Source organism: Micromonospora chaiyaphumensis (genome assembly GCF_900091435.1).
Taxonomy (GTDB): domain Bacteria; phylum Actinomycetota; class Actinomycetes; order Mycobacteriales; family Micromonosporaceae; genus Micromonospora; species Micromonospora chaiyaphumensis.
The window spans coordinates 1,052,948-1,168,290 of record NZ_FMCS01000001.1 but is presented as its reverse complement, the minus strand read 5'-3'; the positions used below and the strand labels follow the sequence as shown (position 1 = coordinate 1,168,290).

90 protein-coding genes, 1 tRNA gene and 2 pseudogenes (2 of these 93 running past the window's edge) are annotated in these 115,343 nt (G+C 72.7%); 59 read left to right on the top strand and 34 right to left on the bottom strand.

Annotation, left to right across the window (positions count from 1 at the left end; genetic code table 11):
* The 7 genes from ngcE (GA0070214_RS05440) to GA0070214_RS05410 form a co-directional block, all read left to right on the top strand.
* Positions 1–463 carry the 3' portion of an N-acetylglucosamine/diacetylchitobiose ABC transporter substrate-binding protein gene (gene ngcE, locus GA0070214_RS05440; protein ID WP_091259581.1) on the top strand. Its footprint begins 956 nt before the window's first position, so 463 of the gene's 1,419 nt are visible here — the last part of the coding sequence; the start codon falls outside the window, past its left edge; its stop codon occupies positions 461–463.
* 66 nt (positions 464–529) lie between these two features.
* Positions 530–1,438, top strand: coding sequence for a carbohydrate ABC transporter permease (locus tag GA0070214_RS05435; RefSeq protein WP_091259578.1), 909 nt, complete (start codon positions 530–532; stop codon positions 1,436–1,438).
* A complete protein-coding gene (locus GA0070214_RS05430) occupies positions 1,435–2,343 on the top strand; it encodes a carbohydrate ABC transporter permease (RefSeq protein ID WP_091259575.1) in 909 nt (302 codons plus the stop codon). Before GA0070214_RS05435 ends, GA0070214_RS05430 begins: the two co-directional genes overlap by 4 nt.
* An 86-nt stretch (positions 2,344–2,429) precedes the next feature.
* Entirely contained in the window at positions 2,430–2,960 is a 531-nt protein-coding gene (locus GA0070214_RS05425; protein WP_091259572.1) for a hypothetical protein, read from the top strand.
* A gap of 90 nt (positions 2,961–3,050) precedes the next feature.
* Positions 3,051–3,428 carry a glyoxalase superfamily protein gene (locus GA0070214_RS05420; RefSeq protein ID WP_091259930.1) on the top strand — a complete coding sequence of 126 codons (378 nt, stop codon included), beginning with the start codon at positions 3,051–3,053 and terminating at the stop codon, positions 3,426–3,428.
* 1 nt (position 3,429) lies between these two features.
* Entirely contained in the window at positions 3,430–3,744 is a 315-nt protein-coding gene (locus GA0070214_RS05415; RefSeq protein ID WP_091259569.1) for an ArsR/SmtB family transcription factor, read from the top strand.
* Positions 3,737–4,168 carry an SRPBCC family protein gene (locus GA0070214_RS05410; RefSeq protein WP_091259566.1) on the top strand — a complete coding sequence of 144 codons (432 nt, stop codon included), beginning with the start codon at positions 3,737–3,739 and terminating at the stop codon, positions 4,166–4,168. The genes GA0070214_RS05415 and GA0070214_RS05410 overlap by 8 nt, the downstream gene beginning before the upstream one ends.
* A 96-nt stretch (positions 4,169–4,264) precedes the next feature.
* Here the strand turns inward: GA0070214_RS05410 and GA0070214_RS05405 are convergent, their stop codons facing one another.
* The gene (locus GA0070214_RS05405; RefSeq protein WP_091259564.1) at positions 4,265–5,254 is read right to left on the bottom strand and encodes an N-acetylglucosamine kinase; all 990 of its coding nucleotides are present in this window, start codon (positions 5,252–5,254) and stop codon (positions 4,265–4,267) included.
* Between the two features lie 153 nt (positions 5,255–5,407).
* Here GA0070214_RS05405 and GA0070214_RS05400 point away from each other — a divergent pair, with 153 nt between their 5' ends.
* The 9 genes from GA0070214_RS05400 (at position 5,408) to GA0070214_RS05360 (ending at position 14,163) form a co-directional block, all read left to right on the top strand.
* On the top strand, positions 5,408–6,370 hold the full coding sequence (locus tag GA0070214_RS05400) for a MurR/RpiR family transcriptional regulator (RefSeq protein ID WP_091259561.1): 963 nt from the start codon (positions 5,408–5,410) through the stop codon (positions 6,368–6,370).
* Positions 6,367–7,116, top strand: coding sequence for a sugar isomerase domain-containing protein (locus GA0070214_RS05395; RefSeq protein WP_091259558.1), 750 nt, complete (start codon positions 6,367–6,369; stop codon positions 7,114–7,116). Before GA0070214_RS05400 ends, GA0070214_RS05395 begins: the two co-directional genes overlap by 4 nt.
* Before the next feature lie 25 nt (positions 7,117–7,141).
* Positions 7,142–8,554: an N-acetylglucosamine/diacetylchitobiose ABC transporter substrate-binding protein gene (gene ngcE / locus GA0070214_RS05390; protein ID WP_091259555.1), complete on the top strand. Its 1,413-nt coding sequence runs from the start codon at positions 7,142–7,144 to the stop codon at positions 8,552–8,554.
* Between the two features lie 22 nt (positions 8,555–8,576).
* Complete coding sequence (locus tag GA0070214_RS05385; RefSeq protein ID WP_091259552.1) at positions 8,577–9,518, top strand: carbohydrate ABC transporter permease; 942 nt, start codon at positions 8,577–8,579, stop codon at positions 9,516–9,518.
* A 13-nt stretch (positions 9,519–9,531) separates the two neighbouring features.
* Entirely contained in the window at positions 9,532–10,485 is a 954-nt protein-coding gene (locus GA0070214_RS05380; protein WP_091259549.1) for a carbohydrate ABC transporter permease, read from the top strand.
* A 63-nt stretch (positions 10,486–10,548) separates the two neighbouring features.
* Positions 10,549–12,222 (top strand): bifunctional 3'-5' exonuclease/DNA polymerase, encoded by a 1,674-nt coding sequence (locus tag GA0070214_RS05375; RefSeq protein WP_377463380.1) that lies wholly within the window; start codon positions 10,549–10,551, stop codon positions 12,220–12,222.
* 143 nt (positions 12,223–12,365) lie between these two features.
* Positions 12,366–12,959: a nucleotidyltransferase family protein gene (locus tag GA0070214_RS05370; RefSeq protein ID WP_091259545.1), complete on the top strand. Its 594-nt coding sequence runs from the start codon at positions 12,366–12,368 to the stop codon at positions 12,957–12,959.
* Between the two features lie 58 nt (positions 12,960–13,017).
* Positions 13,018–13,794 (top strand): hypothetical protein, encoded by a 777-nt coding sequence (locus GA0070214_RS05365; protein WP_091259543.1) that lies wholly within the window; start codon positions 13,018–13,020, stop codon positions 13,792–13,794.
* A 36-nt stretch (positions 13,795–13,830) separates the two neighbouring features.
* The gene (locus tag GA0070214_RS05360) at positions 13,831–14,163 is read left to right on the top strand and encodes a TfoX/Sxy family protein (RefSeq protein ID WP_091259540.1); all 333 of its coding nucleotides are present in this window, start codon (positions 13,831–13,833) and stop codon (positions 14,161–14,163) included.
* Positions 14,164–14,167: 4 nt separating this feature from the next.
* Here GA0070214_RS05360 and GA0070214_RS05355 read toward each other — a convergent pair whose 3' ends face one another.
* Positions 14,168–15,043, bottom strand: coding sequence for a LysR family transcriptional regulator (locus tag GA0070214_RS05355; RefSeq protein ID WP_091259537.1), 876 nt, complete (start codon positions 15,041–15,043; stop codon positions 14,168–14,170).
* Positions 15,044–15,116: 73 nt separating this feature from the next.
* On the opposite strand from GA0070214_RS05355, the gene GA0070214_RS05350 reads away from it, so the two are divergent.
* Entirely contained in the window at positions 15,117–16,352 is a 1,236-nt protein-coding gene (locus GA0070214_RS05350; RefSeq protein ID WP_244167553.1) for an MFS transporter, read from the top strand.
* A gap of 79 nt (positions 16,353–16,431) precedes the next feature.
* Positions 16,432–17,499 carry a phosphotransferase gene (locus GA0070214_RS05345; protein WP_091259535.1) on the top strand — a complete coding sequence of 356 codons (1,068 nt, stop codon included), beginning with the start codon at positions 16,432–16,434 and terminating at the stop codon, positions 17,497–17,499.
* A 6-nt stretch (positions 17,500–17,505) separates the two neighbouring features.
* Here GA0070214_RS05345 and GA0070214_RS05340 read toward each other — a convergent pair whose 3' ends face one another.
* The 6 genes from GA0070214_RS05340 to GA0070214_RS05315 all read right to left on the bottom strand — a co-directional run bounded on the left by GA0070214_RS05340 (position 17,506) and on the right by GA0070214_RS05315 (position 26,159).
* Positions 17,506–18,417, bottom strand: a complete 912-nt coding sequence (locus GA0070214_RS05340; RefSeq protein WP_091259533.1) for an amidohydrolase family protein — start codon at positions 18,415–18,417, stop codon at positions 17,506–17,508.
* Between the two features lie 71 nt (positions 18,418–18,488).
* Positions 18,489–19,637: an RNA-guided endonuclease InsQ/TnpB family protein gene (locus GA0070214_RS05335; protein WP_091259927.1), complete on the bottom strand. Its 1,149-nt coding sequence runs from the start codon at positions 19,635–19,637 to the stop codon at positions 18,489–18,491.
* A 38-nt stretch (positions 19,638–19,675) separates the two neighbouring features.
* Positions 19,676–20,485 carry a metal-dependent hydrolase gene (locus GA0070214_RS05330; protein ID WP_091259531.1) on the bottom strand — a complete coding sequence of 270 codons (810 nt, stop codon included), beginning with the start codon at positions 20,483–20,485 and terminating at the stop codon, positions 19,676–19,678.
* Between the two features lie 200 nt (positions 20,486–20,685).
* Positions 20,686–22,680: a serine/threonine protein kinase gene (locus tag GA0070214_RS05325; protein ID WP_091259529.1), complete on the bottom strand. Its 1,995-nt coding sequence runs from the start codon at positions 22,678–22,680 to the stop codon at positions 20,686–20,688.
* 78 nt (positions 22,681–22,758) lie between these two features.
* Positions 22,759–24,084: a glycosyltransferase family 4 protein gene (locus GA0070214_RS05320; protein WP_091259527.1), complete on the bottom strand. Its 1,326-nt coding sequence runs from the start codon at positions 24,082–24,084 to the stop codon at positions 22,759–22,761.
* Between the two features lie 131 nt (positions 24,085–24,215).
* Complete coding sequence (locus GA0070214_RS05315) at positions 24,216–26,159, bottom strand: amylo-alpha-1,6-glucosidase (RefSeq protein ID WP_091259525.1); 1,944 nt, start codon at positions 26,157–26,159, stop codon at positions 24,216–24,218.
* Positions 26,160–26,201: 42 nt separating this feature from the next.
* Between GA0070214_RS05315 and GA0070214_RS05310 the strand changes: the two genes are divergently transcribed.
* Positions 26,202–28,904, top strand: a complete 2,703-nt coding sequence (locus GA0070214_RS05310; RefSeq protein WP_091259524.1) for an MGH1-like glycoside hydrolase domain-containing protein — start codon at positions 26,202–26,204, stop codon at positions 28,902–28,904.
* Between the two features lie 37 nt (positions 28,905–28,941).
* Here GA0070214_RS05310 and GA0070214_RS05305 read toward each other — a convergent pair whose 3' ends face one another.
* Positions 28,942–30,279, bottom strand: a complete 1,338-nt coding sequence (locus tag GA0070214_RS05305; protein ID WP_244167552.1) for a hypothetical protein — start codon at positions 30,277–30,279, stop codon at positions 28,942–28,944.
* A 197-nt stretch (positions 30,280–30,476) separates the two neighbouring features.
* Here GA0070214_RS05305 and GA0070214_RS05300 point away from each other — a divergent pair, with 197 nt between their 5' ends.
* The 9 genes from GA0070214_RS05300 (at position 30,477) to GA0070214_RS05260 (ending at position 47,012) form a co-directional block, all read left to right on the top strand.
* Positions 30,477–31,175: an HAD family hydrolase gene (locus GA0070214_RS05300; protein ID WP_091259520.1), complete on the top strand. Its 699-nt coding sequence runs from the start codon at positions 30,477–30,479 to the stop codon at positions 31,173–31,175.
* A gap of 21 nt (positions 31,176–31,196) precedes the next feature.
* Positions 31,197–31,988 (top strand): DUF4184 family protein, encoded by a 792-nt coding sequence (locus GA0070214_RS05295; protein WP_091259518.1) that lies wholly within the window; start codon positions 31,197–31,199, stop codon positions 31,986–31,988.
* Between the two features lie 379 nt (positions 31,989–32,367).
* The gene (locus GA0070214_RS05290; protein WP_091259516.1) at positions 32,368–33,006 is read left to right on the top strand and encodes a L,D-transpeptidase family protein; all 639 of its coding nucleotides are present in this window, start codon (positions 32,368–32,370) and stop codon (positions 33,004–33,006) included.
* A gap of 30 nt (positions 33,007–33,036) precedes the next feature.
* Positions 33,037–33,969: a rhomboid family intramembrane serine protease gene (locus GA0070214_RS05285; protein WP_091259514.1), complete on the top strand. Its 933-nt coding sequence runs from the start codon at positions 33,037–33,039 to the stop codon at positions 33,967–33,969.
* A gap of 94 nt (positions 33,970–34,063) precedes the next feature.
* Entirely contained in the window at positions 34,064–34,846 is a 783-nt protein-coding gene (locus GA0070214_RS05280) for a S1 family peptidase (RefSeq protein WP_091259512.1), read from the top strand.
* A gap of 169 nt (positions 34,847–35,015) precedes the next feature.
* A complete protein-coding gene (locus GA0070214_RS05275) occupies positions 35,016–43,640 on the top strand; it encodes a golvesin C-terminal-like domain-containing protein (protein WP_139141754.1) in 8,625 nt (2,874 codons plus the stop codon).
* Between the two features lies 1 nt (position 43,641).
* Positions 43,642–43,935 (top strand): barstar family protein, encoded by a 294-nt coding sequence (locus tag GA0070214_RS05270; RefSeq protein WP_091259508.1) that lies wholly within the window; start codon positions 43,642–43,644, stop codon positions 43,933–43,935.
* Between the two features lie 447 nt (positions 43,936–44,382).
* Positions 44,383–46,245 (top strand): AfsR/SARP family transcriptional regulator, encoded by a 1,863-nt coding sequence (locus GA0070214_RS05265; RefSeq protein WP_091259502.1) that lies wholly within the window; start codon positions 44,383–44,385, stop codon positions 46,243–46,245.
* Between the two features lie 74 nt (positions 46,246–46,319).
* Positions 46,320–47,012 carry an AMIN-like domain-containing (lipo)protein gene (locus GA0070214_RS05260; RefSeq protein ID WP_091259500.1) on the top strand — a complete coding sequence of 231 codons (693 nt, stop codon included), beginning with the start codon at positions 46,320–46,322 and terminating at the stop codon, positions 47,010–47,012.
* A 55-nt stretch (positions 47,013–47,067) separates the two neighbouring features.
* On the opposite strand, the gene GA0070214_RS05255 is transcribed toward GA0070214_RS05260, so the two are convergent.
* The 3 genes from GA0070214_RS05255 to GA0070214_RS05245 all read right to left on the bottom strand — a co-directional run bounded on the left by GA0070214_RS05255 (position 47,068) and on the right by GA0070214_RS05245 (position 48,710).
* Positions 47,068–47,343, bottom strand: coding sequence for a hypothetical protein (locus GA0070214_RS05255; RefSeq protein WP_091259498.1), 276 nt, complete (start codon positions 47,341–47,343; stop codon positions 47,068–47,070).
* A 47-nt stretch (positions 47,344–47,390) separates the two neighbouring features.
* On the bottom strand, positions 47,391–47,822 hold the full coding sequence (locus GA0070214_RS05250) for a RusA family crossover junction endodeoxyribonuclease (protein ID WP_091259496.1): 432 nt from the start codon (positions 47,820–47,822) through the stop codon (positions 47,391–47,393).
* A gap of 183 nt (positions 47,823–48,005) precedes the next feature.
* Positions 48,006–48,710 (bottom strand): VOC family protein, encoded by a 705-nt coding sequence (locus GA0070214_RS05245; RefSeq protein WP_091259493.1) that lies wholly within the window; start codon positions 48,708–48,710, stop codon positions 48,006–48,008.
* 242 nt (positions 48,711–48,952) lie between these two features.
* Here GA0070214_RS05245 and GA0070214_RS05240 point away from each other — a divergent pair, with 242 nt between their 5' ends.
* The 4 genes from GA0070214_RS05240 to GA0070214_RS05225 are packed head-to-tail and all read left to right on the top strand — an operon-like array spanning position 48,953 to position 53,289.
* Complete coding sequence (locus GA0070214_RS05240; RefSeq protein WP_091259492.1) at positions 48,953–50,239, top strand: ABC transporter substrate-binding protein; 1,287 nt, start codon at positions 48,953–48,955, stop codon at positions 50,237–50,239.
* Positions 50,236–51,231, top strand: a complete 996-nt coding sequence (locus GA0070214_RS05235) for a carbohydrate ABC transporter permease (protein ID WP_091259490.1) — start codon at positions 50,236–50,238, stop codon at positions 51,229–51,231. Before GA0070214_RS05240 ends, GA0070214_RS05235 begins: the two co-directional genes overlap by 4 nt.
* 1 nt (position 51,232) lies before the next feature.
* Positions 51,233–52,069, top strand: coding sequence for a carbohydrate ABC transporter permease (locus GA0070214_RS05230; protein WP_091259488.1), 837 nt, complete (start codon positions 51,233–51,235; stop codon positions 52,067–52,069).
* Positions 52,070–52,080: 11 nt separating this feature from the next.
* Positions 52,081–53,289 (top strand): ABC transporter ATP-binding protein, encoded by a 1,209-nt coding sequence (locus GA0070214_RS05225; RefSeq protein ID WP_091259486.1) that lies wholly within the window; start codon positions 52,081–52,083, stop codon positions 53,287–53,289.
* A gap of 52 nt (positions 53,290–53,341) precedes the next feature.
* Here the strand turns inward: GA0070214_RS05225 and GA0070214_RS05220 are convergent, their stop codons facing one another.
* A complete protein-coding gene (locus GA0070214_RS05220; RefSeq protein WP_091259484.1) occupies positions 53,342–54,445 on the bottom strand; it encodes a winged helix DNA-binding domain-containing protein in 1,104 nt (367 codons plus the stop codon).
* Between the two features lie 114 nt (positions 54,446–54,559).
* A complete protein-coding gene (locus tag GA0070214_RS05215; RefSeq protein WP_167364196.1) occupies positions 54,560–55,288 on the bottom strand; it encodes a YsnF/AvaK domain-containing protein in 729 nt (242 codons plus the stop codon).
* Positions 55,289–55,473: 185 nt separating this feature from the next.
* On the opposite strand from GA0070214_RS05215, the gene GA0070214_RS05210 reads away from it, so the two are divergent.
* A complete protein-coding gene (locus tag GA0070214_RS05210; RefSeq protein ID WP_091259925.1) occupies positions 55,474–55,857 on the top strand; it encodes a DUF4190 domain-containing protein in 384 nt (127 codons plus the stop codon).
* Between the two features lie 310 nt (positions 55,858–56,167).
* Entirely contained in the window at positions 56,168–56,785 is a 618-nt protein-coding gene (gene wrbA / locus GA0070214_RS05205) for an NAD(P)H:quinone oxidoreductase (RefSeq protein ID WP_091259480.1), read from the top strand.
* Between the two features lie 70 nt (positions 56,786–56,855).
* On the opposite strand, the gene GA0070214_RS05200 is transcribed toward wrbA, so the two are convergent.
* Positions 56,856–58,775 carry a chorismate-binding protein gene (locus GA0070214_RS05200; protein ID WP_091259478.1) on the bottom strand — a complete coding sequence of 640 codons (1,920 nt, stop codon included), beginning with the start codon at positions 58,773–58,775 and terminating at the stop codon, positions 56,856–56,858.
* 258 nt (positions 58,776–59,033) lie between these two features.
* Between GA0070214_RS05200 and GA0070214_RS05195 the strand changes: the two genes are divergently transcribed.
* From GA0070214_RS05195 to GA0070214_RS05180, 4 genes are all read left to right on the top strand, one after another.
* On the top strand, positions 59,034–60,437 hold the full coding sequence (locus GA0070214_RS05195; RefSeq protein WP_091259476.1) for an FGGY family carbohydrate kinase: 1,404 nt from the start codon (positions 59,034–59,036) through the stop codon (positions 60,435–60,437).
* A 267-nt stretch (positions 60,438–60,704) separates the two neighbouring features.
* On the top strand, positions 60,705–62,084 hold the full coding sequence (gene tnpB / locus GA0070214_RS05190) for an IS607 family element RNA-guided endonuclease TnpB (protein ID WP_091259474.1): 1,380 nt from the start codon (positions 60,705–60,707) through the stop codon (positions 62,082–62,084).
* A 25-nt stretch (positions 62,085–62,109) separates the two neighbouring features.
* On the top strand, positions 62,110–64,716 hold the full coding sequence (locus GA0070214_RS05185; protein ID WP_091259472.1) for a sensor histidine kinase: 2,607 nt from the start codon (positions 62,110–62,112) through the stop codon (positions 64,714–64,716).
* On the top strand, positions 64,713–65,135 hold the full coding sequence (locus tag GA0070214_RS05180) for a roadblock/LC7 domain-containing protein (protein WP_091259471.1): 423 nt from the start codon (positions 64,713–64,715) through the stop codon (positions 65,133–65,135). Before GA0070214_RS05185 ends, GA0070214_RS05180 begins: the two co-directional genes overlap by 4 nt.
* 52 nt (positions 65,136–65,187) lie before the next feature.
* Here GA0070214_RS05180 and GA0070214_RS05175 read toward each other — a convergent pair whose 3' ends face one another.
* Positions 65,188–66,681, bottom strand: a complete 1,494-nt coding sequence (locus tag GA0070214_RS05175) for a GH1 family beta-glucosidase (RefSeq protein ID WP_091259469.1) — start codon at positions 66,679–66,681, stop codon at positions 65,188–65,190.
* An 851-nt stretch (positions 66,682–67,532) separates the two neighbouring features.
* Between GA0070214_RS05175 and GA0070214_RS05170 the strand changes: the two genes are divergently transcribed.
* A complete protein-coding gene (locus tag GA0070214_RS05170) occupies positions 67,533–70,430 on the top strand; it encodes a glycoside hydrolase family 48 protein (RefSeq protein WP_208602664.1) in 2,898 nt (965 codons plus the stop codon).
* Between the two features lie 288 nt (positions 70,431–70,718).
* Here GA0070214_RS05170 and GA0070214_RS05165 read toward each other — a convergent pair whose 3' ends face one another.
* Complete coding sequence (locus tag GA0070214_RS05165; RefSeq protein WP_091259465.1) at positions 70,719–71,402, bottom strand: DUF3159 domain-containing protein; 684 nt, start codon at positions 71,400–71,402, stop codon at positions 70,719–70,721.
* 84 nt (positions 71,403–71,486) lie between these two features.
* Between GA0070214_RS05165 and GA0070214_RS05160 the strand changes: the two genes are divergently transcribed.
* Complete coding sequence (locus GA0070214_RS05160) at positions 71,487–72,374, top strand: phosphatase PAP2 family protein (RefSeq protein WP_208602638.1); 888 nt, start codon at positions 71,487–71,489, stop codon at positions 72,372–72,374.
* A 34-nt stretch (positions 72,375–72,408) separates the two neighbouring features.
* Here the strand turns inward: GA0070214_RS05160 and GA0070214_RS05155 are convergent, their stop codons facing one another.
* On the bottom strand, positions 72,409–72,861 hold the full coding sequence (locus GA0070214_RS05155) for a YbhB/YbcL family Raf kinase inhibitor-like protein (protein ID WP_091259464.1): 453 nt from the start codon (positions 72,859–72,861) through the stop codon (positions 72,409–72,411).
* 108 nt (positions 72,862–72,969) lie between these two features.
* Here GA0070214_RS05155 and GA0070214_RS05150 point away from each other — a divergent pair, with 108 nt between their 5' ends.
* Positions 72,970–73,638 carry a maleylpyruvate isomerase N-terminal domain-containing protein gene (locus tag GA0070214_RS05150; RefSeq protein WP_091259462.1) on the top strand — a complete coding sequence of 223 codons (669 nt, stop codon included), beginning with the start codon at positions 72,970–72,972 and terminating at the stop codon, positions 73,636–73,638.
* Between the two features lie 10 nt (positions 73,639–73,648).
* Here the strand turns inward: GA0070214_RS05150 and GA0070214_RS05145 are convergent, their stop codons facing one another.
* Positions 73,649–74,500: a DUF1028 domain-containing protein gene (locus GA0070214_RS05145; protein WP_091259460.1), complete on the bottom strand. Its 852-nt coding sequence runs from the start codon at positions 74,498–74,500 to the stop codon at positions 73,649–73,651.
* A gap of 53 nt (positions 74,501–74,553) precedes the next feature.
* Entirely contained in the window at positions 74,554–75,789 is a 1,236-nt protein-coding gene (locus tag GA0070214_RS05140; protein WP_091259920.1) for a low temperature requirement protein A, read from the bottom strand.
* A 188-nt stretch (positions 75,790–75,977) separates the two neighbouring features.
* Here GA0070214_RS05140 and GA0070214_RS05135 point away from each other — a divergent pair, with 188 nt between their 5' ends.
* Together GA0070214_RS05135 and GA0070214_RS05130 are read left to right on the top strand one after the other, a co-directional pair.
* A complete protein-coding gene (locus GA0070214_RS05135; RefSeq protein WP_091259458.1) occupies positions 75,978–76,958 on the top strand; it encodes an LLM class F420-dependent oxidoreductase in 981 nt (326 codons plus the stop codon).
* A 1-nt stretch (position 76,959) separates the two neighbouring features.
* Positions 76,960–77,760: an SDR family oxidoreductase gene (locus tag GA0070214_RS05130; RefSeq protein ID WP_091259456.1), complete on the top strand. Its 801-nt coding sequence runs from the start codon at positions 76,960–76,962 to the stop codon at positions 77,758–77,760.
* Between the two features lie 15 nt (positions 77,761–77,775).
* On the opposite strand, the gene GA0070214_RS05125 is transcribed toward GA0070214_RS05130, so the two are convergent.
* The 6 genes and pseudogenes from GA0070214_RS05125 to GA0070214_RS32255 all read right to left on the bottom strand — a co-directional run.
* Complete coding sequence (locus tag GA0070214_RS05125; protein WP_091259455.1) at positions 77,776–80,097, bottom strand: transglutaminaseTgpA domain-containing protein; 2,322 nt, start codon at positions 80,095–80,097, stop codon at positions 77,776–77,778.
* On the bottom strand, positions 80,073–81,227 hold the full coding sequence (locus GA0070214_RS05120) for a DUF58 domain-containing protein (RefSeq protein WP_091259453.1): 1,155 nt from the start codon (positions 81,225–81,227) through the stop codon (positions 80,073–80,075). Before GA0070214_RS05120 ends, GA0070214_RS05125 begins: the two co-directional genes overlap by 25 nt.
* A gap of 3 nt (positions 81,228–81,230) precedes the next feature.
* Complete coding sequence (locus GA0070214_RS05115) at positions 81,231–82,226, bottom strand: AAA family ATPase (protein WP_091259451.1); 996 nt, start codon at positions 82,224–82,226, stop codon at positions 81,231–81,233.
* 30 nt (positions 82,227–82,256) lie between these two features.
* Positions 82,257–84,830 carry a fibronectin type III domain-containing protein gene (locus GA0070214_RS05110; protein ID WP_167364203.1) on the bottom strand — a complete coding sequence of 858 codons (2,574 nt, stop codon included), beginning with the start codon at positions 84,828–84,830 and terminating at the stop codon, positions 82,257–82,259.
* Positions 84,831–85,031: 201 nt separating this feature from the next.
* On the bottom strand, positions 85,032–85,871 hold the full coding sequence (locus tag GA0070214_RS05105; RefSeq protein ID WP_244167569.1) for a fibronectin type III domain-containing protein: 840 nt from the start codon (positions 85,869–85,871) through the stop codon (positions 85,032–85,034).
* A 2,469-nt stretch (positions 85,872–88,340) separates the two neighbouring features.
* Positions 88,341–88,514 (bottom strand): annotated as a pseudogene (locus GA0070214_RS32255) (hypothetical protein); the annotation flags it as partial.
* Between the two features lie 232 nt (positions 88,515–88,746).
* On the opposite strand from GA0070214_RS32255, the gene GA0070214_RS05095 reads away from it, so the two are divergent.
* Positions 88,747–88,830, top strand: a tRNA-Leu gene (locus GA0070214_RS05095).
* Between the two features lie 180 nt (positions 88,831–89,010).
* On the opposite strand, the gene GA0070214_RS05090 is transcribed toward GA0070214_RS05095, so the two are convergent.
* Positions 89,011–89,676, bottom strand: a complete 666-nt coding sequence (locus GA0070214_RS05090) for a CehA/McbA family metallohydrolase (RefSeq protein WP_244167551.1) — start codon at positions 89,674–89,676, stop codon at positions 89,011–89,013.
* 605 nt (positions 89,677–90,281) lie between these two features.
* Positions 90,282–90,425 (bottom strand): annotated as a pseudogene (locus GA0070214_RS05085) (leucine zipper domain-containing protein); the annotation flags it as partial.
* Positions 90,426–90,562: 137 nt separating this feature from the next.
* Here GA0070214_RS05085 and GA0070214_RS05080 point away from each other — a divergent pair.
* Together GA0070214_RS05080 and deoC are read left to right on the top strand one after the other, a co-directional pair.
* On the top strand, positions 90,563–91,291 hold the full coding sequence (locus GA0070214_RS05080; RefSeq protein ID WP_091259447.1) for a GntR family transcriptional regulator: 729 nt from the start codon (positions 90,563–90,565) through the stop codon (positions 91,289–91,291).
* On the top strand, positions 91,288–91,992 hold the full coding sequence (gene deoC / locus GA0070214_RS05075) for a deoxyribose-phosphate aldolase (RefSeq protein WP_091259445.1): 705 nt from the start codon (positions 91,288–91,290) through the stop codon (positions 91,990–91,992). The genes GA0070214_RS05080 and deoC overlap by 4 nt, the downstream gene beginning before the upstream one ends.
* Positions 91,993–92,159: 167 nt before the next feature.
* On the opposite strand, the gene GA0070214_RS05070 is transcribed toward deoC, so the two are convergent.
* The 3 genes from GA0070214_RS05070 to GA0070214_RS05060 form a co-directional block, all read right to left on the bottom strand.
* Positions 92,160–93,785 (bottom strand): alpha/beta hydrolase fold domain-containing protein, encoded by a 1,626-nt coding sequence (locus tag GA0070214_RS05070; RefSeq protein ID WP_091259443.1) that lies wholly within the window; start codon positions 93,783–93,785, stop codon positions 92,160–92,162.
* Between the two features lie 325 nt (positions 93,786–94,110).
* A complete protein-coding gene (locus tag GA0070214_RS05065) occupies positions 94,111–95,121 on the bottom strand; it encodes a mechanosensitive ion channel family protein (protein ID WP_244167550.1) in 1,011 nt (336 codons plus the stop codon).
* 292 nt (positions 95,122–95,413) lie between these two features.
* The gene (locus GA0070214_RS05060) at positions 95,414–96,370 is read right to left on the bottom strand and encodes a DUF5937 family protein (RefSeq protein ID WP_167364195.1); all 957 of its coding nucleotides are present in this window, start codon (positions 96,368–96,370) and stop codon (positions 95,414–95,416) included.
* A gap of 84 nt (positions 96,371–96,454) precedes the next feature.
* Between GA0070214_RS05060 and GA0070214_RS05055 the strand changes: the two genes are divergently transcribed.
* On the top strand, positions 96,455–97,714 hold the full coding sequence (locus GA0070214_RS05055) for an MFS transporter (protein ID WP_091259440.1): 1,260 nt from the start codon (positions 96,455–96,457) through the stop codon (positions 97,712–97,714).
* A gap of 148 nt (positions 97,715–97,862) precedes the next feature.
* Here the strand turns inward: GA0070214_RS05055 and GA0070214_RS05050 are convergent, their stop codons facing one another.
* Positions 97,863–99,416: an MFS transporter gene (locus GA0070214_RS05050; RefSeq protein WP_091259437.1), complete on the bottom strand. Its 1,554-nt coding sequence runs from the start codon at positions 99,414–99,416 to the stop codon at positions 97,863–97,865.
* 59 nt (positions 99,417–99,475) lie between these two features.
* Here GA0070214_RS05050 and GA0070214_RS05045 point away from each other — a divergent pair, with 59 nt between their 5' ends.
* Entirely contained in the window at positions 99,476–99,997 is a 522-nt protein-coding gene (locus GA0070214_RS05045; protein ID WP_091259435.1) for a winged helix-turn-helix transcriptional regulator, read from the top strand.
* 151 nt (positions 99,998–100,148) lie between these two features.
* Here the strand turns inward: GA0070214_RS05045 and GA0070214_RS05040 are convergent, their stop codons facing one another.
* On the bottom strand, positions 100,149–100,757 hold the full coding sequence (locus tag GA0070214_RS05040; RefSeq protein ID WP_091259433.1) for a DJ-1/PfpI family protein: 609 nt from the start codon (positions 100,755–100,757) through the stop codon (positions 100,149–100,151).
* 190 nt (positions 100,758–100,947) lie between these two features.
* On the opposite strand from GA0070214_RS05040, the gene GA0070214_RS05035 reads away from it, so the two are divergent.
* From GA0070214_RS05035 to GA0070214_RS05005, 6 genes are all read left to right on the top strand, one after another.
* Positions 100,948–102,816: a glycoside hydrolase family 15 protein gene (locus GA0070214_RS05035; protein ID WP_091259431.1), complete on the top strand. Its 1,869-nt coding sequence runs from the start codon at positions 100,948–100,950 to the stop codon at positions 102,814–102,816.
* A gap of 152 nt (positions 102,817–102,968) precedes the next feature.
* Positions 102,969–103,811, top strand: coding sequence for an enoyl-CoA hydratase/isomerase family protein (locus GA0070214_RS05030; RefSeq protein WP_091259429.1), 843 nt, complete (start codon positions 102,969–102,971; stop codon positions 103,809–103,811).
* Positions 103,812–104,122: 311 nt separating this feature from the next.
* Entirely contained in the window at positions 104,123–105,055 is a 933-nt protein-coding gene (locus GA0070214_RS05020) for an ABC transporter ATP-binding protein (RefSeq protein WP_091259427.1), read from the top strand.
* On the top strand, positions 105,052–106,407 hold the full coding sequence (locus GA0070214_RS05015; RefSeq protein ID WP_091259425.1) for an ABC transporter permease: 1,356 nt from the start codon (positions 105,052–105,054) through the stop codon (positions 106,405–106,407). The genes GA0070214_RS05020 and GA0070214_RS05015 overlap by 4 nt, the downstream gene beginning before the upstream one ends.
* A 4-nt stretch (positions 106,408–106,411) precedes the next feature.
* A complete protein-coding gene (locus GA0070214_RS05010) occupies positions 106,412–109,165 on the top strand; it encodes an alkaline phosphatase family protein (protein ID WP_091259423.1) in 2,754 nt (917 codons plus the stop codon).
* A gap of 246 nt (positions 109,166–109,411) precedes the next feature.
* The gene (locus GA0070214_RS05005) at positions 109,412–110,287 is read left to right on the top strand and encodes an alpha/beta fold hydrolase (RefSeq protein ID WP_208602637.1); all 876 of its coding nucleotides are present in this window, start codon (positions 109,412–109,414) and stop codon (positions 110,285–110,287) included.
* Positions 110,288–110,484: 197 nt separating this feature from the next.
* Here the strand turns inward: GA0070214_RS05005 and GA0070214_RS05000 are convergent, their stop codons facing one another.
* A complete protein-coding gene (locus tag GA0070214_RS05000; RefSeq protein ID WP_139141753.1) occupies positions 110,485–111,429 on the bottom strand; it encodes a hypothetical protein in 945 nt (314 codons plus the stop codon).
* Between the two features lie 656 nt (positions 111,430–112,085).
* Between GA0070214_RS05000 and GA0070214_RS04995 the strand changes: the two genes are divergently transcribed.
* From GA0070214_RS04995 to GA0070214_RS04975, 5 genes are all read left to right on the top strand, one after another.
* Entirely contained in the window at positions 112,086–112,334 is a 249-nt protein-coding gene (locus GA0070214_RS04995; RefSeq protein WP_139141752.1) for an FGGY-family carbohydrate kinase, read from the top strand.
* A 2-nt stretch (positions 112,335–112,336) separates the two neighbouring features.
* A complete protein-coding gene (locus GA0070214_RS04990) occupies positions 112,337–113,110 on the top strand; it encodes a (Fe-S)-binding protein (RefSeq protein ID WP_091259417.1) in 774 nt (257 codons plus the stop codon).
* Positions 113,111–113,127: 17 nt separating this feature from the next.
* Positions 113,128–114,537, top strand: coding sequence for a lactate utilization protein B (locus tag GA0070214_RS04985; protein WP_091259415.1), 1,410 nt, complete (start codon positions 113,128–113,130; stop codon positions 114,535–114,537).
* Positions 114,534–115,136, top strand: a complete 603-nt coding sequence (locus GA0070214_RS04980) for a LutC/YkgG family protein (RefSeq protein WP_167364194.1) — start codon at positions 114,534–114,536, stop codon at positions 115,134–115,136. The genes GA0070214_RS04985 and GA0070214_RS04980 overlap by 4 nt, the downstream gene beginning before the upstream one ends.
* 156 nt (positions 115,137–115,292) lie before the next feature.
* Positions 115,293–115,343 carry the start of a putative immunity protein gene (locus tag GA0070214_RS04975; RefSeq protein ID WP_244167549.1) on the top strand. It continues 570 nt past the right edge of the window, so 51 of the gene's 621 nt are visible here — the first part of the coding sequence; its start codon is at positions 115,293–115,295; the stop codon falls past the right edge of the window.

Sequence of the window (115,343 nt, the reverse complement as noted above, 5' to 3'; positions counted from 1 at the left end):
CTTCAACATGGCCATCGCGCCGACGCCGAGCCTGGGCAGCGGGGACAAGCTGCCGTTCGAGGCGATCCGGGGCACCGCGGGCGAGCCGTTCATGGTGCCGGCGAAGGCGAAGAACGTCGCCGGCGGCCTGGAGTACTTCCGGACGATGCTCTCCAAGAAGGGCGCGCAGGACTTCACGAAGAAGGTCTCCAGCCTGACCGTCGTGGCCGGCGCGACCGACGGGATCGAGCTGCCGTTCGGCCTGACCACCGTGGTCAAGGCCCTGGAGGCGTCCGGCAGCAACGGCTTCAACTGGGTCTACAACAACTACTACCGCAAGCTCGAGCGCGAACTGGTCGACGCCGCGTGCGGCGAGTTCTTCAGCGGCCGGAGCACCCCGGCCGAGTTCCTCGACCAGTGCCAGAAGGGGGCGGACACGATCGCCCAGGACAGCTCGATCAAGAAGTACAAGCGGGCTGCGTAACATCCGACCGGTGGGGGTGGACCCGTCCGCCCCCACCGTTCTGCCGCTGGGGAGTAGGTCCATCTCGTGAGACACGGCAAGTACCCGCTGATCATCGTCTTCCTGGTGCCACCGCTGCTGCTCTACGGCGTCTTCGTGCTGTCGCCGTACCTGCAGGCGTTCCAGATCTCCACCACCAACTGGCTCGGCTACTCCGCGCACGCCGACTCGGTGGGGATGGCCAACTTCCGGACGCTGCTGCACGACGGCCAGGTGTGGAACGCGATCAAGAACAACGCGATCATGCTCGCCGTGGTGCCGGTACTCACCATCGTGCTCGGACTGTTCTTCGCCACCATGCTCAACATGGGTGGCCGCAAGGGGCGGGCCGGGGTCACCGGCGTCCGGGGCACATCCGTCTACCGGATGGTCTACTTCTTCCCGCAGGTGCTCTCGGTGGTGATCATCGCCCTCCTCTGGAAGGAGGTCTACCACCCCAACAACGGCCTGCTCAACGGCGCGTTGCGGGCCCTGGGCCTGCCGGCGCCGACGTGGCTCGGTGATCCGCGTACGGCATTCTGGTGCGTGCTGGCGGTGATGGTCTGGAGCAACGTGGGGTTCTACGTGGTGCTCTTCGGCGCCGCCATGTCCGCCGTCCCGCGCGACATCTACGAGGCGGTGATGCTCGACGGTGCGTCCCGGTGGACGACGCTGCGGCGGATCACCGTTCCGCTGCTCTGGGACACCGTGCAGGTCGCCTGGATCTATCTGGCCATCGCCGCGCTGGACGGCTTCATCCTGGTCCAGCAGATGACCAACGGCGGCCCCAACTTCTCGTCCGACGTGATCGGCCTGCGGATGTACGAGACCGCGTTCGGCAGCGAGAGCAAGTTCGGGTACGCCTCCGCGATCGGCGTGGTGATGCTGTTCCTGACCCTGTCGGTCGCGGTGCTGGCGCTGCGTACCGCCCGTCGCGATCGGATCGAGTACTCGTGACCACGCTGGATCGACACACGACGGCGGAGGCCGAGAAGTCCGGGGCCGCCCGCGGCCAGGACCGGCGGCTGCGCCGCGAACTGGGCGTCGCCAACCTGTTCTCGCACGGTTTCCTGCTGCTCTGGGCGGCGCTGACCGCGCTGCCGCTGCTGTGGATGTTCCTCAGTTCGTTCAAGAGCGACGGCGAGATCCTCTCCGACCCCTGGGGGCTGCCCGGAGCGCTGCGCTTCGAGAACTGGTCCCGGGCCTGGACCGAGGCGCACATCGGCCGGTACTTCCTGAACAGCGGCATCGTGGTGGCCGGCTCGCTCACCCTCACCATGCTGCTCGGGGCCACGGCGGCGTACGTCTTCGCCCGGTACGAGTTCCGGGGCCGGCAGGTCGCCTACTACCTGTTCGTCGGCGGGATGATGTTCCCGGTGTTCCTCGCCCTCGTGCCGCTCTTCTTCGTGGTGCGCAACGCCGGCCTGTTCGGCACCTGGACCGGGCTGATCCTGGTCTACGCCGCCTACTCGCTGCCCTTCACGGTCTTCTTCCTGACCGCCTTCTTCCGGACGCTCCCGACATCGATCGCCGAGGCGGCGCTCATCGACGGCTGCGGGCACTTCGGGCTCTTCTTCCGGGTCATGCTGCCGATGGCGCGACCGGGACTGATCAGCGTGGCGATCTTCAACTTCCTCAGCCACTGGAACCAGTTCATCCTGCCGCAGGTGTTGATGCAGGGCGACGACTCCAAGTGGGTGCTGGCGCAGGGCCTCACCGCCCTGGCCGTCAGCCAGGGCTACCAGGGTGACTTCAGCGGCCTGTTCGCGGGACTGACCATCGCCACCCTGCCGGTGTTGGCGGTGTACGTCGCGTTCCAGCGGCAGATCCAGACCGGCCTCACCGCCGGGCAGCTCAAGTGAGGTCGTTGCCACAGGCAACGGGGCAGCGGGACGGCTGAGCGCTCCCTTATCGTGGGCCGGCATCCTCACCGATCGACAGGAATCACATGTTCTTCCTCATCTACGACCTCCTGCTGCTGCTCGGCGGCATCGCGATGGTCGCCATCGGCATCGCCATCAAGGAGCAGGGCACCGGTGCCCGGATCCTCAACGTGGTCGTCGGCCTGGCGTTCTTCGCCTACGGCTTCTACCTGATGTTCCTCTTCGACGGCGGCTCGTACCGGATCTTCTTCTACGTCTTCATCCTGCCGATCCTGCTGATCGTGCGCGCCGTGAAGGCCCGCAAGGAGGCCCGCGAGCAGGCCGCCGCGCACCAGTTCGCCGGCGCGCCCCAGCCGGGCCAGTTCGCCCCGTCCGCGCCCGGCCAGCCGGGCCAGGGCTGGCCGGCCCCGCAGGGTCAGCCCTACGGCCAGGCCCCGCAGCACCAGCCCTACGGCCAGGCCCCGCAGAACCAGCCCTACGGCCAGGCGCCGCAGGGTCAGCCGGCTCCGCAGCCCGGCTACCCGGCGCACCCCGGGCAGCCGGCCCCGCAGGGGCACTACGGCCAGCCGCAGGGGCAGCCGTACCCGGGCGCCTGACGGTTTGTCCTGGTAGTGGGCCGGTCGGCGGTGTCGGCCGGCCCCCTTCCGGCTTGACCCGTAGGAAATCTCCTACCTATTGTGGTGGCCATGACCGTGACCCACGTACAACTCGTCTCCGTGCCCGTCAGCGACCAGGACCGGGCCCGCGACTTCTACCTCGACGTCCTCGACTTCGACCTGATCTTCGACAATCCGATGGGGCCTGACGGCAGCCGCTGGATCCAGGTGGCACCGAAGGGCGCGGCCACCGCGCTGACCCTTGTCACCTGGTTCCCGACCATGTCGCCCGGCTCGCTGAAGGGCCTGGTGCTGGAGACGGACGACCTCGACGCCGACGCCGCCCGGCTGCGGGAGCGGGGCGTGGGCCTCCCCGACGGCGGCATCCAGACCGCGCCGTGGGGCCGCTACATCACCTTCCACGACCCCGACGGCAACGGCATCGTCCTGCAGTCCACCCGGGTCTGACGTGTCGGACGTCTTCGCGGCGCTGGCCAATCCCACCCGCCGGGAACTGCTCCGGCTGCTCCTCGAACGCGGCGAGCAGCCGGTGCAGCAGCTGGCCGACCACTTCGACATGCGCCGGCCCAGCCTGTCGGAGCACCTGCGGGTGCTCAAGGACGCCGGGCTGGTGACCGAGCAGCCGATCGGCCGGCAGCGCTTCTACGCGCTGTGCCCCGAGCCGCTGCGCGAGGTGGCCGATTGGCTCGGCCCGTACGAGCGCTTCTGGCGGGCGCGCCTCGCCGGCCTGCGCGAGGTGCTGGACGGGCTGCCCGATGAGTGAGCCGGCGACGATCGAGGTCGACCAGTTCCTGGCCCACCCGCCGGCCAAGGTCTGGCGGGCGCTGACCGATTCTGATCTGCTGGCCCGTTGGTTGATGCCCAACGACTTCCGGCCGGTTCCGGGGCACTCGTTCACCTTCCGCACCACCCCGCGGCCGGGTCAGGGCTTCGACGGCGTGGTGCACTGCGAGGTGCTGGAGCTGGACGAGCCGCGCCGGCTGCGCTGGGCCTGGCGGGGTGGCCGGCTGGACACCGTCGTCACGTGGACCCTGGTGCCGGAGGGGCGGGGCACCCGGCTGTTCCTGGAGCACGCCGGGTTCGACCCGGACGACCCGGTGCAGCGGCGCACCTTCACCCTGCTCGACGGCGGCTGGCGCAGCCACGTCTGGCCACGACTGACGCAGGCCCTCGCCGACCTGGGCTAGCGGCCTGGCTGAGGGGACGGGGACGCCCGGGTCGCGGTGGCCGGCCCGGCTGCCTGGAGACCCGGCCGCCGGGGCGACCGGGGTGCGTCGCCCGGTTCAGCCCGCCGCCGGCACCAGCAGGGCGTGCAGGGCGACCGGGTCGGCGACCTCGGGCAGGTCGCGGGCGGCCAGCCAGGCGGCTGCGGCGGCCCCGTCGCCGGCGCTGTGCAGCGGTGCGTCCGGCCACCGGCGGGCCAGTTCGGCGCGGACCGCCGCGGCCAGCGGGGTGTCCCCGGTGAGCAGGCCGCCCCCGAGCACCACCGGGTCCGTGGCACCGGGCGGCCGGATGCGGGAGACGCTCTCGGCCAGCAGCGCGGCCGCCTCCGCGACCAGCGCCAGGCCGGTCGGCTCGCCGTCCCGCGCCGCGTTGACGACCAGCGGGGCGAGCCGGGCCAGCTCGACCGGCGGCCGGCGGGTCACCGCCTGCACCACGGCCTCCGCGGTCGCGCGGGGGCGGTCGGCGACCGCGGTGGCGCCGGTCAGGTCGGCGAGCACCCGGCGCGCCAGGTCACCGGGCGTCCCGGCCCGGTCCAGGTCGGTGAGCAGGCGGCGGACCGCCTCCCGGCCGAGCCAGAACCCGGAGCCGGCGTCGCCGAGCAGCCAGCCGTGCCCGTCGGCGGTGCGGTCGAGGCGCAGGTCGTGCACCTGGGCAGCGATCGCCCCGGTGCCGGCGATGAGCACGGTGCCGTCGGTGGCCGCCGTGCCGGAGGCGTACGCGACGAGGGCGTCGCCGTGGACGGCGTAGGGGCAGCGCAGGCCGGCGTCGGCCCAGGCCCGGTCGAAGGCGGCGCGGCCCTGCGGGTCGGCGAGGAGGCGCCCGGCCCCGGCCAGCCCGATGACGCCGGCGCGGACCCGGGTCGGATCGATGTCGGTGAGCGCGCCGCGCAGCGCGGCGAGGAGTTCGGCCGCCGCCCGCTCGGCCCCGTGGCTGGTCGGGTTGCCCCCGCCGGCGCGGCCGGTGCCGAGGCGTACCCCGTCGAGGCTGAGGGCGGCGGCGCGGGTGGACGTACCCCCGACGTCGAGACCGACCACGACGGTGTCCGACATCCCTCCATGCTGGTGGGCCGCGCTTTCCGACGCAAGATCCGGGCTGTGCGCCAGGTAACAGTTTGAAAACTTCGCCCACGGCCTTGACACGGAGGGGCCTTCAGTAAGAACTTTTACCACTAACAGTTAACACTCTTTTCCGAAAGGCGTCCCATGGTTGATCACGAGGTGGACACCCCCGCGGGGACCGCGGTGGTCGACGCCGACGCGGTCGACCGGCGGGGTGCGGTGATCGTCTCCTCCGACGGCGTGCTGGCCAGGGTCAGGGCCGGGGCGGGGGAGCTGACGGGGGCGTTGCGCCGGGTCGCCGAGCACGTGCTCAGCGACCCGGAGGCGGCGGCCCGGGCCACGATCGTCGAGTTGGCCGAGCGTAGCGGCACCTCGCCGGCCACCATCACCCGGTTCTGCCGGGCCATGGGCTTCGAGGGTTACGCGGACCTGCGGCTCGGCATCGCCGCGGAGACCGGCCGGGCGCGCTCGGCGGGCTGGACGGTCGACATCGGCCGGGAGATCCAGCCCAGCGACCCGCTGTCCCGGGTGCTCGACCAGATCATGGCCGCCGACACGCGGGCCATGCACGACACGGCCGCGCTGCTCGACCTCACCGAGGTGGAGCGGGCCGCGGTGGCCATCGCCGGGGCCAGCCGGGTGAACATCTTCGGCGCCAGCGGCAGTGCGCTGGTCGGTGAGGAGATGCAGTTCAGCCTGCACCGCATCGGGGTGGCCGCCTGGGCCTGGAGCGACGTGCACGAGGGGCTGGCCAGTGCCGCGCTGCTCGGCGTCGGCGACGTCGCGCTCGGCATCTCGCACACCGGGCAGACCCGGGAGACCATCGAGATGCTCGCGGAGGCGGGCAGCCGGGGAGCCACGACGGTCGCGCTGACCGGCTTCCCCCGGTCGCCGCTGGCCGAGCTGGCCGACATCGTGCTGGTCACCGCCAGCCAGGCCACCACCTTCCGGCCCGACGCGCTCTCCGCCCGGCATCCCCAGCTCGTCGTGCTCGACCTGCTCTACATCGCGGTGGCGCAGCGCACCCACGACCGCGCCCACGCGGCCTTCCGGCGTACCGCCCAGGCCGTCGACGGGCACAAGGCCGAGAAGGGGGCCACCTCATGATCAGTGCCCAGCGGTACGCGGACGCCGTCCGCCCGGTGCTCGACCGGCTGGTCGACACCCAGGCGGAGGCGGTCGACCGGGCGGCCGACGTGATCGCCGGCGGCCTGCGTGCCGGCGGGGTGCTCCAGGCGTTCGGCGCCGGCCACTCCGAGGCGTTCGCCGCCGAGCTGGTGGCCCGGGCCGGCGGCCTGGTCCCGACCAACCGACTCTCCCTGCACGACCTCGTGCTGCACGGCGACGCGCCCCGCGACGTGCTCGCCGACCCCAAGCTGGAACGCGACCCGGCCGTGGCGCACCAGCTCTACGCTCTGGCGGCGCCGCAGCCGGAGGACGTGTTCGTGGTCGCCTCCCAGTCCGGCATCAACGGCTCCGTGGTCGAGCTGGCGGCGCTGGTCCGGGAGCACGGTCACCCGTTGATCGCGGTCACCTCGGTCGAGCACACCGCACGGGTCGCCCCGCGGCACCCGTCCGGCCAGCGGCTCGCCGACCTCGCCGACGTCGTGCTGGACAACGGCGCGCCGTACGGTGACGCACTGCTGCCGCTCGAGGGCGGCGGCGCGGTCTGTGCGGTCTCGTCGGTCACTGCGGCGCTGCTGGCGCAGCTGCTGACCGCCGAGGTCGTACGACGGTTCCACCAGGCCGGGGAGGTACCCCCTATCTACCTCTCCGCCAACGTCCCCGGTGGGGACGAGCACAACCTCGCCCTCGAGTCGCGGTACGCCGGGCGCCTCCGGCGGACCGCCTGACCCGACACCACAAGGAGAGACAGAGATGTCGGTTACCCCCGAGAACATCGGCGACCTCAGCCGCCGGACCCTTCTCCAGCGGGCCGCCGCGGCCGGCCTCCTCGCCACCCCGGCGATGGGCCTGCTCAGCGCCTGCGCCGGCAGTGAGCCGGAGAAGTCCGACACCGGCGGCGGGGCCAAGAGCAAGGACAACCCGTTCGGTGTGAAGGACGGCAGCGCCGTCAAGGTGGTCATCTTCAACGGCGGCCTGGGCGACCAGTGGGCCAAGGAAGACAAGGTCATCTTCAGCGCCAAGCACCCGAACGTCACGGTCAACATGTCGTCGACCCAGAAGATCAAGACCGAAGAGCAGCCGAAGATGGCGACGCAGCCGAGTGACCTGGTCATGAACTCGGGCGCCGACATGATGGACCGCAGCACCCTGATCAACGAGGGCGCCATCGAGCCGCTCGACGACCTGCTCACCGCGCCCGCCTGGGACAGCGAGGGCACGGTGGCGGACTCACTGCTGCCGGGCACGGTCGGCGACGGCACCCAGAACGGCAAGTTCTACGTCGTGAACGTGGCGTACACGGTGTGGGGCAACTGGTACAACGCGGCGCTGTTCAAGAAGGAGGGCTGGCAGGCGCCGACCACCTGGGACGAGTTCTTCGCGCTGGCCCCGAAGATCAAGGCCAAGGGCATGGCGCCGTACGTCCACGACGCCGCGCACGGCTACTACCCGCGCTGGGGGCTCATGGCGAGCATCTGGAAGGCCTGCGGCAAGCAGGTCATCGTCGACATCGACAACCTGAAGGAGAACGCCTGGAAGGCCGACGGCGTGGTCAAGGCGCTGGAGCCGTGGGAGAAGCTGGTCAAGGACAAGCTGCTCCTCCCGGGCAAGCTCGACCACACCCAGTCGCAGCAGGCCTGGCTCGACGGCAAGGCGGCGTTCATCCAGGTCGGCACCTGGCTGAAGAACGAGATGGCGGCGACCATCCCGCCGGGCTTCGAGCTGACCCTGTCCGACTACTGGCACAACGCCGACGACAAGGCGCCGAAGGACGTGTTCGCCGCGTCCGGTGAGGGCTTCGTCGTGCCGAGCAAGGCCCCCAACAAGGAGGCCGCCAAGGAGTTCCTGCGGGCGATCCTGTCGAAGGCGGGTTCGGCCAAGTTCGCCGAGCTGACCAAGTCGCTGGCCTCCACCAAGGGCTCCGGCGACAACGTGCAGGACACCGCGCTCTCCAGCGCCAACACCCTGATGAAGAACGGCGGCAGTGAGCTCATCTCCGTCAAGTTCCAGGACTTCTACGCCGACCTGGACAAGGAGAGCCAGAACCTGTCCGAGGAGCTGATGGCCGGCCGGCTCACCGCGCAGCAGTTCGTCGACAAGATGCAGGCGGCCGCCGACAAGGTCGCCAAGGACTCGTCGATCAAGAAGCAGACCCGCACCGCCTGATCCGACGGAGAGAGTGAGTCCAATGCGGCACGGAGTCGCGCGTTTCGTCACGGGCTTCCTGGCCCTGCCCGTCGCGCTGTACCTGTTCTACGTGGTGTGGCCGTTCGCGCAGGCGGCGGGATACTCGCTGACCGACTGGGGTGGGTATTCGGATTCCCAGAACTTCGTCGGGCTGGACAACTACGTCCGGCTGCTCTCCGACGAGCTGATCAGGAAGGCGTTCTGGCACAACGTCTTCTTCCTGGTCACCGTGCCGCTGTTCACCATCGCGCTGGCCCTGTTCCTCGCGTTCCTGCTCAACGTGGGCGGACGCGAGGACAGGGCCGGCATCCGCGGGGTGTTCGGCTCCGCCCTCTACAAGGTCATCTTCTTCTTCCCGCAGGTGCTGTCGCTGGTGGTCATCGCCGTCATGTGGCAGCAGATCTACCGCACCGACCAGCAGGGCCTGATCAACGGCCTGCTCATCAAGATCGGGCTGGTCGACGCGGACAACCCGATCGCCTTCACCGCCGACCCGGAGCCGTTCCTCGGCATCCCCGCGGTGCTCTGGTGGCTGCTGCTCATCGCGGTGTGGAGCGGCGCCGGCTTCTACATGGTGCTGTTCTCCGCGGCCATGCAGTCGATCCCGAAGGACATCTACGAGGCGGCGATCCTCGACGGGGCGGGCCGGTTCCACACGTTCTTCCGGGTCACCCTGCCGCTGCTCCGGGACACCATCTCGGTCGCCTGGGTCTACCTGGGCTTCATCGCCCTGGACATGTACGCCCTGGTCTTCGTCATGACACCGAGCCAGGGCGGCCCGAACCACGCCAGCGAGATCTTCGCCTCGGTGATCCAGTTCAACGCGTTCCAGAAGGGCCAGTTCGGCTACGCCTGCGCGATCGCCGTGGCGCTGGCCATCTTCACCATCCTGCTGGCCGCCGTCCAGCTGAGGATCACCCGTCGTGAGCGGATCGAGTTCTGAGGAGGCCTGGACGATGAGTACGGTGACCCACACCTCCGGCCAGAAGCGACCCGACGTGGCCCCGCCGGGCCGGCCGACCGGTCGACGGGCGGAAGCCGCCGGCAACGGCATCGGCGGTCGGATCTTCAACGGCTTCTCCCACCTGTTCCTCGCGGTCTGGGCGATCATGGTGATCTATCCGCTGCTCTGGGTGGTGATGTCCGCGCTCAAGACCGACTCGGAGGTCATCCGCGAGCCGCTGTCGCTGATCCCCGAGTCGCTGCAGTGGGACAACTTCGCCCGGGCCTGGACGGCCGGGATCGACAGCTTCTTCCTGAACACGCTGCTGGTGCTCGTCTTCAGCGTGACCCTGACGATGCTGCTGGGCTCGATGGCGGCGTACGCGCTGGCCCGTTACGAGTTCCCGGGCAACCGGCTGATCTACTGGATGTTCCTGTCCGGGCTGACCCTGCCGGTCTATCTCGCCGCGGTGCCGCTGTTCAAGGGCGTCTACAACATGAACGTGGTCTTCCCGCTGCTCGGCCCGAACAAGCACCTCACGCTGATCCTGGTCTACGTGGCGTGGTCGCTGTCGTTCACGGTCTTCTTCATGCACTCGTTCTTCCGGACCCTGCCGAACTCGATCGCCGAGGCGGCGATGGTCGACGGCGCCTCGCACACCCGGACGTTCTTCAGCGTGATGCTGCCGATGGCCAAGCCCGGCCTGATCAGCATCGGCATCTTCAACGTGCTCGGCCAGTGGAACCAGTGGTACCTGCCGACCCTGCTCATGCAGTCGGTGGCCGGTGAGCCGAAGCACCAGGTGATCGCCCAGGGGCTCATCGAGCTGTCGGTCAACCAGGGCTACAAGTCCGACTGGTCCGGCCTCTTCGCCGGGGTCACCATGGCGATGCTGCCGGTCCTGATCGTGTACGTCGTGTTCCAGCGCCAGGTGCAGTCCGGCCTCACGGCCGGCGTCGGCAAGTAACCCGCGCGACCCGCTGCCCGGCCGCTCCGGCATCTGTCGGAGGGGCCGGGCAGAATCGCATCCGTGCTGGTGGCGGTGGAGTCGGACGAGCGGGGCGGCGGAGTGCTGCAACCGCTCGACGACGCCGGGCGCCCGGCCGGCCCGGTCGAGCCGGTGGCCGACCTGGCGGCCGCGGTGGCCGCGCGGGAGGCCGCCGACCGCCCCCGCTGGGTGTGGGCCACCGGCGCCACCCTCTACCCGGCGCTGCTGCGCGCCGGTGTCCGGCTCGACCGGTGCCACGACGTCGAGCTGACCGAGGCGCTGCTGCTCGGCCACGCCGGCCGCTGGGGCGAGCCGCGCTCGCTCGCCGCGGCGTGGGCCCGGCTCACCGGGGCGCCGGTCCCGCCGGACCCGCCGCCCCGCCCGCCGGAGCCGCCCGGCCACGGCCAGGGCGCGCTCTTCGACGCGCCGTCCGGCCCGCCCGGTCCGGGCATCACGGCGCTGACCCGGGTGTACGCGGACCAGCTCGCCCGCATCGCGCGGACGGCACACCCCGGCCGGTTCCGGCTGCTGGTGGCCGCCGAGTCGGCCGGCGCGCTGATCGCCGCCGAGATGGGGGTGGCCGGGCTGCCCTGGCGCACCGACGTGCACGACGCCATCCTGGCCGACCTGCTCGGTGAGGCGTCCCCGGTCGGCGGGCCGCCCCGCCGGCTGGCCGAGCTGGCCGCGCGCATCGCCGAGGCGTTCGGCGTCCGCCAGCTGCACGCCGACTCCCCGGCCGAGCTGCTCAAGGCGTTCGCCCGGGCCGGCGTGGAGCTGCCGAACACCCGGGCCTGGGTGCTGCGCGGGGTGGAGCACCCGGCCGTGCCGCTCGTCCTCGAATACAAGGAGCTCTACCGGATCTGGACGGCCCACGGCTGGGCCTGGCGCGACGCCTGGGTCTCCGGCGGCCGCTTCCACCCGGAGTACGTGCCCGGCGGCGTGGTCTCCGGCCGGTGGGCCACCCGGGGCGGTGGGGCGTTGCAGATCCCGAAGGTGATCCGGCGTGCCGTGGTGGCCGACCCGGGCTGGACGTTCGTGGTGGCCGACGCGGGCCAGCTCGAGCCACGGGTGCTCGCCGCGGTCTCCGGCGACGAGCGGCTCGCCGCGGCCGGCGGTGCCGGTGACCTCTACGCCGCGCTGGCCCGGGACGCCTTCGCCGGTGACCGGCCCCGGGCCAAGGTGGCCCTGCTCGGCGCCATGTACGGGCAGACCGGCGGCGCCGCGGTGCCCGCCCTGGCGGTGCTCAAGAAGAACTACCCGACGGCGTTCGGCCACGTCGAGGCGGCGGCCCGCACGGGCGAGGCGGGCGGCCTGGTCCGGTCGTGGCTGGGGCGCACCTGCCCGCCGGGGTCGGCCGGCTTCGGCGACGGCGACGAGGCGGTGGCGGAGGCCGGGGCCGACCCGCAGAGCCCGCGCGCCCGGGCGGCCCGCTCGCGGGGGCGGTTCACCCGCAACTTCGTCATCCAGGCCACCGCCGCCGAGTGGGCCTCCACGCTGCTGGCCACCCTCCGCACCGAGCTGGCCGGCACCCGCGCCGAGCTGGTCTTCTTCCAGCACGACGAGGTGCTGGTGCACTGCCCGGCCGAGGCGGCCGAGGCGGTCGCCGCGGCGGTCACCGGGGCGGGGGAGCGCGCCACCCGGCTGCTCTTCGGCGACACACCGGTCCGCTTCCCGCTGGACCTGTCCGTGGTGGACTGCTACGCCGACGCGGCATAGTCACGCAATTTTCCGTTTTGCCCCGCTACCCGCTCGCGGGCGCACTCGTTGGGCCCGGTGTGCGTACGACGGGACGGACCGGGCGCGGTTGCCTCCGGTCCGTCCCCCAGGTCGAGGGGGCACCGCTGAACCGGATCGCAGGAATGATCATCGCCGCTGGTGGGGGCCGCCGGATCGGCGGGCCCGAGGCGCTGCTGCACCAGGGGGAGAAGCCCCTGGTCCGCCGGATGATCGACACGATGGCCGAGGCGGGCTGCGTCGAGGTCGTCGTCGTGCTGGGCGCGGCGGCGGACCAGGTGCGCCAGACCACCGACCTGACCGCCGCCACCGTGGTGGTCAACCGGGCCTGGGGGACCGGGGTCGGCTCCTCGATCCGGGCCGGGCTGGCCGCGCTGACCGACGAGACCATCGAGGCCGTGGTCGTGGTGCCGGTGGACATGCCCGGGCTCACCGCCGCGGCGGTCCGCCGGGTCGCCGCCCTGCCGTACCCGGACGTGCTGGTCTGCGCCACCTACGACGGGCTGCGCGGCTACCCCATGCTGTTCGGTCGCCGGCACTGGTCCGGCATCGCGACCCTGGCCAGCGCCGACGTCGGCGCCCGGCCGTACCTGCTGGCCCACAAGGACCAGATCGTCGACATCGCCTGCGACTCGGTGGCCGACGGCAGCCGGATCGACAGCCCGGAACTGATGGCCCTCTACGGCCTGAGCATCCCGGAGCAGCGGGTCGGCGTCTGAGGTGGACTGAGTATCCGTACGGATGTCGCGGTTGGCCGGCGCGGCCAGACTCGGTGCCATGCGCCGACTCGCCACCGCCCTGCTGTGCCTGGCCGCGCTCGTGAGCTGTGCCCGGCCGGGCGCCACCCCGACGTCGGGCGACGCGCCAACGCCGGCCGGCACCGCCGCCGAGAACCGCTGGGCCACCTACCAGGCCGACGTCACGGCGGTACGCCCCAGCGACGACCCGCGCTCGCTCCTGCTGACCGTGGCGCTGCTCGCGGACGCCGACCGATGCTCCCGGAATCCCCGGGTCACCTACCTCGTCGAGGAGAACAACCGCATCTACGCCAACGTGGTGCAGGACTCGCGCCTGTCGGCGGTGGTCGGGGCCTGCCCCACCCACACACCGGGCGCGGTGACGTTGACCGTGCCGGGGCCGATCGCCGGCCGCGTCGTCGTGCTCAACCAGGAGCCGTGGAAGCCCGAGGGTGACGAGTACCGCCGCTGCGACGCGACGTTCGGCTGCGACCCCATGCCGACGGACCACTGCGACCCCGCCTGGATCAGCGTCGCGGTGCGGGGCATGGACGTGTCCCGGCACTCCGTCGGCTCACCCGAGGGCTGCGACGGCCGGTGGCTGGTCATGACGGTGCCGTTCGATCCGGTGCCGTGCGGCGCCGAGGCGAGACCGGGCTGCGCCGCGTCGGTCACCGTACGCCGCTACTTCCTGCGCTGGGCCGGCGAGCGCGGCTGGGCCACGATCGCCGGTTCGACGGAGGCCGGCTGCGGTCGTGTCCACAGCGCGGAGCCCGCGTTCCCGAGCAAGCTGTGCGCCGACCTGCCCAGGCCGTGACCCCGTCCTGTCGGCCCCGGGTGCCAGGATGCGGGCATGGCGTATGACGAGGACCTCGCGGACCGGGTCCGGGAGCTGGTCGGGAGCGAGCCAGGGTTCGCCGAGAAGCGCATGTTCGGCGGCCTGGCCATGATGGTCAAGGGCAACATGGCGGTGGTCGTCCGCGGCGCCGGCGGGCTCATGGTCCGGGTCGACCCGGCGGAGTCCGAGCGGCTGGAGGCGGAGCCCGGCGCGCAGGCGACGGTGATGCGGGGGCGGCCCATGCGGGGCTGGATCACGGTGGAGCCCTCGGCCTGCGCGGGCGATGCCGATCTGGCCCGGTGGGTCGGCCGGGGCGTCGGCTACGCCGGAACCCTGCCGCCTAAGTAGCGGTTCAGGACTCCCCGCCCGCCGGCTCCAGCCCGAGCCGGCCGGTCAGCCCGCCCACCACCCCCGCCAGCGCGGCCGGCACCGGTCGACGGGTCACCAGGAAGAGCGTGAAGCGGCCCGGCACCGGCGCCGGCGCCACCTCCTCGTCCGGGGCCGCGTACGCGAGCGCGAGCCCGCGCGGCAGCACGACCGGGCAGCCGAGCAGCCGGCCCATCCGCACGGCCGTCTCGCCCGTGGCCGCGGGCTTCGGCCGGGCGCCCAGCGCGGAGAGCCGCCGGTGCAGGGCGTCGGTGGACGGGTCGTAGCTGTGCGCCACCACGTCGAGGCCGGCGAACGGCCGGCGCCCGGACCCGACCCGTACCGCGGGCGGAGTGAGCAGGGCCAGCCGGTCGCCGGCCACGGGTGTGGCGGTGGCCGTGGCGGGCAGCCGCATCTGGTTGGCGACCGTCACGAACGCGGCGTCGAGCGACCCCTCGCCGACCCACTCGACGAGGCGGTCACCGTGGTCGGTGACCTGGTGCACCGTCGCGTCCCGGAGCAGGTCGGCCAGCGCGGGGAACAGCCACGCGGCCAGGCTCGGGAAGGTGCCCACGCTCAGCACCTCGCCGCGTGCCGCCGCGCGGGTCCGGTCGAAGATCGCCTCCAGGTGGCCCAGGACGTGGACCGCCTCGGCCACCAGCGCCCGCCCGGCCGGGGTCGGCCGCGCGCCCGTGGTGTCCCGGTCGAATAGCCGCTCACCGATCCGCCGCTCCAGCGCCGCCAGCCGGTTGCTCGCCGCCGGCTGGCTGATCCGCATCTCGCGGCCCGCCGCGCCGAGGGAGCCGTGCCGCGCCAGCGCCGCCACGAGCCGCAGGTCCTCGACTGCGGGTAGGGAGCTCATAGGCCCAGATTATGAGCCGTCCGGACATTCCACCAGCTACCGGCGGGCCCGGCGGGGTCACATCATCGAACCCGTGACCACCCGCCGGGACATCGCCGCCATGCTCACCACCACCTTCGTCACCTGGCTCGGCCAGCGCACCACCGCCGTCGCGCTGCCCCTGGTCGCACTCGCCGAGACCGGCTCGGCCTGGACCACCGGGCTGGTCGGCGGGGCGGTCGGGCTGCCCATGCTCACCTCCGCCTGGTGGGCGCGGGGGCTGCGCCAGCGGCTGACCAGCGGCCCGGCCCTCGCCGCGGTCCTCGCGGTCCAGGTGCTCGGCCTGCTCGTCGTCCCGGTCGGTGCCGCCGTCGGCACCGTCGGCCCGCTCCACCTGGCCGCCGCCGGGCTGGTCACCGGTGCGGCCACCACGCTGAGCGGGCCGGGCCAGCGCGCCCTGCTCGCCGACATCTGCGCCGGTGGTGACGCCGCCGCCCGGATGCTGGCCTGGCAGGACTTCGCGCACCGCGGCACCATGATCCTCGCCCCGCCGCTGGCCGGCTGGGCGGTCACCGTCGGCGGGCCGCTCCGGCTGCTCTGGGCGGAGGCGGCCGGCGTCGCTCTCGGCGCCGTCCTGCTGCTGGCCGTCCGTGGCACCGCCGCGCCGGCCGCCGGCCAGGAGGCCGCCGCCGCTCCCGCGCTCCGGCACGTGCTGGCCCGGCACCCCGAGGTACGCCGCGCGGTCACCATGGCCGGTGTCGGCGGCCTCGCCTGGTTCGCCTTCACCCTCGGGCTCGCCATCCTGGGCGCCGAGACCGGCCGGCCCGGGCTGCTCATCTCGGCCGGCATGACCGGCTACGGCGCCGGCTCGCTCGCCGGAGCGCTGGCCGCCCCGGTGCTCGTACCCCGGCTGCCGCCGCTGGCCACCATGGCGGCCGGCTGGATCCTGCTGGGCGCGACCTTCGCGACGCTGCCCGCGGTCACCGCGTCCCTGCCGCTCACCGCGGTCCTGGCCGCGGCGGGCGGCCTCGCCATGCCGCTCGGCATCGGCGCGGTCAACCGCCTGATCACCACCCGCACCGAGGGCGCCGAACGGCGGGCCGCCTTCGCCGTCGAGAGCCTGGTGCACGACGGCGCCGTCTCGATCGGGCTGCTCGGCGGTGGCGCGGTGATCGGGCTGGCCGGCGCCGGTCCGACGCTGGTCGCCGCGGGCGCCGCCCAGGTCGCCGTCGCCCTCCTGGCCGGACCCTGGCTGCGTCCGCTGCCCGGTCGGATCCGAGCGGCGGGCCCCGCTCCCGACAGAACAGGGCGGGACCGAGTGGCCGTCTGACCGACCCGCGCCGACCGGGCACCGCGGCTGTCCCGTGGACCCGGCGCCCCGCCGCGCCGCGCCGCGTTAGGCTCGCCCGGTGACCCGCCCTCCGGCCGACCTCGTTCCCGCCGAGGTGCCGGCACAGGCACTGACGCACAACCCGCTCAACGGTGTCACCGGCGGTCTCTGGCGGACCCGCCGGGCCGGTCGGCCGGCCGTGCTCAAGCTGATCGCGCCGCCTGGGGCCGGCGCCGGCCCGGCCCACTGGGCGGCGAGTGACGACCCCGGCCACTGGAACTACTGGCGGCGTGAGGTCGAGGCGTACCGGAGCGGGTTGGCCACGACCTGCTACGCGGAGGCGGGTCTCGTCGCTCCGGACCCGCTGGTGATCGAGGATCGTCCGGACGGGACGGTTGCCCTCTGGCTGACCGAGGCGGCCGGCCGCCCGGGCACCACCGGCACCGTCCGCGATCTTGCCGACCTGGCCCGCCGGCTCGGCGCCGCCCAAGCCGCCTGGCTCGCCGACCCCGGCGTCTCGCCGGCCAGCCGCCGGGCCGGGGACGTGTCCCCGTACGACTGGCTGGCCCGGGACTGGTTGCGGGACTACACGCTGAGTCGACCGGTGACCGAGCCGGTGCCGTGGGACCATCCGGCCGCCGTCGCGGCCTGGCCGGGGTCGCTGCGGGACGACCTGCGCCGGCTCTGGGAGCAGCGGCAGGCCGTGCTGGCGGCCACCGACCGGCTACCCCGTACCCTCTGCCACCACGACGTCTGGCCGACGAACCTGGTGTTCGCCGACGCCGGCCCGGTCCTGCTCGACTGGTCCTTCGTCGGCCCGGGTCCCATCGGCGAGGACGCAGCCAACCTGGTGCTGGACACCTTCCTCGACGGCCTGGTCGACGTGGCGCTGCTGACCGAGGTGGCCGACGCGGTGCTGGACGGCTACGTCGACGGGCTGCGCGGAGCCGTCGAACCGGCGCTCGTCGCCCACGCGGTGCGGCTCAGCGGCGCGGCCAAGTACTTCTGGCTTTCGCCCGTGATGCTCAATCGGGCCGGCGGCGCCACCGGCCAGACCTACGACCGGCGGGACGAGGCCGCCATGTTCGCCGGCCGCCGCCCGGTCCTGGAACTCCTCACCAACTGGGCGGCCGCGTCCGCCGACTGACCCCCTTCAGCCCAGGTCGAACAGCGCGGCGGCGGCATCCCAGCAGACCGCCCGCAGCCAGTCGTCGCCCAGGTCGAGCCGGGCCAGTGCGGAAAGCTGCTCGGCATAGGGGTAGGGGATGTTCGGGAAGTCGCTGCCGAGCAGCACCTTGCCGGCCAGCCCCAGCTCGCGCAGTCGCGGCAGTTCCGCCGCCGGGAACGGCACGAACCGGTCGAAGAACGAGGTGAACGCCATCGTGGTGTCCAGCCGCACGTGCCGGTACCGCTCGGCCAGCTCCAGGAAGGCCGCGTAGTCGGGCGCGCCCAGGTGCGCCACGATCGCGGCCAGCCCGGGGTGCCGGGCGAGCAGCGCGGCGAACGACGCCGGTCCGGTGTGCACCGTGCCGACCGGCGCGTGCCCCGCGTGCACCACCACCGGCACGCCCGCCTCGGCCAGCATCCCCCACACGGCGTCCAGCGCCGGGTCGGTCGGCGCGAAGCCGCCCACCTGGACGTGCACCTTGAACACCCGGGCACCGGCCGCGAGGGCGTCCGCCACGTAGCGCGCCGCCGCCGGCTCCGGGAAGAAGGTCGCCGAGGGCAGGCAACCCGGGGTACGCGCCGCGAAGTCCAGCGTCCAGGCGTTCAGCGACTCCGCCATGCCGGGCCGGTGCGGGTACGCCAGCGCGCTGAACATCCGCACGCCGAGCGACCGCAGGTGGGCCACCCGCGCCTCGTCGTCCCACCGGTACCGGATCGGCCACTCGGTGCCGACCAGCGGCCCGGCCGCGTCGAAGTACGCCCACACCTTGCGCAGCATGCGCGGCGGCAGGAAGTGCGTGTGCACGTCGGCGAGCCCGGGCAGCCCGAGCCGCCCCCAGAACTCCGGCACCGCCGCGTCCTCGACCGGCGGCCGGGGGAGCTCCGTTGGGTCAGTCACACCTCGATGATCAGCTGCTTGGCCCCGATGGGCTGAGCTTGCGGATCGTTGCCCGATGCTGGCTGCATCGTTCACGCCGCGTTCGGCAGGCTGACGGCTGCCCAGCCCACGGCACCGCGTGCGGCGATGTTGCGGGCTGCATTCACGTCGGCGTGCTCAGCGAAGCCGCACGACTTGCATCGGAAAGAGGATTGGTTGGGCCGGTTGGCCCTAGCGACATGGCCGCAGGCGGAGCAGCCCTGCGAAGTGTACGCCGGGTCGACGTAGACGCTCGCCACCCCGGCCCGCGCCGCCTTGTAGGCGATGAACTGGCCGAACTGCTGGAACGCCCACGAATGCAGCGTGACCCGCTGGGGCCGTCGAAGCCGTACCCGGCCATGGATGCCACTAAGGTTCTCCAGTGCGACACCACGGCTGGTGCGTTGGGCCTCGGTCACGATCTGCTTGGCAATGCGATGGTTGGTGTCGGCGGCGAACCTGGCCTCCTTGCGGCGGCGGGCCTTCAACAGCCGCTTGGCGGATTTGGTGCCGATGCGCTGCAGTTTGGCCCGCAGCCGCTGATTGCGGTGGCGCACGCGATTCAAACCCTTGCCGCAATGCTGGGTGCCATCGCTGGTGGTGGCGATGTTTGCGATTCCCAGGTCGACGCCGAGGAATCCCTTCGGTTCCGTCAGCTCGACGTCAGGTATATCGCAGGTGGCATATAGGTACCACTTGCCGTCTCGGCATACCAGGTCGGACTCGCCTCTGCGGTGAGCGGACAGCATCGCGTGCTGGGCGTCAGAACATGCGAATCGAACGCCCGGCCGGCGGCCCGCCGTCGTCCAGATGGAGACCGTGCGAGACTGCATCTGCCAGGAGAGGCAGCGGTCGTCGAAGGGCTGGGCAGCGTTCCGGCGAAACACGATCGGCTTCGCCTCAGCCTTGCGGCGGCGCTTTGACCCTGCCTTGCCGAGGTTGCCAGCACGGATGTTGGCCTTCAGGGTGGCGTACGCGCCGGCGACCTTGCGAGCGACGTGAATCGCAGGCTGGGCCGACAGCCCCATGGCCTTCAGCCGCGTGTAGGTAAGCCGCTGCAACGCCTGCTTGGCGAACACCCGTGCCCGATACGCCTCGGCGGAGGCGAGGTTCGCAGCGTTGTTGCACACGGTCAGGGTGTCACGCAACGCCGCCTCCTGGGCGCCGTCGGGAAACAGGCGCACCTGCACCACCAGTTTCACGTCCACAGCCTACCGTCTGGCCTTGTCACCACGGCGGCTCAGACTTCGATGTTGAACCGTTGCAGGACCGACGGTGCGACCAGCCCCACCGCGGCGAGCACGGCGAGCACGGTCAGCGCCGCGCGCAGCACGATCGTCTCGGCCTTGCTCCCCGTGCGCAGGGCGATGCCGTTGGGCAGCCCGATCATCGTCCACATCCGCCGCTTGATCGGGATGGGCCAGAGGATCGGCACCCCCGCCTTGGTGATCATGTCGCCGAGGATGTGCACGAAGCAGCCCACCCCGACCGCCGTGCCGATGAGGGGATAGCCCCGGTCGCCGGGCAGGTTGGCGAAGGTGAACCAGGCGGCGGCCGCCGACAACAGGGTGACGACCACCCACCCGGCCCGCTCGGCCCACTCGTCGAAGAGCCCGCGCAGCGCCAGACCGATCATGAAGAAGAGGATGCTGACCACCGCCCACTTGCCGTACGCGGCGCAGAGCGCCGTGGTGCCCCAGCCGACCAGCAGGGTGAACGGGATGGTGTGGGTGAGCGTCCGGTGCCCGTTGTTGCGGCGTGGGTCCCGGCTCAGCTTGGTCGCGTAGTAGACGCCCAGCGAGATCTTCTCCATCACCTCGGCGATGAAGAGGCTGAACACGCCGAAGGTCCGCGCCACGGTGGCGCCGCCCTGGTTGCGCGTCACCTTGCCGGAGAGGTCGAGGTCGGGGAAGAGCGCCCCGCCCGCGCAGACCGCGGTGCCGACCGCCAGCGCGAGCGGTGTCTGGTGGTAGTCGGCGAACTGGTCCAGCGCCCAGGAGCCGGTCAGCCACACCGCCGCGCCGGACAGCGCGTGGGACGGTCCCATCATCTCGGCTCGCCCTCCCCAGAGATCTTGATCGACAAAACTACGCCACTGTAGTTAGCCATCGGGTCGCGGGGCATCACCCGGACGGTCCACTGGGGAGGGGGTCCACGGGCCGCCCGGCGGGCGCCGCCGGATCACCAGGAAGTATGTCGTTCCGGGCCGGCGGGGCCGGAGCATCTGTCGGTGATGGGACGCCGGGGTTGTCAGCCGGCCGCGTGGGTGGACCGGGCCGGCCGGAAGCTGTCCCGGATCAGCGCGAGCTGCCCGGCCGCGGCGGACCAGTCGGCGTCGGAGGTGGTCCACCCGAGCGTCCACCCGCCGGCGTCGCCGGGCAGCACCCGCAGCGCGTGCATCCGCTCCCCGTACGGGGCGGTCCAGCGGCACTCCCACTCCGCGCCGCCGCCGGCGGCCGTCAGCCGCACCTTCTGGTAGCCGGGCAGCCGGCCGTCGGTGGTCAGCTCCCGCTCGGCCGCCCGCAACTGGCCCAGCGGATCACCGCCCGGGTAGGGCTCGACGCCGAGCATCCGGCGGGTGGCGGGGTCCTGGAAGCAGGTGGTGCTGCCGGACCGCAGCTCCAGCCAGCCCGCCGGCACGGCGACCCGGAAGCCGGCGGAGTCGGCGTACCAGATCCAGCCGGCCGGGAGGGTGAGGCCCGCGTCGGCGGGCGGCGAGCCGGCCCGTACCGGGTTGCCCGTCGCGTCGGGCCGGACGCACGGGAACGGGGGCGGCGGGACACCGGGCGGCGGGCCGCCGGGCGGGCCGGGCGGGTGTCCCCAGGGCTCGCCCTGCGCGGCGCCGTGCGGGTCGCCGGCCGGCCGGCCGTCGTGGTCGTCGGTGACCGCCAGCGCGGTGCCGATCCCCGCCGCCACGGCCAGCACGGCGGCGCCCGCCGCGAGCGCCCAGCGGCGCAGGGCCGCCCGGCGCCGCCGGCTCGGCCACGCACCGCCGCCGGCCGCGGACGGGGCCGGTGCGCGGTCCCCGCTCACAGCGGCACCGGCCGCCCCGCTGCTGTTCGTGGCGGTGCCGGCCGAGCCGCCGGAGGTGGGGGAGGTGCCGGTCGCCCCGCTGGTCGGCGCGGGCTGGTCGGGCGCGTCCTCCGCGGGCCGCCCGGGGCCGACGCCGGGCCCGGCGTGGCTCGCGGCCAGCGGCCGGGTGACCTCGTCGTCCGGCGGCGCCCACTCGCTCCGGCGCGCGGCGCGGCTCCACTCGCGGGCGGCGGCGGCCGGCGGCATGACGTCGGGATAGGCGCGCTCCGGCGGCGGGACGGCCGTCGCGCCGCCGCTGTCCCAGCCCGACCCGCTGCCCGCCGCGTGGTCGCCGTCCCGACCCGGCGCGGTGGCGGGCGGTACGGCGCCGGCCGCCGGCCAGCCCGGCACGTCGACGGTCGGGGCGGTGGCGGCGGCGAGCAGCCGGGCCGCGTCGTCGTGGCCGAGCCGGTGCCGCGGGTCGCGGCGCAGCAGCCCGACCAGCACCGGTGCCAGCGGGCCGGCGTGCGGCGCCGGGTCGGGTGGCTGGCTGGCCAGCGCGGCCAGCGTCGCCATGGCGGTGCTGCGCGCGTACGGGGAGCGGCCCTCCACGGCCGCGTGCAGGGTGGCGCCCAGCGACCAGAGGTCGGCCTCGACGCTGGACACGCCCTCGGCGGCCCGCTCCGGTGCCACGTACTGCGGGGAGCCGAGGACCAGGCCGGGACGGGTGGTCATCCCGTCGCCGCCGTCGAAGGCGGCCAGCCCGAAGTCGGTGAGCAGCACCCGGCCGTCCCGGGCCAGCAGCACGTTGGCGGGCTTCACGTCCCGGTGCAGCACGCCCGCCTCGTGCGCGGCGCGCAGCGCGGCCAGCACCGCCAGCCCGATCGTGGCGGCCCGGCGCGGGTCGACCGGCCCGTCGGTCTCGATGATCTCCTGCAACGAGCGGGACGGGACGTACTCCATCACCAGCCACGGGTCGCCGTCGACCCGGACCACGTCGTAGACCCGGACCACGTTGGGGTGGGTGAGCCGGGCGGTCGCACGGGCCTCGCGGAGGGTGCGGCCGCGCACCTCGTCGCGTTCGTGCGGGGCGAGCCAGCCCGGCGGCACCACCTGCTTGACCGCCACCTCGCGGTGGAGCATCTCGTCCCGGGCCCGCCAGACCCGACCCATCCCGCCGCGGCCGACCAGGTCGAGCAGGCGGTACCGGCCGGCGATCACTACCTGCTGCACCGCACTCCTCACCGCTGGTGGATGTCCACAATAGCCAACGGATCGGACAACACCTATCGCCCGTCAGGGCGGCGCGCCTCAGCTCGCGGCACCGGCCAGCAGATTTCCGTCCGGAATGGCGATGGCGGACCGGCCACCGGCCAGCAGCGCGGTCGCCCGGCGGGCCTGGAACGCGCAGTGCTCGCGACGGGCCGTGGCGTAGCTGCCGGCGGTGCGGGCGGCGATGGCGGACCAGGCGTAGCGCTCGGCGACCACGGCGCGGGCCCGGCGGGCCAGCCGGCGGGCGAAGACCTCGTCGCCGAGGAGCCGGTCGACCGCGCCGGCCAGCGCGTCCGGGTCGCCGTGCGGGAAGGTCACCCCGGTGACCCCGGGCTCGACGATCTCGGCGAGGCCACCGGTGTCCGCCACCGCGAGGGGCGCGCCGGCCGCGGCCGCCTCCAGGGCGATCATGCCGAACGGCTCGTAGAGGCTGGGGACCACCGTGGCGTCCGTGGCGCCCAGGACGGCCGGGAGCTGGGTGGCGTCCAGGAAGCCGGTGAACCGGACGGTGTCGGCGAGGCGCAGCCGGTGCGCCTGGTCGACCAGTTCGTCGCGGTACGGGCCGTCGCCGGCGATCACCACCCGCAGGCCGGGGTGCCGGTCCCGCAGGTACGGCACGGCGTGCACCAGGTGCTGCACGCCCTTCTCGTACACCAGCCGGCCGGCGTAGCCGACCAGCGGGCCGTCGCCGGCGAACCGGGCCCGGGCGGCGGAGACCGCGCGGGGGCGGGCGTGCCAGGCCCGGTCGTCCACCCCGTTGGGGACCACGTCGATCCGCCCGGCCGGCACGTCGAACAGCCGCGCCACCTGGTCGCGCATGTAGCCGGAGCAGGCGATCACCAGGGCCGAGGCGTTGCTCAGCCAGTGCTCGACGCCGTGGATGGTGCGGTTCATCTCCTCCGGGAGCCAGCCCTGGTGCCGGCCCGCCTCGGTGGCGTGGATGGTGGTGACCAGGGGGAGGTCCAGGTGCTCGGCCAGGGTGACCGCGGTGTGCGCGACCAGCCAGTCGTGGGCGTGGATGACGTCGTACGCGCCGGCCTCGGCGGCGCGCAGGGCGGCCCGGGTGAGGGTGTGGTTGAAGGCCATGGTCCAGGCCAGCAGCGAGTCGGTGGCCAGTGGGAACCGGACCGGGTCCTCGGCGGCGCGGACGATGCGCACGCCGTCGGCGTACTCCTCCAGGGGCGCGCCCTCGGCGTGCCGGGTGACGACGGTGACCTCGTGGCCGGCGGCGGCCAGGGCGACGGAGAGCGCGTGCACGTGGCGGCCGAGGCCACCGACGAGCACGGGTGGGTACTCCCACGAGAGGATCAGCACCCGCTGGCGCCGGGCGGGCTGGATGTCGATCACTTCGGCGTCAGCTGGCATGCGGCCCCCTTGGAGTTGTGGTTCCCGCACCGCCCGACGGCACCCGCGTGGGGCCCGTCGTGGGGTCGCAGCCCATCCTGCCCACCGGTCGATAACCAGCGGCGACGCGCCGGTTGCCGGTCTGTAACGCGTTAACCCCGCAGCCGCCGGACGCGCAGCAGTTCGGCGACCGACCACGCCTGGAACGGGCAGCCGGTGGCGGCGTGCGGGGCGAGCCCGTCGGCCGTCTCGCTCACCGAGCCGAGGCCGTACTCGGTCAGGTGCCCTTCGAGACCCACCAGCAGGTCGTCGGTGGGCAGGCCGGCCCGGCGGTACGCGTCGACGAACGGCCCGATCAGCCAGGGCCAGACGGTGCCCTGGTGGTAGCCGGAGTCCCGCTCGGCCGGGCCGCCGCGGTGCCGGCCGACGAAGCCGGGGGAGTCCGGGGCGAGGCTGCGCGGCCCCAGCGGGGTGAACAGGCCCTCGGCGACCAGGCGCAGGGTGGCCTCGTCCGGTTCGAGGGGCGCGTACGGCAGCGACCAGGCGAGCAGCTGGTTGGGCCGGAGCAGGTCGTCGTCGTGGTGCGGCGCCCCGCCGAGCGGGTACGCGGGCGCCGGCGCGTCGACCACGTCGTGCAGCCAGCCGGCCGGGGTGGGGAAGCGCTCCCGGAACGCGGCGGCGGCCCGCTGGTGCCGGCCCCAGAGCTCGGTGGCGTCCCGGCCGGCCAGCTCGGTCAGCTCGGCGAGCCCGGCCAGCCCGTTCACCCACAGCGCGTTGACCTCGACCGGCTTGCCGGTGCGCGGGGTGACCGGCACCCCGTAGACGCGGGCGTCCATCCAGGTGAGCGCGACGTCCGGCGGCCCGCCCTGGGTGAGCAGCCCGTCGGCCGGGTCGACGCCGATGCCGTAGCGCGTGCCCGCCACGTGCGCGGCCACCACGCCCTCCAGCGCGGGCAGCAGCTCCGCGCCGAGGTCGGTGTCCCCGGTGACGGTCACGTGGCGGTTCACCGCGTGCAGGAACCACAGCGTCGCGTCGACGGTGTTGTGCTCCACCCGCCCGGTGTCGGCGGTGTTGGCCAGCATCCCCTCCGAGAGCGTGGCCGCGTACGCCCGCAGCAGCTCCCGGCCCTCGTCGCCCCGGCCGGTGCGGAGGAACAGCCCCTCGTAGGAGGTCATGGTGTCCCGCGACCACGCCCCGAACCAGGGGTAGCCGGCCACGACGTCCGGGCCGGTGGCGGTGTGCACCACGAAGGAGTCGGCGGCCAGGGCGAGGGTCGCGTCGACGTCGTCGTCCGGCTTCGCCGCGGCCACCACCGCCCGGTGGCGCCGCCGGGCCGCCTCGACCAGCGCGGTGGCCGGCGGTGGCTCCTCGCCCAGGTCGTCGGCCCAGGCCAGCACGGACACCTCGGCGCCCGGCTCGTCGAGGGCGGCGGAGAACCGGCCCGCGTACCAGAGGTCCTCGTCGGGGTGCAGCCCGCGCGCCGCCTCCTCCCGGTGGCGCACCCCGAGCCACCACTGCCCCTCGGGCGTCCAGCCCGGCCCCGCCAGCCGGAACGCGCCCTCGACCACCGCCCCGCCGGCCACCTCCTCCAGGCGCGGGGTCGGGCCGTCCGCCCGCCGCTCGCCGTGCGCGTCCCGCCAGGTGCAGGCCGCGGCCAGGTCCAGCCGGACCGGGCCGCCGGAGATCAGCCGGTGCACGACCGCCACGCAGGACCGGCCGTACGCCATGGCGATCTCCCGCTCGATCACCACGTCGCCGACCCGCCAGCGCCAGCGCGGCACCCCGTCGGTGAGGTCGAAGCGCTCCAGCAGCTCGTAGCCGCGCGGGTCCACCACACCCGAGGACCACTCGTGCGCGCCGAGCCGGACCTGCCGCCCGGACGGCAGGGTCACCGCCGGGTCGAGGCTGACCAGGCCCACCTTCCGGGCGGCCGCCGTCTCCCCGGCCACCACAAGCAGCCCGTGGTAGCGCCGGGTGCGCAGCCCGGCGACCGTACCCATGGCGTAGCCGCCGCGCCCGTCGGTGACCAGCCACTCGCGGGTCGACGAGGCGGACAGCTCCCCGCAGACCTGCGGCCCGAAGCGAATGTCGATCAACTTTCCTCCACCACCGGCGGGGTGTCACCCGCCACGACGACAATGGCCCCTGTGGTGAAGTACCCCGGGGGCGTCGAAGATGTGCAGGTGATCACCGACCGCCCGATTTCCGCGACCCCCGACCCCGAGCGGCACCGGCTCGCCCAGGCCGACGCCGGGGAGCAGGACTGGCGCGCATGGGGTCCCTATCTGTCCGAGCGGGCGTGGGGGACGGTACGGGAGGACTACAGCGAACACGGCACGGCCTGGGACTACTTCCCCCACGATCACGCGCGGTCCCGAGCCTACCGGTGGAACGAGGACGGCATGGCGGGCGTCTGCGACGACCGGCAGACGTTCTGCTTCGCCCTCGCCCTGTGGAACGGGCGGGACCCGATCCTCAAGGAGCGGATGTTCGGCCTCGGCGGCGACGGCGGCAACCACGGGGAGGACGTGAAGGACTACTGGTGGTACGAGGACTCCACGCCGACCCACTCCTGGATGCGCTGGCGCTACCACTACCCGCAGGCCGCCTTCCCCTACGACGAGCTGGTCGCCGTGAACGCGCTGCGCGGCCGGGACGACACGGAATACGAGCTGGTCGACACGGGGATCTTCGACGACGACCGGTACTGGGCCGTCACCGTCGACTACGCGAAGGCGTCCCCGACCGACCTGTGCGTGCTGATCACGGTGGCCAACCGGGGCGACACCGACGAGACCCTGCACGTGCTGCCCACCCTCTGGTTCCGCAACACCTGGGCGTGGGGGCTGCCCGGCGGCGACCGGGTGCCGAAGCTGACCGGCGCGGGGTCCCGGCTGGTCGGCGAGCACTGGGTGCTCGGCCAGCTCCTGCTGGAGGGCGACGGCGCGCCCACGCCGCTGCTCTGTGACAACGACACCAACGCCGAGCGGCTGTGGGGGCTGCCCGGGCGGTCGGCGTACCCGAAGGACGGGATCAACGACCACGTGGTGGCCGGCGCGGCCACCGTGAACCCGGACCGGGAGGGGACCAAGGGCGCGCTGCACTACGTGCTGGACGTCCCGGCCGGCGGGCAGCGGCAGATCCGCCTGCGGCTGACCCGCACCGCGCCGCCGCCGGTGAGCACCCCGCCGCCCCCGGCAGACCTGGGAGACGGGTTCGACACGGTGCTCTGGGCGCGGCGCGCCGAGGCGAACCGGTTCTTCGACAGCGTCATCCCGGCCGCCGCGAGCGCCGACGAGGCGCTGGTGGCCCGGCAGGCCATCGCGGGACTGATGTGGGGCAAGCAGTTCTACCACTTCGACGTGCAGCGCTGGCTGGAGGGCGACCCGGGCTCCACGCCGCCGCCGGCGGGCCGCCGGCACGGCCGCAACAGCGCCTGGTGGCACATGAACAGCTTCGACGTGATCTCCATGCCGGACCCCTGGGAATATCCCTGGTACGCCGCCTGGGACCTGGCGTTCCACTGCGTCACCATCGCCCGGGTCGACCCCGCGTTCGCCAAGCAGCAGCTGCTGCTCCTGCTCCGCGAGTGGTACCTGCACCCGAACGGGCAGATCCCGGCGTACGAGTGGGCGTTCGGCGACGTGAACCCGCCGGTGCACGCCTGGGCGGCGCTGAAGGTGTTCGAGATCGACGGCTCCCGGGACCACGAGTTCCTCGCCCGGGTGATGCACAAGCTGCTGCTCAACTTCACCTGGTGGGTCAACCGGAAGGACACCGGAGGCAACAACGTCTTCGAGGGCGGCTTCCTCGGGCTGGACAACGTCGGCCCGTTCGACCGTTCCGCGGCGCTGCCGGTGGCCGGGGTGCTGGAGCAGTCCGACGGCACCGGCTGGATGGCCATGTACGCGCTCAACCTGCTCGACATGGCCGTCGTGCTGGCCGAGCACGACCGGGCGTACGTGGACACGGCGACGAAGTTCTTCGAGCACTTCGCGTACATCGCCGCGGCCGCGTACGACCAGGGGCTCTGGGACGACGAGGACGCGTTCTTCTACGACGTGCTGCGGCAGGCCGACGGCACGAAGGTTCCGCTGAAGGTCCGCTCGGTGGTCGGGCTGCTGCCGCTCGCGGCGGTCACCCGGCTCACCGCGCGTACCGTGCACCGGCTGCCCGAGCTGGGCGCCCGGCTGCGCTGGTTCCTCACCCACCGCCCCGAGTACGCCGAGGTGATCGGCGCCCGCCGGCTCGGCCCGGACGGCCGGCAGCAGCGGCTGCTCTCGATGGTCGGCCCGGACCAGGTGGTGCGCCTGCTGGCCCGGATGCTCGACACCGACGAGTTCCTGTCCGACTACGGGCTGCGCACACTCTCCCGCGCCCACCTGGACAAGCCGTTCACGGTCACGTTGGGCGGCCAGGAGTTCAGCGTCGGCTACGAGCCGGCCGAGTCGACCAGCGGACTGTTCGGCGGCAACTCCAACTGGCGCGGCCCGATCTGGATGCCGACCAACTTCCTGCTGATCAGCGCGCTGCGGGACTACGCCGCCTTCTTCGGCGACGACCTCCAGGTGGAATACCCGACCCGGTCCGGGGTGAAGCGCACCCTCGACGAGATCGCCGACGACCTGTCGGCCCGGCTGATCTCGCTGTTCACCCGGGACGGCTGGGGCCGGCGGCCGATCTACGGCGCGGCCCAGCTCTTCCAGACCCACCCCGACTGGCGGGACCTCATCTGCTTCCCGGAGTACTTCCACGGCGACAACGGCGCCGGCCTCGGCGCGTGGCACCAGACCGGGTGGACGGCCCTGGTCGCCGACCTGATCCTCACGCTGCGCCGCTGAGGGTGGGGCGCGACGGTGACCGCCGCGCCCCACCCGTTCAGGGCAGCGGGAGGAACGCCACCCGGGCGTGGTACTCGCCGGCCACCGTGACGGTGTCGCTGCCGACCCAGAGCCCCCGGTCGGTGGCGTACAGCTCCTGGGTGCCGACGCCCCGGTCCTTGGTCGGGTTCCAGGCCAGCGCCTTGCCGGTGGTCGGGTTGATCGCCCCGATGCCGGGCCGGGACACCGCGCCCGGGCCGGCCGAGTCGCGCCCGAGCGGGTTGTCCAGCCAGCGCTGGTGACCGCCGACGTAGACCGCCGCGCCGGTGATCGCCACCGAGAGCAGCGTGTCGCCGCCGGTGTAGTTCGCCCAGGTGGGCTGCTTGCCGCCGGTCTCGGCGCCGAACTCGAAGCGGGACGCCGTGTCGCAGAGCGTGCCCGGGAACGCGGCGCCGGTGGTGACCGCCACGAACCAGGTGCCGTCCGCGGAGATGTCGACCCCCCGCAGGTAGGTCGGCATGGTCTTGGCGCACTGCGGCTGGTAGCGGTCGGTCGACCAGCCCGAGAGGGTGGCGCCGGTCGCGGTCAGGTTCGCCACCGCGAGCTGGTGGCGCGCCACGCCGGCGACCGAGCTGAAGTTGCCGACGAAGACGATCCGCCGGCCGTCCGCGGAGACGTCCAGCGCCTCGATCTTGACCGGTGCGGTGGCCCCGGAGCTGGTCTTCCGGGGTCCCTCGACGCGCAGGTTGACCGACGCGTCGGCGGCGCCGGTGGTCGCGTTCAAGGCGGCCAGGGCACGCCGTGTCACCCCGCCGACGGTCTGGAACGCGCCCCCGAGGATCAGCCGGTCGCCGACCAGGCGCATGTCGTTGACCTGGTTGTTGAGCGCGGCGGGGGCGAACCCGGCAACCCGGGCGCCGGTGGCCGCGTCGATCCGGGCCACCCGCGGTGCGGCCACGCCGTTGACCGTCGTGAACGCGCCACCGAGGTAGAGCGAGCGGCCGTCCGGCGCGGCGGCGAGCGCCTTCACCGTGCCGTTGACCACGGGCCGGAACGTGGTGTCGATCCGGCCGGTGGTGGCGTCGAAGGCCACCAGCCGCGGCATCGCCAGCTGGGCGGTCTGCGCGGCGTTGCGGACCTTGGTGAACGAGCCGGCCATATACACCCGGTTGCCGATCTGGAGGATCCGGTACACGGTCCCGTCGAGCGCGTGCGGCGTCCAGTCCACCGGATTGGTACCCACCACGGTGGAGTGTGTGGCGTTGACCGCCAGGGCCGGGGACGGGGGGAGCGCGCCGCCTGCGGCGGCGAGCGCGGCCACGACGGCGGTGGCCGCCCTCCGGCGACGCCGGCGCCGGGCCGGCGTCGCGCGGGGGTGATCGCGTGAGGTCGTCATCGCCGAAGCATGCCGCTCCGACCGGGGTCGGCGCAGTCGGGTTCCCGCCGCTGGTCACACGGCGTTCGGCCAGTTCGGACGGTCCAACCGTCCGGTACGGGATGATCTTGTCGGCCGATCCGGTGCCGGAAACCCGGCTGCCGGGGCGACCCGCAGGCAGTACCGTGGCCCGGTCCGGCACACGGGAGGAGCACGCGATGCCACAGCGCAGGGAGGCCGCGGTGCTGGTCTTCGACGCCGACGACACGCTCTGGGAGAACAACGTCGTCTTCGAGCGGGTCATCGACGACTTCCTCACCTGGCTGGACCATCCGACACTGGACCGGACGGAGATCCGGGCGGTGCTCGACGACATCGAGCGGGCCAATGCGGTCGCGCACGGCTACGGCAGCAAGGTGTTCCTGCGCAGCCTGGGGGAGTGCCTGGAGAAGCTGCGCGCCCGCCCGGCGACCGAGCGGGAGCGCGCCGAGATCGACGACCTGGCCGCGGCGCTGGTCGGCCACCAGGTCGAGCTGATGCCCGGCGTGGCGGAGACCCTGGACGACCTGGCCACCCGGCACGAGCTGCTGCTGCTCACCAAGGGGGAGCGCGAGGAGCAGCAGCGCAAGCTCGACGCCTGCGGGCTGCTGCACCACTTCCGCGCCGCGCACATCGTGCCGGAGAAGGACGTCGACACCTACCGCTGGCTGGCCCGGGAGCACGCCTTCGACCCGGCCACCGCCTGGATGGTCGGCAACTCCCCGCGCTCGGACATCCTGCCGGCCCGGGCCGCCGGGCTGAACGCGGTCTTCATCCCGAACGAGAACACCTGGGTGCTGGAGCACGACGAGCTGGACCCGTCCGACCGGGGAGTGATCCGGCTGGCCGCCTTCCCCGACCTGGTCCGGCACTTCTGATCCGGCGGTAACGTCCCAGGCGTGCCGTTGACCTTTCCGTCGCACCTGGCGCCGGTGCTGCCGCTGAAGCTCTGGCGACCGCACTGGTTCGACGGCGTGGCGCTGGCCACCGGCGCGGTCGCGCCGGACGTGGGCTACCTGTTCACCGGCACCGGGCTCGCCCTCGGGCTGCGGACGCACAGCCCCGGCGGGCTGCTCTGGTGGTGCCTGCCGGTCGCCCTCGGCTATGCCTGGATCGTCCGCCGGGTGATCGCGGGCATCGCCGTGCACCTGCCCGGCCAGCGGCTGTTCGGCTGGCCCGATCACGCCGCGCTGGCCGGCGTGCGGCACCCCTGGCAGGTCACCGTCTGCTCCGCGCTGATCGGCGCCTTCAGCCACGTCGCCTGGGACCGGATCACCCACAGCGACCGGTGGCCGCGCCTGCTCGGCATCGCCGACTTCCACGCCCTCACCGGGCTCTACTGGTGGCAGGCGGCGGACGTGACGGGCACCGTCGGCGGCGGGTTGCTGGTCGCCGCCCTGGCGGTGCGCGGCGCGCGCCGGCGTGAGATCTTTGACGGTGTCCGTCCGCCGGCGCCCGCGGCCCGGCCGGGCGTGTTCTGGGGGGTGGCCCTGGCGGTCACCGGACTCGGTGCGGCGCTGCTGCCGGGACTGCCGGCGGCCACCGTCCCGGCCCCGGCCGGGGTGCGCCTGCTGCACCTCGCGGCAGTCGCGTTGATCGCCGGGGCGGCCGCCGCCGGGGCCCTGGCCGGACCCCCGCCGGACGCCGGGCGCAGCCGTCGCCTCGAACACAAACAGCGTTCGCCGGGCTGACCCTGTTACGCCGACATGCCGTATTTCAACGTTGGTATCAATCACATTCTCCCGGGCCCGTCGAACCTTGTCCGACCTGCGGGAACCTGCCTAACCTGAGCCCGCGCCCACGACTCTTCGGGGTGAGTCGGGGGCGCGCCGAAGTCCGGTAGTTGGGCACCGTGGAGCTGAGTGCAGGCGGGCCGGCTCGCCGTATTGAGCCCGGCGTTGGCGGCGTGCCACGCCCGCCGTGCTCGCAACGGCGAAGACCGCTACCACGCCGGACGGCTGGGGTCAGGACCGGGGAGTTGCGGACCCGGTCCTGACCCGTCCGGCCACCTCTCGAAGATCAGCCAGGCGGGGCGGTGCGGGCCATCGGCGACGTGCGAGGATCCTCCGCGTGAAGCCGACGAGGGCCACCCGGCTGACCTCCCTGCCACCGCACGCGCGGCAGGTCGTCATCGTGACCGGCGAGGGCTGGCGGACCACCCACGCCACCCTGGAGACGTACGACCGTGCCGGCGACGGCTGGCGGCCGGCCCTGCCTCCGCTGCCCGCCCGGATCGGCGCCGACGGGTTCAGCGACCGGCACGTCGAGGGCGTGCCGACCACCCCGACGGGCGTCTACGCGATCGGCCCCACCATCTACGGCATCGCCGCCGACCCGGGTGTCCGCCACCCCTACCACCGGGTGGCCGTCGACGACTGGTGGAACGCCGAGCCCGACTCGCCGCACTACAACAGCTTCCAGCGCTCCGCCGAGCAGTTGGGCGGCCAGAGCGAGGCGCTGTGGCGGGAGGACCCGGCGTACACCCACTTCGCGGTGATCACCTACAACATGCCGCCGACCGTCCCGGCCCCGGTGCCGCACGCCGGCAGCGGCATCTTCCTGCACCAGTTCAGCCGCGCCGAGGGCAACCCGACGGCCGGCTGCGTGAGCCTGTCCCACGAGCACCTGGTCGCGGTGCTCACCTGGCTGGACCCCGAGGCGGCGCCGCACGTCGTGCTCAGCCCCGCCGAGTGCCTCGACCGCTACTGACCCCCCACGAGCCGCCAGGACCGCCTGCCCATGGACACGATCAGCACCGACCAGCCGCCCGCCGGGAACGCCGCCGGCACCTGCTACCGCCACCCCAAGCGGGAGACGCTGCTGCGCTGCACCCGCTGCGACCGCCACATCTGTCCCGACTGCATGCGCGAGGCGCCGGTCGGCCACCGCTGCCCCGAGTGCGTCCGGTCGGACAACCGGACCGTCCGCCAGGCCCGCACCGTCTTCGGCGGCCGGCTGGTCGCCCGCCCGCTCGTGACGTACGCGCTGGTCGCGCTCATCCTGCTGGCGTACCTCGTCGAGCTGGTCCACCCGGCCGTCCTGGACCAGTTCGACAGCCTGGGCACCGGGCTGGTCGACGACGCCGGCCAGCGCTACGTCGACGACGGCCTCGCCCGCCCCGGCTACGAGGCGGTCGGGATCGCGCACGGCGAGTGGTACCGCCTGCTCACCTCGTCCTTCCTGCACCTGCTGCCCACCCAGGGCGCCCTCGGGGTCCTGCACATCGCGTTCAACCTGTGGTGGCTGTGGGAGCTCGGCCGGGTGCTCGAGGAGCGGCTGGGGCACTCGCGTTACCTCGCCGTCTACCTGCTCTCCGCGTTGGGCGGCGGGGTCCTCGGCTTCCTGGTCTCCCCGCACCAGGCGGCGGTCGGCGCATCCGGCGCGGTCTACGGCCTGGCCGGCTGCTACGTGGTGCTCACCCGCCGCCTGCACCACCACCCGATCGACCCGCAACGGGTGCTCATCCCGTTCGTGATCTGGATGGTGCTCTCCGCCGGCTGGACCTCCTGGGAGGGGCACCTGGGCGGCCTGCTGGTCGGCGGCCTGGTCGGCCTCGGCTTCGCGTACGCCCCGGCCCGGCGTCGGACGGCCGTGCAGGTGGGGGTCACCGTGGCCGTCGCCGTGCTGCTCGTCGCGCTGGTCGTGCTGAAGTCGCTCGCCCGCACCGGCTGACAGGGTCGGGTCCGTCCCGCAGTGGCGGCTGATCAGACACCGAAGTAGCCCGACGATAGCCGGCACCGTATCGGCCCTTCCTACCGTTCCCCGTATGAATGGATCGTCCGTCCTTGCGCGCGTCCTCCGGGCCGGCGGCGCCACCGCGCTTCTCGGCCTGTCCGCCGTGCTGACCGTCCCCGGCGCCGCTCGCGCCGTCGCCAACGGGACCGATGTCGCCGAGGGGCAGTACCGGTTCGCCACCAAGCTCACCATGACCGACATCCCGCGCGCCGACGGCACCACGTACGACAGCGCCTGCTCCGGGGCACTCGTCGCCCCACAATGGGTGATCACCGCCGGCCACTGCTTCCACAACACCTCGGGTGCCCGGGTCAGCGGTGCGGCGCCGTACGCGACGACCGCCACCCTGGGCCGCGCCGACCTGTCCGCCGCCACCGGGCACGTCGTCGACGTGGTGGAGGTCCGGCAGGCGTCCCGGCAGGACGTGGCGCTGGTCAAGCTGGCCACCCCGGTCACCGACATCGCGCCGCTTCCGGTGAGCACCACCGCACCCAGGACCGGCACGATCCTGCGGATGACCGGCTGGGGCGCCACCAGTTCCGTCGACGCCACCCCGGCCACCCACCTGCAGACCGGCCAGTTCAAGATCAACCGGGTCGCCGGCTCCACGGTGCTGGTCGTGGGTTATGCGCCGGCGGCGAACACGAGTGCCTGCCTGTGGGACTCCGGCGCACCCTACTTCGTGCAGAACGCCGACGGCACCGAGGCGCTGGTCTCGGTGGAGTCCGACGGGCCGGCGTGCCCGCACTCCCAGGAGGAGACCACCGAGCGGGCCGACCGGCTCGCCGACTGGATCCACCAGACCGCGGCCTGACCCTCCGCTCGAACGACGCCGGTGGCGGCCTCGCCACCGGCGTCGTTTGCGTTCGTACGCCCCAGCGAGCGCTCCGACCCAGCGTGACGTATCGGAAACATAGCTGCGCGTGTATGGCTCGTCCCTAGTTTCCTACCCACATGTTGCAAAAGGACGGGGAGGACGACGGGTGAGACAGAGATTGCGAGGGCCACTGGTGGTGGCCCTGGTGCTGGCCCTGGTGGCCACGCTCGGCGGAATGGAGGTGCTCCGCCGATCCGCGCCGGAGCGGTCGTCGACCGCCTCGGCCGGCAACGAGGAGAGCTTCCTGGACCGGCTCGGCCGGGGCGCGCGGCAGCTGGTCAACGGCGGCCGCGCCAAGGCCCCGGCCGAGGCCGTCAGCGCGGGCCTTTACGTGGCGCAGAAGCCCCCCGCCGGCGTACGCAAAAAGCCTGCCAAGCGGGTGAAGGAGCTGACCGGTCGGCGGACCGCCACCACCCGCGTCTTCGCGATGTCCGACGGCCGGCTTCAGGCGGAGATCTCCGCCGCGCCGCGCCACTACCGGGATGCCAAGGGCAACTGGCAGCCGATCGACACCACCGTCTCGCCCTCGACGGCGGACGGTTTCGCCGCGGCCAACACCACCAACACGTTCCGCAGCCGGTTCGGTGCCTCCACCGCGAAGCTGGCGCGCTTCGAGCTCGACGGCCAGCAGGTCACCCTCGGCCTGGCCGGCGCGCCGCGCACGGTGAAGCCGGTGCTGAAGGGCGACACCGTCACCTACCCCGGCATCGCCGACGGCGTCGACCTCGCGTACGACGTGACCGCCACCGCGCTCAAGGAGCGGCTGGTGCTGCGCGCCCCGTCCGCGGCATCGGCTCTGACGTTCACCCTTGAGGCTGGCGCGCTCAGGGTGGCCCAGCGCGACGACGGCTCGATCGAGTTCCGGTCCCCGGTCGACAACCGGGTGCTGCTGGTGATGCCGGCACCGTTCATGTTCGACTCGAAGGCCGACGCGGGCTCCCCGTACGGGTTCGCCTACAGCCAGAAGGTGACCCAGGCCCTGCGCGCTGACGGTGGCCGCTGGGCCATCGACGTGACGGCGGACAAGGGCTGGCTGGCAGACCCGAAGCGGGTCTTCCCGGTCACGGTGGATCCGACCATCAAGATCCAGCCAACGCCGTCCCAGTCGATGGACGCGATGATCACCTCCGACTCGCCGGGGACGAACTTCGACGGCAACTGGCGGCTGTCGGTGGGCACCACCACCTCGTCCAAGGCCCGCAGCCTGGTCAAGTTCGACCTGACCGGCATCCCGTCGAACACCACCATCGACGCGGCGTCGTTGCAGATGTATTTCGACCAGACACACACGTCGGACGCCTATGACGTGCCGATCGAGGCGCGGCAGGTGACCGCACCGTGGCAGGAGAACAACGTCACCTGGAACTCGATCAGCGCGAGCATGGGCATCGGGGCGGCCACCAGCGTCACCGTGGACGACACCGACACGGCCAAGACGGCGATCAACGGGGACTGGCCGGCCTCCGGGAACACGGCCTACACCAAGTACGGCATCAACGGCACCTACAAGTCCAACAAGAACAACGTGGCGGGGGAGACGTTCACCTGGGTGCCCACCGTGCCCGAGGACGGCAACTACACCGTCGACGCGCACTACGTGACGGGTACCGACCGGTCGACGGCCGCGCGGTACACGGTCCAGTACGCGGGCGGCAGTGCGCCGAAGGACGTCAACCAGCAGGCCCCTGGCACGGCGGACTGGGCCACCCTGGGCACCTTCCCGTTCACCGCCGGCACCACCGGCCGGGTGGTGCTCGGCGACGCCGGGGTGTCGACCCAGGTGGCGGTGATCGCTGACGCGGTACGGCTGACCAAGGCCGGGGCGGTGAAGAAGGCCAACGAGTCCAGTGTCTGGCACAGCTACCCGGTGACGAACCTGGTGCAGTCCTGGGTCAACGGCACCGCCAACAACGGGTTCATGTTGAAGGCGGCTGACGAGACGAACCTCGGCCGCGGCGGCCCCCGGTACGAGGCCGCCGAGTACGCCTACAACGGCGAGAACGAGAACACCCCCAAGCTGGTCGTCAACTACGGCAAGCCCGGGGTGACCCTGGAACCACCCACCAAGATCTACTCCACCGGCGCCCAGCTCAAGTGGTCCGGCTACACCGGTGACGACATCGTCGAATACCAGGTGCACCGGTCGATCTACCAGAACTTCACCCCATCGGCGGCCACCCTCGTCGCCCCGGTGGCGAAGAACGTCACCTCGTACACCGACACCACGGCCACCCCCACGCCGGTCGACTCGACCGACCCCTTCGGGCAGGTCTACTACTACCAGATCGCCGTGAAGGCCGCGGACGGGTCGCTGATCGGTGCGCCCACGCAGATCGTCCGGTTGCCCCGCGCCGGCCGGGTGGTGCAGCTCATTCAGGGCGACGCCCGGGACACCACGCTGTCCTCCAGCGAGCCGAACTCCGGGCACGACGTGCTTGCCGGCAACCCGTGGCTGATGGTGGGCAACAACTCGGGCACGTACGGCAAGAGCCGGGCGGCGGTGTCGTTCCCCGACGTGTCCACCATTCCCGCCAACGCCCAGGTGCTGGATGCGGAGTTCGACATGTGGTCGGTGACGACTCCGACCCCGGCCGGCGCCACCTACGAGGTGCACACCCTCAACACGCCCTTCGACGAGGCGACAGCCTCCTGGTCGAAGCCCGACGCCGCCACGTCCTGGACCGCGGGCGGTGCCTACGATCCCGCCGTCACGGACACCGTCACCGGCAACACGGACGATCCGGCGTGGCGGCTGTGGCGTGTCAAGGACGCCGTGCAGAGCTGGGTCAACGGCACCAAGGCCAAGAACGGCTTCCTGGTGAAGCTGGCCAACGAGACCAGCCCGGCCGAACGGACCATCTTCCTGTCCAGCGAGGCCGCCGAGCCGCAGCTGCGACCGAAGCTGGTGGTCACCTACATCGAACCGACGCCGGCGAGCACCTACTACGCCCCGGACCTGCCGCAGGGGCTCGCCCCGGGCAGCACCAACACGGTCCCCGTCACGGTGACCAACCCCACCACCGGCACCTGGCGGGCCGGCGACTGGCAGCTGTCGTACCGGTGGGCGCGGGCCGACGGCACCCGGACCGACGAAACGGCGCAGGCGGTCACCGCACTGCCCAAGGACGTTCTGCCAGGAGAGGCGGTCACCGTGTCGGCGGCGCTGACCGCGCCGGCGTCCACCACCGAGGGCAACAAGCGCACCGACTACGTGCTCCGGTGGGAGCTGTACAACAAGACCAGCAGCAAATGGCTGTCCGAGGTGAGCCCGATCGCCTCGCTGGACCAGAACGTCGCCGTCGTCGAACCCACCTCCGACCAGCTCGGCCTGGAGAAGTTCTACTCCTACGCGGGGAAGAACACCGGCGCCGGCGGCACGCTCATGAACAACCTGTACGCCGGCAACAGCGTCTGGTCGTACGACGCGTTCAGCAACCCGGGACGCGGCCTGTCCACCTTCGTCCGGCTGGCCTACAACTCCCTTGACACCAGCGACACGGTCGCCGGCTACGGGTGGTCGCTGCAGGCGTCGTCCATGATGCGGCTGGGCAGCCCGCTGGACCTCCACCCGAACCCGAACCCGACCAAGGTCACCCTGACCGACGGTGACGGCACCAGTCACTGGTTCACCTGGGACGCGGCCACCTCGACGTGGAAGAGCCCGAAGGGTGTGCACCTCTATCTGGAGAAGGTCACCACCTCGGACTGCAAGCCGAACACCCAGGAGCCGAAGGCGTGGCGGCTGACCAAGCCGGACCGCACGCAGTTCTACTACGACTGCGAGGGCTTCCTCACCAGCACGGTGGACAACAACGGCAACGAGATGGTGTTCACCTATGAGGAACGGAAGTCGAACAACAAGCCGACCAAGTTCCTCCGCTACATCACCGACCCGGCCGGCCGGAAGACCCTGACGATCGACTACTACGCCAAGGGCCAGACCTACGACTACATCAACGACACCACCTGGACCCGGGTGTCGAACGCGACGAACCTGACCAACCCGAAGATCATCGACCACGTCCGGCAGGTCACCGACGTCTCCGGCCGGAAGATGACCTTCACGTACACCGACAAGGGCCTGCTCGGTGAGCTGGTTGACGGCTACGGCTCCAGCGGCACCATGGGCGCGCCCAAGACCTTCAAGTTCGCCTACGACATGACCCAGGGCAACAAGAACGTCAAGCTCGTCAAGATCACGGACCCGCGCGCGAACGCTGCCCAGTCCTCCTACGCCACCACGCTGGCGTACAACTATCCGCAGGCCGGTGACGACCCGAAGTTCCACTGGACCACCAAGTCCTACACCGACCGGCTCGGCAAACTGACCCAGTTCGGCTACGTCGACCCGGACGGACCGCAAGGTACCGCAATCAACACCACGGTCACCGACGCCGAGAACCACACCACCCGGTACCAGCAGGACGGCTACGGCCGCCCGTACGAGACCACCAACGCCAAGAACCAGGTCACGAAGCTGGGCTGGGACAACGACCACAACGTCACCACGCTGACCGAGGACAACGGCGCGGTGTCGACGTGGGACTACGACACCAAGACCGGTTACCCGACCGAGATCAAGGACGCCGAGGCGGTCAAGAACGGTTGGCCGGGTACGACGCTGACCTACCAGTACCAACTGAACGGATACGTCGCGGACCTGGTCAGCAAGACCAGCCCGAAGGGCCGCAAGTGGACCTTCGGCTACGAGGCCGACGGTGACCTGTCCTGGGTGGTCGACCCGATCGGCAACACCACGAGCGACCCGGACGACTACAAGACGACGTACACGTACGACGCCTGGGGCCAGATGCTGACGGCTACCGATGCCAACGGCAACGGCACCAGCTACGACCGCTTCGACCCGAACGGCTACCCGCAGACCATCTCCGACGCGAACCAGAAGCAGACGAAGTTCGTCTACGACGTGCGCGGCCAGGTCCTCAAGGTGACCGACGCGCTCACCCACGACACCACGCAGACGTACGACACGTTCGGCCGTCCGCTGGAGAACAAGGTCGCCAGGAACCAGGGCGGCGATGACTGGATCACCACACCTGCGCCGACGTATGACGCGAACGACAATGTCACCGTGTCGACCGCGCCGAACGGCGCCGTCACAACGGCCTCCTACGATGAAGCCGACCAGCTCACCTGGACCAAGGCCCCGGTGGACGTCGCCGGCGACCCGGAGCGGAAGACGTCGTTCACCTACGACAAGGTGGGCAATCTGCTCACCACCACCGAGCCCAAGGGCAACCTGACCTCGGAAGCCGGTGACTACGTCACCACCAACGGCTACGACGAGGTCTACCAGCTCACCTCGGTGACCAACGCCAAGAACCAGAAGATCACCTACGAGTACGACAACGTGGGCAACGTCGTCACCGTCGGCGACCCGCGCAAGAACGCCACGGCCGACACCGCCGACTACACCACGAAGCTGGAGTACGACCTCGCCCACCGGGTCACCAAGTCCACCGACGCGCTCGGCAAGTCCACCAGCAGCACGTACGACCGTGACGGTCTGGTCACCGCGACCACGGACCAGTTGGGCAACACCACCGAGGTCACCCTCGATCCGGGGGGCAACCCGACCGAGGTCAAGGTGCCGCACAAGAACGTCAACGGCACCATCACCTACCGCGTCACCAGGTACGAGTACGACGAGGTCGGCAATCAGACCAAGGTGACGAGCCCTCGCGGGGTCGCCACCACGGACGACCCGGACGACTTCGCCACGGTCACCTCCTACGACAAGCTCAACCGGGTCAAGGAGACCCGGAGCGCGTACGACAAGGACGACAGCCGCTACACCACGGCGGATGTCACCACCTACCAGTACGACGCAGTGGGCCGGCTGACGACCCTGTCGGCGCCCCCGTCGGCCGGGCAGACGGTCCGCAACGACACCACGTACACCTACTACGACAACGGCTGGACGAAGTCCTCGTCCGACCCGTGGGACATCGTCACCTCGTACGACTACGACGATCTCGGGGCCCAGACGGCCCGGACGGTCACCTCGGCCGGCGGGTCGTCGAACCGGACGATGAGCTGGTCGTACTTCCCGGACGGCAAGCTCAAGTCCCGCTCCGACGACGGCGTGCCGGTCGGCAAGCAGGTCGTCCTGGTCGACAACTCCGAGTTCAACAACGCGTCGGCGACCGGGACGTGGGCCGTAGCGAACTCGGCGACCGGCAGGTACGGCACCGACTACGCCACCCGGCCCGCTGGGACCGGCACGAACACGTTCACCTGGCGGTTGAACGTGCCGCAGTCGGGCACGTACGAGGTCTTCGCCCGCTACCCGCAGGTGACCGGCGCGGCGACCGACGCCAAGTACACGATCAGCCATGGCGGCGGCAACACCCCGAAGACGGTCAACCAGAGCACCAACGCCGGGACCTGGGTGAGCCTCGGCTCGTACAGCTTCACCGAGGGCAACAGCCACAAGGTGTCGCTGTCCGACCAGGCGACCGGCACGGTTGTCGCGGACGCCGTGAAGCTCGTGCGCGACAACACGGGCGAGGCCGACAACGAGAAGCACGACTACCGCTACCGCTACGACCCGAACGGCAACCTGAAGACGATCACGGACGCCTCACCCGGCGCCCGGGTGGACGACTACTCGGTCGTCTACACCGACCTGAACCAGGTGCAGACCGTCACCGAGAGCAAGAGCGGGACGGTCACCAACACCACCTCCTTCACGTACAACGAGAACAGCGCACCGCTGACCACCACCCACGACAAGCAGTACGCCGGCTACACCTACGACCCGCGCGACCTCGTGTCGGAAGTGGTGAACGGCAAGTCCGCCACGGACCCGGGCAGGAAGACCACCACCTTCACCTATACCGACCGCGGCGAGAAGCTTCGGGAGACCAAGGGCAACGGCAACACCGTCAACTACACGTACTACCTCGACGGGCTGCTGAACACCCAGGTGGAGAAGAAGCCGAACGCGACGGTGGTGTCGGAGCACACCTACACCTACGACCTGAACGGCAACCGCACCCGCGACGTCGCCAGGAAGATGAACGCCGACAACCACTCGGCGTACCTCAACACCACCAGCGACTACACCTACGACCCGCGGGACCGCCTGGCCACCCTGACCAAGACCGGGGACGGCGCCGGCACGGAAACCTACGTCCACGACGCCAACAGCAACGTCATCGAGCAGACCCTCAAAGGCACCACGACGACGTACAACTACGACCGGAACCGGCTCCTCACCGCCAGTGCGGGCGGCGCGACCTCGTCGTACAACTACGACCCGTTCGGGCGCCTCGACACGGTGACCGCAGCGGGCACGGTTCTCGAGCGCAACGTCTACGACGGGTTCGACCACGTCATCGAGAACCGCAAGAACAACGGCACGAGCACGTCCACGACGAAGTACACGTACGACCCGCTGGACCGGACCGCCACCAAGACGACCGATGCCGGTGGCGCGAAGGAGAAGACCACCAGGTTCAACTACCTCGGCCTGTCGGGCGAGGTCCTGGACGAGGAGGTCGCCGGCAAGCTCACCAAGTCGTACCAGTACTCGCCGTGGGGTCAGCGCCTGTCCCAGATCACGCACAAGGACGACGGGACCCAGGAGAACGCCTACTACGGGTACGACCCGCACACCGATGTCGAGCAGCTGACCGACGACACCGGTGACACGAAGGCCACCTACGGTTACACGGCGTACGGCAAGAACGACGACGCCCAGTTCACGGGCATCGACAAGCCGGACGCGCAGGATCCGACGAAGGAGCCGTACAACGCGTACCGGTTCAACGCCAAGCGGTGGGATCAGAGCTCCCAGTCCTACGACATGGGGTTCCGTGACTACAGCCCCGGCCTGAACCGGTTCCTCTCCCGGGACAGCTACAACGGCGCCCTGGCCGACATGAACCTCGGCCTCAACCCCTTCACCGGTAACCGGTACGCCTTCGGTGGCGGCAACCCGATCAGCGCCATCGAAATCGACGGCCACTCCTGGGACGAGTTCGTCGACAACCTGACGGGATTCGGCAGCGGATTCGTCGACGGCGCAAAGGACGCGGCGAGCGGCCTGGGTCAGCTCGGTTACGACATGTTCATCGGCAGCAGCCCGTTCGTGTCCGAGCAGACGCGCGCCGAGACGAAGGCACGAGCGGAAGCGCGTGGCGACGCGATCAAAAACCCGCGGCAGCTCTGGAACGGGATCAAGCAGCCCTACGAGGAGGACATCAAGAACGGTAGGGACGCGCACGCGGCTGGACGAGCTGTTTTCGACCTGGCAACCCTGTTCCTTGGTGGCGGGGCTGGTAAGGCCGGCAAGACGGAGGAAGTCGCCAGCGGGGCCACGAACGCCGCTGCCCATGCCCGCTACGTAGCGCAGCTCGGGGTGGCGGAGGCGGCCAACCCGTTGATCGAGTCACTGAAGACGACCGGCAAACTTCCGGGCAACTACGTCACCAAGACTGCGGCGGAGGCTGCCGGATACAAGCCGGGGAAGGCCCTGAACAATTACGTCCCCGGCGCCCAGATTGGCGGCGACATTTATGAGAATTCGACCAGGCTGCTGCCGTCGGCACCCGGGCGCGTCTACTATGAGGCAGATGTGGGCCTCAAGAACACGATGAGCCGGGCAAAGCAACCCGGTAACCGTTTGGTATATTCCAACGACGGCCTGGCATTTGTCACGGCTGATCATTACGGGTCGTTCTATCAGCTCCCCAACTGGAAGTGACATGCAGATTGAGTTGGATGGCCGGCGAGTCAGATCGGAAGCCGAGTTCCATGTCGAGATAGCTCGACTGCTTGACTTCGGGCCCTATTACGGCAAGAATCTGGACGCTCTTTGGGACCGCGTGAGCTTCGATGTCGAGCGTCCGGTGCGGCTGGTCTGGACCCATGCAGGTGTCAGCAGGAAAGCGATGGGGAAGGGCGACTTCGAGAGGATCGTGGCGATCCTGCGAAGAGCTGAGGAGCGGGATCGACGACGAGATGACGATGAACGCTTCGAGTTGGTGATCACGGACTGAACGCCTGCTGCCGCCGAGCCCGCCATGTGGGCTCGGCGGCAGTGGCCTTCGCAAGGGGCGGGATCGACGCTGGTCTGCCACGTCCTGCCAAGGCCATCTTGAGCTTCGCGATGTTCCTGATCGGTCACGGTTCCACTCGCCCGTCGGTAAGAGAGATCCCGGTGGCCTGTCCGGTCGGCCGGTTGCCCGTCCGCTGCCGGGCCGTAGACTGATCACATTGCGCCGATCCTCTCTGGGTTCGCGCCGAAGATGATTTCACGGCGACGGGTACTTGGCCCGGCTGGTTTCCAGATCGCCCTCCAGCGTTCGCGGCCCTTTTTTCGTTACAGAGACACGCCGCATTTACAATTGACTTTCGTCACTCATCGCATACAACAATCCTTCTTGTTGCGTGCGCGGCCAGTCGCCTAGCGTGAGCAGCGCTCATGGCCGACGGGGGAGGAGCGCATGGAGATTCGAATCCGTTTACTGGGCACGATGGAGCTGTGGGTGAACGGCCAGCAGCTCACACCTGGGGCGGCGAAGCGCCGTACCGTCCTGGCTGGTCTGGCTCTGGAGGCCAACCGGCCGGTGTCCCTGCCCGGCCTGGCCGGCATGGTGTGGTCCGACCCGCCCTCGTCCGCGGTGGCCAACCTCCGCTCGCACGCCGCCGCCCTCCGTCAGGCGGTGGGGGATCGGCTGCTCGCGCGGCCGCAGGCGTACGAGCTGCGACTTGGGTCGGGCGAGCTCGACGTGACCGACTTCCAGCGGCTCGCCGAGGAGGGCCGGTCCAGGTTGAGCGCGCGCGACCCGGCTGGCGCCATCGATGCGCTGACCGGGGCGATGGCCCACTGGCGCGGGACGGCTGGTGACGGCCTGTCTCGCGGCACCCTGCTGGACAACCAATGGGCGACCCTGGAGGAGCAGCGGCTCCAGGTCTTCGAGGACCTCGTCGACGCCCAGCTCGCGGTCGGCGCGCACGGCGACGTGCTGCCTCAGCTCCGCCGCATGCTCTCCGCCCACCCGTTGCGGGAACGGAGCTGGGGGCAGCTGATCGTGGCGCTCTACCGCCGAGGCGATGTGCCCGCGGCGCTCGTCGCCTACCGGAATGCGCGAGCGGCTCTGCGGGACCAACTGGGCATCGAGCCGGGCGAGGAGCTGCAGCGCCTGCACCGCGCGGTCCTCGACCGTTCGCCCGAGCTGTCGCAGGAGGCGCCGCCCGCCAGGGTGGCCGTCCGGGAGGACGTGAAGCAGCGTGACGGCCGGCCCGTGCCCCGGGAGCTGCCTGCGGCGCTGGGAGCCTTCGTCGGGCGTACCCGGGAGCACGCTGAGGTGCTGGCGGCCCTGTCCGGTAGGGTCTCGGCCGCCGTGGTGGTCAGCGGTGCGGCCGGCAGCGGTAAGACCGCGCTCGCGGTACGGGCGGCGCACGCCGTCGCCGCCCACTTCCCCGACGGTCAGGTCTACGTCGATCTGCACTACCAGCCGTCCTTCACCGGGGACGAGGTGCTGGCCCGAGTGCTCCGGGCGCTCGGCGTCGACGGTGCGGCGATTTCCGAACGGGCCTGCGAGCGGGCGGGCCGGGTGCGGTCGCTCCTGGCGGAGCGCCGGATCCTGATCGTGGCGGACGGCGTCACCAACGCCGCCCAGGTGCGCGCGCTCGTCCCGGCCGGGCCCGGCTCGGCGCTCGTCGTGGTGACCCAGCGCCACCTGCGCAGCCTGGACGGCGTACACCGGGTGGATCTCGATCCCATGCCGGTCGAGGACGGGCGGGCCCTGCTGGTTGCGCTCGGGTGCGCCGAGCGGCTGGCGGCTGCACCCGTCGCCGCCGGCGAACTGCTCCGGCTCTGCGGCGGATCGCCGCTGGCCCTGCGTATCGTCGGGTCCCGGCTGGCCGCGCGGCCGTCGGCCACCCTGGCCGCTCTGGTGGCGGAACTGGGCGATCCCCGCCGCAGGCTGGACCTGCTGGCCGACGACGACCTGTCGATGCGGCAGCGCATCGACCTCGGCTTCGCGGCCGTCCGTGCCGACGACGAGCTGGTCGGGCAGGTGCTCGCGCTTCTGGCGGGCGAACCGGAGTTGGTACTGCCGCCGGAGGACACCGCCGCGCGGCTGGGCGTACCGGCCGAGCGGTTGTGGCAGTCGCTGGAGAGGCTGCTCGACGCCCACCTGGTCTGCCTGGACGCCTCCGGCGGGTACCGGCTGCCCCAGCTGGTCCGGGACTACGCCGCCGAACTACCGACGATGCCGGCGCTGCACCCGCTGCCGACGTGGCGGGTGGAACCGGGGGCCGATCCAATGACCGCAGCGGACCAGCCCACGACGGCGCGCTGAGCCTGGCGCCTGGGACGACCGTCCCAAGGACGGATGGCTCTGGTGGACGGGGCCGTCCGGCGCGACACTGGGCCATGGGACCTCAGCGCGTACCACTGCTCGCCGGCCTGGTGGTGCTGCTCGCGGCGGCCTGCACGACGACCGACCAGACCGGCGCGGCCGCCCCGACCGCGACGGCGCCGTCGGCCGGCGCGACCGTCGCCGCGACCACATCGGCCGCCGCCTCCACCGCACCCACCACCGGGGCGCCTGCCGAAGGCTCCTGGCGGGTGACCTACGACTGGGCGGTGCCCGCCACGGCCGCCCGGGTGACCCACCAGGTCCGGGTGCCGGTCACCCCCGTGCCGGGGGACCCACTGCCCGTCCTGGTCGAGGTGCGGGTCGGGGACCACCCGGCCGAGGGGTTCAGCCGGATCACCTTCGCCTTCCGCGGCCCGACGCCGTCCTACCAGGTCGGCTACGTGCCCCAGGTGCGGACGGAGGGTCGCGACGCCCCCGTCGAACTGCCCGGCACGGCGTACCTGTCGGTGCGGTTCGACCCGGCGCAGGCCCACGACGCCCGCGGCGGCGGCACGGCCGACCTGCCGCCGTCGCGGATCGGCTATCCGACGCTGCGCGGCTGGGCCGCGGCCGGCGACTTCGAGGGTCACCTCAGCTTCGGGCTCGGGCTCCGGCCCCCGACCGGCAGGACGCTGCCGGTGCGGCTGGGCGAGGCCACCCGCCCGGACGGCACCCACGTCGTCGCGGTCGACGTGCGACGCGGCTGACCCGCACGGATCGACCGCGCCGGCCGTCCGGTCGGCGCGGTCGGGTGCGTGTGCGTCAGCCGGCCTCGCCGCGCACGATGGCCACGGCGACCCGGCAGAACTCGTCCATGTCCGGGTTGAACCCGGCGGCGATGTCCGGGTGCAGCCCGGCGCGGGTCTCGTCGAGCAGCCGGCGGCAGACCTCCTCCACGGGCTCACCCGCGTAGCTGCCCCGGACGCGTTCGGTCGCCGCCTGCAAAGCCGAGGTCAGCTGTTCCTCCAGCGGACCGCGCAGCTTCTGCTGCACAGGGTCGAGCCCGCTCGGGTCGAGCGTGACATGTGGCTCCGGCATCGGCGCTCCCTTCGTCGGCGACCGCGGTACCCCACCGCCGTCGTCGGTCAAACCATCCTCGGTACGGCCGCCACCCGGACCAGGTACGAGAAGTCCTCCCCGGGCTCCTCGACGTAGGACAGCCGGCGGATCTGCCGGTCGTCCGACCAGAGGGCGACGTCGACCAGCACACCGAGGTGGGCCAGGCCGATGTTCGCCACCCGCTTCTTGTCCTGGAGCACGGCGCAGACCCCGCCCAGCAGGGTGCTGGCGTCGGAGGTGCGATGCCCGGGCGGGCAGCGCAGGGTTACGTCCACCTCGATGGGACCGGTGAGCGGGGTCCACCCCGTGCGCTGGGCCGCCGTGCAGGCGGCCTGGAGCAGGGCGCGGACCCTCGTCGCCTGCCGGTGCCCGGCGGCGAAGATGGACAGGGCCTCGGTCTTGACCGGGGGCAGGCCGCTCACCTCGAACGTCAGGGCGAGAGCGCGGGTGTCCTGCACGACGGCACCTCCTCGTGGGGATCCTGCCCAACCGGTGTGAGCGCAGAGGGAAGTTCGCGCGAGAACCAACCGATCGGACGGGCTGGGGGTCGGCCGGAGGCGTATCGACATCGACGGCGACGCGCTGGCTGCGGAGCTACCGAAACGCTAGTCCACCGGGCGCACGCTGGGTAGCCTCGCCGTTCACGGAGTGGGACGGGCCGGGAAGGCGCAGAACTCGTTCCCCTCCGGGTCGGCCAGCACCCACCAGGACGTCGCCGGGGTGGGCTCGCGCAGCAGGGTCGCCCCGGCCGCGATCAGCGGGGTGACCTCGGCACCGTTCAGCTCCACGTCCCAGTGCACCCGGTTCTTCACCCGCTTGCGTTCCGGCACCGGGTCGAAGACCCAGTGGTCCCAGGGGAAGCCCGCCGCGCCGGCCAGCGAGGTGGTGCCCTCGGCGGCGGTCTCCGCCCGGCCGCCGACCACCCGCGCCCACCAGGCGGCCTGCGCGGCCGGGTCGGCGCTGTCGACCACCAGCTCGAACACGCCGGGCCGGGCGCCCACGCGCGGCGGGAACGCGCAGAACTGGTTGCCCTCCGGGTCGGCGAGGACCCACCAGCTGATCTCGGCGTCCGGCTCGCGGACCAGGCGCGCGCCGGCGGCCAGCAGCGCGGCCGGCTCCGGCTCGGCGAGCCGCAGGTCGAGGTGGACGCGGGTCTTGCCGGTGCGCGGCTCGGGCACCGTGTTGACCCAGATCGACTCGGCGTTCGACGCAGCGGCGCGGGGGTCGATCCGGGTGTCGCCGTCGCCCGTGTCGACCAACTCCCCGTCGAGGATGCCGGCCCAGAAGCCGCCGAGCCGGTGGGCGTCGGCCGCGTCCATGCAGAGGTCCTTGAAGCGCGCGATCATCCGGCCATCATGCCGGGTGGGTCGGACAGCCCCGGGCGCGCCGCGGCCGGTGATCCGTCCCACAGCGGCGGCTGTCGTACCCGTCTCCGTGACCGTGAGGTTTCGCAGCGTCGCAGCCAGGGCACTGTCTGGCGCACGAAACGTCCCGGGACGCCCGGCCGAGCACCGGTGCCCCGACCGTCTCGCCGTGCGCCGGGGCACGGGTGACTCCCCGGTTCTTCGCCGAGGAAAGGGGGAGGGCGATGACGACGGACCCCGGCGCGGCCGCACGGCGGCGGCCGGCCCGGCGTGCGGCGGCGGCAGCCGCCGCACTCGCGTTGGTGGCCCCGCTGGCCGCCTGCGGATCGGGCGGTGAGGGCGGCACGCCCACCATCAACCTGTACTACCCGCCGGAGCAGAACCTGCAGAAGGTGGTCGACGACTGCAACGCCCAGGCCCGGGGGCGCTACCGGATCGTCTACCGGGTGCTCCCGCGGCAGGCCGACGACCAGCGGGTGCAGATGGTGCGGCGGCTGGCGGCGCAGGACCCGGGGATGGACGTGCTCGGCCTCGACGTCACGTGGACCCAGGAGTTCGCCAGCGCCAAGTGGATCCGGGAGTGGACCGGCCAGGACAAGGCCGAGGTGGAGCAGGGCACCCTCGCGGGCCCCCTGGACACCGCCCGCTACGAGGACAAGCTCTACGCCGCGCCCAAGAACACCAACGTGCAGCTCCTCTGGTACCGCAGCGACCTGGTCCAGGAGGCGCCGAAGAGCTGGGACGAGATGATCTCCGCCGCCCAGCAGCTCAAGCAGCAGGGCAAGCCCCACCAGGTGCTCACCATGGGCGCCCAGTACGAGGGCCTGGTCGTCCTCTACAACACCCTGGCCGAGAGCGCGGGCGGGAAGATCCTCAGCGACGACGGCAGGAAGGCCGAGATGGACGAGGGCGCGGTGCGGGCACTCGACCAGCTCCAGAAGTTCGCCACCTCGGGCGTGACCTCGCCGTCGTTCAGCAACGCCACCGAGGACCCGGTCCGGCTGGAGTTCCAGTCCGGCGCCGGCGCCTTCGAGGTCAACTGGCCGTTCGTGTATCCGGCCATGCAGGAGGCCAACCCGGACCTGGCCAAGAAGGTCAAGTGGGCGCGGGTGCCGGGCATCGACCCGAACACCCCGAGCAAGGTCACCATCGGCGGGGTCAACATGGCGGTCAGCACCTACTCGAAGCACCCGGCGGAGTCCTTCGAGGCGGCGAAGTGCATCCGCAACGCCGAGCACCAGAAGTTCTCCGCGGTGAACGACGGCGTGCCACCCACCATCGAGGCCGTCTACGCCGACCCGGAGATGGACAAGGCGTACCCGATGAAGGAGACCATCCTGGAGGAGCTCAAGGAACCGGCGGTCCGGCCGCTGACCCCGGCGTACCAGAGCATCTCCACGGTCATGTCGGCGATCCTGTCGCCGCCGTCGGCGATCCGGCCCGAGCAGACCGCGAACGAGCTGCGCGACGCCATCGCCGACGCCCTCGAGTCGAAGGGGGTCCTGCCGTGAGCGTCAACGCCACGCCCGCCGGCGCCGACGTCGCGGCGGACGCCGAGCGCGCCGCCGGCCGGCACGCCGCCGTGCCCGCCCAGCGGGCCCGCCGCCGGTCGAAGGCGCCGCTGAGCGAGAACAAGCGCGCCGAGCGGCGGCTCGGCTGGCTGCTCTGCGCGCCGGCCGCGCTGGTCATGGTGCTGGTCACCGCCTACCCGATCCTCTACTCGGTCTGGCTGTCGCTGCAGCGCTTCGACCTGCGCTTTCCCGACCAGCGCGAGTTCGTCGGGCTGGAGAACTACGCCACCGTGCTGACCAACCAGTTCTGGTGGACCGCGTTCGGGGTGACCGCCCTGATCACCGTGGTCACCGTGGTGATCGAGCTGGTGCTCGGCATGGGCCTGGCGTTGATCATGCATCGGACGCTGGTCGGCCGGGGCATCGTCCGCACCGCGGCGCTGATCCCGTACGGCATCGTCACGGTCGTCGCCGCCTTCTCCTGGCGGTACGCCTGGACGCCCGGCACCGGCTACCTGGCCAACCTGTTCGACGGCAGCGCCCCGCTGACCGAGCGGGCCAGCTCGCTGGCGATCATCATGCTGGCCGAGATCTGGAAGACCACCCCGTTCATGGCGCTGCTGCTCATGGCCGGGCTGGCGCTGGTGCCCGAGGACCTGCTGAAGGCCGCCTCCACCGACGGCGCGACGGCCTGGCAGCGGTTCACCAAGGTGATGCTGCCGGTGATGAAGCCGGCCATCCTGGTGGCCCTGCTGTTCCGCACCCTGGACGCGTTCCGGGTGTTCGACAACATCTTCGTGCTCACCGCCGGCGGCAACGAGACCTCGTCGGTGTCGATGCTCGCCTACAACAACCTGATCCGGGGGTTGAACCTCGGCATCGGCTCCACGATGTCCGTGCTGATCTTCCTCACCGTGGCGATCATCGCGTTCGTGTTCGTGAAGCTGTTCGGCACCGCTGCGCCCGGCAGCGACGACGGGGAGAGGCGCTGACATGGCAGTCGAAACCACCACGCGGGCGAAGGTGCGCTGGGGCCTGCTGGACGTCATCGTCGTCGTCTTCGCGCTGGTCCCGGTGCTCTGGATCGCCTCGCTGTCGTTCAAGACCCCGGCCACCCTCACCGACGGGAAGTTCTGGCCCCGGGAGTGGACGCTGGACAACTACCGGACGATCTTCGACACCGACCAGTTCGTCCGGGCCCTGGTCAACTCGATCGGCATCGCGCTGATCGCCACCCTGATCGCCGTGGTGCTGGGCGCGATGGCCGCGTACGCCATCTCGCGGCTGGACTTCCCCGGCAAGAAGCTGCTGGTCGGGGTGTCCCTGCTGATCGCCATGTTCCCGCAGGTGTCGCTGGTGTCGCCGCTGTTCGAGATCGAGCGCCAGCTCGGCCTCTTCGACACCTGGCCGGGGCTGATCCTGCCGTACATCACCTTCGCCCTGCCGCTGGCGATCTACACGCTCTCGGCGTTCTTCAAGCAGATCCCGTGGGACCTGGAGAAGGCGGCGAAGATGGACGGCGCCACCCAGGGCCAGGCGTTCCGCCGGGTGATCGCCCCGCTGGCCGCGCCGGGGCTGTTCACCACGGCCATCCTGGTCTTCATCTTCTGCTGGAACGACTTCCTGTTCGCGATCTCGCTGACCTCCACCGAGCGTTCCCGCACGGTGCCGGCCGCGCTGTCGTTCTTCACCGGCGCGTCGCAGTTCGAGGACCCCACCGGGGCGATCTGCGCCGCCGCCGTGGTGATCACCGTTCCGATCATCCTGTTCGTGCTCTTCTTCCAGCGCCGCATCGTCTCCGGTCTGACCTCCGGCGCAGTCAAGGGTTAGGTGGTGTTGTCATGGCCGACATCGTGCTGGACAAGGTGAGCAAGCGGTTCCCGGACGGGACCACCGCGGTGCGGGACGTCGACCTGGAGATCGCCGACGGCGAGTTCGTGATCCTGGTCGGCCCCTCCGGCTGCGGGAAGTCCACCACCCTGAACATGATCGCCGGGCTGGAGGACATCAGCTCCGGTGAGCTGCGCATCGCGGGGGAGCGGGTCAACGACAAGGCCCCCCGGGACCGGGACATCGCCATGGTCTTCCAGTCCTACGCCCTCTACCCGAACATGACCGTCCGGGAGAACATGGCCTTCCCGCTGCGGCTGGCGAAACTCGACAAGGAGACCATCCACCAGAAGGTGGAGGAGGCCGCGAAGGTCCTGGAGCTGACCCCGCTGCTGGACCGCAAGCCGGCCAACCTCTCCGGCGGGCAGCGGCAGCGGGTGGCCATGGGGCGGGCGATCGTCCGCCAGCCCAAGGCGTTCCTCATGGACGAGCCGCTGTCCAACCTGGACGCGAAGCTGCGGGTGCAGATGCGCACCGTGGTGTCCCGGCTGCAGAAGCAACTCGGCACCACCACCGTCTACGTGACCCACGACCAGACCGAGGCCATGACCCTCGGCGACCGGGTGGTGATCATGCGGGGTGGCGCGGTGCAGCAGGTCGGCCCGCCGCAGGAGCTCTACGACCACCCCCGCAACCTCTTCGTGGCCGGGTTCATCGGCTCGCCGTCGATGAACTTCCTGCACGCCGCCGTCGAGGACGGTCATCTCCGCACGGCGCTGGGCGACGTGCCGATCGGCGACCGGGTACGCCGGCAGCTCGACGGCGCCGACGCCCCGCGCGAGCTGATCCTCGGCATCCGTCCGGAGCACTTCGAGGACGCCGCGCTCATCGACGACGAGACCCGCCGCCGGGGCCTGGAGTTCGACGCGCCCGTCGACATCGTCGAGTCGATGGGCTCGGACAAGTACGTCTACTTCACCGTCGAGGGGGAGCGGGCCAGCGCCGCCGAGCTGGAGGAACTGGCCGCCGACGCGGGCGCCGCGGACTTCACCGGGACCGGGTCGAGCCTGGTGACCCGGCTGTCGGCCGAGTCGCCGGTCCGCGAGGGCGAGCCGCGGCGGGTCTGGTTCAACCTGGAGAAGATCCACCTCTTCGACCCGTCCACCGGACGGAACCTCACGCTGCACGAGGGGCGGGCGTCGGGCGCGCTGGCCGACTGAGCGGCACCCTGGTCCGGGCCGGTGGGCGCTGCCCACCGGCCCGGTCGCGCTGTCACCAGGTGAGCCGCAGGGGCAGCCCGAGGAAGTCGGCGTAGCGGGCGAGGGCCGCCTCGACGCGCGCCCGCAGCGGGGCGTCGAACGGTGTCAACTGCTGCACGGTCACGGTGACCGCCCGCTTGCCCACGGTCCGCTTCCAGATGCCGACCGTGCGGCCGCCGCGCACCACCGTGGCCTGGAAGATCCCGTTGTTGCCGGGCACGACGGCGTTCGCATGCGCCGGGTCGAGCATCAGCGCGCGGTCCTTGTAGCCCAGCAGGTACTCGTCGAAGCCGGGCAGCGTGTGCACGTCGTCGACCGGCGCCCGGGGCGCGTCGAGCAGGGCGGCGTCGACGACGGCCGGCGCACCGTCGACCTCGACCGGGGCGAGCGCGTCGCCGGCCGCCGCGATGCCCCGGGTGGCGTCGGTGACCGTGAGGCCGGTCCACCGGGCCAGCTCGTGCCGGGTCACCGGGCCGTGGCCGCGGACGTAGCGGTGCGCCAGCAGGCCCAGCGCCTCGTCCCGTTCCGGGCGGTGCGGATCGGGCGCCCACTCGTCGAGCAGCGCGAACGTCTGCTCGGTGCCGACGTGCGGGGCGATGCAGGTGACGCCGCGCTGGCTCGCGTACCACAGCAGGTGGTAGCCGCGCTGGCCGTCGGTGTCCAGCCCGGCGGCCCGCAGCGTGGCCAGGCACTCGGCCCGGGTGAGCCGGCCCCCGCCCGCGAGGGCCTCGCCCAGCACGTCGGCGGCGCGGTCCGCGTCGGCCTCCGTCAGCCCGAGCTGCGTCCGCCGGGTGGCCGCCCCGGCCAGCACCCGGACGCCGGTCACCGCCAGCATCCACCGCGCGTCCCGGGGCGGCACCAGGTGCACCGTGCCCCGCATCGGCCAGGTGCGCAACGCCTCGCGCCGCTCCAGCGCCGCGCGCACGTCGTCCTGGGTCCGGCCCGGCAGGCGTACGCCGAGGGACCACAGGCCGCTCGCCGCGTCCTGGGCCTGCATGGCGCCGAACCAGTCGACCACCCCGGCCACGCTCTCCGGTCGCGCGGTCGGGTGCGGGCGCAGCAGCAGGCTGGTCATCCGCAGCGCCAGCGCCTCGGCGCCGGTGAGGCGTACGGTCACGAGCCGACCTCCCCTGAACGTGGACGGTCAGCGTAGGTCGCGGGTGCGACGTTTCCCGGCGGACGGACGACCGGACGGGTGGGCCGTGGCCCACCCGTCCGGGATGCCGTCGCGTCAGCGATTGCGGCGTGCCCGCTCCGGCACGTCGGCGTCCACCAGCTCCCGGCGGACCTGCGCGTTGACCGGCTGCTCCTCGACGACCTCGTCCTTGTTCAGCCGGACACGCTCGACCGGGACCTGCTCCTTTGCGACGACCGGGTGCTCGGCGCGCAGCTCCATCTCGCGCTGCTCCTCGCCGATGCCGGCCCGGGCGGCGTTACGGTCGGCCTCGCTGATCGGCTCGTGGATCACCGTCACCTCGTCGTGCTCGACCGGCACGCTCGTCTGCACGTTCTCGGTGACCACGCGCTTGCTCAGCCGGGCCGTGCCGGCCGGCTCGCTCTCGGTGCCGACCCGCAGCCGCTCCTCGGACCGCACCACCTCCGGCGCGCCCGGCATCCGCTGCGGCGCCGGCCCGGCCTGCTCCCCGAGCTGGTAGTGCCGGTAGAGCTGGGTGAGCTGGTCGGTGCCGAGGGGCTGGTCGGTGCCGGTCTCCACACTGGGAGCGCTGCGCACGGTCGCCTTGTCGTACGGCACCTGGAGGCGGCCGTCCGGCTGCATGCGGGCCGCCTGGAGCGGCGCCATCGACTCGTGATGACCCATGGTCCCGGTCTTCACGCTGACCCAGGTCGCCTCGCCGGCGGGGTCGGCCCAGACCTGGCCCACGCTGCCGATCTTCGCGCCCGAGCGGTCCTGGACGTCCTGCCCGTACAGCGAGCGGACCTGCTGCTCCGTGAGTCGCATGGTTCGTCTCTCCTCTCGTGGGTCACCCCCCGAGTCCCCGGCGGCGCGCGCGGCATTCCCCCGAATCGGGACGAACAGGAGAAGCAGTAGCAGCGGTGAGTGGAAGGCAACGTCACGAGGCATAAGCGTGGCGGCAGCGGGGATGCGCCGCCGGCAACCAGTGCGAGGAATGTGAGGTGTGGGTGATGACAGCGTCCAGTGAACCTATGCGCCGCGGCGCCGCCCGGCCCGCGGGACCGGCGGGCGGGGCGAAGACCAGCGCCGCGGCGACCTTCTCGCTGGTCTTCGGCGTGGCGGCCCTGCTCAGCGTGCTGACCGCGATCCTGGCCTCGGTGGGGCTGCTGCTGGGGATCATCGGGGTCATCCTGGGCATCTTCGGGCTGCGGATGAGCCGGCGCCCCGGCGTCACCGGGCGCGGGGTGGCCATCGGCGGTCTGGTGCTCAGCGCCCTGGCGGTGCTGATCGGGCTGGCACTCGCCGCCGGCATCAGCACGTTCATCAACAACGAGGCGGCGGTGGACCGGCTGGAGAAGCGGGTGACCGACCTGCGGGACAAGCTCAACGACTGAACCGGGGAAGCACCCCTGATCGCGCTACGCCAGCCACGCCGCCGGCGGAGCGCGATCCCCCGTTCAGGTTCCCGGTGCGGGGCGGCGGCGGTACGCCGGCACCGGTGGGATCAGGATCCCCGGGCACCCCGATCCGGGGAAGCGGTTTCCATCGGAACTTGCGCAAATCTTGAGCCGGGGCAAGTTATCGACTCGGATCAACCTGCGGCGCGGGACAAGCGGGTCGACGACGGCATCTCCTGCCCGGCGTTTGCCGTCGCAAGTGCCGGGTAGTCGCCGGAGCTGACCCGAAACGAGGAGGAATCGTCTGATGGATGGCCAGGTCAAGGCCGCGGTGATCTATTACAGCGCGACCGGAATCACCTACCAGATGGCGCAGGCGGCGGTCGAGGCCGCCGGGGAGGCCGGAGCCGAGGTACGCCTGCGCAAGGTTCGTGAGCTGGCGCCGGACGAGGCGATCCGCTCGAACTCGGGCTGGCAGGCGCACCGCCTGGAGACGCAGGACGTGGAGGAGGCGCAGCCGGACGACCTCTCCTGGGCCGACGTCGTCATCATGGGCGCGCCGACCCGCTACGGCATGGTCGCCGCCCAGCTCAAGCAGTTCATCGACACCACCGGCCCGCTGTGGGCCCAGGGCGCGCTGGCGAACAAGGTGTACACCGGCTTCACCTCGACCGCCACGGCGCACGGCGGCCAGGAGGCCACCCTGCTGTCGCTGTACACGGTCTTCTACCACTGGGGCGGCATCGTGGTGACCCCCGGCTACACCGACCCCAGCCAGTTCGTCGCCGGCAACCCGTACGGGGCCTCGCACACCAGCAACAACGGCGAGAACCCCCCGGACCATGTGGCCCTCGGTGCCACCGCGCTGACCGCGAAGCGGGCCGTGCAGATGGGCATGGCGCTGAAGAAGGGCCTGGCGGGCTGAGCCAGACCCCGAGTGACCGGTGGCCGGACGAGGGCTCTCGGCTCGTCCGCACCACCGGTCGCCCCTCGCCCTACCCGCGATCGGCCGGTCCATGCGCGGTCAGCGCCGGATGGGCCAGGAGGTGCCCGAGCAGATCCGCCAGGACCGCCATGCCGTCCCGGCTGAGCACCGACTCCGGATGGAACTGCACGCCGGCGAAGCCCGCCCCGCGCAGGGCGTGCACCGCCCCGTCCGCCGGGTCCCGGGACAGCTCCACCGTGCCGTACGCGGTGGCGATCCGGTCCGCGCCGGAGCGGGCCGTGAAGCTGGAGTAGAAGCCCACGCGGCGGGTCGCCCCGAACACCGGCACGTCCCGCGGCAGCCCCTGGTAGGCCGCGTCCCGCCGGTGCAGCGGCAGCCCCAGCAGGCCGGCGAGGAGCTGGTGGCCGAGGCAGACCGCCAGGGTGGGCCGCCCCGCCGCGAGCAGCTCCGCCAGCAGCCCTCGCATGCTCGCCATCTTCGGCTCGGCGAGGTCGTTCGGGTCGCCCGGGCCGGGACCGACCACCACGAGGTCGTGCCCGTCGACCGGGCCGGCGTCGTGCCAGTCCCGGCGGGTCACCGCCAGCCCGAGCGCGCCGAGCTGGTGGGCGAGCATCCCGGTGAAGGTGTCCTCACCGTCCACGATCAGCGCGCGGCGGCCGGCCAGCCCCGGCAGAACGGTCGCCCCCGGGACGCGCTGGTCCAGCCAGAACCGGGCCAGCGGCGTGTTCCGGGCGGCCAGCGCGGCGCGTACCTCGGGGTCGTCGGCGTACCGCAGCGCGGGCTCGCCGCCACCGGCCGGGGCGTCGGGGCCGAGGCCGAGCGCGGCCAGCACACCGGCCGCCTTGGCGTGCGTCTCGGCCACCTCGCCCTCGGCCGTCGAGTGCCGGACCAGCGTCGCACCGACCGGCACCCGCAGGTCGCCGTCGGGGGAGAGTTCGGCGGTGCGGATCAGGATCGGCGCGTCGAGGGTCTGCCGGCCCTGCTCGTCGCGGCCGAGCAGGGCGAGCACCCCGGCGTAGTAGCGCCGGCCGGTCCGCTCGTGCCGGGCGATCACCCGGCAGGCGTTCTCCATCGGGCTGCCGGTGACCGTGGGCGCGAACATGGTCTCCCGCAGCACCTCCCGGACGTCCAGCGAGCCCCGCCCGGCCAGCAGGTACTCGGTGTGCGCGAGGTGCGCCATCTCCTTCAGGTACGGCCCGACCACCTGGCCGCCGTGCTCGGCGACGGTGGCCATCATCTTCAGCTCCTCGTCGAGCACCATGTACAGCTCCTCGACCTCCTTCGGGTCGTGGAGGAAGCGCAGCAGCGCCGCCCGGTCCGCCGCGGCGCCGGTGTGCCGGAAGGTGCCGCTGATCGGGTTCATCATGACCAGGCCGTCGTCGACGCTGACGTGCCGTTCCGGGCTCGCCCCGACCAGGGTCCGGCTGCCGGTGTGCACCACGAACGTCCAGTACGCGCCCCGCTCGCGCAACAGCAGCCGGCGCAGCGCCGCCAGGGCGGACACCAGCGGCACGCCCTCGACGCTTGCCCGCAGGGTGCGGTGGATGACGAAGTTGGCGCCCTCGCCCCGGCCGATCTCGTCGCTCAGCACCCGGCCCACGGTCTCCGCGTACTCGGCGTCGGAGATGTCGAAGGCGGCGTCCCGGGTCACCACCGGCGCGTCGGGCAGGGCCGCCAGCACCTCGTCGAGCGGGAGCCGCCGGTGCTCGGAGACGATCAGGCACTCCAGCGGCAGGCCGTCGTCCACGCAGGCGAAGCCGCGCTCGGCGATCTGCCGGTAGGGGACCAGGGCGAGCGTGCGGGGCCCGGCGCCGCCGTCGGGCAGCGGGAGGTCGGCGAGCCGGTCGGCCGTGCGTACCGGACCGGTGAACAGGTCGACGTGGTCGGCGCCCTCGCGGCGGACGAGCGCGAAGGGGCCGGGGTCGCGGCCGGCCGCGACGGCGGCGAGCGGGTCGTGCGGGCGGGTCATGGGGTCTCCTCGGTGGGCCGGAGGCCGCCGGTGGGGCGACCCGGAGTGCCGGGAGAGACCGGCGGCCGCCTCGTCGGGCGGCCGCGTGGGGAAGCTACGCGCGGGGATGGGCCGCCGGGTCGGCGGGCCACCAGCAGGTCAGGTGCGCGGGCATGGCGATCACTGTACGCGAGCGGGCCGTGCCGCGGAACCCGATCGCCGCGCCGGCCCCGCGGATCTTGGCTTCGCCGCCGCTCGCGGCGGGTAGGTTGACCCGCGATGGACATTCTCGCTCTGGACCTGGGCACCTCCTCGGTGCGCGGGCTCGTGCTGGACGCGGACGCCGTTCCGCGCCCCGGCGCGCTGGCCCGGCGGAAGGTGCACCTGGTGACCGGGGACGACGGCAGCGGCACCCTGGACGGCCCCCGCTACCTGGCCTGCCTCATGGAGTGCCTGGACGAGCTGGCCGCCGGCGGGCACCTGCGCGACGTCGAGCTGGTCGCCACCTCGGCCCAGTGGCACTCGGTGCTGCCGCTGAGCGCCGACGGCGCGCCCCTCGGCCCGGTGCTCACCTGGATGGACACCCGGCCGGAGGCCCTTCCCGGGGCCGGCGGGCCGGCCGATCCGGACGCCTTCCACGCGCGCACCGGCGCCTGGTGGCACCGCTGCTACTGGACGATGCGGCTGCCCTGGCTGCGGGAGCACTGCGGCACCCCGGTCACCCGCTTCGGCGGGCTGGTCGAGTACGCCCTCGGCGTGCTGCTCGACGAGGCGCCGATGTCCGTGTCGATGGCCTCCGGCACCGGGCTGCTCGACCTGCGCCGGCTGGAGTGGGACGCCGAGGCGTGCGAGCTGGCCGGAGTCCGCCCCGAGGACCTGCCGGCGCTGGCCCCGCAGCGGTGGCGCGGCCGGCTCCGTGTCGAGTACGCCCAGCGCTGGCCGCAGCTCACCGACGCCCGCTGGGCCGCCCCGGTCGGCGACGGCGCGGCGTCCAACGTGGGCTCCGGCTGCGTCGACCCGTCCCGCGCCGCGATCACCGTCGGCACCTCGGCCGCGGTACGCCTGCTCCAGGCCGTGCCGGCCGGTGCGGAGCTGCCGCCGCTGCCCGAACAGCTCTGGCGCTACCGGGTGGACCACGAGCACGTGGTGACCGGGGCCGCGTACTCCAGCGGCGGGAACCTGTTCGCCTGGGCGGCCCGGGAGCTGCGGCTGCCCCCCGGCGCCGAGCTGGAGGCGGCGCTGGCCCGGGCCGGTGCGAGCCGCACCCTGCGGGCCAACCCCCGGCTGGGCGGGGACCGGCCGCCCGGGGTCACCCCGGCCGGCTCCGGGGAGCTGCGCGGCCTGAGCTTCGGCACCACGGCCGTCGACATCCTCGCCGTGCTCATGACCGAGATGTGCGGGCTGGTCGCCCAGGATCTCGCGCTGCTGGAGGCCGGGGTGGGCGAGCCGGCCGAGGTGGTGCTCGGCGGCGGCGCGATGGCCGCCTCGGCCTGGTGGCGGGCCGCCTTCGTCGAGGCGCTGGCCCCGCGTCCGGTGCGCCACCAGCGCAACCCGGAGATCGGGGCCACCGGGGCCGCGCTGGTGGCGCTCGGCCGCATCGCCGAGGCGGCGCACGTGGGCGGCATCGGCCGGACGGACGACCGGGACGCGCCGAACACCGTAGCCGCCCGCCCCCCGCGCTGACCTTCCTGCTCGTGCGGCTGGCCGGTCCGTTTGACACCGCCCGCCGGCCTGGTTGGATGGACTTCCGCTCCCCATGGCGTTATGGCCGAGGGGGCGGTCAGCAGTGAGCGCTGCCGGGCCATCTTGGTGTTTTTGAGGGGTTGACGACGAATTGGGCCGCGACGTGACGGGTGTCCAGCCGTCGCTGTGCGCCCGACTGTTCGGTCGGCGCGTTGCGGCCGACCGTGCCGGTCGAGCGATCGCCGCCGTCACGAAGCACGGGCCGGCGTGAGGACGTTGCAGGCGTACCGGTACGCCCTTGACCTCACCCCGTCGCAGGAGCGGGCGGTGCTGGCGCATGCCGGGGCTGCTCGGGTTGCCCATAACTGGGCACTGGCGCGGGTGAAAGCCGTCATGGCGCAGCGTGCCGCCGAGCGCACCTACGGTGTGTCCGACGAACTGCTGACCCCGGGGCTCGGCTGGTCGCTGCCCGCGCTGCGCAAGGCGTGGAATGCCGCCAAGGAAGACGTCGCGCCGTGGTGGCGGGAGTGCTCGAAGGAAGCGTTCAACACCGGCCTCGACGCGCTCGCCCGCGCCTTGAAAAACTGGTCGGACTCCCGCGGCGGCCAGCGGGCCGGCCGCACGGTCAGGTTCCCCCGGTTCAAGTCCCGCCGTCGCACGACGCCGTCCGTGCGGTTCACGACAGGCGCGATCCGGGTGGAGCCGGACCGTAAGCATGTGGTGTTGCCCCGCCTGGGACCGTTGAAGCTACACGAGTCCGCCCGGAAGTTGGCCCGCCGCATCGACAACGGCACCGCCCGCATCATGTCCGCATCCGTCCGGCGTGACGGCGAACGATGGCATGTCTCCTTCACCGTCCAGGTCGAGCGGGCTGACCGTGCGCCGGCCCGGCCCGCCTCGGTGGTCGGTGTCGATGTTGGCGTCAAGCACCTTGCCGTGCTGTCCACTGGCGAGATGGTGCCCAACCCCCGCCATCTGGTCGACGCGCAGCAACGGCTGCGCCGGCTGGGTCGGGCACTGTCCCGCAGGACGGGCCCCGACCGTAGGACCGGGCAGCAGCCGTCGAACCGGTGGCGGCGCGCCTCTGCCCGCCTCGGCCGCGCTCACGCTCGTATCGCGAACCTGCGCCGCGACGGCCTGCACAAGCTGACCACCCGCCTCGCTCGCGAGCACGGCACGGTCGTGGTGGAAGACCTCAACGTCACTGGGATGCTGCGTAACCGTCGGCTGGCACGGCACATCGCTGACGCCAGCCTCGGTGAACTCCGCCGGCAGTTGGCCTACAAGACCGAGTGGAACGGTGGGCAGCTTGTCGTCGCCGACCGCTGGTATCCGTCCTCGAAGACCTGCTCGGACTGTGGCGCGGTGAAAACCAAGCTGGCCCTGTCCGAGCGTGAATACCGATGTCAGGAGTGCGGCATGGTCCTCGATCGGGACCTCAACGCCGCACGTAACCTGGCCGCGCTCGCGACCGAGTACGACCCTGCCGGGAGTGGCCCGGTGGCAGGACGTGGAGCCGACCGTAAGACCTTGCCCGCAGGGCTGGTGGCTGTGAAGCGTCAACCCGGCCCCGCGCATGCGGGTCAGACCGGAACCGTCCCGCCGCAAGGCGAGACTGCTGATCGTGTGCTCGCTGAAGCGCACTGAGAAGTAACGGACCGAGGAGGAGAGTGTGGGCGCAGGTCCCGACCCGGCTCGCGATGCCGTGCCGCAGCCGCGCCGGAGCCCGTCCGACGACCGGGTGACGCCGCACCGGCGGCGGCGCTCGCGCTTCCGGTTGCGGGACTGGCGGATGGGCACGAAGCTCGCCACCGTGCTCGTGTTGCCCTCGGTGGCGTTCCTCGTGCTCGCCGGGGTGCAGACCCGGGGGCTCGTCGGGCAGACCACCGCGCTGAGCGACTTCGCGCAGCAGGTCGGCATCGGCCGGCAGATCAGCACCGCGGTGGACCGGCTCCAGCAGGAGCGGGACCGCTCCGCCGGCGAGCTGGCGGCGCTGCGCAAGGCCGGCGGCAGCGCCGACCGGGACGCGGCGGTCGCCGCGCTCAAGCCGCTCCAGGACGCCTCCGACCGGGCGATGACCGACCTGCGCGCCGCGGCCGAGCCCCTCGCCGACGCCGACGCCGCCTGGCGGGTGGCCTACTCGGAGGTGCTGGAGGCGTACGACCAGGTCGTCTACATCCGCGCCGCCGTGCCACCGGCGGTGCTGTCCAGCGACACCGTGCTGAGCAACTATCACCGGGCCATCGCCGCCCTGCTCAACCTGCTGGCCGAGCCGTCGCCCGGCGACGACCAGCGGGCGCTGACCGACGCGGTGCTGCGGTACGTGCAGCTCTCCCGGGTCAAGGAGCTGTCCTCCCGGATCCGGGCCGAGCTCTACGCCGCCGCCCGGGCCGGCCGCTACGAGGTGGACGACCAGGTCAACCTGACCGACCTGCGTGCCCAGCAGCTCACCGCGCTGGGCGCGTTCCGGGTCGCCGCGACGGCCGACCAGGTCCGCCGCTACGACGAGACCTCGGTGGACCCGGCGTTCGTCTCGGCCGCCCGGCTGGAGGAGCAGACCCTGCCCAGCGGGACCGCCGAGCCGGCGGTGCTGCCGGCGACGCAGTGGTGGGCGGCCAGCGAGCAGCGGCAGGAGCTGTTCCGCCAGCTGGAGTCCGCCGTCCTCGACGACGCCGTACGCCAGGCCGACGACGCCAGCGCCCGGCAGCTGCGGGACACCCTGCTGGTGGTCGGCGGCATCGTCGGCGTGCTCCTGGTGGCCGTGCTCATCTCGCTGCTGGTCGGCCGGTCGGTGGCCCGGTCGATGCGGCAGCTGCGCGGCCAGGCGCTGCGCATCGCGCAGGTGGAGCTGCCGCACACCCTGGACCGGCTGCGCGCGGTCGACCGCCCGGTGGGCACCATCGACGTGCCGCCCGCGGTGGTCGACTCGCAGGACGAGATCGGCGAGCTGGCCGAGGCGTTCGTGGCGGTGCACCGCAGTGCCGTCGACGTCGCGGTCGAGCAGGCGATGATGCGGCGCAACGTCAACGCCATGTTCGTCAACCTGGCGCGACGCAGCCAGGTGCTGGTCGAGCGGCAGCTCGAACTCCTCGACGAGCTGGAACGCGAGGAGAGCGACCCGGACCAGCTGGAGAACCTGTTCAAGCTCGACCACCTCGCGGCCCGGATGCGCCGCAACGACGAGAGCCTGCTGGTGCTCGCGGGCACCGAGTCCAGCCGCCGGTGGAACCGGCCGGTCGGCCTCGGCGCGGTGCTGCTCGCGGCCAGCGCCGAGATCGAGCAGTACCAGCGGGTCCGCCACGACTCCCGGTCCGACCTGCACGTCGTCGGGCACGCGGTGGGCGACCTGGTGCACCTCTTCGCCGAGCTGCTGGAGAACGCCACGGCCTTCTCCCGGCCGGACACCGTGGTGCGGGTCGTCGCCGGAGCGGACGGCCCGGGCGCGTTCGTGGAGATCGTCGACCAGGGGCTCGGGATGAGCCCGGCCGCGCTGGCCGAGGCGAACGAGGTGCTGGCCGAGCCGCCGGCGGCCGACGTGGCCGCCTCCGAGCGGATGGGCCTGTTCGTGGTGAGCCACCTGGGCGCCCGGCACGGCGTGCGGGTGCGGCTGCGGGGCGGCCAGGACGGCGTGGTGGCCCGGATCGGGATCCCGGCCGAGCTGCTGGCCCCGGCGCCCGCGCCCGGGCTGGACCAGCCGGCCGCGCCCCGGATGCTGACCAGCCAGGTGGCCGCCGCGTCCCGCCTGGCGCCCGGCGCCGGCCCGCTCGCCACGGCGACCGCCGAGCTGCCGGTGGCCGGGCGCCGCCCGCCGGCGCCACCGGCGGAGCTGCCGGTGTCGCCGTTGACGGGGCTTCCGCTCGGCGGGGCGCCGCCCGCTACCGAGGCGGCGCGCCGTACGCCCGGGTCGACCGTGCCGAGGCCACGCCCGGTGCCGGGCCGCGCCGAGGACGTGCTCGCCCCGGCGGCCGGGTCGCCGGCCGGCGGCGGCTGGTTCAGCCGCCAGGGGCCGTCGGGCGCGGTGCTCGGTGTGACACCGCCGCCGGCCGCGACGCCGGTCACCGGAGGCACCAACGAGCGAGGCCTGCCGGTCCGCGTACCGATGGCCCAGCTCACCGCGGTCAATCAGCCCGCGGCCGCGGACCGGCCGCCGCGTCACGAGCCGGACCCGGAGGCGGTCGGCGGCATGCTGTCCCGCTACTACAGCGGGGTACGGCGGGCGGAGGCCGAGGAGACCACCGAGATGTACCTGCCGCGCGATGAAGGGGGACGACGACAGTGACGACGTTGAGCCAGGAGGCACGGGACCTGAGCTGGCTGGTGAATGCGTTCGCGGAGCGGGTGCCGGGGGTGGCGCACGCGGTGGTGGTCTCCACCGACGGGCTGCTCGTGGCGATCTCCGCGCACCTGCCCCGCGACCACGCGGACAAGCTCGCGGCGGTGACCTCGGGCCTCATGAGCATCACCGCCGGCGCGGCCCAGATGTTCGACGGCGACGTCGTCAAGCAGACCGTGGTCGAGATGGGCCGGGGCTACTTCCTGGTCATGCAGATCCGGGACGGCTCGATCCTGGCCACGCTGGCCGGTGCGGACGCCGACATCGGCGTGGTCGGCTACGAGATGGCGCGGCTGGCCAAGCAGGCCGGCGAGATGCTCACCCCGGCGCTGCGGGCGGAACTCCAGCAGGCGCTGCCCCGCTGATCCGGGCTGCGGCCCGGCCCGGCCGGCGTCGCGCCGGCCGGGCCGGCCCGCCTCAGAGGCCGTTGCGGCGGATCACGTCGCGGTACCAGTGGGCGCTGCTCTTGAGCACCCGCCGCTGGGTCGGGTAGTCGACGTAGACCAGGCCCCAGCGCTGCTCGTACCCCTCGGCCCACTCGAAGTTGTCCAGCAGTGACCAGACGTGGTAGCTCTCCAGCGGCACCCCGTCCCGGATCGCCCGGTGGGCGGCCGCGAAGTGGTCGCGGAGGAAGGTGATCCGGGCCGTGTCGTCGACCGTGCCGTCCGTGGCGAGGGTGTCCGGGCAGGGCAGGCCGTTCTCCGTGATCGTGATCGGCACCCGGCCGTAGTCGCGGGTGACCCGGGTCAGGATGTCGTACATCCCCTCCGGATAGATCTGCTGCCACTCCGCCTCGGACGTGGGCCAGCGGCGGACCGTGCCGCCCTGCCCGGTCACGTAGATCGGCGTGTAGTACTGCACCGCCAGCAGGTCGACCGGGCTGGAAATGATCTTCAGGTCGCCGTCGCGCACGCCGCGGACCATCCGGCTCTCCGCGCCCAGGTCGGCCAGCACGTCCTCGGGGTACGCGCCCTTGAAGATCGAGTCGAGGTAGAGCCGGTTCTCGTAGCCGTCGTACAGCCGGGTCGCGGCGGCCGCCTCGGCGGTCTCGTCAGCGGGGTAGCAGGGGTGCAGGTTCAGCGCCGGGCCGATCCGCCCCTCGACGCCGGCGGCGCGCAGCGCGCGGACGGCGAGGCCGTGGGCCAGCTGGAGGTGGTGGGCGACCAGGTACGCCGCCGCCGGGTCCTGCCGGCCGGGGGCGTGGTGCCCCCCGAGGTAGCCGTTCTGCACCACGGTCTTGGGCTCGTTGACGGTCAGCCAGACGGGGACCCGGTCGCCGAGGGCGCGGAACACCGCGTCGGCGTAGTCGCCGAAGCGCTCGGCGGTGTCGCGGTTCTCCCAGCCGCCGGTGTCCTGGAGGGCCTGGGGCAGGTCCCAGTGGAACAGGGTGGCCATGGGCGCGATGCCGCGCTCGTGCAGCCCGTCCACCAGCCGCCGGTAGAAGTCCAGGCCGCGCTGGTTGGGCCGCCCGGACCCGTCGGCCTGGATCCGGGGCCAGGAGATGGAGAACCGGTAGCTGCGCAGGCCGAGGTCGCGCATCAGGTCGAGGTCCTGGGCGTACCGGTGGTAGTGGTCGGCCGCGACGTCGCCGGTGTCGCCGTTGCGGGTGCGCCCCGGCGTGTGGCTGAAGGTGTCCCAGACGGACTCGCCCCGCCCGTCCTCCTTGGCCGCGCCCTCGATCTGGTACGCCGAGGTGGCCGCGCCCCAGCCGAAGCCGGGCGGGAAGCGCAGCGCGCCGTCGGGGTCCGCGTCGCCGTCGGGATCGGGCGTGCCGTCGCAGCCGGCGACGGTGGTGGCGGACGCGGCGGTACCGGCCGCGGCGGCGCCGGCCAGCCCGGCCCGGTCGGCGCCGGCGGCGGTCGCGGAGAGGGCGGCACGGCGGAGCAGGCGCCGTCTGGTGAGTAGCGACATGGGCGTTCTCCTCGGAGTGACTGGCCGCCCTGGGGGCCGGGAGCGCTCCCAGCATAGGCCAGGCGCGGCCGGCCGCGTCCCGAGGGCGGGTCGCGGCAGGGTCGCGGCCCGGCCGGCGGGCGGCCGGAGGTGTGGGGTGGGCGGGTTGTCGCTCGGGAACGGGGCGAGCGGCGAAAGGGTGGGGCGGATAGCGAAGGAGGCCGTCCGGGCGGCGCGTCGCGCCTGTCCCGTCGGCCTCTTTTCCCGTCGACAACGGGGGTTTAGTGTGGGGACGGGGGAGGGCAACCCCCGTCCCCACCTGTGATGCACACACGCACGAGTGGGAATTGGCGTCCGGTCGTGCGTGTCGCGCGGGAGCCGGGCCACGCGAGTGGCTCTGGTTCCACCTCCCTCCATGTCGGTGGGTGATGGCTGACGGCGGCGTCCGGGCTGGCCCGCCGTCAGCCCCGGGGCTGACGCGCCGGGAGCGCGAGGCCCCGGCGATCTCTTACGTGGATCTCCGTCGATGGAAGCGCTCCCATCGGCGATGCTTGCGACTGTAACGCCCGTCACGGCTTTGTGAAAGCCCCAAAACGAGATCGAAACATCGACGTGGGTGTCTGCCCTGACCGTTGTGGTGGGAGCGCTTCCATGGCACACTCTCCACCACCACGCGGAGCCAGCTCGCGCGAGTGAGGGCCGCCGAGGGCACCCGGTGACACCGGTGCGGCGCCCCGATCCCCGGCACGGCCGGGTCGACCACCTTTCCGGGCGCCTCCGTCCCCCCGCGTACGCACGCCGTCGCGTGGAGGCGCCCCGCCGGGGCCCCGCGTCCCGGCCCGGTCCGAGGAGACACCGCGCACATGAGACTCATGGCCAGACGTCGCCGGACGGCGATGGTCGCCGCCACCGCCCTCGCCATCGGCGGGGTGGCCCTGCCGGCGGGCGCCGCGCAGGCCGCCCCGGCCTGCGACGTGACCTATGTGACCAGTGACTGGAACAACGGCTTCACGGCCAACGTCACCATCAAGAACCTGGGCGACGCCCTCAGCAACTGGTCGCTCAAGTTCGCCTTCCCCAACAGCGGCCAGCGGCTCGTCCAGGGCTGGTCGGCCCGGTGGAGCCAGTCCGGCAGCGAGGTGACCGCGACCAACGAGTCGTGGAACGGCAGCCTGCCCACCGGCGCGTCCACCACCATCGGCTTCAACGGCGCCCACACCGGCAGCAACCCGAAGCCGACGGCCTTCACCCTCAACGGGGTCGCCTGCAACGGCGCGCCCACCAACCAGCCGCCGACCGTCTCGCTCGGCCTGCCGAGCGGCCCGTTCGAGGCGCCGGCCGACGTGCCGCTGACCGCCACCGCCGCCGACCCGGACGGCACCATCGCCAAGGTCGAGTTCTACCGCAACGGCCTGCTGGTCAACACCGACACCACCGCCCCGTACGGCTACACCCTGGAGGACCTGCCCGCCGGCAGCTACACCGTCCAGGCCAAGGCGTACGACAACGCGAACGCCACCGCCGTCGCCGAGAAGTCCTTCACGGTCAACCCGGCCTCCGGCCCGGTGCTGGTGGCCACGCCGTCGGCGGTGAGCGTCACCGAGGGCGGCACCGCCCCGGTGAAGTTCACCCTCAGCGCCGCGCCGACCGCCAACGTCCCGGTGAGCCTCGCCGTCACCGGCGACAGCGACGTGACCGTGTCGCCCACGACGCTGACCCTGACCCCGAGCAACTGGAACACCGGGGTCACCGCCACCGTCGCGGCGGCGGAGGACGCCGACACCGCGGGCGGCACGGCCACGATCACCGCCTCGGCCACCGGCTTCGCACCCGTCGCGGTCACCGCCACCGAGGTCGACAACGACACCCCGGGCGGGGACAACGCGTACCTCAAGAAGTTCCTCGACCAGTACGGAAAGATCAAGAACTCGGGCTACTTCAGCCCCGAGGGCGTGCCGTACCACTCCGTGGAGACGCTCATCGTCGAGGCGCCCGACCACGGCCACGAGACCACCTCGGAGGCGTTCAGCTTCTGGCTCTGGCTGGAGGCCCAGTACGGCCGGGTCACCCAGAACTGGGCCCCGTTCAACAACGCCTGGACCGTGATGGAGAAGTACATCATCCCGTCGCACGCCGACCAGCCGACGGCCGGCGCCCCGGGCACCCCCCAGTACGCCGCCGAGCACAACCTGCCCAGCCAGTACCCGTCGGCGCTGGAGCCGAACGTGCCGGTCGGCCAGGACCCGCTGCGCAACGAACTCCAGTCCACCTACGGCACCGGCGACATCTACGGCATGCACTGGCTGCTGGACGTCGACAACACCTACGGCTACGGCCGCTGCGGCGACGGCACCACCCGCCCGGCCTACATCAACACCTTCCAGCGGGGCACCCAGGAGTCGGTCTGGGAGACCGTGCCGCAGCCCTCCTGCGACACCTTCAAGCACGGCGGCCAGTACGGCTACCTCGACCTGTTCGTCAAGGAGTCCAGCGCACCGGCCAAGCAGTGGAAGTACACCAACGCGCCGGACGCCGACGCCCGCGCCGTGCAGGCCGCGTACTGGGCGCTGACCTGGGCCAAGGCGCAGGGCCGGGAGGCCGACGTCGCGGCCACCGTGGCGAAGGCCGCCAAGATGGGCGACTACCTGCGCTACGCCATGTTCGACAAGTACTTCAAGAAGATCGGCAACTGCGTCGGCGCGTCCACCTGCCCGGCCGGCAGCGGCCGCGACTCGGCGCACTACCTGCTCTCCTGGTACTACGCCTGGGGCGGCGCCTACGACACGTCGCAGAACTGGTCGTGGCGGATCGGCTCCAGCCACAACCACTTCGGCTACCAGAACCCGTTCGCGGCCTGGGCCATGACCACCGTCGACGAGCTCAAGCCCAAGTCGCCGACCGCGGTCTCCGACTGGCAGAAGAGCCTCGACCGGCAGCTGGAGTTCTACACCTGGCTCCAGTCCGCCGAGGGCGGCATCGCCGGCGGCGCCACCAACAGCTGGGACGGCAGCTACGCCCAGCCGCCCGCCGGCACCGCCACCTTCTACGGCATGTTCTACGACATCGACCCGGTCTACAACGACCCGCCGTCCAACCAGTGGTTCGGCATGCAGGCCTGGTCGATGCAGCGGATCGCCGAGCTGTACCTGCAGACCGGCAACGCCAAGGCCAAGGCGCTGCTCGACAAGTGGGTGCCGTGGGCCATCGCCAACACCACGCTGGGTGCCAACTGGTCGATCCCCTCGGACATGAAGTGGACCGGCCAGCCCGCCAACTGGAACCCGACGAGCCCGCAGCCGAACACCAACCTGCACGTCGAGGTCACCGTGAAGGGCCAGGACGTCGGCGTCGCCGCCGCCTACGCCCGGACCCTCATCGCGTACGCGGCGAAGTCCGGCAACGCGGCGGCGAAGACCACCGCCAAGGGGCTGCTCGACGCGCTGTCGGCCGCCGCCGACACCAAGGGCGTCTCGATGCCGGAGAAGCGCGGCGACTACAAGCGCTTCGACGACGTCTACAACGCCGCCGACGGTCAGGGCCTCTACATCCCCTCCGGCTGGACCGGGAAGATGCCCAACGGCGACGCCATCGCCGCCGGCAAGAGCTTCCTGGACATCCGCTCGTTCTACAAGAACGACCCGGACTGGCCGAAGGTGCAGGCGTACCTCAACGGCGGCGCGGAGCCGGTCTTCAACTACCACCGGTTCTGGGCCCAGGCGGACGTCGCCATGGCGTACGCCGACTACGGCACCTACTTCCCGGCGGGGTGAGGTGACCACTCCTGCGCGGGCGGGCCCGGCCCGCCCGCGCAGGAGGCCGACCCGGGCCGAAGGGGGAACGGAGCGGCCCGGTCGGCGGGCGGCCTGACGCCCACGGTCAGGCCGGGTGGGCCGGCCGTCCGGCCGACGCAGCGGACGGACCGGCCCACCCATCCGCCCGGAGACGAACTTGCCGCGAAAAAGCCCGGGAAAATCGGCGCTCCACGGGATCACACCGTCGCCGCGGACGGAGTAACGTACTTCTCCGGAGAGGCCGCTCCCCCCGTGGCGGCCTCTCTTTTACTGTGCCGGGGCCGCGTCCGCATCGGACGGCGCCACCGGATGCCGCAGCCCCGGATGATCCGCCGGGAGCGAGCGCCGGATCACCACCCAGCTCACCGCCAGCGCCGCCGCGACCAGCGGCCAGGTCAGCGCCACCCGGGCCACCACCAGCCCGACCACCTGCCCGCCGAGCCACAGCGGCACGAACACCGCCACCCGCAGCACGTAGGTGGCCGCCCACACCCAACTGCCCCGCCCGTACGCCCGCAGCAGCGCCGGGTCGCGCCGCCACCGGCCGCGCTGGCCGAGGGCCGCGCCCACCACGACGCCGAGCAGCGGCCAGCGCACCACGATGCTGACGATCCAGGCCAGCGCGCTCGCCGCGTTGGAGACCAGTTGCAGCAGGAAGAAGTCGGTGGCCCGCCCGGTCCGCAGCGCGACGAGCGCGGCCACGCAGACGGCGAGCAGCCCGATCAGCACCGAGCGCGGCCGGTCCCCGCGCCGCCACCGCCAGCCCGCCACCGCCGCCCCGGCCAGCACCGCGGCGACCACCCCGCCCCACAGCCCGGCGGCCAGCCAGCCGACCGCGAACGCCACCGGCGGCACCGTCGCGTCCACGGCCCCGCGCCGGCCACCGAGCAGGTCGGCCAGCGACTCGGGCCGCTCCCCGGACGGCCGTTCCCGCTCCGGCGTGCTGGTCACGCGCCACCCCCTCCCGTCGCGTCCCCAACCTACGCGGAAGCCGTGGTGCTCCGACGAGCGCCGGCGCCGGACGACCGCTAAGTTGTGCGGGTGCGCGAGACGGCAAGGGGTTGGACGGCGGTCTGGTTGGTCGTGCTGGCCCTGGCCCAGACGGCCGCGTTTCTGGTGGTGTGGCGCTTCGCCGTGCACACCCAGCTCGGCCAGTGGCTGGACACCGTGGCGCTGACCGGCAACCGCATCGGCCAGGACCGCATCGACGGCCCGGTCAACCGCATCCTCAACGCCATGTCGGTGGTGTCGCTGCTGGCGGCCACCGCCATGATCGGCTTCATCGCGCTGATCCGCGGCCGGAAGGCGCTCGCGGTCACCGCCACCCTGCTCATCGCCGGCGCCAACGTCAGCACCCAACTGCTCAAGCGCTACCTGGACCGCCCCGACTTCGGCATCGACCCGGAACGGGCCGCGGCCGGCAACAGCCTGCCCAGCGGGCACACCGCCGTGGCCGCGTCCGTCGCCGTCGCGCTGATCCTGGTGCTGCCGCCGAAGCTGCGCGCGGCCGGCGCGTTCCTGGGCGCCGGCTACGCGGCCGCCGCCGGGGTGGCCACCCTCTCCGCCGGCTGGCACCGGCCCAGCGACGCCGTCGCCGCCTACCTCGTGGTCGGCGCCTGGGCCGCCGTCGCCGGGCTGGTGCTGCTGTTCTTCCAGCGGGAACAGGCCGTGGTCTCCCGGGCCGACGCGCACCGGGTCGCCGCCGCCGTGCTCGGCCTCGGCGGCGTCGTCGCCCTGGTCGTCTCCGCGCTCGCCCTGTCCTGGCTGGTCGACCGGTCCACCGTCCCCGTCGAGGAGCTCACCCGCCGCCCGCTCTTCATCGGGTACGCGGGCAGCGCGGCCGGCATCGCGGGCACGATCGCCGTGGTGTCCGCGCTGGTGCTCGCGACGGTGCACCGCCTCGTGCCCCGCTGGAAGGGCTGACCGGCCGGGATCACCGGCCGGTCCCCGGAGCGGGTCAGCGGTAGTAGGTGCCGATCGTGGTGCCGCTGGCGATCTCCCGGCCCTTGAGCGCGCGGTGCACCTCGGTGGCCTGCGGCGCGCCGGACAGGTCCAGCGGCCGGTTCAGCGCGTAGAGGCGGAAGAAGTAGCGGTGTGCCTCCTCACCCCGTGGCGGCAGCGGCCCGCTCCAGCCGGTCTCGCCGAAGCTGTTCGGCCACTCCCGGCCGCCCGGCGGCACTCCGCCCTCGGGCACCTCGCCGGTCTGCGGGGAGATCCCCGTGACCAGCCAGTGCAGGAACGGCTCCTTGCCCGCGTCCGGGTCCTCGACGAGCAGGACCAGCTCCTCGGTGGAGTCCGGCACGTCCGACCACTGCAACGGCGGTGACACGTTGTCGCCGTCCTTGGCGAACCGCCCGGGCAGCAGGTCGTGGTCGGTGAACGCGGTGCTGCGCAGCATGATGCCGGCCATTGGGCGCCCCCTCTCCTCGTCCACCGGCGCGTACCCGGCGGCCGGGCGACGAAACGGCAGTGGCAGGCTGGCCGGACGGGTACGGACCGGACGGGGGAGGACGGACGGATGGACACGGTACGGGCGGCGTTCCGCGACGAGTGCGCACGGCTGGAAGGGGTGCTGCGCGACCTCGACGCGGCGGACCTGGACCGGCCCACGCCCTGCCCGCCCTGGGCGGTCCGGGACCTGCTGGCACACGTACGCACCGGCGCCGGCCGGCTGGTCGGCATGCTCGCCGCGCCGGCCCCCGAGCGCGCCGAGGTGGACGCGGCCGGCTACTTCGGCGCGGCCAAGTTCGCGCCCGAGGTCGACCGGGACCGGATCGACGGGGCCCGGCGGGATGCGCGGGAGCTGCCCGGCGTACCCGAGGTGGCGGAGGGCTTCGCGCGGGCCTGGCGGGCCGCCGACGCGGCGGTGGCCGCCGCGCCGCCGGGGCGGGTGGTGCGCACCCGGCACGGCGACGCGATGGCGCTGACGGAGTTCCTGCGTACCCGGGTGGTGGAGGTCGCGGTGCACGGCCTGGACCTGGCCGACGCGCTGGACCGGCGGCCCTGGCTGACCCCGGCGGCGGCGGCCGTGGTGGCCGACCTGCTCACTGACGGGCCCGTCCCCGTCGACCTCGGCTGGGACGCGCTCACCCTGGTGCGCAAGGCCACCGGGCGGGTGCCGCTGACCGATGCGGAGCGGGCGGTGCTGGACCGGACCGGTTTCCGCTGGCTCTCCTTCGGCGGCTGACCGCCGCCGGTCAGCCGCCGGTGGCCGGCGCGGTGGTGCGCCGCAGGTGGTCCAGGACGACCGGGTCGATGCGGCCGGGGACGATGCGCTCCTCCAGGTTCTCGACGCCGGCCCAGGCGTCGAGCGCCTCCTCCAGCCCGGCGGCGCCGACCGGGTGGCCGGCGGCGGCCAGCAGCGCCGCGACCTCGTCGGCGACCGGGCCGGTGAGATCGAGCAGGGTGGCCGGGTCGGGCTTGCCGAAGAGCAGGGTGTGGATGTCGAGCAGGCGCCCCAGCTCGCCGACCGGGTCGCGGTGGTCGTCGACCCGCAGGTCGACCAGCTCGTCGCCGGTGCCGGCGTAGCCGCCGTGCCGCTGCACGACGAACAGGGCGGCGCTCTGCCGGCCCCGCCGGTCGCCGCCGGCCCGGTCGCCGGCGACGAGGGCGGCCAGCAGCCGCTGCGGGAACGGCAGGTCGGCCCGGCCGAGCCAGGTGTCCCGCAGCGCGTCGATGACCTCGGGGCCGGCCAGGATGTTGCCCTGTGCCGCCCAGCCGTCCCCGGACTGGCCGCCCGCCCACGGGTGGCAGCGCGGCCCCGTCCAGGTGGCGCCGTCGCCGGTGGCCCCGACCACGCCCAGCTGCCGGTCGTCGCGCCCCGGGTCGGCGGCGATCAGGCCGGCCACCACGTCCGCCGCGGGCACGCCGGTGCGCAGCATGGTGAGCCCCTGCGCGCGGTACGCCAGGTTGGCGTGGGCCTGGCTGGCGAGCGCGCCGACCTCCGCCTCGGCGGCCGGCACCAGCGCCCCGGCGGCGAGGAACTTGCTGGCCACGGCGATGCCGTGCACGAGGCCGTCGGCGGAGCGGGCGACGATCGAGAAGGTCACCCGCGGATCGTAGCGCCGGGCGCGGGTGTCGGCGGTCCCCGACCGGACCGTGGTCAGAACGGCGGGGCGGCCTCCTCGGGCGGGCGGCCCCAGGCGCGGCGGGCGTCGGCGATCGCCACCCCGAGCAGCACCAGCGGGGCGGCGAACGCCGCGACCAACGGCGTGGCGAAGGCCGCGGTCAGCGACCACACGGGCTTGAGCACCGGCATGAGCACCACCAGGACGAGGACGGCCACCCAGCGCGACGGGGACACCCGGCCGAACACCTCGTACTCGAAGCGCGCCCGCCCCAGCAGGAAGAACGCCGGGCCGCCGAGGATCATGGCGAGCCACCCGACCTGGTTGTGGCCGGTGGGGTGCTCGTTGACCAGCTCGTAGCCGATCGCGCTGGACACCACGCCGATCACCATGAGGAGGTGGGTGTCGGCGGCGGAGCGGCCGATGGTGGCCGGGTGTGCGGCCCGGGTCACGGCCTCGCCCAGGATCTGCCCGGCCCGCTGCACGTAGATCCGCCAGAGCAGCACCGAGGTGAGCAGCGCGGCGGCGAAGGCGACGGTGCGAGTGCCGCTGTCCGGGGCCCGGCTGTACGCCAGCCCGGCGATGAGGATGCTCTCGCCGAGAGCGACGAGGAAGAACTGCTGGTAGCGCTCGGCCAGGTGCTCGCCGTGGATGTCCCAGCGGGAGACGGTCGAGCGGCCCAGCCCCGGGACGGGCCAGCCGAACCGGGACGCCAGGTATTCCAGCAGGAGCGCCAGCGTCCAGAGCGTCACCCGTGGGTCGGTCGGCAGCAGGGCGCCGGTCACCCAGAGGACCCCGGTCACGCTGAAGGTGATCAGCATGCGCAGCTTCAGCTGGCGGTGCTGGATCCGGCCCAGGGTCAACAGCAGGATCCCCGGCCGGCTGACCTGCACCACCACGTACGCGAGGGCGAACGCCAGCCCCGTGGAGCTGAAGGCGCGGGGGATGGCCACCCCCATCACCATGCTGCCCACCAGCGCGATGACCACGATGACCTGGAGCCAGATGTGGTACGGGTCGTAGCGGCTCGTGGTCCAGGCGGTGCCCTGCCAGACCGCCCAGAGCGCGAGGAGCAGCAGCAGCGTCTTTCCGCCCCCGGTCACCGCCGTCCAGCCGGTCTTGCCCCCCTCCAGCGCCAGGTCCTCGAAGGCGCGGGCGGAGATCCGGGTCAGCGCGAAGACGAACACCAGGTCGAAGAAGAGCTCCAGGAACGTCGCCCGGTTCGGGCCGCTCCGCGAGGGGAGCAGGGCGGCCGGCTCCGGAATCCTCACCGCCGCCTCCCGAGCCCGGTCCACCCCATCTGGCAGTCGTAGCACCCTTTGCGGGCGGCAACGCCCGCCTCGCGCACGCGTCACCCCTGTGGCTCCGCGCGTCGCGCCGCGAGCGGGAGCCGCCGGTCAGGATCTTGCCCCGGGCGACGGCGACCGGGCACGATCGACCGGTGACGAATCGATGGGGCATGACCGTGCCGCTGGCCGGCGTCACGCTCGCCGACCACGCCGCGGTCTACGCGGCGCTCGACCGGGCCGGCTTCACCGACGTCTGGTCGTCGGAGGTCGCCGGGACCGACGCGTTCACCCCGCTGGCGCTCGCCGCCGCCTGGCAACCGCGGCTGCGCCTCGGCACCGCGATCGCCCCGGTCTTCACCCGGGGGCCGGGGCTGCTCGCCATGAGCGCCGCCGCCCTCGCCGAGGCCGCGCCGGGCCGCTTCGCGCTGGGCATCGGCGCCTCCTCGCCGGTGCTCGTCCGGGACTGGAACGCGGTGCGCTTCGACGAGCCGTTCAAACGCACCCGTGACGTGCTGCGCTTCCTGCGCGCGGCGCTGCGCGGCGAGACCGTCGACGAGGTCTACGACACCTTCACCGTCCGGCGGTTCACCCTGGAACGCCCGCCGGCCGTGCCGCCGCCGGTGCTGCTGGCCGCGCTGCGCCCCGGCATGCTGCGGCTCGCCGCCGCCGAGGCCGACGGCGTGATCCTCAACTGGCTGGCCGCCGACGACGTGCCGACCGCCCTGGCCGAGCTGGGCGAACGCCGCCCCGGCTTCGAGGTCGCCGCCCGGATCTTCGTGTGCCCCACCGAGGACGCCACCTACGCCCGGGCGCTGGGCCGCCGGCTGATCACCGGCTACCTCACCGTGCCGGCGTACGCGGCCTTCCACCGCTGGCTCGGGCGGCAGGACAGCCTCGGTCCCATGTGGGAGGCGTGGGCGGCCGGCGACCGGCGGGGCGCCTCGGCGGCGGTGCCCGACGAGGTGGTCGACGCGCTGATCCTGCACGGCACGCCCGAGGAGTGCGCCGCCCGGGCCCGCCTTTACGTGGACAACGGCGTGGACGTGCCGGTGCTGGCGCTGCTGCCCACCCCGGAGCTGACCGCCGGCGGCGCGACCGCCTGGGCGGGGCTGATCCCGCGGCTCGGCGTGACCGGAGGGGAGGCGGGCTGAGATGAACCTGACCGACCGCGTGGCCGTGATCACCGGCGGGGCCGGCGGCATCGGGGCGGCGCTCGGCCGCCGGTTCGCCGCCGAGGGCGCGGCCGCCGTCGTCCTGGCCGACCTGGATGCCGGGGCGGCGCGCGCGGTGGCCGAGGGCATCGGCCCGGTGGCGCACGGCGTCGGGCTCGACGTCACCGACGAGGCGCAGGTGCGGGCGCTGGTCGACGAGACCGAGCGCCGCTATGGCCGGATCGACCTGTTCTGCGCCAACGCCGGGGTGGCCACCGGCGGGGGAGTGGAGGCGCCCGACGCCGACTGGGACCGCGCCTGGCGGGTCAACGTGCTGGGGCACGTGCACAGTGCCCGGGCGGCGCTGCCGGCGATGCTCCGCCGCGGCCAGGGCTACCTGCTCTTCACCTGCTCGGCCGCAGGGGTGCTGACCGCGGTGGGCGACGCCCCGTACACCGCGACGAAGCACGCCGCGGTGGGCCTCGCCGAGTGGCTCGCCATCACCTACCGGGACGCCGGCGTCCGGGTCAGCGCGCTCTGCCCGCAGGGCGTGGACACCCCGATGCTCGCCGGGGGACTGGCCGAGGGGCACCTGGGCGCCCGGGTGATCGCCGCCTCCGGCGCGGTGCTCACCCCCGAACAGGTCGCCGACGCCACCATCGCGGGGCTGGCCGAGGAGCGGTTCCTCATCCTGCCGCACCCGGAGGTGGCCGCCTACGCCCGCCGCCGCGCCGAGGACCCCGACGGCTGGCAGGCCGGGCTGCGCAAACTCGTCCGCAAGCTGCGCGCGGCCGACCAGTAGGTGCGGCGGGCGCGGTCAGCGGCGCCAGCGCAGGGGGCCGGGGTGGACGGTCCACAGGAGACGATGCCAGCGCGAGCGGGTGGCCCGCAGAGCGGTGACGTAGGCGGTGGCCACGACCGCCGCCCGGTCGCCCTGGGCCGGCGTGGCCGTGCCGGGGGCGAACGCCACCTGGTTGAGCAGGCCGGCCAGTTCGGCCACCTCGACAGCCACCGGCGCCTGCCCGGCCTGCGCCTCGGCGAGGGTGCGGCGGGCCCGGTCGGCGACCTCCGCGGCCGCCAGGTCCGCGCCGACCGGGTGGCCGGCCAGCCGCAACGCGTCGGTCAGCTCCCGCCAGGCGCCCGCGATCCGGCGGCCCGGGTCACCGTGGATCAACCGGCCGCGGCTCAGGTTGCGGCGCAGCACGGCCAGCACCAGCAGCAGCACCGCGACCAGCAGCACCAGGCCGCCCACGCCGCCGCCGACCAGCACCGGCGTACCCAATCCGGCCTGGCCGCCGCGGCGGTCGGGGCCGGCGGCCGCCGGCGGCGTGGCCGTGGGTTCGACGGTCGGCGCGGGCACCTCGGACGGGGGCGGGTCCTCCGGCTTCGGCCGGAAGTCCTCCTCCACGGGGCGCGGCTCCTCGTCCGGGCGTGGCATCGGGTCGAACGGCACCCAGCCGACGCCCTCGAACAGCACCTCCGGCCACGCGAAGGCGTCCGCCGCCCGGACCGGCCCGTCGGCCTTCGGCTCGAAGCCGACCACCACCCGGGTGGGCAGGCCGGCCAGCCGGCCCAGCACCGCGAACGCCGCCGCGAACTGCTCGGACGTGCCGCGCTGCCCACCGCCGTTGCGCGGCCCGAACAGGAAGAACGCCAGGTTCGGGTACGCGTGCCCGCTCGGCGCGTCCGCGGTCACCCGGTAGTGCTCGGCCAGGAAGTCCGCGATCGCGGCCGCCCGGGCGTACGGGGCGCCGTTCTCCTCGGCGAGCTGGGTGGCCAGCCGGCGCACCTGCTCCGGCGCGCCGTCGGCCACGCGGAGCACCCGGGCCACCGCGTCGCCGGCCGGCACGTTCGCCGTGCTGACCAGGTTCAGGTCCGGCCGCTCCTGGGCCGAGGCGACCGTGTACCGCAGCCCCGGCGCCAGCCCCTCCGGCCGGATCAGCGTCCCGGTCTCCGGGTCGTACGCCACCCGCGCGCCGGTCACCTCGCGCGGGGTCGGCACCGCGGGCAGCAGCCGCCCGGTCAGGTCGGCCACGGTGATCTCCTGGCGCACCGGGTCGGTGGTGGTGCCCGGCACCGGCTCGGCGGCCGGCAGGATCCGCCCCGCGTTGCGGTACGTGGCACCGACCCGCCAGGTCACCCCGTCGTAGTCGCTGAGCACCGCCAGCCGGATCCGCGGGGGCGCGCCGTCCGCCGCGCCTCCCTCGGTGCGCACGTCGAGCAGCTTCTGGTCCGGGTTCAGCGCCCACCCGGAGATCCGGATCAGCGGGTTCTCGTCCAGCGACTCCACCTGCGGCGGCTCGACGTAGCGGCGCGGGTCGACCGGGCGGTCGTCGACCTGGCCGGCCACCACCGGGGCGAGCAGCGCCGCGAGGGCCACCACCACCGCCACACCGGCCGTGCCGGCCGCGAGCAGCCGCAGCCGCACCGCCGCGCGCACCGCCGGGGCCAGGCCCGCCACCGGGTCGGCGCCAGCCGGGCCGGGACGCCCGCCGGGTACCGCCAGCCCCACGGCGGCGACCGCCGCGAACAGCACCGTGGGCCCGACCGCCGGACCCGCGTTCGGCCCGACCACGTAGAGCGCGCCGGCGTAGAGCAGCACCGGCGGAAGGTAGCCGAGCAGCACCCGGCCGGCTCGCAGCGCCACCTCGGCGGCGGCCAGCCCGGCCAGCCAGGCGGCCACCACCGGGACCAGCACGGTGTCCGGGGCCGGCTCCACCGGGATCATCGCGGTGAGCAGCCGGGGGATCGCGTTGCGGGCGGCGTCCGCCGCCACCTCGCCGAGGCCGCCGGGCACCGCCGCGTGGGCGGCCGCCAGCCGCAGCGACAGCAGTGCCCAGCCGGCCAGGGCGGCCACCGACAGCGGCGCCACCAGCCAGGACGGCAGCCGCCGGGCGGCCACGCTGACCAGCACCGAGCCGACCGCCGCGCCGGCCGTCAAGCGGGTCAGCAGCGGGTCCGCGTAGACCCGGCCGAGCACCACCCCGCCCAGGGCGATCATGACGATCAGCGCCAGCGGCACCGGCACGGCCCGCAGCACCCGCGCCACGGCACCCGGACCGCCACCGGCCGGCCCGGCCGGCGCCTCGACCGCCGGGCGCGGCGGGGTCACGGTCACCACCGGCGGATCCCGTCCCACTCGGCGGCGAACTCGGCGCCGTCGGCCGCGTCCACCACCACGAGGCCCGCCGCGCCGGCCGCCGTCGGCTCCGCCGCCCCGAACATCCCGACCACCACCGACGGGTACGCGCGGCGCACCGCGCCCACGTGCCCCAGGTCGCCGCGGGCGCCCGGCCCGGTGAGGAAGACCAGCGTGTCGCCGAGCCGCTCCTGCCGCAGCCGGCCCAGCGCGGTACGCAGCACGTCCTCCCCACCGTCGGCCAGCTCCGCCGCGGCCAGCCGGTCCAGCGGCCCGTGCGCCTCGGCCGGCTCGTCGACGGGCGGAGCGACCAGCAGCAGGCTCACCGGTAGGTCCTCCCGGGTCGCGGCGGCCACCACCGACGCCGCCGCCTCGCACCCCGACTCGAACGACTCGGCCACCCCGCCGGACCGGTCCGGGTGGGCGGCCGCCCGGTTGTCCAGCACCACCACGAGCCGGGGCAGGCTGGTGTCCACGTTCTCCCGCACCATCAGCTCGCCCACCCGGGCGCTGGTCCGCCAGTGCACCCGGCGCAGCTCGTCCCCGACCACGTACTCCCGCAGCGAGTCGAAGGTGATCGAGCCGTGCGGCACGCTGTCGGTGCGCCCGTCCAGGCTCCGGCCGGCGCCCGTCGGCACCGCCGACAGCGGGTGGATGCGCGGGTGCACCCACACCGGCACCGGATCCCCGTACGCGCGGGCCAGCGCCACCAGCCCCAGCGGGTCGCGCCGGGTCACCCGCAGCGGCCCCACCGGCACCACCCCGCGCCGCCGGGTCGGCACCGGGTAACGCAACTCGGTGTCCCGCCCGGGACGCAGCCGCAGCAACGGCACCGGCACCAGCCGGCCGCCGCACCGGTCCTCCGCCACCAGGTTCGCCGCCCGCAGCCGGCCGGTGTTGCGCACGGTCAGCACCATGGCCGCCGGCTCACCCCGGGCCACCCGGTCCGGGTCGGCCACCCGCTGCACCGTCAGCCGGGGCCGCCAGGCCGCCGTGACCAGGGCGTACCCGACCGCGACGCCGGCCGCCGCGCCGAGCACGGCCAGCTCCGGGTACGCGTACCGGAAGCCCACGCCGAGCAGCACGACGGCGGCCACGAGCAGCCCGACACCCCGGGCGGTGATCCCCACCGCTCAGCCGTGGACCGGGGCGGGCTGCCCCGACGGCAGCGGCACCGGCACCGAGGCGACCGCTTGGCGCAGCACGTCGGCCGGGGTCACCCCGCGCACCTGCGCGTCCGGGGTGAGCAGCAGCCGGTGCGCGAAGACCGGCTCGACCAGCGTCTTCAGGTCCTCCGGCATGATCCAGCCCCGACCGTCGATCAGCGCGTACGCGCACGCCGCCCGGGTCAGCGCGATCACGCCCCGGGGACTGACCCCGACCCGCACCTGCGGGTGGGTGCGGGTCGCCGCGGCCAGCCGCACCGCATACGCGTAGAGCGGCTCGGCGATGTGCACCCGCCGGGCCATCTTCACCATCTCCCCGACCGTGGCCGTGTCGGTGACCGCGGTGAGCGAGTCGGGGGAGCGGAGCGTGGCGCCCCGCAGCACCTCGATCTCGACGGCCTCGTCGGGGTAGCCGACGGAAAGCTTCACCAGGAACCGGTCGAGCTGGGCCTCGGGCAGCCGGTAGGTGCCGTCCATCTCCACCGGGTTCTGGGTGGCCACCACGAGGAACGGCTGCGGCACCGGGTGGCGTACGCCGTCCACGGTGACCGTGCGCTCCTCCATGACCTCCAGCAGCGCCGACTGGGTCTTCGGCGAGGCCCGGTTGATCTCGTCGGCGATCACGATGTTCGCGAAGACCGGCCCCGGGTGGAACTCGAAGCCCCGGGTGGCCTGGTTGAAGATGGTCACCCCGGACACGTCGGAGGGAAGCAGGTCCGGGGTGAACTGGATCCGCCGCCACTGCCCCTTGACGGTCGCCGCGACCGCCCGGGCCAGGGTCGTCTTGCCCACCCCGGGCACGTCCTCCAGCAGCACGTGCCCCTGGGCGAAGAGGGCGGTCAGCGCCAGCCGGACCACCTGCGGCTTGCCCAGCACGACCGCGTTGACGTTCTCGGCCAGCCGGGCGGCCAGGGCGGCGAAGCCCTGCACCTCCGGCTGGGTGAGCGGTTCGTGGGTGTTCACGTGCGGGGTGCTCCTCGGTGCGCGGCGCGGTCAGCAGGTGGGCAGGAGGTTGATGTTGTCGCCACCCTCCAGGTTCAGCCAGGCCCACGGGATGTAGTCGCGGCCCCGGCTGTGGTCCACGCGGATCCACCAGGTGCTGCGCTTGTCGTTGTTGTAGATGTACGCGTAGACCTCTTCGCCCTGCTTCTTGCAGTACGCCTTGAGCCGGGCACCGTTGGGCTCCCAGCCCGCCTGCTGGGCGTTGTCCTGTCGCGTCACCGCGAAGATCTCGTTGCCGTTGCGATCCCCGGGAACGTCCCGCGTGCAGTAGGACGCCTCGGCGCCGGACGAGCCGTTGCGGCAGGTGGCGATCCCGTAGAGCGCGTCGGTGCTCTGCGCCCGGGTCGCGGTGCCCTTGCCGGCCGCGTTGGTCGCCGTCACCGTCACCGTGTAGGCCGTGCCCGGCGTCAGGCCCGTCACCCGCAGGCTGGAGCAGCTCCCGGTCGCGGGCGTCTCCCCCGGGACGGTCGCCGAGCAGGTCGCCCGGCCACCACCCGCGTCCACGGTGAACGTCACCGTCACCGAGGTGGCGTCGGCCGACGAGCCGGTCATCGTGACCCGGGGCGCGGCCACCGTGCGGGCCGTGGTGCTGGCCTCGGCGCCCGGACCGGCCTCGTTGACCGCCTTCACCTTGACCGTGACGTTCTGCCCGTCACCGAGCCCGCCGATCGTGGTCCGCACATCGGTCACCTCGGTGGTCTTCCCGGCGGCCTCCACCACGTACTTCGTCACCGGCCGGCCGTTGTCCACCGCCGGCGCCCACTGCACCGCGATGGTGCCGGGCTGGTCGGCCACCGTGGACGCCTGCAGCTCGGTCGGCGCGGCCGGGGCGGTGAACGGCACCACCGTGTTGCTCACCGGCGACGCCTTCGATCCGGCGCCCTTGTCACTCACCGCGATCACGGTGAAGGCGTACTGCGTCCCGTACTCCAGCTGGCCGGCGGGGATGACCAGCTCGGTCTTGGCCGAGTCGCCGGCCGGGGCGGTCGCGCCGGCGGAGCTGGCGGTCACCGCGTACTTCGTGACGGTGTTGCCCTGGCCGTTGGCGGCCGGCCACTTCACCAGCACCGTGCCGTCCGGTCGGGCCTCCGCGGTCACGCTGGCCGGTGGGTCCGGCACGGCGGCGGTCGGCGTGACCGGGTTGCTCCGGCGGGCCGGCCCGTCACCCTTGGCGTTCACGGCGTACACCGCGAACGTGTACGTCTCCCCGTTGGTCAGCCCGGTGATCTCCAGGGCGCGCTGGTTCGCACCCACCTCGTGGCGCTGGCCGGCGCCCTCCACCACGTACCGGGTGATCTCGGCGCCGTTGGACGCGGCCGCCTGCCAGCTCACCCGCGCCGACGCGTTCCCCGCGGCGGCGGTCACCGCGCGCGGCGCGCCCGGCTTGCCCACCTTCGGCTTCTTCGGCGGGGGCGGCGGTGGGGGAGCCGGCGGCGGGTCGCCACCGAGCACGTCGTTGGCGTACTTGTTGACCTCGCGGACCTGGTTCCGGTCGTCCACGACCTGCGCGGTCGACGAGTTCGGCGGGTTGATGAAGAGGTGGTTCTCGCGGACCTCCAGCTCCATCGGCCCGGGCCGCCCGGAGCCCTTGATGGTGTCGACGAGCTGCCCGTTCGCGTCGAAGGAGTAGACCGTGCCGGTGGTCTCGTCGGCGCAGTAGAAGCGGCCCGCCCAGGCCACCGCCGGGCTGAGCTCCCCGCCCGCACCCGGCACCGTGAACCGGTGCACCTCGGCGGAGTCGCGGACCACGTGCACCTTCCGCTCGCCGCTCACCGTGACCGGCACCTGCGGGCCGGTGGTGCGCGTCGGCAGGCTGCCCGGGGCGGTCATCGTCAGGTTGGCCCGCTCCGTCCGGCCCGCCCGCACGCTGACGAGCGAGGCGGAGGTGCGGTCGAGCACCGCGACGCCGTCGTCCAGCGTGGACACCACCAGCTCGTGGGCCGGCTCGGCCACCTCGTACGTCTCCACCCGCTTCGGGCTGAGCCCGCCGGGCGGCGCGTCGCCCGGCGTGGCGGGCAGCTCCGCGGCGGTGACCGCCGAGACGGTGCCCTCGCTCGGCACCGCGATCCACAGCTTGCCGGCACCGTCGAACGCCCCGCCCGTGATGCCCGGCGGGTAGCGCACCGGCTCGCCCACCGGGGTCAGCGACCGCGGGTCGAGCTGCCGGACGATGCCCTGCACCGCGTCGACCACGAACGCCGCGTCCTCGTGCAGCGCGACGCTCACCCCGAGCCCCGGTGCGGTCGGCGTGGTCGCCGTGATCTGGAGGGTGGCCAGGTCCAGCGAGCTGACCTGGCCGGTGTTCAGGTCGCGCAGGATCAGCAGCCGGTCGGTCTGGGCGACCTGCATCTGGTGCCGGCGACCCCCGGGCACCTCCATCCGCGTGTCCACCCGGGCGGTGACCCCGTTGACCCGGGCCAGCTCGCTGCGGCTGGTGCTCCACAACCAGGAGGAGGCGTCGTAGTTGGCCACCGCGTTGTCGGCGGCGCCCAGCCCGAGCACGGTCAACCCCATGGCCGCCAGCAGCGCGGCCACGGTGCCGATGGTCACCAGGCCGCCCCGCATCCGGGACCGGGGGCGGGCCGTCTCCGGCCCGGTGCTCGTGACGCTCTCGATGGTGGTCACTGGCGGATGCCTCCCCGCGTCGGTGGGGGAGGGCAGCGCGCGGTCGACCCTCCCCAGAGCCGGGAGCCATCATAGGGGCCGTCCGGGACCGGTGGAACCCGCACCGTCCCCCTGTGGACACCGAGCGTGTCGTGCGGCCGCTCAGTTGGGCGTCGTGCCGCCCTCCCGGTCGGTGCAGACCTGACCCGAGGTGGCGTAGGTGTCCGTCGAGTAGACGGCCAGCACCGTGAAGCAGTAGTCCAGCTTCGGACTCAGCCCGTTCACCGTGTAGCGGGTCTGCCCGGCGTCCACCGTGGCCATCACGCCCAACTTCTGCCCGGCCCGCCCGCCGGCCACCACGAACGGCACCCCGCCGCCGGTCGGGTCGGTCCAGGTGACCGTGATCGTCGTGGTGTCGTCCTGCAACCGCAGCTCACCCGGGGGCGGACCGCTCGCCTTCGGCTTCGCCGCGGTCGGCACCGGCGCGGGCGGCGGCGCCGGATCGCGGTTGAGCAGCACCGCGCCCACGCCGACGACCGCCGCCACCGCGACCACCACGGCACCGGCCACCACGGCCACCACCGTCCGGTTGCGGCCGCGCGGCTCCGGCTCCTCCGCCACCGGGTACGCGGCCGGCTGGTGGAACGCCGGCGGCACCGCCGGCCAGGACCCCTGACCCGGGTACGGCTCCGGAGCCGGCTGCTGCGACTCCGGGAAGTCCAGCAACCCGTCGTAGACCGGCAGGGGGCGGGGCACGTCGTCCCCGCTCTCCGGCGCGGCGTCCGGGCCGAGGTCGTCCACGGTGCCGGGCGCGTCGATGACCGGCTCGGGACGGGGGTCACCGGGCCGGTCGAGGGCCTGCGGCGGGGCGGCGCTGCTCCACGGCGGCGCGGTCAACCCCCAAGGCGGCACGGGCGAGGCGCTGACCGGCGCGGCAGCGGGCGGCCCGCTCACCGGATGGCCGGGCGCGCCGCTGACCGGATTGCCGGGCGGGCCGCTCACCGGATAACCGTGCGGTGGGGAAGCGCTGGCGGGTGGCGCGCTGAACGGTGGCGCGCTGGCGGGTGGCGCGCTGAACGGTGGCGCGCTGGCGGGTGGCGCGCTGAACGGTGGCGCGCTGGCGGGTGGCGCGCTGAATGGCGGATTGCCGGCGGGTGGGGTGGCGAAGGGCGTTCCCACGCCCGGTCCGGCGCTGGCCGGCGAGCCACTGACGGGCGGGGGCGGGAGCGGTACGGCGTTGCCCTGCGGGGGCGACGGCGGACCACTGAACGGCGGCTGAAGAGGTGCCCCGCTGACTGGCGGTGGGAAGGGCGGGCCGCTGACGGGCTGCGGAGAGACGGGCCCGCCGCTCGTCGGCGGCCCGCTCACCGGTGCTGCCGGCGGGTGCCTGCCGTCATCGCGCGCGTCGCTGCCGGGCACCCCCGCCGCCAACGTGCTGGTCGGCGGAGGCGGCAGGAGAACACCGCTCACCGGCGTCACACCGGCCGACGGGTCCTGCACCGGCCGCGCGTCGGCGGCGGCTCGCTCCACCGAGGACCGACCGTCCTGCGGGGCGCCGCCCGACGGCGGCCCGCTCACCGGCGGACTCGCCGGCTGCTCGTTCGCGGATGGCCCGGCGAACGCGGTTCCGGCGACGGGCGGTCCAGCGGGCGGGCCGCTCACCGGGGGCGCGCTGACGGGCGAGTGGCCCGCCGGTGGTGCGCTGACGGGTGGGCTGCTCACCGGGGCGGTCGCACCCGGGGGCGCCGAGGCGGCGAGCCGCTCGGCCTCCTCCCGGAGCAGCGGGCCGATCTGCTGCACCTGGATGGTCGGCTTGTCCCAGCCCGGTGCCCGTGCCGCGGGGGTGTCGATCCGGTCGCCGCCGCCCGGCTCACCCGCTTCGGCGGCTGGTTGGACCGGCGGCCGGTGTGCCGGCACGGCCGCCGCGGGTGCGGCCGCCGGCGGTGCCGAGTCGGGCGCCGACACCGGCGCCACGGATGCCGGCGGGGCCGGGACGGAAGGGGCCGGGACGGGAATGGCCGGCGGTGGCGGAACCACGCCGGACGCGGGGGTGGCGGGCGGGGCCGGGATCCTGGGAGCCGACGGGACTGCTGCAGCTTGCGGAAGCGACGGTCCAGGTCCGCCGGAGACCGGCGTCGCCGGTACCGTGCCGGGCCCTGGCGGCGTCGACACCGGCCGGGCCGGGAGCGGGATGACCGGTGCCGGTGGCAACGGGACCGGCGCGCCGGCGGCTGGCGGTGCGGTCGTGACGGGGGGCGGTACCGACGCCGGCGCCACGCGTGGTCCCGAGCTGGACGTGGGCGTCGGCGCGACGGGAGGTGCCGAGCTCAGCGTGGGTGCGGGCGGCAACTGCGTCGACGGAAGCGGGGGTGCGGGACTGGACGCGGGCGGAGTCGGCGCACCGGGCGGCATCGGCCTTGGCGGTGGCGGCAGCGGTGCCGGTGCGACCGGCGGCGCCACGTGGGACGCGGGGGGCATCGACCCGACCGGCGGCGCAGGGCGCGGTGCGGGCGGCACGAGGGGTGGGGGCGCGGCCTGCGGGGGCGGTATCGGCACCGCCGGGGAGGGCGGCGCCGAGCTGGGCGCGTGCGCCAGGTGCGCGACAGGCGGAACCGGCCCGGGCGCCGGCGGGGCGGGGATCCCGGGCGGTGCCGGGACGATCGGAGGCCGGGGCGCGACCGGCGTCACCCCGGGTGCCGGCGGCACGGCGGCGACCGGCGGTGGTGCCGGGACGGCCGGGGCCGGGCCGGGGACGGGCGGTGCGGGGAACCGCGTCGTCGCCTCCGGGGCGGCCGCCCAGCCGCTCGACCCGCTGCCGGAAGCCGCACCCGGGCCGGAGCCCGGGGTCGGGGGCGCGGACGTCGGCGGGGGGACAACCGGGGGCGGGGGCAGTGGGGCCGAGGCGGGGGCGGCGCTGGCCGGCAGGGGAGGGACCGGTGGCGGTGGCGGCAGGTGCGTCGCCGGACCGGCGGCGGGCGGCGTCCCGGGGCCCGGTCGGGCCGGCCCTGATGCCGGTGCCCATTCGGCGCCGGGCACGGGTGGCGCGGGAACGGGCGCCGCGAATGTGCCGGGGTGGGGCGGGGCGGGCTGCGGTGGGTACGGCTGCTGCATCGCCGGCAGTGCCATGGTCGGCCCGGACAGCGCCCCCGGACCGGGTTCGGGGCCGGCAGCGGCGGCGGAGCCGCCGGGAGGCGGGCCGGGCGGGACGGGAGCGGCGGCGGAGCCGCCGAGGTAGTGGCGGGCTGCGCGTACCGCGGGGTGGTCCGGACCGAGCACGGCGGGCCCGGCGGTGGCCACGCGGGTGTAGTTGCGGCGGGCCTCGTGCCGGTTGCCGAGTTCCTCGGCCACCCCGGCGAGGTCGAAGCTGAGCGCGAGCATCAGCGGGTCGGCGTCGCCGCGGCGGCGCTCGCCGGCCGCGTAGGCCTCTTCGAGTACCCGGCGGGCGGCGGCCGGGTCGTCGGCCTCGCGGTGCAGGCGGGCGAGCAGGTGGCCGGTGGCCAGTACGTCGGGGTGGTCCTCCCCGTACGCCGGTCGGGCCGCCGCGATCGTGTCGGCGAGCAGGCGGCGGGCGTTCGTCAGGTCACCCGCGGAACGCAACGCGAGGGCCTGGTGTTGAGCGGCGGTCAGGGGGGAGGGGTGGGACACGTGAGCAATGCTGCCCGGAATCGCCGGTTCCTCGCTACCCACCCCCCGGGATCCGGTACGGGGCGGCGGTGCCGGTCACCGGGCCGGTGCGCTGACCTGCGGAAAAGCGGTGACGTGGCGGCGATGTGCATGATCCATCTGGGCCGTGTACAGTAATGCCCCGTGCGGCCCACCGGGGCGGCCGAACCGGTGAGAAGATCACCTCGGCCGACAGGGTAGGCTGGACGAGCAGGTCCGGGTGGCGGAATGGCAGACGCGCTAGCTTGAGGTGCTAGTGCCCGTATAGGGCGTGGGGGTTCAAGTCCCCCCTCGGACACAAACCATTACCCCGCGGTGCGCGCTTAGATCCACTGAAGCGCGCACCGTTTGCGTTTCCGCTCGGCTCATCGACGTGGGCTGTTGGCGCGTTCGCGTCAAGGTCTGGGTCACCTCCTGCCTTGCAGCGACGTAGCGGGCGATCTTGGTCCCTCGGAGCGGTGACGTTGGCGTTGTGCGTTCAGGTCAGGATGATCGGGTTGCTGAGCGCTGCCATGTGCCCTTCGGGGTGGCGCACCTCGATACGGATGAACGCCGACTCTTCGGCGTTGGTGTGCCACTGCACGGCGCCGGAACCTGTGCCGGGCAACGGTGCGCTGTGCATCTTGCCTTGCACGGTGTGGAAGCTGACGGTGCCGGAGGGCACGCCGCGTACCTCCGCTCGCGCCACGGCCGGTTCACCGCGGGTCGTCAACCGCTCGCCGATCCCGGCGTTGTGACTGGCGGTTGAGATCGTCAAGGACAGCTCGACGGCGGCCGATTCGGCGATCCAGCTACGGCCGGCCCGGATGCCGGCGAGGATCGCGTTGGCGCTGAGTTCCTCGGCGAGTACGACGGTGTGCGGGATGCCGATCTGGCCCTCAAGGTGGGTATCGCTATTGCCAACTGCTGGCCGCCACCGCCCCTGGTGGATGTCCGCGGCCAGGGCGCGCCCCCATTCGGCCAGGGCTGCCTCATTGTCGGCTTGCCAGGGCACATCCGAGCTCCACGCTCCGTTCCACACCTCCACCGCGTCGAGCCCCTGGTGCGGGTACATGAACGTGCCGGAGGCGTCGGGCGCGTGCGGATGTGCCGCCACACACAGCCCACCGGCTCGGTGGACCTCATCCAGATGCCGGTCGAGCATCCGTCGAACACGCCGTAGTCCCAGCCGACCACCTGTCCTGCGGGTACGCCGAGCGCGAGCCAGTGCCCGGTGCGGGTGGTGACCTCTTCGCCCAGGATCACCAGCAGGTCGTTGCCGGCGTGTCACGCCCCCGACCAGCTGCTTGTATCGGGGGGAAATCCGGTTCCGACATCTGTTCCCCCTAGTGCACCTGCCCCGGCAGCGCACGCGTCGTTCGCAGCGCTCTGACATGACGGGCGCGGCGCCCGTAGATCGTGAAGTCTCTGACGCTCCACAATCGGGAGTCGCCGTGCCCGCCCCGACATCATCGCCCATCAGCCGACCGCCGGTAAGAACGGCCCGGCCGGCCTGGCCCCCGACCAGGTCGCAGGCCTGGCGGCGGCCTCTGCCGATTCCCCGGTCCCCCGCTGCCGGCGAGGACGTCAGCGCGGGGAGTCCCGAGGCGGCGATCTTGGTCCCGGAGTCGGCGTTGTCGCGCACGGCCGCCAGCAGCACGATCCCGTCCGCGCTCAGCCGGCGGCCGACGAACGCAAGTACTTCCCAGCTCGGCTCGTCCAGCCAGTGCGCGTCTTCGACGGCGAGCACGACGGGGCTGTCGCCCCCCACCAGCGGGCCAGCCACTTGTAACCGGTAGCGCGTGAACAGCCCAGCTCCTTGACCACGTGCGCGACCTGGCGGCCTTCCCCGATGACACGTGCGACCAGCAGCCGCCGGCCGTGCACGGTCGGACGGGCATCACGGTGGGCCAGGAGACTCCGGTGGGTAGTCGGCCCGCCTGAGGGCTGCTCCGCGCCACGACGGGTCGCCGGTGCTGTACCGCACAGCGGCTTGACGGCAACCCTGCATCGTGCCAACTTCTAGGTTGTCTAGACGACCTGGAGGAGCTGTGGCGAAGGTGCCGCTGTACGTGCGGATCGAACGGGAACTGCGGACGCGTCTCGCCCAGGCGCAGCCCGGTGACGTGGTCCCGGCGGAGTCGGTGCTCGCCGAGGAGTTCGGGGTCGCTCGGATGACTGTCCGGGCGGCACTCAACGCTCTCGAATCCGACGGGCTCATCGAGCGGATCCAAGGCCGGGGTACGTTCGTGCGGCAGCGGCCCGAACCGCGGGCCGCCGGGACCTTGATGAGCTTTCAGGATCAGGTGCGCAACTGGGGGCGCGTCCCGGCATCGCGGTTGGTGGAAGCCGAGGTCCGGGCAGCTTCCCCAGCGGAAGCGGCGGCTTTGCAGCTGACCGCGGCAGCGCCGCGGGTGACCTCGATCGTGCGGGTGCGGCTCGCCGATGACGTGCCCCTGGCCATCGAGTACGCCTGCTTCCCGCCACACCTGAGCACCCTGCTCGATCTCGACTTGGAAACCGGCTCGCTGCACCGCGCCCTGCGCGAGAGAGGGCTGCACCCCACGCTCGGTTCCTCGACGCTGACCGCCCAGCGGGCCGGCTCCGACGGCGAGTTGCTGCACGTGCCGGCGGACGAGCCGCTGCTGGTCGAGACCCGGCTCATCGTCGACCAGCATTCGGCGCCGCTGGAGTACACCGTCAGTCGCTACGTCGGCGACCGCTACGACCTGCACGTCACCTTCGACGTGCAGCCACCCCGGACCGGAGAACCCCGATGAACATCGCCAAGATGATCGACCATTCGCTGTTGCGCCCCGAACTCACCACCGATGACATCCGGCGTGGTTGCGAGATCGCGGCAAGCCGCCGGGTCGCCTCGGTCTGCGTACGGCCCTCCGACGTCGGACTCGCCAGGGCCGCACTGTCCGGCACCGGTGTCCTCGTCGGTACCGTGGCCGGTTTCCCGCACGGCGACACCCGCACCACGATCAAGGCCGCCGAGACTCGGGAACTGGTCGACGCGGGTGCCGACGAGGTCGACGTGGTGCTGCACATCGGCCGCCTGCGCAGCGGCGACACCGCGTACGTGTACGACGACATCGCCGCCGTGGTCGCCGCCGCGCAGGGCCGGGTGGTCAAGGTGATCCTGGAGAACGCGTACCTGACCGACGAGCAGAAGGTCACCGGCTGCCGCATCGCCGAACAGGCCGGGGCGCACTTCGTCAAGACCAGCACCGGCTTTGCTCCCGGCGGGGCCACCCTGACCGACATCCAGCTGATGCGCGCCGCGGTCTCCCCGCACATCCAGGTCAAGGCCGCGGGCGGTGTCCGCAGCCTCGACACCCTACTCACCCTGCAGGAAGCCGGAGCGACCCGGTTCGGCGCGACGGCTACCGAGACCATCCTCGACGACTTCGCCGCCCGCGAACGTGGCGACCACCCCACCACTGCTGCGGCCCCGTCCGCCGGCGACTACTGACCGACCCGATCAAGATCGGCGGCAAGCGCTGGAGATGGGTCCGCCGTTGTAGGGTGCCAGAACGGCATGGCCCGCCATTCTCCCGCCAGCGGATGGCAGTCGGGGACCTGCCATCGGATGCGGTCGTCGGGCCAGACAGGGCCTAATCCGCGACAAGGCAGCCAGCGTCACCCGATGACCTTGGCGCCTCGCATTGGCGCACCATCCAACGGGTGTGCGGCCGGGGCCTCCCCGAACGCCTGGCGCAGGTGCAGAGCGACCTCCTCTTGGGCGTGCGCGGCCTTGTCCAGCACCGCGGCAAGGCCGAAGAAGTCGTGCATCACTCCCCCGTAACGGACCGACGTGGCCCGCACACCGGCGGCCTCCAAGCGGGCGCACCACTCGTCGCCTTGGCTCTGCAGCACGTCGCGGTCGGTGGTGACGATCAGCGTCGGCGGCAGACCGGCGAGGCCCTGCGCGGAGAGCGGGAGCAGATCGACCCTGGGGTCTTTCAAGCTGTCGGTCACGCCACGGAAGGCGTGCATCATCATCCAGGACAGCAGTGGACGATTCAGCGGCCGGGCGTCTGCGGCGTCCCGCATGGACGCGCCGTACTGGGCGGTGGTGGTCAGCGGGCAGACGAGCACCTGCGCCACGGGCAGTGGCTCACCTGCCTGCTTGAGCTGACCGCAGGTCGCGGCCGCCATGTTCGCCCCGACGCCCTCGCCACCGACGGCGATGCGTGACGGGTCGCCGCCGAACCCGGTGGCGTTGGTCCGGAGCCACCGGTAGGTGGCCAGCACGTCCTCGTGGGCGGCCGGGAACACGTGCTCGGGAGCCTTGCGATACTCCGGCGACACCACGATCGCGCCCGTCCGGTTGACCAGGGCGCGGCAGGACGCGTCATAGTCGTCGTTCGTGAACAGGATCCAACCGCCACCGTGCACCCACATCACGACGGGCACCGGATCGGGGGTCTGGCCGAGCGGCTTGTAGACGCGTACGACCAGATCACCACCCGGGCCGGGCACGGTGACGTCCGCTGCCGATCCGACCTCCTCGGGGTCCGTCGGCCGCCCGTCCTGCTGCAGGATCTCCATCGCCGCGTCGGCGAGGCTCGGCTGCTGGCGGGCCTGCTCGAGAGTGAGGAGCTCGTACGGGGCCAGTACCAGTCGGGACCAGGTGTCGAGGATCCGCTGTGCCTGGGTGTCGAGCAGCCAGGAAGCGTCGGTCGACAGGACGTTGCTGCGGCCGGATATCCGGTCGCGTACCTTGTCCATGAACCCGGCGGCGTCCATGAACCCGGCGGCCACGTGCATGAGCCGGCGACGGCGTCCGGTGGGCGGGACGCTGGGATGCGAGCGGGCCGGGGCCGACCGCTTGGCGGCGAGGTACCGCTCGCCGAGCCGCCCCATCTCCTCCGCGCCCACCGCCCGACGCAGCGCCGGCAGGAACTCCCGTTCCTCCTTCTCGATGTGGTGCCGGATACCGCCGATCAGCTTGTTCAGCGCCCGCTCGAATTTATGGCTGCCGGGATCCGCATGGTCCAGCAGGACCAGCAGCCTCTTGAGGGCCTGGTGCTCGTCCCACCCCTCCTCGGCGTCCGCGGCGGCGCCGATCTCGGCCAGCGCCGGATACAACACCTCCTCCTCGGCGTGGGCGTGCAGGGCCCGGCCGTAACTCACCTGGTCGACCAGCATGCGCCGGTCACCGCGCCCGGCCTCGAGGTGCTCGAAGAGGCGGTTCGCCACCACGTGCTCGTCGGCGATCAGGTGGTCGAGGTCGCCCGGCAAGGTCGCGTACGGCAGCGTCATCGGACACCTCCTCCTCCACACTTACCGCAACCGGCGCCGCCTTCGCGGCATAACCCTGGAACGCTTCGCCGTACCACCGCCGCAGATCCCGCGACGCCTCGATCAGCCCCACCACGACCCACGCTCGCTCGCTGTCGGACATCTCGTGGAGCGCGCGGAGATCGGCACGCTGCCGGTCGAGTTCCCGGGCCGGCAGCACCCTGGCGGCCGCCACGTACCGCCCCACTCATAGGTTCCTGTCGGTGGGGTGGGTCCTCGGCACCGGGCTACCTGAACGCTACGCACCTTTCGCCCGTCAAGGCGGTTCTTGTGGGTTTGCGGGAGGTCAGGGTTTGTACTCGCTGCGGGTGCGGGGGAGCCACTGCGGGTGGTTGTCGCGGATGTAGCGGATCAGGCCCTCACGGAGGTCACAGCGGAGGTCCCAGGCGCTGGCCCCGTCGGCGGCTGTGGCCTGCACCTCGATCACGACGCTCGATGCGGTGGCGTCGACCATCTGCAGTACCCACCGGCTCCGGTCCCACAGCGGTGAGGACTCGACCAGCCGTTGCGCCTCCGTGCGCAGGTCCTCGAGGTGGGCGGTGTGGTCCACGTGGATCTGGACCTTGCCGACCACCCGCGCCTCGTGCCGGGACCAGTTCTGGAACGGGCGCTCGGTGAAGTACATCGTCGGCAGGATGAGCATCCGGTCGTCCCACAGCCGGACGACCACGTTGGTCAGCTTGACCTCTTCGACCCGGCCCCACTCGCCCTCGATGACCACCACGTCGCCGACGTGCAGACCGTCCGAGAAGGCGACCTGAATACCGGCGAACGCGTTGCCCAGCGCGGTCCGGGCGGACAGGCCGATGAGCGCGCCGACGACGCCGGCCGAGCCCAGGACGGAGATCCCGAACGCGCGGATGGGCGGGAAGGTGGTCATGATCAGGCCGATGGCCACGATCGTGACCACTACCGCGGTGAAGCGTCGGACGGGGCGGATCTGGGTTCGGGCCCGCCGGATCCGGCGGTCCGCGACCACCTCTGGCGGCAGCCGGCTGAAGGTGACGCCCTCGGCGACGTGTAACGCCTTGATCACCAGCCAGGCGACGCTGCCGATGAGCACCAGCCCGGTGACGTGTCGGACGTCGCTGAGCCATCCGGCCGGCCGCGGCGGCAGTGCGAGGTACAGCCCGGTGAGGAGCAGCACGGCGGCCGTCGGACGGCGGCAGGCATTCCGCAGTGGTCCCAGGACCCACTGGTAGCGACCGTGGTCGGCGCGACGGACGAGCCTGCGTGTGCCGATGTCCAGCAGCACGGCCACCACCAGCGTGGCCAGTATGATCAACGCCGCGCGCATCAGGCGGCGACCGCCGTGGTCTCGACCGTCATCCCGCTGCGCTCCTCGCCCACGTCATGACGTACAGAGGACGGGTTACCGCCTGACCCTATGCACACCGGGAGGACGCGGAGTATTTCCTGCCAAGAACACCCCTTCCGGGTGGCACTCATAGCCGCCGACACCGCGGTGAGAGCCGACGGTGCCGACCGCTCCCTCTTCGGCATGACGCAGGATCGCCAGTCGCCGCCGAGCCTGGCGGTTTTAGATCTAGCGCCGCCTCCGCCGGGTCACGTCAATCGTGCTCGACGGATCACTCCCCGAGGAGGGTGTCGCCTCGCGGAGTGCGCACGTAGAAGACCAGCCGCCCAGCCCGTTGGCGGGTGACCAGGCCGGCGGTCACGAGCCGCGAGAGGTGGGCCGAGACGCCGCTCGGGGTCAGCCCGGTGCGGCGGGCCAGCGACGTCGTCGTCGACGGGACGGCCAGCTCGACCAGCAGGGTGGCGCGAGCCGTGCCGATCACCGGGGCGAGATCGGCCGCGGGTGGATCGCTCTGCCACATCGAGCCTGCACCACGCGTGGGATATCGCAGCACCGGAGCCCAGGGCTCGGACGCCTTGACGAACACGTTCGGCCACGCGAACAGCGACGGCACGAGCACGAGGCCACGACCGCCGAGTGCGTAGTCCCGGTCCAGGTTGGGCCGGTCCACCGACAGGACGTCGTCGGACCAGGAGATCGCGGGATCGAGTTCCGGAAACATCCGGTGCGGGCCGTCGTCGGCCAGCCGCCGCGCCCGGAACATGACGTCGCCCTCCAGGATTCCGCGCATCCGCCCCCAGTACGGCGCCAGCGCCATGCCCCAGTAGGTCCGCATCTGCTCCACGACCAGCGGAAGGTTACGGCGCGGGGCGCGGCGCAGGTCCGACAGCGAGTCCGGCAGCCGGTCGCCGTACACCGTGGCGAGGTCCTCGCGGACGACCGCCGCTGGCGTCTCGCACACCGCGGCGAACTCCGCCTCGGGCTCGGCGACGGGTGAGAGCGGCGCGGGTGCGAGGAAGCCCGGCAGGCGCCGCTCCGGTGCGATCACCAGGTCGCGCAGGCGGCGCAGTTCGGGTGCGGCCAGGACCGCGGCCCGGTGCCGGGTCACCCAGGGCAGGTGTACGGCGTGGGCACCGGGGTCGCGGAGCACGCGCAGACTCGCGACGACCTCCCAGGCGGGCGAGATCGCGAACCGGACACTCGCGAGATCGGCCAGGGACAACGACATCCGCAGCATCAGACCGTCCTCATGAGGATTCACCCTAGTGTGAATCGTTGGCGCGGGTGAGCGGCCACCGCCGAAGGTTCGGCCATGTCGATCCAGCACGTAACCCGCGATGGGCACGACACCCCGTCCCTGCCCCGCGACTTCGCCCGCTACCTCGTCGCCGCCGTGGCGGCGAAGTGGGGCTTCAACATCGCCAAGGTGGCCGTTCCGCTGGTCGCGATCACGTCGCTCGGTGCCGGTCCGGGTGCGGCAGGCTCGCTTGCCGCTGCGGGCACCGCCCCGTTCCTGCTGCTCGGGCTGCCGGCCGGCGCGTGGTTGGACCGGGTCGCCCGTCGTCCCGTCATGATCGCGATGGATCTGGCCCGGTTCGTGCTGCTCGGCTCGGTGCCGCTCGCCGCCGCGGCGGATGCCCTGACCATGACCCAGCTCTGGGTGGTGGTCTTCCTCAACGGCGTCGCGACCGTCTTCTTCGACGTCGCGATGCAGAGCCACCTGCCGGACCTTGTCGGACCCGGTAGCGGGAGGCGGCTGGTGGTGGCCAACGGGCGGCTCGGCATCGTGGACCAGATGGCGTTGATCGGTGGCCCCGCCCTGGCCGGCTGGCTGATCGGCCTGTCGACAGCGGCGGCGGTGCTGGCCGCGACGGCACTCGGCTACCTGTGGTCGGCGCTGTGGATCCGCCGCATCGAGCGGCCCGAGCCACGCCCGGTCGGCGCGGTACGGCGCTCGCTCGTGGCCGAGATGCGGGAAGGCCTGTCGTTCGTCCGGCGCAACCACATCCTGCGTGCGATCGCCGTCGCCGGTGCGCTCGTGAACGTCGCGACCGCGGGCACGGTGGCCATGCTGCCGCTTCTCCTGGTGGAGGAACTGCACTGGTCGGAGGGCCAGCTCGGCCTCTTCCTCGGCGCGGGCGGGGTCGGTGGCCTGCTCGGGGCGCTCTGTGGGAGGCGGTTGTCGAGGGGCCTCGGTGCCGGCCGTGCGGTGCTCGCGATCGGGCTGGCCATCGCCCCCGTGTCGCTCGTGCTGCCGCTCGTCGGCCGGCCCGTTCCCGGGCTGCTCGCTGCGCCCGCGTGGGCCCTGGTGATCTTCAAGGTGGGTTTCGACAGCGTGGTCCTGACGTCGATCCGCCAGCACGTCACGCCGTCACGCCTTCTGGGCCGCGTCAACGGCACCCTGCGCGTGATGTTCAGCGGCGCGCTCACGCTCGGCGCGGCGACGGCGGCATTCGTCGGTGACCACGCCGGTCCGCGCGCCGCCACCTGGGTTGCGTGCGCCGCGCTCGCGCTGGTGTGGGTGCCGATCCTGCGCTCCCCGATGCGCCGCCAGACCCTCGACGGATGCTGACGAACGCGTGGCGGTGTGGACGTGAGTGCCGGCGACGTCGTGGTGGCCGACGAAGAGGGCACTGTGGTCACTCCCGCGCCCGGCGGAAGCAGGTGCTCGATGACTGAGCGACGGGCGACGGGCGCCCGGCCCGCGGGCATTCGGTGGATCACGGAGTCGTCGCGGGGCGCCGGACGAACAGCACGGTCGGGATCACCATGGCGAGCAGGACGACGCCGCCGACGAGCCAGCCCAGGTGAAGGGCGTCGGTGAAGGCTCGCGGCGCGGCCAGGGAGAGCGTGTGTGCCAGCGGGGCCGGGAGCTGACCCGTGCTGCCACCGTGTGCGGCTCCCGCGACGACCGCGTCGGCCCGGTCGGACGGCACTCCGGCCGTCACGAGCTGCTCGTGCAGGTACACCGGGAAGCGGGTCGTCGCCAGGGTGCCGAGGATGCTCGGACCGAGCACGCTGCCCAGCTGGCGGAACATGTTGACCGAGCCGGCGGCCATGCCGGCCTGCAGCGGTGGCACGCTGTTGACGGCGGCGGCGGTCGACGGCGCCACCAGCAGCGCCGAGCCGACGCCGGCGGCGACCAGTCCCGGCCACATCGCCCCGTACCCGCTGGCCGGGCCGACCAGCACCAGCGCGAGGGCCCCGGCACCCATGAGAACGAGACCCGCGGCGAGCACGGGAGCGATGCCGACCCGGCGGGCCACCCGTCCGGCGAGTGCGGTGACCACGACGTAGGGGACGAACATGGCGAGCATCTTCACCCCGGTCTCCAGGGCGCTGGCCTGGGCGATCCGTTCCAGGTAGAGGACGGTGAGCAGCGAGATGCCGACGAAGCCGAACATGGTGGCGGCGCTGACGGCCATCACGGTCGCGAACGAGGCGCTCTTGAACAGCCGCAGGTCCAGCATGGGGTCGTGGTGGCGGAGCTCGAGCCGGACGAAGGCCACCAGCGAGACGGCGAAGACCACGTAGGCCACGATGATCGTGGGGCGGCCGTAGCCGCTGGCGCCGCCCTGGATGATGGCGTAGGTCGCCGAGGCGATCGCGATGGTGCCCAGCAGCACGCCGGCGGTATCGAGCCGTCGGGTCGGGTGCCTGCTCTCCGCCACGAACAGCGGGGCGAGCACGAGGGCGAGCGCCCCAAGGACGAGGTTGGTGAGGTAGACCGTGTGCCAGGAGGTCAGGCCCAGGAGCGCGCCCGCCACCAGCGGCCCGATCGCCAGCCCGAGGCCGGCGCAGCTGGCCCAGACGCTGATGGCGCCGGCCCGCTCGTGGTGGTCGGTGAAGGCGTGACTCACGATCGACAGGCTTGACGGCAACACGGCCGCCGCGCCGAAGCCCATCACGGCCTGGGCCGCGATGAGCAGACCCGCGTTCGGGGCGGCGAAGGCGAGCGCGCTGCCGAGCGTGAAGAGAGCGACGCCGTAGCAGAAGACCCGCCGCCGCCCGAGCAGGTCGCTCAGCGTGCCGGCGGAGAGGACCAGGCTCACCACGGCGAGGCTGAAGGCGCTGCTCACCCAGACCAGCGTGCTGGCGGACATGTGCAGGTCGTCCTGGATCGGAGGCAGCGCCGAGATCGTCGACGACACGTTGACGAAGGTCATCATCACGCCCAGGCAGACGACGACGAGGGCGAGCCATCGCCGGCGTGCCCCGGTCGTGGGCGCCGGGCCGGGCCCCGCCGCGGTGTTAGGCTGGCTACTGGAAACCATAGCCAGAACGGTAGCACCCCTGGCTATGCAAACGTCTAGCCAGAGGGGGTGTGGTAGCCATGACACAGCCCGCCGGGCCGGCCGGGCCCGACACCGACGCCGTCATCGCCCTGACCGGCCGGTTCGCCGATCGCGACGCGTGGCAGGCCGAGGGCTGGTGCCGCATCGAGCACGCCCTGGAGCTGATCGGCACCCGTTCGGCGATGATCCTCATGCGCGAGATCTACTACGGCGGCCGGCGCTTCGACGAACTGGCCCGGCGTACCGGCCTGACCGAGGCGGTGGCCGCCAAGCGGCTCAAGCAGCTGGTCGCCGACGGTCTGCTGCAGCGACGGCCGTACCGGGAGCCGGGCAAGCGGACCAGGGACGAGTACGTCCTCACCGAACTGGGCCGAGAGCTCTTTCCCGTGCTGGTCGCCCTGATGCAGTGGGGGGAGCGACTTGGCCGGAAGGGCGGCGTCGAACTCGTGCACGCCGGCTGCGGGAGCCGGCTCGGCGTCGTGGTGAAGTGCGCGAAGGGGCACGAGGTGGCACTACCCGACACCGCCGCCCGGCTGGTGGCCGACGGAAACGGCCGATGAGGTAGGGGATCAACCCGCCGTAGAGCACCAGCAGCCGTATCGCGGCCGACGTTCCCGGCGGCACGCGCTGCTCGGACAGTGTGTGGTGGACGCCGACCCAGGCCGGGCAGCGCGCGGCTCGCCACGAAGGGCGGCCAGGGATCGCGGGGCTCTAGCGCAGGGCAACCTCGCCCGCGTGGACGGCGCGCATGGCGCGCTCGACAGTCTCCTGATTTTCGCCGACCGGAGCCACGTAGTCGATGACGTCGCGCGCAGCGTCGTACCCGAGCATTCGGGTGATCACCCAGGTGGCGAGATACTGGGACGCCAGGCATCCGCCCGCCGTGGCGATGTTCCCCTCGGCGTGGAACGGCGCGTCCAGCACGGTGACATCGCAGGCTTCGACGAACGGCCGGCTCTTCCGGTCCGTGCACGCCGGCATGCCGTCGAGCAACCCGAGCCGGGCGAGCACCAGCGCGCCGGAGCACTGCGCGCCGATCAGCTGCCGCGCAGGATCGAGTGCCAGGCTGGAGATCAGCCGGTCGTCGGCGACGACCTCGCGCGCCTTCACCCCGCTACCGATCAGCACGACATCGGCCTCGGTCACGAACTCGATCGGGCGTTGCCCGGTCACCTCGACGCCGTTCATCGACGTGACCACAGGCGTCGGCGTGGTGATGAAGGCTTCCAAGCCGTTCTCACGGCACCGATTGATCAGCGCGGAAGCGATGAAGCTGTCGAGCTCGTTGAACCCGTCGAAGGTGACCACGGCTACCTGCATCACAACTCCCCTGAGTACGGCATCAGGTCCCCACTCTCCCTGGCGTGCCGCGCCGGACCGAGAGCCAATCAGCGGCTCGCGGCATGCCCACCGTCGCGGGCGACGCGAATTCGAGAGGTGCGCGCCGTTATGAGTGGTCCGACCGTTACAGGGTTGTCTGGTGATGCTGAGGTGATCTGGGGAGCCGTGCGTGGATTCGTACCCTGCTGTGGAGGCCCACGGCCTGATCGGTGATCTACAGACGGCGGCGCTGGTGGCGATGGACGGGACGCTGGACTGGTTCTGTGCCCCTCGGTTCGACTCGCCGAGCCTGTTCGGCGGGCTGCTCGACCGACGCAAGGGTGGGCACTGCAGCGTGTCGCCGGAAGGCGTCGAATACGTGAGCAAGCAGTTGTACCTGCCCGGCACGCCGATCCTGATCACGAGATTTCTCAGCGCGGACGGCGTCGGTGAGCTCGTGGACTTCATGCCGGTCGCGGGGGTTCAGGCCACTGACCGCCACCTCCTTGTACGGATGCTGCGGGTGGTTCGAGGCACGATGCGGTTCCGAGTCGCCTGCGAACCGCGCTTCAACTACGGGCGGGATCCGCACGAGTTGGACGTGTACCCCGAGGGACAGGTGTTCCGCAGCCCCGCGCTCTCCCTCTCCGTGAGCCTGGTTCGATACTCCGAGACCGGGCCCGGCGAGCACGATCTGCAGCGCAGCGACGAGGGCGGCGTATGGGCCACCGCCACGCTGCGCGAGGGCGAGGCGGGAGCTGTGGTCATGGAAACAGGACTCTCGCCGCACCGGCCGCGCTCCTACACCCCGGGCGAGGTTCAGGAGCTGTTGGAGCAGACCCGCGACTTCTGGCGACGTTGGCTGAGCCGATCCCGCTACCGCGGCCGTTGGCGGGAGATGGTCGAGCGGTCGGCCATGACGCTCAAGCTCATGACGTACGCGCCGACCGGCGCGCTCATCGCCGCCCCCACCGCCGGGCTGCCCGAGCAGATCGGCGGCCAGCGCAACTGGGACTACCGCTACACCTGGATCCGCGACGCGTCGATCTCCGTACACACCCTGCTCACGCTGGGCTTCACCGACGAAGCGTGGCGGTACATGCACTGGGTCGACGAGCGGGTCCGGGAGGCCAGAGACCGCGCGGTGCCGCTGCAGATCATGTACCGCGTCGACGGCTCACCCGATCTTTCCGAGGAGGTGCTCCACCACCTCGAGGGTTACCGCGGATCAGCGCCCGTACGGGTGGGCAACGGCGCCGCGAACCAGTTGCAGCTCGACATCTACGGCGAGGTGCTCAACGGCCTCCACGAGGCCGACTGCCATGGTCTGCAGGCCTCCCACCAGTTGTGGCTGGACACCGTGCGACTGGTGGACTGGGTCTGCGAGCACTGGGACCAGCCCGAAGACGGGATCTGGGAAACCCGCGGGGGCCGCCAGGACTTCACCTACGGGCGGCTGATGTCCTGGGTCGCCCTCGACCGGGCGGTTCGCCTCGCGCACCGGCGCGGCCGACCGGCGGACATCGCCCGGTGGAGGCGTACCCGAGACCAGATCTACCACCAGATCATGACCCGTGGCTACCGCCCCGGCCGCGGTGCCTTCGTGCAGCACTACGCGACCGACGTCCTGGACGCGTCGCTGCTCGCCATGCCCGGCGTCGGACTCGTCTCGTCAATGGATCCGTTGTGGCAGTCCACGCTGCGGGCGATGGAAGCGGAGCTCGTGTCCGACAGCCTGGTCTACCGGTACGACCCGGCCGCCTCGCCCGACGGCCTTCCCGGCCAGGAGAGCACCTTCACCATGTGCAGCTTCTGGTACGTCCGGGCCCTCGCCGAGGCCGGGCGGCTCGACGACGCCACGCTGACCCTGGAGAAAATGCTCACCTACAGCAATCCACTCGGCCTCTACTCGGAGGAGATCGCACCCACCGGTGAGCAGACCGGCAACTTCCCGCAGGCGTTCAGCCACCTCTCGTTGATCGGCACGGCCGTGAACCTCGACGGCCTGCTCGACGCCGCCCTGAGAGGTATCGGCACCTTCTCGACGACGCCCGGCTGAGCAGGAGCTCCACGGGTGCCTGAACAGGGTTGCGGTGCGTGCGTGGATCCGGGCGAAGCGACACGGCCGGCGGAGCCAATCCGTACGATCGACAGCGACCCTCGGACGCCGACCCGCCCGCGGCTCCGGTCGTGACTGAGAGGAGCAGGCGGGTGAACGCCTCGTTCGAGACGCTGCGTACGGAGCTGACAGACGGCGTCCTGACGGCCACGCTGAACGCGCCCCCGATCAACATGATCGGCCCGGAGGTGGTGCGGGACCTGGTTACCCTGCTCGGCCGACTGAGCAGGACCACCGAGGTGCGGGTGGTCGTCTTCGACAGCGCCGACGCCGACTTCTTCATCTCGCACGTCGACCTGACCAAGGTCGCCGAGTACTCGGCCGAGGCGGCCAAGGCAGGCGGGGGCCCGGAGGACGCCTTTCTCGGCATGGTGCTGCGCAAGTTGAGCGAGGTGCCGGTCGTCACGATTGCGAAGCTGCGCGGACGGGCCCGGGGCGCGGGAAGCGAGTTCGTGCTCGCCTGCGACATGTGCTTCGCGGCGCGGGAGAACGCGCTGCTCGGACAACCCGAGTGCGGTTTCGGCGTGGCACCCGGGGCCGGCGGCGTTCAACACCTGGCGCGCCTGCTCGGCCGAGGACGGGCCATGGAGATGATCCTCGGCGCGCAGGACGCGGACGCCGACCTCGCGGAGCGGTACGGGTGGATCAACCGGGCCCTGCCAGACGCCGAGCTCGACGATTTCGTGGCCACCTTGGCCCGGCGGATCGCGTCCTTTCCCTCGGCGGCGATTCGATCCACGAAGCGGGCGCTCAACGAGCTGACACTGGCGCCAGTCGACGCCGTACGCGCTGACGGCCGCCGGTTCCAGGAACTGGTCGCCGCCCCTGAGGTGCAGGACCGGTCGAAGGAGCTGTTCGGCCGGGGCTTCCAGACCCGGGGCCAGCTGGAGCTTGATCTCGGCGCACGGATCGCGGAGCTGCCGGCCGCCGGGTGAGCGCCGCCCCTGAATGACGTGGGCGGCGTGTTCGCCGGCCGAGTGTCGCTGCGGCCGGCCGAGGACGCCCGCCGGCTCGAGCACTCCCACCTGGCTCCGCACCTGCCGGGCGCCGACATCTGTGCGGCCGCGCTGCGCGGGCCGCTGGAGCGCAAGCTGTCCCGTCGAATTCCTAAAAGGACCGGTTCCCCTGGGTTCCGCGTCCGCCCCCTCTACCCGGTCGTCTCCCGTTCCACGAACGTTCAGACAGCTGTCCCTGCCTGCGATGCATGCCGTCCCTAGGTTGCCTAAGGCGACGAAAGAAGGGGCTCATGGACGCACCACTCGCAATCCGGGCTCGCGGCATCACCAAGTGTTTCGGCGACGTCGTCGCGCTCGACGGCGTCGACCTGGACGTGGCGGCGGGCCAGATCCACGGTCTGGTCGGGCCGAACGGCGCCGGCAAGACCACACTGCTCGGCCTCCTGCTGGGCCTCGCCGTGGCCGACGGCGGCAACCTCGAGATCCTGGGTACGCCGGTCGCTCGGGCGCTCGCCGCTCCCGACGGTGTCGCCGGCTTCGTGGACGGTCCGGGCCTCTACCCCTCGCTCACCGCCCGGCAGAACCTCGCCGCGCTCGCCGCTCTCCACGGCAGCGACGTGGCGACGACGGCGATCGACGACGCGCTGGAGCAGGTCGGGCTCACCGATGTCGCCGGCGACCGGGCGAGCGGCTTCTCCCTCGGCATGCGTCAACGGCTCGGGCTCGCCGCCGCCCTGCTCACCAGACCCCGGCTGCTCGTGCTCGACGAACCGGCGAACGGCCTCGACCCGGCCGGCAAGAGACACGTACACGGGGTACTCACCCGACTCGCGACGGACGGCACCAGCGTCGTGCTCTCGAGTCATCGCATGGACGACCTCGAGGCACTGTGCTCCGAGGTCACCATCCTCGCCACCGGGCGGGTCGTGTTCACCGGCCCGCTGGCCAAGCTGGCCGCCGAGAACCGTGAACTGGACTACCGGCTGCGAACCTCCGACCCCCAGGCCGCCCGCCGGCTGGCTGCCGACACGGCCGGGATCCACATCGACGTCGCCGGGACACGGGACGCCGAGGTGCTCGTCGTGCGGGCGCTGGTGCCCGCCCTCGACGACCTGGTGGTGCGGCTCGTGCACGCGGGCATCGCAGTGCGGGAGATCGCACCCGTGGTGTCGCCGCTGGAGGCCGCGTTCCTCGCCCTCACCGAGCAGGAGGCCCGTCCATGACCGCAATCCTCGCCGCCGACCGCGCTGTCGGCACCCCCCGCGTCCCGGTCGCGCGTGGCTTCCGCTTCGAGCTGGTCAAGCTGGTCTCGCAATGGCGGATCCGGCTGCTGGTCCTCGCCTGCTGGATCGCCCCGGCGCTGTTCGTCGCCGCGGTCAGCCAGCAGGGTTCGCTGCCCGTCGACACCCTCTTCGGTCGCTGGATGCACGCCACCGGCTGGGCCGGACCCCTGGTGACGCTCGGCTTCGCGGGCACCTGGGCGCTCCCGCTGCTGACCTCGGTGGTCGCCGGCGACATGTTCGCCTCCGAGGACCGGCTCGGCACCTGGCGCCACCTGCTCGTGGCGGTCCGGTCACCCCGCCGGATCTTCGTCGCGAAGGCACTCGCCAGCCTCACCGTCATCCTGCTGCTCGTTGTCGGGTTGGCCTGCTCCAGTGCGGCCGGCGGGCTCCTGGCGGTCGGCAACCAGCCGTTGGTCGGCCTCGACGGTCACCTGCTCACGCCGGGCGACGCCGCCGGGAAGGTCCTGCTCGCCTGGGTGTGCGTACTCGCACCGACCCTGGCCCTCGCCGCTGTCGGGCTGCTCGGGTCCGTCGCCCTGGGACGGTCCCCGATGGGACTGCTGCTGCCCGCGCTCGTGGCGCTGTCGATGCAGCTCGCCCAGATGCTGCCGCTGCCGGTCGCCGTGCGCGTGGCGCTCCCCGGCTACGCCTTCATCGCCTGGAACGGTCTGTTCACCAGCCCGGCTCAGCTCGGCCCACTCCTGATCGGTGTCGTGGTCAGCCTGGTGTGGGCCGCGACCGCGACGGCGTTGGCGTACCTGCTGTTCCTGCGGCGCGACTTCACCAACCTGGCCGATGACGGCTCGGGGGGCCGTGCGGTCACCGCCGGAGTCCTGCCGCTGGTCGGGATCCTCGCCGCGACGGTCGGGGTCGTCGCCGAGGCGACCCCGGCCACGGGCTCCGGGATCCAGCAGGACAAGGTGCAGCGCTCCGTCGCCACGGCGTTCGCCCACCTCTACCGGATGCAGACCGCGCAGCTCCACCGCCCCGACGTCACCGAGGCGCAGCTGAAGGCCACGGCGACGTGCAACAAGGGCGGCGGCAAGCTCGCCGCGGAGGGACCGGGCAACGACTGGCGCTGCGTCGTCTCCTGGCATCTCCCCGACGTCGAGGCCGCGGGATCGGCCATCTACCAGCTCGACGTCACACCGGACGGGCGGTTCGTGGCCGACGGCGACGGACCGAAGGAAGTGAACGGCTACTTCCTGGTGCGGACCCCGACCGGGGACGCACCGAACCCGCTCTGGCAGTTCGACGGCAACGTCGAGCTGCTCCACTCCACGAAGGGATGACTCCATGCAGGTCACACGCCGCCGTCGGCGTGTCGAGAAGGACGTGTCCGGCCTTCTCCGTCGACGCATCGGCCGCCGGCTACCCCTCGTCACGGCAGGCACCACCGCTGTCGTCGTCGCCGCCGGCACCGGCATCAGTTTCGCCCAGACGCACCAGTTCGGCACCGACCAGGTCGGCCAGGTGACCGACAAGGGCCTGGTCGTGTCCGACGACCAGTACCTCAACCCGATCGGCGACCGCCTCGTCATCAACACCGGCAAGATCATGTCGTCGTCGGTCAGCCCGGACGGCACCCACCTGGCCGCCTCGGTCACCGACGGCGGGATGGCCCTGGCCATCGTGAACCTGAAGACCTGGACGGTGCAGCAGCTCGTCGGCAACAACGCCGCGGCCAACCTGCGCATCAGCGGCAACGACGTGGGCCAGGAAGGCCCCACGTATTCGCCCGACGGCAGCCAGCTGTGGCTGGGCCAGGCCGACGGCTACCGCAGGTTCACCGTCAATCCGGACGGCACCCTCGCCAACTCCACGTTCATCCCGATCCCCCAGGACGGACCCAAGCGCGCGCTGGTGGCCGAGGCGGTCTTCGCACCCGACGGCGCCACCGTGTACTCCGCCGTCAACGGCCAGAACCGGGTGGTCGCCATCAACGCGGCGACCGGAGCCATCCAGCAGAGCTGGCCCGTGGGCAACGCCCCGCGAGACATGATCAAGGTCGGCAGCAAGCTCTACGTCAGTAACGAGGGCGGGCGCCCGGCGAAGGCCGGCGAGACCACGATCAACTCCTACAACACCCAGGTGCCGGCCGACCCGGCGACCGGGGCCACCACCACCGGCACGGTCAGCGTCATCGACCTGGCGAACCCGGCCGCTGCCGTCGGCAGCATCGACGTCGGCCTGCACCCGACCGCCCTGTACGCCAAGAACGGCGCGCTGTTCGTCACCAACACCAACAGCGACGACGTGTCCGTCATCGACACCGCGCGCGACAAGGTCGTCCAGACCATCGCCACCCAGCCGTGGCCGGAGGCGACGGTGGGGTACCAGCCCAACGCGGTGACGCTCACCGACGACGGCCACCTGCTGGTGACGCTCGGCCGCGCCAACGCCGTCGCCGTCTACCGGTACACGGCCCCGCTGGAGCCGGTCAGCTACGTCGGCCTGCTCCCGACCGACTACTTCCCCGCGGAGATCACCACGGTCGGCAACGATGTGCTGGTCGCCAACACCCGTGGCATCGACGCCCGCCGCCCGAACAACCCCGCCGGCCACGGTACGCACGACACGACCTCGAGCCTGCAGCGGTTCACGGTGCCGAGCGACAAGGCCATCAGGTCCGAGACCGGCAAAGTCTTCAGCCAGAACGGCTGGACCGGCGGCTCGGTCAAACTGGCCAGGGGCAGCAAGGCGAAGCCCGTGCCGGTGCCGCAGCGCCTCGGCGACCCCTCGACGATCAAGCACGTCTTCCTGATCGTCAAGGAGAACCGGACCTACGACCAGGTCTTCGGTGACGACCCGCGGGGCAACGGCGACCCGTCGCTGGCGCAGTTCGGCGAGAACGTGACGCCGAACCAGCACGCGCTGGCGCGACAGTTCGGGCTGTACGACAACACCTACGACATCGGCACGAACTCGGCCGAGGGGCACAACTGGCTGATGCAGGCCGACAACCCGGAGTACACCGAGTCCACCGCCGGTGAGTACATCCGCAGCTACGACACCGAGGACGACGCTCTCGGACACCAGCGCACCGGCTTCATCTGGACCGGCGCGCAGGCGGCGGGCAAGACCGTGCGCGACTTCGGCGAATTCCACCAGTTCCTGACCAAGCCGGCCGGCGCCAGCTGGCAGAACCTGTACTGCGACACCAAGAACATGGCCGCGACCGGGCAGGACACCGCCTACCGCATGGTCTCGTCCTCACCGATCCCGTCGCTCAACAGCGTGTCGGTGCCCGGCTTCCCGAAGTACGACCTCAGCGTTCCGGACGTCTACCGGTACGAGATCTGGAAGCGTGACTTCGAGAAGAACGGGCCGGCGAACCTGAACATGTTCTGGCTCTCCAGCGACCACACCGGTGGCCCGCCGAATGCGCCCGCTCAGGTCGCGGACAACGACCTCGCCGTCGGCAGGATCGTCGACACGATCTCGCACAGCCCGTACTGGAAGGACTCGGCGATCTTCGTGGTCGAGGACGACTCCCAGGCCGGCCTCGACCACGTCGACGGCCACCGCGCCCCGATCCAGATCATCAGCCCCTGGGCGCAGCGCGGCGTCGTCGACAGCCACTACTACACGCAGATCACGATGATCCGGACCATCGAGCAGATCCTCGGGATCCATCCGATGAACCAGAAGGACAGCGCGGCCAGCCCGATGCGTCAGGCGTTCGCCAAGAAGCCGGACTTCACGCCGTTCACCGCGCTGCCCAACCGGACCTCGCTGACCGCCGGCCTGGCCACCCCGCCTGCCTGCGGCGCGGACACCCCCGCGCCGCAGGACCCCCTCGCCGCGGCCGTGCCCTCGGCGCGGGTGCCGGCGGACAAGCAGGAACTGGCGGCGCAGTGGGACGAGTGGAGGTCGCACCAGCGGCTGACCGGGCCTGATGCCAAGCCCGACTACGCCAACCCCGCGCAGATGAACCACTTCACCTGGTACCAGGCGCACGGATGGACGAAGCCGTATCCCGGCGAGGCCAGGATCTTCGCGCCGGAGGACGTGCCGGGCGCCTACCTCCCGTCGCCGGAGTCCGACTGACGTAGGCCAATTCCATCAAGGGCCCCTGGCCGGCGTCGCTGCCGGCCAGGGGCCCCTGTGTTTCGACGCGCGGCCCGGCTGATGCTCCGATCCTCCGGGGTGGGGTGCGGGTGGTTCCCGATCACAAGGTGGAGATCTGGCCCGGTTCCATCCGTTTCGCTGCTAGCGTCGGCCGAGGGCAGCCGCGCGGGGGATGGCTCACCGCACTGGTTCTTCTGTGACAGCCGAGGAGCGGGGGTTCGGGCTGTGTTCGATGGATTCGAGGAATTCGACATTCCCACCTCCGGTGCGACGATCCATGGACGCCGCGGTGGAAGCGGACCTCCCGTTCTGCTCCTGCACGGCATTCCCGAGACGCACCTCATGTGGCATCGCGTGGCGCCGCAGCTTGCCGAGAGATACACGGTGGTCGTGACCGATCTGCGGGGCTGGGGCGACAGCGGCAAGCCGCCGAGCAGCGCCGACCACGAGCCGTACAGCATGCGAGCCATCGCCCGCGACCAGATCGAGGTCATGCGGAGTCTGGGGCATGAACGGTTCCACCTCGTCGGCCACGATCGCGGGGCCCGGTGCGCCTACCGCCTCGCGCTCGATGAACCAGCTGTCGTCACCCGGTTGACCGTCATGGACGTCGTTCCCGTCGGCGACGTCTACAACCGTGCCGACAAGGCGTTCAGCCTCTCCTACTGGGTCTGGTCCTTCCTGGCGGCGCCGGCGCCGGTGCCGGAGCGGTTCATCGACGCGGCCCCCGCCGTGCTCGTCGATTTCATGCTCGACACGTGGCCCGAGGTGAAGGACGCGTTCCCGGCCGAGGTCCGTGCCGCCTACCTCAAGCAGTTCCGCGACCCCGCCACGGTCCATGCGATCTGCGAGGAGTTCCGCGCGGCCGCCACGCTGGACTACGAGCAGGACGAGGCGGACCGGGGAGTTCGGCGGATCGAGTGCCCGGTGCTGTTCCTCTGGAGTCAACGGGGTCAGGTCGCGAAGCTCTACGACGACCCGCTCGGAATATGGCGGGAGTGGTCGGACGACGTGCGGGGCGGGCCCGTACCGGTCGGGCACTTCATTCCGGAAGAGGCCCCCGAGCAGACCACCCGGCAGCTCCTGGATTTCCTGAAGTAGCAGGAACCGAGACCGCCCGGTCAGAGACCCTGCGCGAGCCGGTGGTAGGCGTTGTTCCACTCCAGCTCGCGGGCGAAGCCGCGCGCCGTGGTGGTCTCGTCGATGCAGGCCGGCTCGACGCCTGGCTCGGTGCGCCCGCGATGAGGGCCGGGGGGACGCGATCCCGCCCCGCCCTGACCCCCGCAGTGCGGATGTGCTCAGACCGAGAGGCCGGTGTTGGTGGCCCGCTCCTGGCGGGTCCGGGTCGCGATGGCGTAGCCGGTGGTGGTGACGGCCAGTGCCACTCCCCAGCAGAGGAACACCAGCAGGGTGGCGGTCACCGCCCACCCCTCACGCACGTCCGACCAGTGCGTGTCGCCGGTGCGAACCTGCCGCACGAGCACCGCGACGCTCAGGACGCCGTAGGTGACCAGCGCGAGCGCCACCACCCCCGCGGGGACCACCGCCAGGAGCCGGGGAACCGGTCGACCGCGTAGTCCCGGCAGCCAGTGCGGGAACTGCTGCCCCCAGCGTTGTACCAACCCGAGAACGAGCAGGCCGGCGAGCGGCGGGACGAGGGTGATCGCCACGCCCGTCCACGTCGAGAGGCTCCGATGGATGTCGTCCAACTGCCGCTGCGGAATCCCGAACGGAACGCCAAGCACCCACAGCCCGTGCGGCACCGCCCAACCCACCACCGGCAGAGCGACCGCCACGTACGCCCAGCGGCGGCTCCACCGCGGCACCGGCTGGTATCCGGCCGTCCGCGCTCCGCGCTGGGGACCGCAGGCGTTCGCCAGCCCGGCGAACAGGAGGCCGCCGATGACCAGTGCGATCCGCGCGCCGAGGTCCCGCCAGTCCGAGGGGCGCCCCGTCAACGCCGCCGGGATCTCGAAGAGCAGATGCAGCGGAAACGCGACGACCAGGAGCAGCGCGGCCGCCGTCCAACTGCCGGCGACCGCGTAGCGGCCGGGGGACCTGACCGCGGACATGATCAACATCGCGAGGGCGACACCGAAGCCCGCCGCTCCCCACCCTGCCCAGAACGGCAGCGTCTCGACCTGGTTCGCGCCGCAACCACCAGCGGGGTCGACCAGGTCGGTGCGGTCGCAGGCGGTGTACCCCCACCGGCCACCCGCGAGCCAGTACGCCCGCAGAGTCACCTCAGCGATGACGAACACGACGCAGGCAACCGCCCACGCCCGGACCCGAGGGTCGGCAGCTGAGCGCACGGGTCCGGACCGTTGCCCCGCCGTCATCGCGTGACCGCCGGACACGGTCGGTCGACTACTCGACCGACCACCACAAGACTGACGAGACGCTGACTGGTGGCCATGGATCCATGAGACGTGGCGATGGACCGCCCGTCCTCCCACCGAGAAGGGATCAGGCTCCCTCTGCCGGGGGAGGGCAGACCGTGGATGGTCCGGTTGTATCGGGTTCGAGGGGAGTCCGGCCTCAACGAGGAAACCGTCGAGCAGGCGGGACGCGATTCCGGGCATGTTCGAGCGCGATCCGGTGGTCCTGCTGACCCACGCGCACCTGGATCACGTCGTGGGGCGTCTGAGTTCGCTGATCGGGCCGCCACCCCGCCGAGGCGGGGCTCTTGGCGGCGGGTGTACCGGCGAGCCTGTACGGCGCGGAGCTCTACGACAAGCTCGGGATCGACGCGGGGGAGGAGCCTGTCGCGGAACTCCTGATCGAGGCTTTGCCTGCTCCCGGCTACGACCGGCTGCCTACCGCGTCGAGCCCATGACCTTGAACCGCGTGCTCGACGGGACAGGCCTTCGCGATCTGGCGAAGACCTACCTGCCCAGGAATGCTGAGGTTGTGTCGAATCCTGCTGTGCCGGCTCACCGCCGATGCCTGCGGAATCCCGGTACTCGGCGGACCGGTCGAGGCCACCGCGCTCGGTAACATCCTGGTGCAGGCCCGTGCCGCCGGCGCGATCGACGGCGACCTCGTGGCCGTGCGGGCCGTGCTGCGCCGGACCCAGCGCATCGTGCGGTACGAACCGCGCGGCGGCGAGGCGACCTGGCGGGCCGCCGAGACCCGGATGGGTGGGTGAACATGCGGATTGCCCTGTTCGTCACCTGCCTCGCCGACACGCTCTTCCCGGAAGCGGCGAAGGCGACGGTGGGGCTGCTGGAGCGCCTGGGCCACGAGGTCGTCTTCCCCGAGGATCAGACGTGCTGCGGGCAGATGCACGTGAACACCGGTTATCCGGACGAGGCGCTGCGGTTGGTCCGCCGGCACGTGCGGGTGTTCGCCCCGTATGACGTGGTGGTGGCGCCGTCAGGCTCGTGCGTCGGTTCGGTCCGGCACCAGCACGCGGCGGTGGCGCGGCGGGCGGGTGACGAGCGGTTGGCCGCCCAGGCGGAGGATGCCGGCCGGCGCACGTACGAGCTGTCGGAGTTCCTCGTCGACGTGCTCGGGGTGACCGACGTCGGCGCGTACTACCCGCACCGGGTGACCTACCACCCGACCTGTCACTCGCTGCGGATGCTGCGGGTGGGGGAGCGGCCGTTGCGACTGCTGCGCGCGGTGCGCGGGCTGGAGCTGGTGGAGCTGCCGCAGGCGGAGCAGTGCTGCGGCTTCGGCGGCACGTTCGCCGTGAAGAACGCGGACACCTCGACGGCGATGCTCGCCGACAAGATGCGCAACGTGCTGGCCACGCGGGCGGACGTCTGCACGGCCGGGGATGCCTCCTGCCTCATGCACATCGGCGGCGGGCTGTCGCGGCTGCGAACGGGGGTGCGGACGGTGCATCTGGCGGAGATCCTGGCCAGCACGGAGCGCTCGGAGACGGTGGGGGAGCGGCAGCGGTTGGGGGTGCGGCCGTGACGCGCACGTTCCTGGGTATGCCCGCCACCGCGCCACGAGGCGTCGGGCACCTGCGCGGCGAGGAGCCGTTCCCGGCCGCGGCCCGCCGCGCCCTCGTCGACGCGCAGTTGCGGCGGAACCTGCGGCACGCGACCACCACGATCCGCGGCAAGTCGGGCGCGGTGATCGGTGAGGTGCCGGACTGGCAGGAGCTGCGGGCCGCGGCCCGGGCGATCAAGACCGACACCATGGCCCGCCTGCCCGAACTGCTGGAGCAGCTGGAGGCGGCGGTCACCGCGGCCGGCGGCACGGTGCACTGGGCGGCCGACGCCGTCGAGGCCAACCGGATCGTCACCGACCTGGTCGGGGCGGCCGGCGCCGACCGGGTCATGAAGGTCAAGTCGATGGCCACCCAGGAGATCGGCCTCAACGAGGCCCTCGAGGCCGCCGGGATCGAGCCGGTCGAGACCGACCTGGCCGAGCTGATCGTGCAGCTCGGCGACGACCGGCCGAGCCACATCCTGGTGCCGGCGATCCACCGCAACCGGGCCGAGATCCGGGAGATCTTCCTGCGGGCGATGCCGGGCGTCGACCCGACGCTCACGGACGAGCCGGCCGTCCTGGCCGCCGCCGCGCGCCGGCACCTGCGGGAGACGTTCCTGAGCACCCGGGTGGCCGTGTCCGGCGCCAACTTCGCCGTCGCCGAGACCGGCACCCTCGCCGTGGTGGAGTCCGAGGGCAACGGACGGATGTGTCTCACCCTGCCGGAGACCCTGATCACCGTGATGGGCATCGAGAAGGTCGTCCCCACCTGGCGGGACCTGGAGGTGTTCCTGCAACTGCTGCCGCGGGCGTCGACGGGGGAGCGGATGAACCCCTACACCTCGATGTGGACCGGGGTCACGCCGGGCGACGGGCCGCAGGCGTTCCACCTGGTGCTGCTCGACAACGGGCGCAGCGCGGTGCTCGCCGACGAGGTGGGCCGGCAGGCGTTGCACTGCATCCGCTGCTCGGCCTGCCTCAACGTCTGCCCGGTGTACGAACGCGCCGGCGGGCACGCCTACGGGTCGGTCTATCCGGGGCCGATCGGCGCAGTGCTCTCCCCGCAACTGACCGGGGTGGCCGACAACGCCTCCCTGCCGTACGCCTCGTCGCTCTGCGGCGCCTGCTACGACGCCTGCCCCGTCATGATCGACATCCCGTCGATCCTGGTCCACCTGCGCGGCCAGGCCCCGCACCCGCGTGCCGAGGCGACGGCGATGGCCGCCGCTGCGTACACCATGGACCACCCCGCGCTGTACGCGGCCGCGCAGCGCGCCGCACGGCTGAGCCGGCTCGCCGGCCCGCGCGGGCGCGGCCTGCCGCCGCCGCTGTCCGGCTGGACGGCCAGCCGCGACCTGCCGGAGCCGCCGCCGCAGACCTTCCGCGAGTGGTGGGCGCAGCGGTGACCGCCCGCGAGGTCATCCTCGGCCGGTTGCGTGCCGCCCTCGGTGAGCCCCGGCCGGCGCCGGCCGAGGTGCCCCGGGACTACCGGCCCGCCGGCACCGCCGCCGCCGACCTGGACCTGCTCGTCGACCGCCTCACCGACTACCGGGCCACCGTGCACCGCTGTGCCGGCGCGGGCGTCGCCCGGATCGTCGACGCGGTGCTCGGCGGCCGGCAGGTCGTGGTGCCACCCGGCCTGCCCGGGCACTGGCTCCCAGGCACCGTCGTCGCCGTACCGGACGACGACCTCCCGCCGGAGCGGATCGCCGCCGCGGACGGTGTGGTGACCGCGGCGGCGGTGGCCGTGGCCGAGACCGGCACCATCCTGCTGGACGGCGCCCCGGACCAGGGCCGCCGGATCATCACGCTGCTGCCCGACGTGCACCTGTGCGTGGTCCGGGCCGACCAGGTCGTCGCCGCCGTGCCGGACGCCCTCGCCCGGGTCACCCCGCACCGGCCGCTGACCTGGATCAGCGGGCCGTCCGCCACGAGCGACATCGAACTCAACCGGGTCGAGGGCGTCCACGGACCCCGCAACCTCCACGTGATCATCGTCGACTGAACCAGCCGACGGGCCGCGATTACGCCTTGGCAGTTGCACGCTGCCGGCCCTTCGCGCCCGCCGGCGTGCCGCGGTGACCTCCGGTTGAAGGTTTCCGACGGGGGTAAGCGGAGGATTCGTCGCCGAGTCTCCACCGGGGGTTCAAGGATACGATTCATGGACATGGCACAGAGCACGCACACCGTGTCCGGAGACTTCGACCTGACG

Excerpts from the sequence above, each read along its gene's own strand:
- GA0070214_RS05155 (WP_091259464.1), bottom strand. The coding sequence starts at position 72,861 with ATGGCCGGCATCATGCTGCGCAGCACCGCGTTCACCGACCACGACCTG.
- GA0070214_RS04995 (WP_139141752.1), top strand. The coding sequence starts at position 112,086 with ATGCTGAGGTTGTGTCGAATCCTGCTGTGCCGGCTCACCGCCGATGCC.
- GA0070214_RS05010 (WP_091259423.1), top strand. The coding sequence starts at position 106,412 with ATGCAGGTCACACGCCGCCGTCGGCGTGTCGAGAAGGACGTGTCCGGC.
- GA0070214_RS05320 (WP_091259527.1), bottom strand. The coding sequence starts at position 24,084 with ATGCCAGCTGACGCCGAAGTGATCGACATCCAGCCCGCCCGGCGCCAG.
- ngcE (WP_091259555.1), top strand. The coding sequence starts at position 7,142 with ATGTCGGTTACCCCCGAGAACATCGGCGACCTCAGCCGCCGGACCCTT.
- GA0070214_RS05385 (WP_091259552.1), top strand. The coding sequence starts at position 8,577 with ATGCGGCACGGAGTCGCGCGTTTCGTCACGGGCTTCCTGGCCCTGCCC.
- GA0070214_RS05280 (WP_091259512.1), top strand. The coding sequence starts at position 34,064 with ATGAATGGATCGTCCGTCCTTGCGCGCGTCCTCCGGGCCGGCGGCGCC.
- GA0070214_RS05215 (WP_167364196.1), bottom strand. The coding sequence starts at position 55,288 with ATGCGACTCACGGAGCAGCAGGTCCGCTCGCTGTACGGGCAGGACGTC.
- GA0070214_RS05360 (WP_091259540.1), top strand. The coding sequence starts at position 13,831 with ATGGCGTATGACGAGGACCTCGCGGACCGGGTCCGGGAGCTGGTCGGG.
- GA0070214_RS05300 (WP_091259520.1), top strand. The coding sequence starts at position 30,477 with ATGCCACAGCGCAGGGAGGCCGCGGTGCTGGTCTTCGACGCCGACGAC.
- GA0070214_RS05265 (WP_091259502.1), top strand. The coding sequence starts at position 44,383 with ATGGAGATTCGAATCCGTTTACTGGGCACGATGGAGCTGTGGGTGAAC.
- GA0070214_RS04990 (WP_091259417.1), top strand. The coding sequence starts at position 112,337 with ATGCGGATTGCCCTGTTCGTCACCTGCCTCGCCGACACGCTCTTCCCG.
- GA0070214_RS05150 (WP_091259462.1), top strand. The coding sequence starts at position 72,970 with ATGGACACGGTACGGGCGGCGTTCCGCGACGAGTGCGCACGGCTGGAA.
- GA0070214_RS05175 (WP_091259469.1), bottom strand. The coding sequence starts at position 66,681 with ATGTCGCTACTCACCAGACGGCGCCTGCTCCGCCGTGCCGCCCTCTCC.
- GA0070214_RS05365 (WP_091259543.1), top strand. The coding sequence starts at position 13,018 with ATGCGCCGACTCGCCACCGCCCTGCTGTGCCTGGCCGCGCTCGTGAGC.
- GA0070214_RS05380 (WP_091259549.1), top strand. The coding sequence starts at position 9,532 with ATGAGTACGGTGACCCACACCTCCGGCCAGAAGCGACCCGACGTGGCC.
- deoC (WP_091259445.1), top strand. The coding sequence starts at position 91,288 with ATGAACATCGCCAAGATGATCGACCATTCGCTGTTGCGCCCCGAACTC.
- GA0070214_RS05395 (WP_091259558.1), top strand. The coding sequence starts at position 6,367 with ATGATCAGTGCCCAGCGGTACGCGGACGCCGTCCGCCCGGTGCTCGAC.
- GA0070214_RS05225 (WP_091259486.1), top strand. The coding sequence starts at position 52,081 with ATGGCCGACATCGTGCTGGACAAGGTGAGCAAGCGGTTCCCGGACGGG.
- GA0070214_RS05045 (WP_091259435.1), top strand. The coding sequence starts at position 99,476 with ATGACACAGCCCGCCGGGCCGGCCGGGCCCGACACCGACGCCGTCATC.
- GA0070214_RS05040 (WP_091259433.1), bottom strand. The coding sequence starts at position 100,757 with ATGCAGGTAGCCGTGGTCACCTTCGACGGGTTCAACGAGCTCGACAGC.
- GA0070214_RS05130 (WP_091259456.1), top strand. The coding sequence starts at position 76,960 with ATGAACCTGACCGACCGCGTGGCCGTGATCACCGGCGGGGCCGGCGGC.
- GA0070214_RS05065 (WP_244167550.1), bottom strand. The coding sequence starts at position 95,121 with ATGCGCGCGGCGTTGATCATACTGGCCACGCTGGTGGTGGCCGTGCTG.
- wrbA (WP_091259480.1), top strand. The coding sequence starts at position 56,168 with ATGGATGGCCAGGTCAAGGCCGCGGTGATCTATTACAGCGCGACCGGA.
- GA0070214_RS05410 (WP_091259566.1), top strand. The coding sequence starts at position 3,737 with ATGAGTGAGCCGGCGACGATCGAGGTCGACCAGTTCCTGGCCCACCCG.
- GA0070214_RS05370 (WP_091259545.1), top strand. The coding sequence starts at position 12,366 with ATGATCATCGCCGCTGGTGGGGGCCGCCGGATCGGCGGGCCCGAGGCG.
- GA0070214_RS05240 (WP_091259492.1), top strand. The coding sequence starts at position 48,953 with ATGACGACGGACCCCGGCGCGGCCGCACGGCGGCGGCCGGCCCGGCGT.
- GA0070214_RS05420 (WP_091259930.1), top strand. The coding sequence starts at position 3,051 with ATGACCGTGACCCACGTACAACTCGTCTCCGTGCCCGTCAGCGACCAG.
- GA0070214_RS05355 (WP_091259537.1), bottom strand. The coding sequence starts at position 15,043 with ATGAGCTCCCTACCCGCAGTCGAGGACCTGCGGCTCGTGGCGGCGCTG.
- GA0070214_RS05055 (WP_091259440.1), top strand. The coding sequence starts at position 96,455 with ATGTCGATCCAGCACGTAACCCGCGATGGGCACGACACCCCGTCCCTG.
- GA0070214_RS05400 (WP_091259561.1), top strand. The coding sequence starts at position 5,408 with ATGGTTGATCACGAGGTGGACACCCCCGCGGGGACCGCGGTGGTCGAC.
- GA0070214_RS05310 (WP_091259524.1), top strand. The coding sequence starts at position 26,202 with ATGGCCCCTGTGGTGAAGTACCCCGGGGGCGTCGAAGATGTGCAGGTG.
- GA0070214_RS05200 (WP_091259478.1), bottom strand. The coding sequence starts at position 58,775 with ATGACCCGCCCGCACGACCCGCTCGCCGCCGTCGCGGCCGGCCGCGAC.
- GA0070214_RS05230 (WP_091259488.1), top strand. The coding sequence starts at position 51,233 with ATGGCAGTCGAAACCACCACGCGGGCGAAGGTGCGCTGGGGCCTGCTG.
- GA0070214_RS05405 (WP_091259564.1), bottom strand. The coding sequence starts at position 5,254 with ATGTCGGACACCGTCGTGGTCGGTCTCGACGTCGGGGGTACGTCCACC.
- GA0070214_RS05070 (WP_091259443.1), bottom strand. The coding sequence starts at position 93,785 with ATGACGCTGCCGTACGCGACCTTGCCGGGCGACCTCGACCACCTGATC.
- GA0070214_RS05015 (WP_091259425.1), top strand. The coding sequence starts at position 105,052 with ATGACCGCAATCCTCGCCGCCGACCGCGCTGTCGGCACCCCCCGCGTC.
- GA0070214_RS05425 (WP_091259572.1), top strand. The coding sequence starts at position 2,430 with ATGTTCTTCCTCATCTACGACCTCCTGCTGCTGCTCGGCGGCATCGCG.
- GA0070214_RS05285 (WP_091259514.1), top strand. The coding sequence starts at position 33,037 with ATGGACACGATCAGCACCGACCAGCCGCCCGCCGGGAACGCCGCCGGC.
- GA0070214_RS05195 (WP_091259476.1), top strand. The coding sequence starts at position 59,034 with ATGGACATTCTCGCTCTGGACCTGGGCACCTCCTCGGTGCGCGGGCTC.
- GA0070214_RS05210 (WP_091259925.1), top strand. The coding sequence starts at position 55,474 with ATGACAGCGTCCAGTGAACCTATGCGCCGCGGCGCCGCCCGGCCCGCG.
- GA0070214_RS05260 (WP_091259500.1), top strand. The coding sequence starts at position 46,320 with ATGGGACCTCAGCGCGTACCACTGCTCGCCGGCCTGGTGGTGCTGCTC.
- GA0070214_RS05110 (WP_167364203.1), bottom strand. The coding sequence starts at position 84,830 with ATGCGGGGCGGCCTGGTGACCATCGGCACCGTGGCCGCGCTGCTGGCG.
- GA0070214_RS05330 (WP_091259531.1), bottom strand. The coding sequence starts at position 20,485 with ATGATGGGACCGTCCCACGCGCTGTCCGGCGCGGCGGTGTGGCTGACC.
- GA0070214_RS05135 (WP_091259458.1), top strand. The coding sequence starts at position 75,978 with ATGACCGTGCCGCTGGCCGGCGTCACGCTCGCCGACCACGCCGCGGTC.
- GA0070214_RS05020 (WP_091259427.1), top strand. The coding sequence starts at position 104,123 with ATGGACGCACCACTCGCAATCCGGGCTCGCGGCATCACCAAGTGTTTC.
- GA0070214_RS05090 (WP_244167551.1), bottom strand. The coding sequence starts at position 89,676 with ATGCTCGACCGGCATCTGGATGAGGTCCACCGAGCCGGTGGGCTGTGT.
- GA0070214_RS05170 (WP_208602664.1), top strand. The coding sequence starts at position 67,533 with ATGGCCAGACGTCGCCGGACGGCGATGGTCGCCGCCACCGCCCTCGCC.
- GA0070214_RS05050 (WP_091259437.1), bottom strand. The coding sequence starts at position 99,416 with ATGGTTTCCAGTAGCCAGCCTAACACCGCGGCGGGGCCCGGCCCGGCG.
- GA0070214_RS05245 (WP_091259493.1), bottom strand. The coding sequence starts at position 48,710 with ATGATCGCGCGCTTCAAGGACCTCTGCATGGACGCGGCCGACGCCCAC.
- GA0070214_RS05305 (WP_244167552.1), bottom strand. The coding sequence starts at position 30,279 with ATGACGACCTCACGCGATCACCCCCGCGCGACGCCGGCCCGGCGCCGG.
- GA0070214_RS05255 (WP_091259498.1), bottom strand. The coding sequence starts at position 47,343 with ATGCCGGAGCCACATGTCACGCTCGACCCGAGCGGGCTCGACCCTGTG.
- GA0070214_RS05270 (WP_091259508.1), top strand. The coding sequence starts at position 43,642 with ATGCAGATTGAGTTGGATGGCCGGCGAGTCAGATCGGAAGCCGAGTTC.
- GA0070214_RS05060 (WP_167364195.1), bottom strand. The coding sequence starts at position 96,370 with ATGTCGTTGTCCCTGGCCGATCTCGCGAGTGTCCGGTTCGCGATCTCG.
- GA0070214_RS04985 (WP_091259415.1), top strand. The coding sequence starts at position 113,128 with ATGCCCGCCACCGCGCCACGAGGCGTCGGGCACCTGCGCGGCGAGGAG.